The sequence below is a fragment of the Sphingobium sp. BS19 genome, from assembly GCF_027925545.1.
Classification (GTDB): Bacteria; Pseudomonadota; Alphaproteobacteria; order Sphingomonadales; family Sphingomonadaceae; genus Sphingobium.
In genome coordinates this window covers 227,393-309,007 of sequence record NZ_BSEF01000006.1, presented here as the reverse complement: position 1 = coordinate 309,007, position 81,615 = coordinate 227,393, and the positions used below count along the sequence as shown (strand labels likewise).

The 81,615-nt window shown below is 61.8% G+C and carries 92 protein-coding genes and 1 pseudogene (1 of these 93 running past the window's edge); 53 read left to right on the top strand and 40 right to left on the bottom strand.

Translation table 11 applies throughout. The features are described 5' to 3' along the window. Positions 1-117, top strand: a pseudogene (locus tag QMG56_RS09280) (IS5/IS1182 family transposase); the annotation flags it as partial. Positions 118-859: 742 nt separating this feature from the next. On the opposite strand, the gene QMG56_RS09275 reads toward QMG56_RS09280, so the two are convergent. Further along, a complete protein-coding gene (locus tag QMG56_RS09275; protein WP_281822244.1) occupies positions 860-1,033 on the bottom strand; it encodes a hypothetical protein in 174 nt (57 codons plus the stop codon). Positions 1,034-1,163: 130 nt separating this feature from the next. On the opposite strand from QMG56_RS09275, the gene QMG56_RS09270 reads away from it, so the two are divergent. Together QMG56_RS09270 and QMG56_RS09265 are read left to right on the top strand one after the other, a co-directional pair. Further along, positions 1,164-1,502 (top strand): hypothetical protein, encoded by a 339-nt coding sequence (locus QMG56_RS09270; protein ID WP_281822243.1) that lies wholly within the window; start codon positions 1,164-1,166, stop codon positions 1,500-1,502. Positions 1,503-1,658: 156 nt separating this feature from the next. Beyond that, positions 1,659-2,087, top strand: coding sequence for a globin (locus QMG56_RS09265; RefSeq protein WP_281822242.1), 429 nt, complete (start codon positions 1,659-1,661; stop codon positions 2,085-2,087). A 52-nt stretch (positions 2,088-2,139) separates the two neighbouring features. Here the strand turns inward: QMG56_RS09265 and QMG56_RS09260 are convergent, their stop codons facing one another. Continuing rightward, a complete protein-coding gene (locus QMG56_RS09260; protein WP_281822241.1) occupies positions 2,140-2,454 on the bottom strand; it encodes a hypothetical protein in 315 nt (104 codons plus the stop codon). Positions 2,455-2,629: 175 nt separating this feature from the next. Between QMG56_RS09260 and QMG56_RS09255 the strand changes: the two genes are divergently transcribed. Then, positions 2,630-3,166: a glycine zipper 2TM domain-containing protein gene (locus QMG56_RS09255; RefSeq protein WP_281822240.1), complete on the top strand. Its 537-nt coding sequence runs from the start codon at positions 2,630-2,632 to the stop codon at positions 3,164-3,166. Between the two features lie 123 nt (positions 3,167-3,289). After that, positions 3,290-3,658, top strand: a complete 369-nt coding sequence (locus tag QMG56_RS09250; protein ID WP_230186754.1) for a PH domain-containing protein — start codon at positions 3,290-3,292, stop codon at positions 3,656-3,658. A 4-nt stretch (positions 3,659-3,662) separates the two neighbouring features. On the opposite strand, the gene QMG56_RS09245 is transcribed toward QMG56_RS09250, so the two are convergent. Continuing rightward, complete coding sequence (locus tag QMG56_RS09245; protein WP_281822239.1) at positions 3,663-3,998, bottom strand: DMT family protein; 336 nt, start codon at positions 3,996-3,998, stop codon at positions 3,663-3,665. Between the two features lie 150 nt (positions 3,999-4,148). On the opposite strand from QMG56_RS09245, the gene QMG56_RS09240 reads away from it, so the two are divergent. Further along, a complete protein-coding gene (locus tag QMG56_RS09240; RefSeq protein ID WP_230186756.1) occupies positions 4,149-5,438 on the top strand; it encodes an adenylosuccinate synthase in 1,290 nt (429 codons plus the stop codon). A gap of 19 nt (positions 5,439-5,457) precedes the next feature. Continuing rightward, on the top strand, positions 5,458-6,048 hold the full coding sequence (locus QMG56_RS09235; protein ID WP_281822237.1) for an NADPH-dependent FMN reductase: 591 nt from the start codon (positions 5,458-5,460) through the stop codon (positions 6,046-6,048). Between the two features lie 3 nt (positions 6,049-6,051). Here the strand turns inward: QMG56_RS09235 and QMG56_RS09230 are convergent, their stop codons facing one another. After that, positions 6,052-7,185, bottom strand: a complete 1,134-nt coding sequence (locus tag QMG56_RS09230) for a DUF3667 domain-containing protein (RefSeq protein ID WP_230186758.1) — start codon at positions 7,183-7,185, stop codon at positions 6,052-6,054. 97 nt (positions 7,186-7,282) lie between these two features. Here QMG56_RS09230 and QMG56_RS09225 point away from each other — a divergent pair, with 97 nt between their 5' ends. From QMG56_RS09225 to QMG56_RS09175, 11 genes are all read left to right on the top strand, one after another. Next, positions 7,283-8,548 (top strand): glutamate-5-semialdehyde dehydrogenase, encoded by a 1,266-nt coding sequence (locus QMG56_RS09225; protein WP_281822235.1) that lies wholly within the window; start codon positions 7,283-7,285, stop codon positions 8,546-8,548. A gap of 93 nt (positions 8,549-8,641) precedes the next feature. Beyond that, positions 8,642-9,271, top strand: coding sequence for a nicotinate-nucleotide adenylyltransferase (locus QMG56_RS09220; RefSeq protein ID WP_375713667.1), 630 nt, complete (start codon positions 8,642-8,644; stop codon positions 9,269-9,271). A gap of 10 nt (positions 9,272-9,281) precedes the next feature. Beyond that, the gene (gene rsfS / locus QMG56_RS09215) at positions 9,282-9,701 is read left to right on the top strand and encodes an RsfS/YbeB/iojap family protein (protein WP_375713666.1); all 420 of its coding nucleotides are present in this window, start codon (positions 9,282-9,284) and stop codon (positions 9,699-9,701) included. Between the two features lie 124 nt (positions 9,702-9,825). Next, positions 9,826-10,248 carry a 23S rRNA (pseudouridine(1915)-N(3))-methyltransferase RlmH gene (locus tag QMG56_RS09210; protein ID WP_230186761.1) on the top strand — a complete coding sequence of 141 codons (423 nt, stop codon included), beginning with the start codon at positions 9,826-9,828 and terminating at the stop codon, positions 10,246-10,248. Between the two features lie 4 nt (positions 10,249-10,252). After that, positions 10,253-11,482, top strand: coding sequence for a murein hydrolase activator EnvC (locus tag QMG56_RS09205; RefSeq protein ID WP_281822268.1), 1,230 nt, complete (start codon positions 10,253-10,255; stop codon positions 11,480-11,482). A 79-nt stretch (positions 11,483-11,561) separates the two neighbouring features. Then, positions 11,562-13,373, top strand: a complete 1,812-nt coding sequence (locus QMG56_RS09200) for a DUF885 family protein (protein ID WP_281822267.1) — start codon at positions 11,562-11,564, stop codon at positions 13,371-13,373. A gap of 126 nt (positions 13,374-13,499) precedes the next feature. Then, on the top strand, positions 13,500-14,852 hold the full coding sequence (locus QMG56_RS09195; RefSeq protein ID WP_281822234.1) for a S41 family peptidase: 1,353 nt from the start codon (positions 13,500-13,502) through the stop codon (positions 14,850-14,852). A gap of 59 nt (positions 14,853-14,911) precedes the next feature. Further along, positions 14,912-15,397: a disulfide bond formation protein B gene (locus QMG56_RS09190; protein WP_281822233.1), complete on the top strand. Its 486-nt coding sequence runs from the start codon at positions 14,912-14,914 to the stop codon at positions 15,395-15,397. Then, positions 15,394-15,939, top strand: a complete 546-nt coding sequence (locus QMG56_RS09185; protein ID WP_281822232.1) for a demethoxyubiquinone hydroxylase family protein — start codon at positions 15,394-15,396, stop codon at positions 15,937-15,939. The genes QMG56_RS09190 and QMG56_RS09185 overlap by 4 nt, the downstream gene beginning before the upstream one ends. Before the next feature lie 8 nt (positions 15,940-15,947). After that, positions 15,948-16,487 carry a hypothetical protein gene (locus tag QMG56_RS09180; RefSeq protein ID WP_230186766.1) on the top strand — a complete coding sequence of 180 codons (540 nt, stop codon included), beginning with the start codon at positions 15,948-15,950 and terminating at the stop codon, positions 16,485-16,487. A 62-nt stretch (positions 16,488-16,549) separates the two neighbouring features. Then, a complete protein-coding gene (locus QMG56_RS09175; RefSeq protein WP_281822231.1) occupies positions 16,550-16,939 on the top strand; it encodes a hypothetical protein in 390 nt (129 codons plus the stop codon). 140 nt (positions 16,940-17,079) lie between these two features. Here the strand turns inward: QMG56_RS09175 and QMG56_RS09170 are convergent, their stop codons facing one another. From QMG56_RS09170 to QMG56_RS09130, 9 genes are all read right to left on the bottom strand, one after another. Then, positions 17,080-17,346: a DUF4880 domain-containing protein gene (locus tag QMG56_RS09170; RefSeq protein WP_281822230.1), complete on the bottom strand. Its 267-nt coding sequence runs from the start codon at positions 17,344-17,346 to the stop codon at positions 17,080-17,082. Next, entirely contained in the window at positions 17,276-17,869 is a 594-nt protein-coding gene (locus QMG56_RS09165) for an RNA polymerase sigma factor (protein ID WP_281822229.1), read from the bottom strand. The genes QMG56_RS09170 and QMG56_RS09165 overlap by 71 nt, the downstream gene beginning before the upstream one ends. 425 nt (positions 17,870-18,294) lie before the next feature. After that, positions 18,295-19,173, bottom strand: a complete 879-nt coding sequence (gene mmsB, locus QMG56_RS09160) for a 3-hydroxyisobutyrate dehydrogenase (protein WP_281822228.1) — start codon at positions 19,171-19,173, stop codon at positions 18,295-18,297. A gap of 99 nt (positions 19,174-19,272) precedes the next feature. Then, positions 19,273-20,049, bottom strand: coding sequence for an enoyl-CoA hydratase-related protein (locus tag QMG56_RS09155; RefSeq protein ID WP_281822227.1), 777 nt, complete (start codon positions 20,047-20,049; stop codon positions 19,273-19,275). Next, positions 20,046-21,149, bottom strand: coding sequence for an enoyl-CoA hydratase/isomerase family protein (locus QMG56_RS09150; protein ID WP_281822226.1), 1,104 nt, complete (start codon positions 21,147-21,149; stop codon positions 20,046-20,048). The genes QMG56_RS09155 and QMG56_RS09150 overlap by 4 nt, the downstream gene beginning before the upstream one ends. After that, on the bottom strand, positions 21,146-22,288 hold the full coding sequence (locus QMG56_RS09145; RefSeq protein WP_281822225.1) for an acyl-CoA dehydrogenase family protein: 1,143 nt from the start codon (positions 22,286-22,288) through the stop codon (positions 21,146-21,148). The genes QMG56_RS09150 and QMG56_RS09145 overlap by 4 nt, the downstream gene beginning before the upstream one ends. 34 nt (positions 22,289-22,322) lie before the next feature. Continuing rightward, on the bottom strand, positions 22,323-22,823 hold the full coding sequence (locus QMG56_RS09140) for a hypothetical protein (RefSeq protein ID WP_281822224.1): 501 nt from the start codon (positions 22,821-22,823) through the stop codon (positions 22,323-22,325). Between the two features lie 51 nt (positions 22,824-22,874). Then, positions 22,875-24,383 carry a CoA-acylating methylmalonate-semialdehyde dehydrogenase gene (locus tag QMG56_RS09135; RefSeq protein ID WP_281822223.1) on the bottom strand — a complete coding sequence of 503 codons (1,509 nt, stop codon included), beginning with the start codon at positions 24,381-24,383 and terminating at the stop codon, positions 22,875-22,877. A gap of 95 nt (positions 24,384-24,478) precedes the next feature. Next, positions 24,479-24,682 carry a hypothetical protein gene (locus tag QMG56_RS09130; RefSeq protein WP_230186776.1) on the bottom strand — a complete coding sequence of 68 codons (204 nt, stop codon included), beginning with the start codon at positions 24,680-24,682 and terminating at the stop codon, positions 24,479-24,481. A gap of 137 nt (positions 24,683-24,819) precedes the next feature. Here QMG56_RS09130 and QMG56_RS09125 point away from each other — a divergent pair, with 137 nt between their 5' ends. The 4 genes from QMG56_RS09125 (at position 24,820) to QMG56_RS09110 (ending at position 29,166) form a co-directional block, all read left to right on the top strand. Further along, positions 24,820-25,443: a class I SAM-dependent methyltransferase gene (locus QMG56_RS09125; RefSeq protein ID WP_281822265.1), complete on the top strand. Its 624-nt coding sequence runs from the start codon at positions 24,820-24,822 to the stop codon at positions 25,441-25,443. Then, positions 25,440-26,615 (top strand): NAD(P)/FAD-dependent oxidoreductase, encoded by a 1,176-nt coding sequence (locus tag QMG56_RS09120; RefSeq protein ID WP_281822222.1) that lies wholly within the window; start codon positions 25,440-25,442, stop codon positions 26,613-26,615. The genes QMG56_RS09125 and QMG56_RS09120 overlap by 4 nt, the downstream gene beginning before the upstream one ends. Before the next feature lie 172 nt (positions 26,616-26,787). Further along, entirely contained in the window at positions 26,788-28,647 is a 1,860-nt protein-coding gene (locus QMG56_RS09115; protein ID WP_230186778.1) for a DEAD/DEAH box helicase, read from the top strand. Between the two features lie 66 nt (positions 28,648-28,713). Further along, complete coding sequence (locus tag QMG56_RS09110; protein WP_230186779.1) at positions 28,714-29,166, top strand: YaiI/YqxD family protein; 453 nt, start codon at positions 28,714-28,716, stop codon at positions 29,164-29,166. 5 nt (positions 29,167-29,171) lie between these two features. Here QMG56_RS09110 and QMG56_RS09105 read toward each other — a convergent pair whose 3' ends face one another. After that, positions 29,172-30,344, bottom strand: coding sequence for an alpha/beta hydrolase (locus QMG56_RS09105; RefSeq protein WP_281822221.1), 1,173 nt, complete (start codon positions 30,342-30,344; stop codon positions 29,172-29,174). 123 nt (positions 30,345-30,467) lie between these two features. Here QMG56_RS09105 and QMG56_RS09100 point away from each other — a divergent pair, with 123 nt between their 5' ends. Then, positions 30,468-31,409, top strand: coding sequence for an ABC transporter ATP-binding protein (locus tag QMG56_RS09100; RefSeq protein ID WP_230186781.1), 942 nt, complete (start codon positions 30,468-30,470; stop codon positions 31,407-31,409). Beyond that, on the top strand, positions 31,406-32,176 hold the full coding sequence (locus tag QMG56_RS09095; protein ID WP_230186782.1) for an ABC transporter permease: 771 nt from the start codon (positions 31,406-31,408) through the stop codon (positions 32,174-32,176). The genes QMG56_RS09100 and QMG56_RS09095 overlap by 4 nt, the downstream gene beginning before the upstream one ends. Before the next feature lie 52 nt (positions 32,177-32,228). On the opposite strand, the gene glpX is transcribed toward QMG56_RS09095, so the two are convergent. Then, positions 32,229-33,197: a class II fructose-bisphosphatase gene (gene glpX / locus QMG56_RS09090; protein WP_230186783.1), complete on the bottom strand. Its 969-nt coding sequence runs from the start codon at positions 33,195-33,197 to the stop codon at positions 32,229-32,231. Between the two features lie 107 nt (positions 33,198-33,304). Between glpX and QMG56_RS09085 the strand changes: the two genes are divergently transcribed. Beyond that, positions 33,305-33,838 carry a hypothetical protein gene (locus tag QMG56_RS09085; RefSeq protein WP_281822219.1) on the top strand — a complete coding sequence of 178 codons (534 nt, stop codon included), beginning with the start codon at positions 33,305-33,307 and terminating at the stop codon, positions 33,836-33,838. A 2-nt stretch (positions 33,839-33,840) separates the two neighbouring features. Here the strand turns inward: QMG56_RS09085 and QMG56_RS09080 are convergent, their stop codons facing one another. The 3 genes from QMG56_RS09080 to QMG56_RS09070 form a co-directional block, all read right to left on the bottom strand. Beyond that, positions 33,841-35,172: a homoserine dehydrogenase gene (locus tag QMG56_RS09080; protein WP_281822218.1), complete on the bottom strand. Its 1,332-nt coding sequence runs from the start codon at positions 35,170-35,172 to the stop codon at positions 33,841-33,843. A gap of 92 nt (positions 35,173-35,264) precedes the next feature. Then, the gene (locus QMG56_RS09075; protein WP_281822216.1) at positions 35,265-36,161 is read right to left on the bottom strand and encodes a hypothetical protein; all 897 of its coding nucleotides are present in this window, start codon (positions 36,159-36,161) and stop codon (positions 35,265-35,267) included. Positions 36,162-36,196: 35 nt separating this feature from the next. Further along, positions 36,197-36,364: a hypothetical protein gene (locus QMG56_RS09070; RefSeq protein ID WP_281822215.1), complete on the bottom strand. Its 168-nt coding sequence runs from the start codon at positions 36,362-36,364 to the stop codon at positions 36,197-36,199. A gap of 46 nt (positions 36,365-36,410) precedes the next feature. Between QMG56_RS09070 and QMG56_RS09065 the strand changes: the two genes are divergently transcribed. The 5 genes from QMG56_RS09065 to QMG56_RS09045 all read left to right on the top strand — a co-directional run bounded on the left by QMG56_RS09065 (position 36,411) and on the right by QMG56_RS09045 (position 39,449). Next, complete coding sequence (locus tag QMG56_RS09065; protein ID WP_230186787.1) at positions 36,411-37,064, top strand: energy transducer TonB; 654 nt, start codon at positions 36,411-36,413, stop codon at positions 37,062-37,064. A gap of 89 nt (positions 37,065-37,153) precedes the next feature. After that, the gene (locus QMG56_RS09060) at positions 37,154-37,918 is read left to right on the top strand and encodes a MotA/TolQ/ExbB proton channel family protein (protein ID WP_230186788.1); all 765 of its coding nucleotides are present in this window, start codon (positions 37,154-37,156) and stop codon (positions 37,916-37,918) included. A 99-nt stretch (positions 37,919-38,017) separates the two neighbouring features. Further along, on the top strand, positions 38,018-38,506 hold the full coding sequence (locus QMG56_RS09055; protein ID WP_230186789.1) for a biopolymer transporter ExbD: 489 nt from the start codon (positions 38,018-38,020) through the stop codon (positions 38,504-38,506). A 24-nt stretch (positions 38,507-38,530) separates the two neighbouring features. After that, positions 38,531-38,953, top strand: a complete 423-nt coding sequence (locus QMG56_RS09050; RefSeq protein WP_230186790.1) for a biopolymer transporter ExbD — start codon at positions 38,531-38,533, stop codon at positions 38,951-38,953. A 148-nt stretch (positions 38,954-39,101) separates the two neighbouring features. Beyond that, complete coding sequence (locus tag QMG56_RS09045) at positions 39,102-39,449, top strand: PilZ domain-containing protein (RefSeq protein ID WP_281822213.1); 348 nt, start codon at positions 39,102-39,104, stop codon at positions 39,447-39,449. 74 nt (positions 39,450-39,523) lie between these two features. Here the strand turns inward: QMG56_RS09045 and fahA are convergent, their stop codons facing one another. The 4 genes from fahA to QMG56_RS09025 all read right to left on the bottom strand — a co-directional run bounded on the left by fahA (position 39,524) and on the right by QMG56_RS09025 (position 44,410). Continuing rightward, positions 39,524-40,855 carry a fumarylacetoacetase gene (gene fahA, locus QMG56_RS09040; protein WP_281822211.1) on the bottom strand — a complete coding sequence of 444 codons (1,332 nt, stop codon included), beginning with the start codon at positions 40,853-40,855 and terminating at the stop codon, positions 39,524-39,526. After that, complete coding sequence (hppD, locus tag QMG56_RS09035; RefSeq protein WP_281822209.1) at positions 40,848-41,942, bottom strand: 4-hydroxyphenylpyruvate dioxygenase; 1,095 nt, start codon at positions 41,940-41,942, stop codon at positions 40,848-40,850. The genes fahA and hppD overlap by 8 nt, the downstream gene beginning before the upstream one ends. A 42-nt stretch (positions 41,943-41,984) precedes the next feature. Further along, positions 41,985-43,625: an alpha-amylase family glycosyl hydrolase gene (locus QMG56_RS09030; RefSeq protein WP_281822207.1), complete on the bottom strand. Its 1,641-nt coding sequence runs from the start codon at positions 43,623-43,625 to the stop codon at positions 41,985-41,987. Positions 43,626-43,762: 137 nt separating this feature from the next. After that, positions 43,763-44,410, bottom strand: coding sequence for a class I SAM-dependent methyltransferase (locus tag QMG56_RS09025; protein WP_281822264.1), 648 nt, complete (start codon positions 44,408-44,410; stop codon positions 43,763-43,765). Positions 44,411-44,802: 392 nt separating this feature from the next. Between QMG56_RS09025 and QMG56_RS09020 the strand changes: the two genes are divergently transcribed. Together QMG56_RS09020 and QMG56_RS09015 are read left to right on the top strand one after the other, a co-directional pair. Beyond that, positions 44,803-45,681, top strand: a complete 879-nt coding sequence (locus QMG56_RS09020; protein ID WP_230186796.1) for a LysR substrate-binding domain-containing protein — start codon at positions 44,803-44,805, stop codon at positions 45,679-45,681. Positions 45,682-45,732: 51 nt separating this feature from the next. Beyond that, entirely contained in the window at positions 45,733-46,902 is a 1,170-nt protein-coding gene (locus tag QMG56_RS09015; RefSeq protein ID WP_281822206.1) for a diguanylate cyclase, read from the top strand. A 3-nt stretch (positions 46,903-46,905) separates the two neighbouring features. Here the strand turns inward: QMG56_RS09015 and QMG56_RS09010 are convergent, their stop codons facing one another. The 9 genes from QMG56_RS09010 to QMG56_RS08970 all read right to left on the bottom strand — a co-directional run bounded on the left by QMG56_RS09010 (position 46,906) and on the right by QMG56_RS08970 (position 52,684). Then, positions 46,906-47,580 carry a glutathione S-transferase family protein gene (locus QMG56_RS09010; RefSeq protein WP_281822205.1) on the bottom strand — a complete coding sequence of 225 codons (675 nt, stop codon included), beginning with the start codon at positions 47,578-47,580 and terminating at the stop codon, positions 46,906-46,908. A 22-nt stretch (positions 47,581-47,602) separates the two neighbouring features. Next, on the bottom strand, positions 47,603-48,247 hold the full coding sequence (gene yihA / locus QMG56_RS09005; RefSeq protein WP_230187247.1) for a ribosome biogenesis GTP-binding protein YihA/YsxC: 645 nt from the start codon (positions 48,245-48,247) through the stop codon (positions 47,603-47,605). A gap of 116 nt (positions 48,248-48,363) precedes the next feature. Further along, entirely contained in the window at positions 48,364-50,082 is a 1,719-nt protein-coding gene (yidC, locus tag QMG56_RS09000) for a membrane protein insertase YidC (protein ID WP_281822203.1), read from the bottom strand. A gap of 43 nt (positions 50,083-50,125) precedes the next feature. After that, positions 50,126-50,338 (bottom strand): membrane protein insertion efficiency factor YidD, encoded by a 213-nt coding sequence (gene yidD, locus QMG56_RS08995; protein WP_230186800.1) that lies wholly within the window; start codon positions 50,336-50,338, stop codon positions 50,126-50,128. Further along, complete coding sequence (rnpA, locus tag QMG56_RS08990) at positions 50,335-50,709, bottom strand: ribonuclease P protein component (protein WP_375713665.1); 375 nt, start codon at positions 50,707-50,709, stop codon at positions 50,335-50,337. The genes yidD and rnpA overlap by 4 nt, the downstream gene beginning before the upstream one ends. Before the next feature lie 86 nt (positions 50,710-50,795). Then, on the bottom strand, positions 50,796-50,930 hold the full coding sequence (gene rpmH, locus QMG56_RS08985) for a 50S ribosomal protein L34 (protein ID WP_230186802.1): 135 nt from the start codon (positions 50,928-50,930) through the stop codon (positions 50,796-50,798). A 139-nt stretch (positions 50,931-51,069) separates the two neighbouring features. Beyond that, positions 51,070-51,528 (bottom strand): SRPBCC family protein, encoded by a 459-nt coding sequence (locus QMG56_RS08980; protein ID WP_375713664.1) that lies wholly within the window; start codon positions 51,526-51,528, stop codon positions 51,070-51,072. Then, positions 51,525-52,316, bottom strand: a complete 792-nt coding sequence (locus tag QMG56_RS08975) for a VOC family protein (RefSeq protein WP_281822202.1) — start codon at positions 52,314-52,316, stop codon at positions 51,525-51,527. Before QMG56_RS08975 ends, QMG56_RS08980 begins: the two co-directional genes overlap by 4 nt. Positions 52,317-52,327: 11 nt before the next feature. After that, complete coding sequence (locus QMG56_RS08970; RefSeq protein WP_281822201.1) at positions 52,328-52,684, bottom strand: DUF1428 domain-containing protein; 357 nt, start codon at positions 52,682-52,684, stop codon at positions 52,328-52,330. Between the two features lie 158 nt (positions 52,685-52,842). On the opposite strand from QMG56_RS08970, the gene QMG56_RS08965 reads away from it, so the two are divergent. Both QMG56_RS08965 and QMG56_RS08960 read left to right on the top strand, forming a co-directional pair. Next, entirely contained in the window at positions 52,843-53,508 is a 666-nt protein-coding gene (locus QMG56_RS08965) for a helix-turn-helix domain-containing protein (protein WP_281822199.1), read from the top strand. A 73-nt stretch (positions 53,509-53,581) separates the two neighbouring features. After that, on the top strand, positions 53,582-55,090 hold the full coding sequence (locus tag QMG56_RS08960; RefSeq protein ID WP_281822198.1) for a YifB family Mg chelatase-like AAA ATPase: 1,509 nt from the start codon (positions 53,582-53,584) through the stop codon (positions 55,088-55,090). 521 nt (positions 55,091-55,611) lie between these two features. Here QMG56_RS08960 and QMG56_RS08955 read toward each other — a convergent pair. Then, entirely contained in the window at positions 55,612-56,292 is a 681-nt protein-coding gene (locus tag QMG56_RS08955; protein WP_281822197.1) for an arylesterase, read from the bottom strand. On the opposite strand from QMG56_RS08955, the gene QMG56_RS08950 reads away from it, so the two are divergent. Then, on the top strand, positions 56,291-56,965 hold the full coding sequence (locus QMG56_RS08950) for an ABC transporter ATP-binding protein (RefSeq protein ID WP_230186808.1): 675 nt from the start codon (positions 56,291-56,293) through the stop codon (positions 56,963-56,965). The genes QMG56_RS08955 and QMG56_RS08950 overlap by 2 nt on opposite strands. Beyond that, a complete protein-coding gene (locus QMG56_RS08945) occupies positions 56,962-59,463 on the top strand; it encodes an ABC transporter permease (protein WP_281822195.1) in 2,502 nt (833 codons plus the stop codon). Before QMG56_RS08950 ends, QMG56_RS08945 begins: the two co-directional genes overlap by 4 nt. Here the strand turns inward: QMG56_RS08945 and QMG56_RS08940 are convergent. Beyond that, entirely contained in the window at positions 59,460-60,056 is a 597-nt protein-coding gene (locus tag QMG56_RS08940; protein ID WP_281822193.1) for a flavin reductase family protein, read from the bottom strand. The genes QMG56_RS08945 and QMG56_RS08940 overlap by 4 nt on opposite strands. A gap of 64 nt (positions 60,057-60,120) precedes the next feature. Between QMG56_RS08940 and QMG56_RS08935 the strand changes: the two genes are divergently transcribed. Further along, positions 60,121-60,822, top strand: coding sequence for a VIT family protein (locus QMG56_RS08935; protein WP_281822192.1), 702 nt, complete (start codon positions 60,121-60,123; stop codon positions 60,820-60,822). A 2-nt stretch (positions 60,823-60,824) separates the two neighbouring features. On the opposite strand, the gene QMG56_RS08930 is transcribed toward QMG56_RS08935, so the two are convergent. The 5 genes from QMG56_RS08930 to ispH form a co-directional block, all read right to left on the bottom strand. Then, positions 60,825-61,559 carry a DUF3142 domain-containing protein gene (locus QMG56_RS08930; RefSeq protein WP_309298550.1) on the bottom strand — a complete coding sequence of 245 codons (735 nt, stop codon included), beginning with the start codon at positions 61,557-61,559 and terminating at the stop codon, positions 60,825-60,827. A gap of 23 nt (positions 61,560-61,582) precedes the next feature. Then, positions 61,583-63,724 (bottom strand): hypothetical protein, encoded by a 2,142-nt coding sequence (locus tag QMG56_RS08925; RefSeq protein ID WP_281822190.1) that lies wholly within the window; start codon positions 63,722-63,724, stop codon positions 61,583-61,585. A gap of 85 nt (positions 63,725-63,809) precedes the next feature. Continuing rightward, the gene (gene rnhA / locus QMG56_RS08920; RefSeq protein WP_230186814.1) at positions 63,810-64,262 is read right to left on the bottom strand and encodes a ribonuclease HI; all 453 of its coding nucleotides are present in this window, start codon (positions 64,260-64,262) and stop codon (positions 63,810-63,812) included. Beyond that, entirely contained in the window at positions 64,259-65,221 is a 963-nt protein-coding gene (thrB, locus tag QMG56_RS08915) for a homoserine kinase (RefSeq protein WP_281822189.1), read from the bottom strand. The genes rnhA and thrB overlap by 4 nt, the downstream gene beginning before the upstream one ends. Positions 65,222-65,227: 6 nt before the next feature. Next, positions 65,228-66,193, bottom strand: a complete 966-nt coding sequence (gene ispH / locus QMG56_RS08910) for a 4-hydroxy-3-methylbut-2-enyl diphosphate reductase (RefSeq protein WP_230186816.1) — start codon at positions 66,191-66,193, stop codon at positions 65,228-65,230. A 115-nt stretch (positions 66,194-66,308) separates the two neighbouring features. On the opposite strand from ispH, the gene QMG56_RS08905 reads away from it, so the two are divergent. The 9 genes from QMG56_RS08905 to tatC all read left to right on the top strand — a co-directional run bounded on the left by QMG56_RS08905 (position 66,309) and on the right by tatC (position 73,509). After that, a complete protein-coding gene (locus QMG56_RS08905) occupies positions 66,309-66,947 on the top strand; it encodes a hypothetical protein (protein WP_281822188.1) in 639 nt (212 codons plus the stop codon). 88 nt (positions 66,948-67,035) lie between these two features. Next, the gene (gene argS / locus QMG56_RS08900; protein ID WP_281822187.1) at positions 67,036-68,763 is read left to right on the top strand and encodes an arginine--tRNA ligase; all 1,728 of its coding nucleotides are present in this window, start codon (positions 67,036-67,038) and stop codon (positions 68,761-68,763) included. Further along, the gene (locus QMG56_RS08895; protein ID WP_281822260.1) at positions 68,763-69,500 is read left to right on the top strand and encodes an SPOR domain-containing protein; all 738 of its coding nucleotides are present in this window, start codon (positions 68,763-68,765) and stop codon (positions 69,498-69,500) included. Before argS ends, QMG56_RS08895 begins: the two co-directional genes overlap by 1 nt. A gap of 74 nt (positions 69,501-69,574) precedes the next feature. Beyond that, entirely contained in the window at positions 69,575-70,582 is a 1,008-nt protein-coding gene (nagZ, locus tag QMG56_RS08890) for a beta-N-acetylhexosaminidase (protein ID WP_281822185.1), read from the top strand. A gap of 13 nt (positions 70,583-70,595) precedes the next feature. Further along, positions 70,596-71,369, top strand: a complete 774-nt coding sequence (locus QMG56_RS08885; RefSeq protein ID WP_281822184.1) for a ScpA family protein — start codon at positions 70,596-70,598, stop codon at positions 71,367-71,369. Continuing rightward, entirely contained in the window at positions 71,366-71,983 is a 618-nt protein-coding gene (gene scpB / locus QMG56_RS08880; protein WP_281822183.1) for an SMC-Scp complex subunit ScpB, read from the top strand. The genes QMG56_RS08885 and scpB overlap by 4 nt, the downstream gene beginning before the upstream one ends. Before the next feature lie 28 nt (positions 71,984-72,011). Continuing rightward, positions 72,012-72,248, top strand: coding sequence for a twin-arginine translocase TatA/TatE family subunit (locus QMG56_RS08875; protein ID WP_230186822.1), 237 nt, complete (start codon positions 72,012-72,014; stop codon positions 72,246-72,248). 26 nt (positions 72,249-72,274) lie between these two features. Beyond that, positions 72,275-72,718 carry a Sec-independent protein translocase protein TatB gene (gene tatB / locus QMG56_RS08870; protein ID WP_281822182.1) on the top strand — a complete coding sequence of 148 codons (444 nt, stop codon included), beginning with the start codon at positions 72,275-72,277 and terminating at the stop codon, positions 72,716-72,718. Then, positions 72,715-73,509, top strand: a complete 795-nt coding sequence (gene tatC, locus QMG56_RS08865) for a twin-arginine translocase subunit TatC (RefSeq protein WP_230186824.1) — start codon at positions 72,715-72,717, stop codon at positions 73,507-73,509. Before tatB ends, tatC begins: the two co-directional genes overlap by 4 nt. Before the next feature lie 48 nt (positions 73,510-73,557). On the opposite strand, the gene QMG56_RS08860 is transcribed toward tatC, so the two are convergent. Both QMG56_RS08860 and QMG56_RS08855 read right to left on the bottom strand, forming a co-directional pair. Then, a complete protein-coding gene (locus QMG56_RS08860; protein WP_230186825.1) occupies positions 73,558-73,686 on the bottom strand; it encodes an entericidin A/B family lipoprotein in 129 nt (42 codons plus the stop codon). A 340-nt stretch (positions 73,687-74,026) separates the two neighbouring features. Then, on the bottom strand, positions 74,027-75,010 hold the full coding sequence (locus QMG56_RS08855) for a cell wall hydrolase (protein ID WP_375713663.1): 984 nt from the start codon (positions 75,008-75,010) through the stop codon (positions 74,027-74,029). A gap of 156 nt (positions 75,011-75,166) precedes the next feature. Here QMG56_RS08855 and QMG56_RS08850 point away from each other — a divergent pair, with 156 nt between their 5' ends. The 7 genes from QMG56_RS08850 to QMG56_RS08820 form a co-directional block, all read left to right on the top strand. Next, positions 75,167-76,159 (top strand): cysteine synthase A, encoded by a 993-nt coding sequence (locus QMG56_RS08850; RefSeq protein ID WP_281822181.1) that lies wholly within the window; start codon positions 75,167-75,169, stop codon positions 76,157-76,159. Between the two features lie 106 nt (positions 76,160-76,265). Continuing rightward, positions 76,266-76,586, top strand: coding sequence for a hypothetical protein (locus QMG56_RS08845; protein WP_230186827.1), 321 nt, complete (start codon positions 76,266-76,268; stop codon positions 76,584-76,586). A 46-nt stretch (positions 76,587-76,632) separates the two neighbouring features. After that, positions 76,633-77,715 carry a Gldg family protein gene (locus QMG56_RS08840; RefSeq protein WP_281822180.1) on the top strand — a complete coding sequence of 361 codons (1,083 nt, stop codon included), beginning with the start codon at positions 76,633-76,635 and terminating at the stop codon, positions 77,713-77,715. 229 nt (positions 77,716-77,944) lie between these two features. After that, positions 77,945-78,439: a division/cell wall cluster transcriptional repressor MraZ gene (locus QMG56_RS08835; protein ID WP_230186829.1), complete on the top strand. Its 495-nt coding sequence runs from the start codon at positions 77,945-77,947 to the stop codon at positions 78,437-78,439. Next, positions 78,436-79,404 carry a 16S rRNA (cytosine(1402)-N(4))-methyltransferase RsmH gene (gene rsmH, locus QMG56_RS08830; RefSeq protein ID WP_281822178.1) on the top strand — a complete coding sequence of 323 codons (969 nt, stop codon included), beginning with the start codon at positions 78,436-78,438 and terminating at the stop codon, positions 79,402-79,404. The genes QMG56_RS08835 and rsmH overlap by 4 nt, the downstream gene beginning before the upstream one ends. Then, positions 79,401-80,042 (top strand): colicin transporter, encoded by a 642-nt coding sequence (locus QMG56_RS08825; protein WP_230186831.1) that lies wholly within the window; start codon positions 79,401-79,403, stop codon positions 80,040-80,042. The genes rsmH and QMG56_RS08825 overlap by 4 nt, the downstream gene beginning before the upstream one ends. Continuing rightward, a protein-coding gene (locus QMG56_RS08820; protein WP_281822177.1) for a penicillin-binding protein 2 crosses the window boundary here: on the top strand, positions 80,042-81,615 show its 5' portion. It continues 133 nt past the right edge of the window; the window shows 1,574 of its 1,707 coding nt (coding positions 1-1,574); it begins with the start codon at positions 80,042-80,044; its stop codon lies off the right edge, out of view. The genes QMG56_RS08825 and QMG56_RS08820 overlap by 1 nt, the downstream gene beginning before the upstream one ends.

The window sequence follows — 81,615 nt, the reverse complement described above, 5'->3', positions numbered from 1 at the left end:
ATGTTCGGCAGGATCAAGGACTGGCGGCGCATCCACACGCGCTACGATCGTTGCGCCCATACCTTCATGTCCGCCATCTGCATCGCCGCGACCGTTATATTCTGGATCAATCAATGAGTCCTGACCCTAGGGATAGATCAAAACCTACGAAAAGAAGCCGTCGAAATGTTCATCGTGAACATTCGGTTTGTGGGCCTACTGCAAACTTTGTCGGGGGCTGAGCGTATATTAACTGTTGACCATGCTCTTGACCAACTTCCAGCATCGAATTCCGGTACGAACCGAACATTACATGTAACTGCACCCGATCAGCCTATGGTGGTTCATTCCGATGCACATTTCGATAGAGTATGCTTCTTTATTGGACCGATCGGAGAGGAAGACTCGGATCAGCGGAAACATTCTGATCTGGTACTTGAGTCTTTAATAAGGCCAGCTTTGGAGCCGTTAGGATTCGAAGTAAAGCGTGCGGATGAAATTCAGAATCCTGGCTTAATAAACAAACAGATATTCGAATTTTTGTTGAAAAGTAGGCTAGCGATAGCAGACTTGTCTTATCACAATCCTAATGTATTTTATGAATTGGCTATAAGACATGCGAGAAATCTGCCAGTTGTTCAACTAATCAGAAAAGGCGGACCGAATACCGTTCGATATAAATCAAAGCCGAACAATCATTCTAGATACAACTGACTTATATGCCTTTGTACCAAAGATTGAGACTTACAAGGCCGAAATTTCGAGCCATATCCGGCGCGCGCTCGAAGACCCATTATCCGCCGATAATCCGTTTGGCGCTTTTTTCCCTGACGGGATAAAATAGATATCGGTCAGATCGTCCCGCGCCTGCGGTGTGAAATTAACCCTCAAGGCCGAAGTCGCGGAGCACCTGTTCCATCGGGATCATAGCATCCCGGTTCTTGGCTTGCTCCAAACCACGCGCGACTTTCGCCTGCTTCCACGCCGCATAACCACGTTCGGTTGCACCCGGCGTCTCAGTCACTTTGTCGATGGCTGCCAGCTTCGTCTTCATAAAGCTGAATATGGGCCATCGGCGCAAACCTGACAACCCAATTTCCCCCTGTCCTACACGCCCCCCAATCCGCTAACACCGCCGCTCCTTCAACCCGATATATCGGTGGTGCCGCGCGTCTGACTCTCTGATGTACTCCAAAGTCGATCCGTCGCCGCTGCGCCTCCCGCTCCTTGTTACGCGGAAAGAGTGCGCCGCCAGCGGTAGCCGCATCGACCGCGCGCTTGCCGATTGGGCCTTCGGGCCGGCCAGCGCGGCGATGGGTCGTTTTGAGAACGCAGAGTTTGCGCGCCACTGCCCCGATCATCGTCTCGAAGGAAACCTTCTCCTGCCCGCGCAGCGGCGGCGCGGCAGGATCTATGTGCAAGCCATGCCCGATAACTGTGCTGTCGCAGGCTCCCCCCAACGCCGCCAAAATCCAACACCACCAACCCCGCAACCGCCCCCAATGGGTAGTGACGTAGTGTGACCTTTGAGGCTTTCCGCGCCAAAATCCCTGTTGGAACGCATGGGCCATTCCCATCGCGGCCTGCCGCGGATTGACTCATATCAATGCGCGCCCTCCCGGCCCCCATCACACTTAACATTTCCGTGCCTTTTGGCGCTTCGACAAAGGCTTACGCTTATGAACGCCGCATCCCCCGTCACGCCCTACGACATGATCGGCGGCGACGAAGCCGTGGTCGCCATCGTCGGCTACTTCTACGATCTGGTGGAAAAAGAGCCGGACTATGCCGCGCTCCGGGCGCTTCACGCCGCCGATCTGGGCCCCGTGCGCCATTCGCTGGAGCGGTTCCTGACCGGCTGGCTCGGCGGGCCGCGCGACTGGTTTGAGCGGGGGACATGCATCATGTCGATGCACCGCGCTTTCCCGATCACCCCCGCTATCGCCACCCAATGGTCCGACGCGATGGGCCGCGCCATAACGGCCTATCGCACGGCGACGCCCGCTCTGGATGCCGACCTTGCGGAGCGCATGGCGGAGAAGATGGGTCATATGGCGCAGGGCATGATCAACCTCGCCGCCGCAAAGGCCGAGGCCCCCGCCGCCTGACCCCATCTATGCGAGGCAGCAGGCGGCAGGGGCGGCACGAATCGGGAAGGGGCTATTCGTCCTCGTCGCGGTCCGTCTCGCCCATAATGTCTTCCTCATCGTCCATCTTCGGCTCACCGGCATAGGCGCCATTGTCGATATGCCCGCTGGAGACCATGGCGTTCATCGTATCGACCAGGTCGGGGACATCGTCGGGGATGATCTGCGTACGGTCCGGGTTGCCGCCGCGCTCGCTCTCTTCATTGACTTCGGTGCCATGGCGCCGCGCATCGGCGGCGACGTCCTGCGCCTGGCCGCTATCGGCCTGCTCGCTATTGTCGGGGTCGGCATCGGGGAAGGGGGGTGTGTTGGGGGTCTGGGCGGTCATGGCATATCCTTCATGCAAAAGAGCAAGCTGCCGGGATAACGCTGCGCCCCTCCCGCCCGTTCCGCGCTCCGACGGAAAGCTGAACCCCACCCGTCCACGCGGTTATGTTCCGTTCATGCAACTACTTTGCAGCGCCCCTCGTTCTGCCCTCACTAAAGACACAAGGGAACACGCCATGAAGAAGTTCTTGCTCAGCCTGTCCATCGCATCGATGGCCATCACCGCCGCCCCCGCCATGGCGGAGCAGCCCGGACAAGGCTGGCGTCAGGATCAGCGCGAAGATCGCCGCGAAGAGCGTCAGGACCGCCGGGACGATCGTCGCGACGACCGTCAGGATCGCCGTGCCGACCGGCGCGATGACCGCCGCGACCATCGTCGGGAAGCGCGCGATTATCGCCAGTATCGCAATTACGACTGGAACCGCCCCGAACGCGGCCAGCGCTACGACGCACAGCGCTATTATCGCGACGGTCGCTATTATCAGCCGCAGCGCGTGACGCGCAACACTCGCGTTTATCGCGGTGGTGACGGTCGCTATTACTGCCGCCGCAATGACGGCACGACGGGCCTGATCGTCGGCGCGGCCATCGGCGGCTTGCTGGGCAACCGCATCGACAATGGCGGCTCCGGCCTGCTCGGCACGCTGATCGGTGCAGGCGGCGGCGGACTGGTCGGTCGCGAAATCGATCGCGGCGGCACCACCTGCCGCTAAGGCAAAGGCTATGGGGCGGGCGGACACAGTTTCGCTCGCCCCAATCGCTATCTATAACGCAGCGCTTGACCATCGCAGCCCGGCATTGGATGAGACATCATCCAAGGCTGTGAGTGAAACGACATGACCGAAAACTGGCTCTACGACGCGCACCCCGCCATGTTCCGCAGCAACCCGCTGCTCTTCATCCTGCTGCTCATCTCCGTCGTCGGCATCGTCGGCCTCGGCATATGGTGGATCAAGTGCAAGGGGGAACGCCTCGCCGTCAGCGACAGCGAAATCCTGATGGAGCGCGGCCTCCTCTCCAAGCAACGCACGCAACTCGCTTTGTCGAGCGTCCGCACCGTCCGCATCAGCCAGAGCGTCTTTCAGCGGATGCTAGGCGTCGGCAATATCGAGATTTTCAGCGCAGGCGACTATGCCGAAATCGCGATCCGCGGCATGCCCGATCCCAACCGCGTCCGCGCACTCGCTGCCCGCCGCGACGCCTGACTGGCTATTTCCCCACGAACAGAAACGCCACCGCACCCATAATACACATGAACGCCGCAAAGTGCCGCCAGCTTAGCGGCTCGCCCAGCACCAGCACCATGAACACGCCGAACACGATCAGCGTGATCGCCTCCTGCGTGATCTTGAGCTGCGCGCCGCTCCACCCATGCGCATAGCCGATCCGGTTGGCGGGTACGGCCAGACAATATTCAAACAGCGCAATGCCCCAGCTTATCAGGATCACCACGAACAGCGGTTTGCTCATCCCGCCTTTCAGGTGCCAATACCACGCAATCGTCATCATCACGTTCGATCCGATAAGCAAGACGACGGGAATCATGCAGTAATCCTAAGATTGCGGGGCCGCGATATTCCAGCTTGCACGACAATACGCAAAGGCTTGTGCAAGCCTTGCGATGTTGGTCTTTGATCCTTAGAGGGGCCGGGACTTTTCCTGCTGCGGCAGGATTCCCAGCGCAAGGATTACCAAGTGGCCAATGTGACCGTGATCGGTGCCCAGTGGGGCGATGAGGGCAAGGGCAAGATCGTCGACTGGCTGGCCGAACGTGCCGACGTCGTCGTTCGCTTTCAGGGCGGTCATAATGCCGGGCACACGCTGGTCGTCGGTGAAAATGTCTACAAGCTGTCCTTGCTCCCTTCGGGCATAGTGCGCGGCACGCTTTCGGTCATCGGCAATGGCGTCGTGCTCGATCCGTGGCACTTCCGCGATGAAGTCGCGAAGCTGGCGGGACAGGGTGTCATCATCACGCCCGAAAATCTTCAGATCGCCGAAACCTGCCCGCTGATCCTGCCGTTCCATCGCGATCTCGACGGACTGCGCGAAGATGCCAGCGGCGCGGGCAAGATCGGCACTACCCGTCGCGGCATCGGCCCGGCTTATGAAGACAAGGTCGGCCGTCGCGCCATCCGCGTCTGCGATCTCGCGCATCTCGACGATCTCGGCCCGCAGATCGACCGTCTGACCGCGCATCACGACGCTCTGCGCGCCGGTTTCGGCGAACCGCCGATCGACCGCGACGCCCTGATGGCGGAACTGCGCGAAGTCGCCGACTTCATCCTGCCTTATGCCAAGCCCGTCTGGCTCACGCTCAACACGGCCAAGGCGCAGGGCAAGCGCATCCTGTTCGAAGGCGCGCAGGGCGTCCTGCTCGATGTCGATCATGGCACCTATCCCTTCGTTACCTCCTCGAACACGATTGCAGGCACGGCGGCAGGCGGCTCCGGCCTCGGCCCCTCGGCCGCCGGGTTCGTGCTGGGCATTGTAAAGGCCTACACCACCCGCGTCGGCTCCGGCCCGTTCCCCACCGAACTGGAGGACGAAACCGGTCAGCGCCTCGGCGAACGCGGCCATGAATTCGGCACGGTCACCGGCCGCAAGCGTCGCTGTGGCTGGTTCGATGCCGTGCTCGTGCGGCAGTCGGTTGCCGTGTCCGGCGTCACCGGAATCGCGCTCACGAAGCTGGACGTGCTCGATGGGTTCGAGGAACTGAAGATCTGCGTCGGCTACACCATCGGTGACAAGACTTACGATTATCTGCCTGCCCATACGCAGGATCAGGCCCGCGCACAGCCAGTCTACGAAACCATCGAAGGCTGGCCAGACACCACTGCGGGCGCACGCAGTTGGGCGGACCTGCCTGCGCAGGCCATCAAATATATCCGCCGGATCGAGGAACTGATCGGCTGCCCGGTCACTCTGGTATCGACTTCGCCGCAACGCGACGACACGATCCTGGTGCGCGACCCCTTCGCGGACTGACAACTATAGGAGCCACGCCATGTCCCTCTCGATTCCGGTTTTCTATGGCTCCTATCGCTCCGACCGGATGGGCATACGTCTCGCGGACTATATCGTCGCGGGCCTGACTGCGCGTGGTGACAAGCCTGAACTGATCGACGCAAAGGCCATCGACTTGCCGATGCTCGACCGCATGTACAAGGAATATCCCAAGGGCGAAGCGCCTGCCGCGATGAAAAAGCTGGCCGAAACAATCCGTGACGCAGATGCTTTCGTCTTCGTCACCGGCGAATATAATTGGGGGATGCAGCCGGGCCTCAAAAACCTGACCGACCATTTTCTCGAAGAATGGTTCTGGCGTCCCGCCGCCATCGCCAGCTATTCGGCGGGTCGGCTTGCCGGGGCACGCGCCAACAGCATGTGGCATCCTACGCTCAGCGAGATGGGCATGGTCGTCATTTCCAGCACCCTGACCGTCGGACCGATTGCCCAGACTCTCGACGAACAGGGCAAGACCACCGGCGACGCGGGCAAATCGCTCGACCGCGCCTTCCCGCGCTTCGCCGACGATCTGTCATGGTGGGCACAAGCGGCAAAGACACAGCGGGCCGCCAAAACGCCGCCTTACTGATCGTTATTCCAGCACCCCGAGCAGCAGCAGGACTATCGCAAACAGGAGCAGCACGATGACGGTCGACATCATCAGCACCATCAGCCGCAACGCACTGCCCACCCGCGAACTGCCATAGGCACCGCGCAACTGCTTATACATGTGGATCGGCGGAATGATCATCAACGCCACGCCCCAGATGGCGATGCCGACCCCCAATGACGCCGCGATGCTCAAAACGATCAGCAACAACAGCATGAAGCTGATCGAATAGGTCGCGAAAATGGCGTGATCGTACAGGTGAATGTCCCGCCGCCAGAAATACATGATCCACAGGAACGGAATGCTGAGCGGGATCAGCATCCAGCTATATTTATAGCCGTTGGTTTTGAGTTTGTAGATCAGCAACGACGGGTTATCCTGCGCCTTCTCGATCGCGTGATCCAGCGCCGTCCAGCCTGTGTTGGCGTCAAAACGATCGCTCTTGCCGCCAGTGTTCGCCTTGCTCGAAGTGCGCTTGTCCAGTTCTGCAAGCTTCGACCAGTCACCCGTTGCTACCGCCGCCATGCCGTCGCGATCGTCGATCTTGTTGGCAATCTGCGTATCCAGTCTGGCCTTTTCGGCGGCACTAAGCTTGGGATCCAGCCGCACCTTCTGTAACGTGTCGATCTCTTTCTGCGTTCGGGCATATTCCTCCTTGATGCCCGCGCGCCAATCCCCGACCGGCACATCCTTGCCACCGATGTTGACGTTCTGATTGCCACCCAGCAGCGCGCCGCCGGTAAAGCCGAAGACGGCAAAGGTCAGGAACACCGTGAAGAGGAACAACGCCATCGGCGACACGAATCTGGCACGCTGGCCATCGATGAATCGCCGCGTCAGCCTGCCGGGGTGGAACGCAAGCTCCGGCAACGTGCGCCACACTTTCCCTTCGAAATGGAATACGCCGTGCAATATGTCATGACCCAGCGATCCCAGGCTGCGGTGAATATGCCCGGCCTGTCCGCATTGCGCACAATAGGGGCCGGTCAACGCCGCGCCACAATTGGCGCAGGGGCCATGTACGTCATGCGCAGCCGCACCATGGGCCGGTTCGACAGCGCGCGCGATCATGCCGCCTGTCAGGGCATCGCCCGCTGCTTCGATTTCCCCCGTCATGGCGTCGATCCTATCATGCGCGCTTCTCTTGGCAACTGCTCATCGCGGCTGCATGGGTGCGTTTCCTACACCAGCAAATCATGGTAGTGACGCGCCCATGAACGACATGACTCAAACACCGGAAATGCTCATCGCCATGCTCGGCGCGCGCGCGCGCAAGGCAGCGGCGATTCTGGCGCAGGCTACCGACGAACAAAAGGCGCAGGCGCTCAAACTCGCCGCGCAGGCTCTGCGCGATGCGGCCCCGGCCATCGCAGCCGCCAATGCCCGCGATATGGAAAACGCCGCAGCCAACGGCTTGTCGCCAGCCATGCTCGACCGTTTGCGTCTCGATGCCGGCCGCATCGCTGCCACGGCGGACGGTGTGGAAGCGGTCGCCACGCTCCCCAATCCGCTGGGTGCGATCATCGACAGCAGCGAACGGCCTAATGGTCTTGTCCTGCAGCGTGTCCGCGTGCCGCTGGGCGTGATCGGGATCATCTACGAAAGCCGCCCCAATGTCACCGCCGATGCCGCAGCACTGTGTCTGCGTGCTGGCAATGCCGTCATCCTGCGCGGCGGCAGCGAAGCGGTCGAAAGCAACCGCGCCATCCACGCCGCCATGTTGTCCGGCATTGTGGCAGCGGGCCTGCCTGCCGACGTGGTTCAGATCGTGCCGACCACAGACCGGGCTGCCGTCGGGGCCTTGCTCAAGGCATCCGAATTTGTCGACCTCATCATCCCGCGCGGCGGCAAAAGCCTTGTCGCGCGCGTGCAAGAGGAAGCGCGCGTTCCTGTTCTCGCGCATCTCGACGGCATCAACCACAGCTACGTCCATGCTGCGGCCGATCCTGACATGGCCTGCGCGTTGGTGGTCAATGCCAAGCTGCGGCGGACCGGCGTTTGCGGCGCCACGGAAACGGTCCTGATCGATCGTAATTTCGCTAGCGCAGGCCGACTCGTCCAGGCGCTTCTCGACGCGAAATGCGCGGTGCGGGGGGATGGCGACGTGCAGGCGCTGGACACGCGCGCTACGCCTGCGGCCGATGACGATTGGGACACAGAATATCTCGACGCCATCGTGTCGGTGCGAATGGTCGATGGGCCGGAGGACGCCATTGCCCATATCGCTGCGCATGGCAGCCATCATACCGATGCCATTATCACCGAAGATGCCGCAACTGCTGAGCAGTTCCTCAACGCCGTCGACAGCGCTATCGTCATGTGGAACGCTTCCACCCAGTTCGCCGATGGGGGCGAATTTGGCCTGGGCGCGGAAATCGGCATTTCGACCGGACGCCTCCACGCGCGCGGCCCTGTCGCGCTGGAAGGGCTGACGACTTACAAATGGCTGGTGCGGGGCACGGGGCAGACGCGCCCGTAAACAGTGCCGCTCGCGCTATTTCTTTGCAAGCGTACCCATTATCGTCGCAAGCCATAGATTGCCGCCCGCGTCCCAGTCTGCCAAAGCGGGACCATGGCCCGGATCGGCATATTGGGTGGCTCCTTCAATCCCGCGCATGGCGGCCATCGCGCCATTTCGCTCTTCGCGCTCAAGGCGCTGGGGCTGGATGAAGTGTGGTGGCTCGTTTCCCCGGGCAATCCGCTGAAACCGGCCAAGGGCATGGCATCGCTGCCCGCTCGCCTCGCCAGCGCCGGGCATCAGGCGCGCCGCGCGCCTATCCGCCCGACCGCAATCGAACGGCAACTGGGTACGCGCTATACCGTCGATACGCTCCGAAAGCTGACAAGGCGCTACCCCGCGCATGACTTCATCTGGTTGATGGGCGCGGACAATTTGATTCAGTTCGGCCAATGGAAGAACTGGCGCGGTATCGCGCGAATCATGCCCATTGCCGTAATCGCGCGTCCGGGCTATGAGGGACAGGCTCATGGCACGTTCGCCATGGCGTGGCTGCGGCGCTTCGTCCGGCCCGCGCGCCAGAGCAGACACTGGACGGACTGGAGACCGCCAGCGCTTGTGCTGTTGCGCTTTCGCCCTGATCCAAGATCGGCGACCCTGCTGCGGCAGGCGGACCCCCTCTGGCATCGTGAGTTTAAGAATTTGCGCGTGCGCGATCCGCTCACGCGCGCAATGATTGTATGAAGGAGTAGAATTGCCCAGACCGACCCCCGCCAACGATACGGCGCAGCATGAAGAGATCGAAGATCGTCCTTATGCCGACACCGAATCCGTGGCCGCCCTGCACGCCCTTGTCATGCAGTCGCTTGACGACGACCAGGCGCAGGACATCATCTCGATCCCGCTCGAAGGCAAAAGCAGCATCGCCGACTATATGGTGATCGCAAGCGGCCGTTCGTCGCGTCAGGTCGCTACCATGGCACAGAAGCTGGCCGAGCGCGTGAAGCATTCCACCGGACGCAGCGCGCGTATCGAAGGGCTCCCGGTTGCCGACTGGGTACTCATCGACGCAGGCGACATCATCGTCCACCTGTTCCGGCCGGAAGTGCGCAGCTTCTACAATCTGGAACGGATGTGGGGCTTCGTCGACGCGCCGGTCGCTGGCACGGCTTAACGCCGCCTACCAAGACCTCAAACCACCTCCGTTCGGTTTGAGCTTGTCGAGAACTTCGACCCGCGTTCTCGATCAGCTCGAACCGAACGGGGTGCAGTAAAGCGCTACATCGGGAGACCGTCACTTGCTCCTGCACATCATCGCGCGTGGCAAGATCGGCCGCTCGCCCGAAGCGGACCTTGTCGACCGCTATCTCAAGCGTGTCACGCTGCCGACCAAAGTGACCGAGATGCCTGACCGTGGCGGTAAGCTGCCGCCCGTCCTTCCCGGTACCGTGACCGTGATGCTGGATGAAAAGGGGCAGCAGCTTTCGTCGATGGTCTTCGCCCGCCGGATCGAAGGCTGGCGCGACAACGGCACGCGCGAATGCCGCTTCCTGATCGGCGCGGCGGATGGCTTTGACGATGCTGCGCGCGCCGATGCGGACCTGTTGATCGCCTTCGGCGCGATGACATGGCCGCACATGATGGCGCGGGCGATGCTTGCCGAACAATTGTGGCGCGCAACGAGCATCCTTGCCAATCACCCCTATCATCGCGAAGGGTGATGTTATGGGCAGGGGGCGGATCAGTGCAGGCATAGCGGCAGCGGGTGTCGCCGCGCTGCTCGGCTATGCGGCGCTGGCGCAGGATGTCGTTCTTCCCGGCACCGGCCCGACCAGTCTGGCGTCGGAACAGCAAGCCCTGACCTCCGCGCGCAAGCAGGCGCAGGACGCTGCGCGTCGATCCCGGCTCCTCGAGACACAGGCCAATCAGGCTACGCAGGATGCGGACCGCGCCAGTCGCCGCGCCGCCGCCGTCGCTGCGCGCATTCAGGAATCCGAAGCCGATATTCAGGCGGCACAGGCGCGGATCGCCATCATCACGCGCCTGCAACGTGCGCAGGCGCACAGGCTTGCGGAACGCCAGCAACCGATTGTGAAACTGACGGCGGCATTGCAAATGCTCGCGCGTCGTCCTGTTGCGCTTGCCATCGCGCAGCCCGGATCGATCAGCGATGCGGTGCATATGCGCCTTGTCCTCGACGCCGTGTTGCCCGTAATCCGGGCGCGAACGGCGGGACTCCGCGCAGAGCTGGTACGCAGCCGAAAACTGCGGGGTGTTGCCGAACAGGCCGCCAAAGCCCTTGAGCTCAGCCAGGCCCAGCTTGCAACCCGTCAAGGCGAACTGCGCCGCCTGGAAACCGAAAAGCGCATTGCGTCGCGTGACTATCGGTCCAGCGCGAATGTGGAGGCTGATCGCGCCATTGCTCTGGGAGAGCGCGCCCGTGACATCGTCGATCTGATGGATCGGCTGGAGGAGGCGGGTGCCGTCCGGGAACGGCTGGCCAGCTTGCCCGGCCCGACATTGCGGCCTAATCAACCGGGCCAGATCGCCTCGCCACAGGCGGTGGCCATTGCAACCCAAAACCGCCTGCCTGCCTACCGCATGCCGGTCGTCGGACAGCTTGTCACCGGCTTTGGCGAAGTGTCGGAAGGCGGGGTGCGCTCGCGTGGACTGACGCTGGCGACACAGCCCAATGCGCAGGTCGTGGCACCGACCGCAGGCAGGATCGTTTTCGCCGGTTACTATCGCGGCTTCGGCCAGATCCTGATTATCGATCACGGGCAGGGATGGACGACACTCATCACCAACCTCCACCGCCTGTCGGTCAGTGTAGGCGATTCGGTGCGTCAGGGAACGCCGCTCGCCATCGCAGGCCCCGTCGCGACGACCGTCACTGTCGAGTTGCGCCGCAACAGCCGCCCGATCGATATCGTCCCCTTGTTAGCGCGCGAATAAGCCCGCATCCAAAATGCCCGCTGGACGTCCGTGCAACTGCGATTAAGGTAGCGTGATCAATATCTTGGAGAAGATGCTCATGGATCGTCGCGCTTTCCTGCTGACCAGCGGTGCCGTTGCCCTTGCCACCGCCGCCGACCGCGTCATGGCGCAATCAGGAACGACCGACGCGCAGTTGAATGCTGCGTTCGACGCTATCTTCGAACGCTATCTCGACCATTCGCCGACGATGGTGACCTCACTGGGCCTCGACAAAGGCGCGCGGGCAGGGGCCAAGAGCCAGCTTGGCGACAACAGTGCGCAGGGGATAAAAGACGATCTGGCGCTGACTCGCGCTGCGCTGGAACAGCTTGCGCCCTTCAAGTCTGCCAAGCTGTCGGATGCTGCGGCGCTCAATCTGGAAGTGGTACTCTACACGCTCGATCAGGACACGACTGCACCGGAAAAATTCGGCCTCTCATCGGTCATCCGCCCCTACCGTATCTTTCAGCAGGGCGGCAGCTACTTCAACACGCCCGACTTCCTCAACACCGCGCACAGCATCGCGAATAAAGCCGATTGCGATGCCTATCTGGCGCGCCTCGATGCCTTTGCAACGAACCTCGACAATGACAGCGAAGTGCAAAAGGCGGAGGCTGCACGCGGTTATCTTGCCCCCGGCTGGTCGCTTGACCTGACCTTGGGGCAGCTTGCCAAATTGCGTGGGCAGCCGTCCGCCCAAAGCACCTTGGTTCACTCGCTCGTAAAGCGTGCTGCCGCCGCCAATGTCGCAGGCAACTGGCAATCGCAGGCCAGCGCCATACTCGATGGCAAGATCTATCCTGCGCTTGATCGTCAGATTGCCTTGCTCAAGCAATTGCGCGGCACGACCAAAGCGGGCGATGGCTTGTGGCGCGTACCGCGCGGACAGGAAATCTACGCCGCTGCGCTCAATCAGGCGACCACCACCGACTTTACGCCGCAGCAGGTCCACGAGATGGGGCTGGCACAGGTTGCCGATATCAGCGCGCAACTCGACACGATCCTGAAAGGGCAGGGGCTGACCAAGGGATCGGTCGGTGCGCGCCTTGCGCAACTCAATGCCGACCCCGCGCAACTCTATCCCGACACCCCCGCCGGTCGCGAAGCGCTGATTGCGGACCTCAACAGCAGCTACCTCGCGATGAAAGCAAAGCTTACGCAAGCCTTCTCCAGCGTGCCCGACATCGCGTTGGAAATTCGCGCGGTCCCGGTCGAAATTCAGGACGGCGCTTCCAACGGCTATTACCGCCGCGCGCCGCTCGATCAGTCGCGCCCTGCGCTCTACTTCATCAACCTGAAGGATGTGGGAGACTGGCCGAAATACACCTTGCCCTCGCTCACCTATCATGAGGGCGTGCCGGGCCATCACCTTCAAAACAGCATCGCCTCGTTCGCGGGTAATCTCCCCCGCCTGCGCTCGATGGGCGGGTACAGCGCCTATGGTGAAGGCTGGGCGCTCTATGCCGAGCAGGTCGCCGAAACCTTGGGCGGTTATGCCAATCCGCTGGAACGGGCAGGCTATCTTCAATCCTTCCTGTTCCGCGCGGCTCGCCTCGTCGTCGATACCGGCATCCACACCAAGCAGTGGAGCCGTGAAAAAGCGACGGCCTATCTGGTCGAAAAGACGGGCTTCGCGCAGCCACGTTCGCAGCGCGAAGTCGAACGCTATTGCACGCAACCGGGTCAGGCCTGCAGCTACAAGGTCGGCCATGCCGCATGGCTGCGCGCGCGCGACAAGGCGCAAGAGGCTATGGGTGCCAAATTCGATGTGAAGCAGTTTCACGATGTGCTGAAGGACGGTCGGATGCCCTTGTCCATCTTGGAACGGCGTATCGAAGAGCGGACGAAGGCAGCGTTGGCGGCAAGCTGAGGGCTATGCTATCGCATTAACGCCACGCTCATCGACTTTGTGCGACGTTGGTCGAGCGCGGCTTTGCGCCTCGGTCAGATTACGCCTATATTACTGCAGAACCTCCAGTCAGGACTCCACGACCCGATGAAATCCGCCTTCCTGAAAAGCGCCGTCGCTCTCAGCGCGCTTGCCCTTATTCCCGCTACGACTGCCGCTCTCGCCGAGGCGGAAGGGAATAGCTACAAGGCGCTCGACGAGTTCATGGATGTGTTCCAGAAGGTCCGGAGCGACTATGTGGAAAAGGTCGACGATGAAAAGCTGATCAAGGGCGCAATCGAAGGGATGCTGGCCAGCCTCGATCCGCACAGCGGTTTCCTCGATGCGCGCGACTTCGCCAATCTGCGTACGCAGACCGAGGGCAATTATGGCGGTCTTGGCCTGTCGGTCACGATGGAGGATGGTGCCGTCAAGGTGATCGCGCCGACCGAGGATACCCCGGCATTCCGCGCAGGTATCAAGGCCGGCGATTATATCACTCACCTCGACGGCCAACTTATCTACGGTGGTACCCTGGACGAAGCCGTCGACAAGATGCGCGGTGCACCCGGTACGGCGGTCAAGCTGACCATCGTGCGTCCCGGTCGCGACAAGCCCATCGACCTTTCGCTCACCCGTGAGATCATCGAGTTGAAGCCGGTGAAGTGGGAAGTGAAAGACAATATCGGCATCATCAACATCGTCAGCTTCTCGGCCAACACGGGCGCGGACGTACGTTCCGCTGTTCGCAGCATCGACAAGTCGCTGGGCCATAAGCCGACCGGCTATGTCCTTGATCTTCGCTCCAATCCGGGCGGCCTGCTGGATGAAGCCGTCTCGGTCAGCGACGTGTTCCTTGAACGTGGTGAGATCGTGTCGCAGCGTGGCCGTGCGAAGGGCGATGTCGAGCGTTACTATGCCAAGCCGGGCGATGACGCGAAGGGATTGCCGGTCATCGTGCTGGTCGACAGCGGCTCGGCTTCCGCGTCGGAAATCGTCGCCGGTGCCTTGCAGGATCAGCATCGCGCGCTGGTCATGGGCGAACGCAGCTTCGGCAAGGGCAGCGTGCAGACCCTGCTGCCGCTCAGCCAGACGACAGCGCTGCGGCTGACGACGGCGCGCTATTACACGCCATCGGGCCGTTCGGTGCAGGAAGGCGGGATCGAACCTGACATCCGTGTCCCGCAGATATCCGATCCGGATTACAAGGCGCGTCCGAAATTCCGCGAAAGCGATCTGCGCCGCCACCTCATCAACGAAATGAAGGTGGATAACAGTACGCTGGAAGAAGACACGAAGGACGATCCGCGCTTCACCATGTCGTCTGAAGAGCTGAAGAAAAAGGGTATCGAAGACTTCCAGCTCTACTACGCGATGCAGACCATCGGGCGTTCGGGCGGTATGAAGCCGACACTGGTAGCGCGGGCGACGCCTCCCGCTCGCAAGCCCGCTTCACGCTGAATGTTCGCTTTCGTGGTCATCCGCATTTCCCGCCTTTGCGGGAATGACGAGCCTTTGTCATGACGCCGCTATCCAAAGCTCGCCTCATTGCGATTCTTGCCCCCACGGCACTGCTGGGCGGTGCATTGATCTCCCAATATGTCTTCGGCCTGCACCCCTGCGAAATGTGCATGTGGCAACGTTGGCCGCACCTTGCTGCAATCGCACTGGCGCTCGTGGCCATTGTCACGCGGACGCAACGATCGACCAGTACCGCGTTCACGGCATTCGCAGCGATGGCGATCGCGATCAGCGGCGGTATCGGCGCTTTCCATGCGGGGGTTGAATATGGCTGGTGGGTCGGCTTGACCGCATGTTCTACGACGCCGGTTGGCGGCAGCGCTGCCGATATTCTCGACAGCATCATGGCAACCCCGCTGGTGCGTTGCGACGTTGCGCCGTGGTCGCTGTTCGGCATATCGTTGGCAGGGTACAATGCGCTCTTGTCGGTGGCCGCTGCCATCGCCACTTTGGCACTGTTGGCAAAGGCACGGAGGGCCGCATGACTGCACTCAGGGACTATCCAAAGCCAGGTCACAAGCCCGACACTGCATCGATGATGCGCGTCGATCAGGCTGGCGAATATGGGGCCACCCGTATCTATGCCGGGCAACTCGCCGTCATGGGCGACCGGCATCCCATGAGCCGCCTGATTGCGGGTATGGCCGCGCAGGAGGAGCACCATCGCCGTACCTTCGATCGTATGATGATCGAACGGGGCGTCCGCCCCACCATATTGCAGCCATTCTGGAATGTCGCGGGCTATGCCCTCGGTGCGGTGACGGCCGCGATAGGCCCGGAAGCGGCAATGGCCTGCACCGCAGCGATAGAAACCGAAATCGACAGGCACTATGCCGAGCAGCGGGAGCAGCTTGGTGACGCCGATCCGGAACTATCCGACACCATCGCGGATTTTCAGGCTGAGGAAGTCGAACATCGCGACACTGCACTCGCGAACGGTGCGGAAAAGGCGATGGCCTATCCCCTGTTGGCGGGCGTTATCCGCTTGGGCTGCCGTGCGGCGATCAAACTCTCGGCGCGTATTTGAAGGACCGAATGATGAAAACCCTGCCTTTCGCAGCAATGGCAATCCTCATGCTGGCAACGCCTGCGCTGGCGCAAACATCGCAGACGGTGGCTGGGCCGGATAACGAGAAGATCAATCTTGTCATCGTCTATGGCGACGACCCTTGTCCGCAGGCAACTGGCGATGAATTGATCGTCTGCGGCCGTAAGGAAGAGAAAGAACGCTACCGCATTCCGGAACCCTTGCGTGGCGATCCCAATGCACCTGCCAATCAGGCATGGGGTCAGCAGTACAAGGCTCTTGAATATGTCGGCAAGTCCGGCATCGATAGCTGCTCGCCATCCGGCATCGGTGGCTTTACCGGTTGCTTCAACCAGCTTGCGCGCAATGCCAAGGAAGAGCGCAAGCAAATGGGCAGTGCCTCCTGGGGCGATCTGGTCGCTGCAGAACGGGCAAAGCGTTTGTCCACTATCGACGCCGATTCGGACGCAATCGAAGCGCGCGTGAAAGCCGAAGAAGCTGCAAAGGCCAAGCAAACGCCTGCACCGGCACCTGACGCTCCGAAGTGAACGCTAACGGATTGGCGGTTCCATACATGCGCCATTCACTTGCGTAAGCAGATGATCGGCGAATGACACATCGGGTTGCATCAGTTCTTCTGGCTTGTGCCGCTATCGTGAGTCCGCCCGCGCTGGCTGCGGACCCACCGCAGAAGATATTCGCCTTGGTGGTGTATGGCGATGAAGCCTGCCCGAAGGCGGAAGGCGATGACATTGTCGTCTGCGCCAGAAAGCCCGAAGCCGAACGCTACCGCATTCCCAAGACGTTGAGGGATAAGCCTGCGGTGTCCGGCGGGCCAGGTTGGGGCAGTCAGGTTGCTAATATGGAAGCCATCGGGCGGCAAACAATCCCCGGCAGTTGCTCGGTGAATGGCAGCTATGGCGCCACCGGATGTACGGCTGCCATGCTCAGGCAATGGTTTGCGGAACGCCGTATGCAGGAATCCGCTGGCGTACCGTGATAGACGATATGTCTAGTCGTTCATGGGCCCATGCGCACAGCGGATAACTCTCCACTGGCCCATACACGCCGATGGTAAGGCTTCCAAAGCACTTGGGCGGGTCAGCCCAATGCTGTGGCGATGACATCCATCATCCACATTTAGACGATATTGCGTCTCTGCGAGAATGATGCCGGTTCCATTTCAACGACGTTCATAGACGCCTTTTGGGCCGTCCCTTTGAGGCTCTCGGATCGTTCCCATGCCGCTTCGGCACGGGCGAATGCTACGGCATGGGCGGGGTGGGCATCGATCCATCTGCAAATTTCAGACTTTTCGGCCTCGTCGGGATCGCAATTATACCGAACAAGCAACCGGGCGGCTTGCTCTTCGATCTCCTGCCGATTGCCCCAATCCGACCCCTGCACGTTCCAGATCCGTTTCTTCGCGTTGTGACCATGCGCGCATAACAAGCGCAATGGCTTTGGCCAGATGTTTCTCAACAGTAGAAACGGATAAGCACATTTCCTCCGCTATCTCACCCATGGATTTATCGTGCACGCGCCGCAACACGAAAACGCGGCGGCATTGGGCCGGCAAGGCAGCGACGATCGCCTCGACCTGACGCAGCGCATCGCGAGCATGCAACTGACCTTCCAGCGCTGTTTCGGACTGCAGCATTTCGAGGTCGGCAATCGCTTCGAAGCTGACGATCTTGTTGCGCCGCGCATTGTCGATGACCAGATTGCGCGCAATGGTGAAGAGATAGGCACGGCCCGCCGTCACCGCTTGCCAGTTGTCGGTGGCATAGGCCCGGGCGAGCACTTCCGCGACAGTGTCCTCCAGCTCCTGCGTCGGCGGCAATATCCGCCTCAACCGTCCGCGAAGCGCCGCTTCATGCGGCAGCAAGGTGGTTTTGAACCATTCCAGTTTTGCGCGAACCCGATCCACACTAGCCCCCTGTGCGTTGCTCTAGTTATTACGAGCCTCTCCGGGAGTATTATCTTATGAGGGCAATTCAATCATGGATTTTAATAGCTGTCCATCGCCTTCATGCTAATTTTCATACATGTGTGCCGCTTTAGCGGATGCAAAGCTCCAAAAACGAAGAAATATACGCAGCTATTTTGCGTGATATCGCCATTGATGACGAAATCCACCATGCGACCGCAGGAGTCGGGCTTCTCGTTGGGATTAGCAGATGAATCGCAAACGCTTGGGATTTGCCGTTTCATCATGGCTGGCGGGTAACCGCTGAAGGCTATCCTACATGCACACGCCAATGTTTGCGATTCGTTCTTGGCGTGGCGTGGTGCGATCGTCGGATGTTGCTCAAGGGGGGGGGGGGGGCGTCAGGACAACGACGCCCCGCTGCCCTATCCCAACATTTTGATAATGGATGAGAAATCCTTGCCGCCCTGTCCGGCGTTGGCCAATGCCTGATACAAGGCTTCTGCCGCATTGCCCATCGGCACACTTGCATCGACCGATTGCGCAGCCTGCGTTGCCAGCTTCAGATCCTTCAGCATCAGTGCCACGGCAAAGCCGCCCTGATAGTCGTTGTCAGCCGGAGTCGTCGGCCCCACACCGGGAAGAGGGCAATAGCTTGTCATCGACCAGCTCTGACCCGACGAGACGCTGGAGATATCGTAAAATGTCTGCGGATCGAGGCCCAGCTTTTGCGCCATCGCGAAGGCTTCGCAGGTGGCCACCATCGTCGCGCCGAGCAGCATGTTGTTGCAGATTTTCGCGCCCTGGCCCGTACCTGCGCCGCCAGCATGGATCACGGCCTTGCCCATGGCCGACAGGATCGGCTGAGCCCGCGCAAAGGCTTCATCAGTGCCGCCGACCATGAAGGTCAGCGTACCGCCCGCTGCCGCCGCGATCCCGCCCGAGACGGGGGCGTCCACCATGGCAAAACCTTTGGCCGTGGCGGCTTCGATAACCCGACGCGCCGTCGCCACGTCGATGGTCGAACAATCGAGGAAAAGCGCACCGGGCTTGGCCGCGCCGAAGACTTCGCCGGTATAGACAGATTCGACATGCTTGCCGGCAGGCAGCATCGTGACCACGGCGTCCGCGCCACTGGTGGCTTCCGCTGCGCTGCTGGCACGGGCGCATCCCGCGGCTTCCGCCTTAGCAAGCGCCTCTTCCGACAAATCGAACGCCCGCACGACATAGCCGTTCTTGACGAGATTGGCCGCCATGCCGCCGCCCATATTGCCCAGGCCGATGATAGCAATTGTCTGCGTCATGGATATTCCCTCTCAACCATTTGCCCCATGCGTATCGCAGGGCGTTATTTCGAAGGCCGGCGCGAAGCTACGTCACGCCAGCCCAATATGGATCGGCGATTACCGCCCCTTCCACACACCCGGACGCTTTTCGACGAACGCTGCCATGCCTTCGCTCTTGTCCTCTGTGGCGGTCAGAATCTGGAACAGGCGGCGTTCGGTGAGCAGGCCCTGATTGAGGCCGGTTTCAAACGCGATGTTGACCATTTCCTTGTTCACCATGGTGGCCATCATCGGCATCGCGGCAATCGCCGCTGCCGTCTTCAGTGCTTCGGCGACCAGATCGACGGCGGGAACGACGCGGGACACCAGGCTGGCGCGTTCCGCTTCTGCGGCGTCCATCATCCGGCCCGTCAGGCACATGTCCATCGCCTTCGCCTTGCCCACCGCGCGGGTCAGCCGCTGCGATCCGCCCATGCCCGGTGCCACACCCAGCTTGATCTCCGGCTGGCCGAATTTGGCCGTATCCGCTGCGATGATGAAGTCCGCCATCATCGCCAGCTCGCACCCGCCGCCCAGTGCGAAACCGGCGACTGCCGCGATCCACGGCTTGCGGGTCGCGACGACCTTTGACGTCCATTCGGAAAAGAAATCTTCAAGGAAAAAGTCGGCTGCAGGCTTGTCGGCCATTTCCTTGATGTCTGCGCCCGCCGCGAATGCCTTCTCGCTGCCGGTCAGGACGGCGCAACGCTGCGACGGATCGGCATCGTAAGCGGCAAAGGCCGCAATCAAATCCTTCAGCACCTGACCGTTAAGGGCATTCAACGCCTGAGGCCGGTTCAACGTAATCAGCGTCACGGCGTCATGCTGTTCGACGAGGATGGTTTCGTAGCTCATGCGGTTCTGGCTCCAAGTTCAGGCAAAGGTGTCCACTCCTTCTCCGGCGGCAATGGCGCGAAGAGCGAGTCGATCAGGTCGTCGGTCACTTCTTCGGGAGTGGCCGGGGTCCATTTCGGCGCATTGTCCTTGTCGAAGATAACGGCGCGCACGCCCTCGACAAAGTCTGGACGGCGAATGACGTGATGGCCGATCCGATATTCATTGCGCATATTGTCGGCAAAGTCCGTGAACTGCGCACCTTCCGCTAATTGGCGAAGCGCGACTTTCACCGTTTGCGGGGATTTGGTCGCGAGCACGGCGATTTGCTTGTTCGCCCATTCCGATCCGTCCGCTGCAAGCGCGGCGAGAATATCCTCATAGCGGTCCGAAGCGAACAGCCGGTCGATGTACGCGCGCTGCCCGTCAAGTTTCGCGGGGGGCGGCGTCTGGTGCGCGGCATCCAGAAGTGCCAGCAGGTTCTCAGGATGAGCGACGATCTGCGCTTTTACCGCATCCAGCGTATCGCTCGGCATGTAATGCGATGCCAGGCCGATGGCCAAAGCATCCGCCCCGTCGATCCGCGCCCCGGTCGCCGCCAGCCAAAAGCCGACACGTCCGGGCAGCCGCGGCAGGAACCATCCACCGCCTACATCGGGAAATAAGCCGATACCTGTTTCGGGCATCGCGAACATCGTCCGATCGGTCGCGACCCGATAGCGGCACGGTGCAGCAATGCCGACGCCGCCGCCCATGGTGATGCCATCCATGAATACGAGTGTCGGCTTATCGTAAACGAACAGCAGATGATTCATCCGATATTCGTGGAACAAAAAGGCTTCGGCTTCGACGCAGTCGGTCTTCGCACTGTTCGCAATCAACGCAATATCGCCGCCCGCGCAAAAGCCGCGGGACAGTTTAGGATCGCCATCGGGTGCGGCGGCATGGTCGATCATTACGGCTACTACGGCATCGTCATTCCGCCACGCGAGCAGCGCTCGCGTGATGATGTCGACCATCCCCGGCGTCAGCGCATGAATGGCCTTGGGCCGATTGAGGCGGATACGTCCGACGCTGCCTTCAATGAACGTCAGGACATCGGGAAGAACGGCGTCGCTCACTGGCGCACCAACTCGCGGCCGATAATCATCCGCATGACCTGATTGGTGCCCTCAAGGATCGAATGGACGCGCAAGTCGCGCCAGAAGCGTTCGATTGGGTAATCCTGCAAATAGCCATAGCCGCCATGCAATTGCAGTGCGCGATCGACGACGGACGATCCCGTATCGGTGGCCAGCCGCTTGGCCATGGCAGCAAAGCGCGTCTTGTCCGGCGCGTTCTCCGTCACTTTCACTGCTGCTGCGTAGAGCAGCGTCCGTGCGGCCTGCAATTCGGTCTCCATGTCCGCCAGTGTGAATTGCGTATTCTGGAAGTCGGCAATGGCCTGCCCAAATTGCTTGCGATCCTTGGTATACGCAATCGCTTCGTCGAGGCATCGTTGCCCCCCGCCCAGCGAGCAGGCGCCAATGTTCAGACGCCCGCCGTCGAGACCCATCATCGCAATCCGAAAGCCTTCGCCTTCGCCGCCGACGCGGTTCTCGACCGGGACGCGCACAGCATCGAAATTCACCTGCGCAGTGGGTTGCGAGTGCCAGCCCAGCTTGCGCTCGTTCGCGCCGAAGCTGACGCCCTCCATGTCCTTTTCGATGACAAGGCAACTGATGCCCTTGGGCCCGTCCTCACCCGTGCGGACCATGACGACATAGATTTCATTCTGACCGCCACCAGAAATGAACTGCTTGGACCCGGTGACGACATAGTGATCCCCATCCCGCACTGCCTTGGTCTTCAGCGCAGCCGCATCGGAGCCAGACCCCGCTTCGGTGAGGCAATAGCTGCCCAGCGTGTCCATCGACACCATGGCAGGCAGATATTTGTCCTTCACTGCCTGCGCGCCGAAACGGTCGATCATCCACGCGGCCATATTGTGGATAGAGATAAACGCGCTGGTTGAAGGACAGCCATAGGCCATGGCTTCCATGATGAGCGCCGATTCCAGCCGCCCCAGCCCAATGCCGCCCGATTCCTCCGACACGTAAATCGCGCCAAAGCCCAGCTCAGCCGCAGCCTCGATCGTGTCGCGCGGGAAGATGTGCTTTTCGTCCCATTCGGCGGCGAAAGGCGTGATGGCGTCAGCGGTGAACCGCCGGGCCAGTTCCTGTATTTCGCGCTGATCGTCGGTTAGGTCGAATTGGGTCATGGTAAGTCGGTTGTCCTGCGGAAGGGAAGGGCGATCAGTCGCACTTTTGGTGACGATATGTCCCGGATGGGTCTTGCTCGGTCCGTACCAGCGTTGTGCCACCTTCATCCAGTGCCAGCGTCATCGTCTTGGTCCAGCTTTGTCCCTCACCGGTAAAGGCGAAGGTGGCTTTCACTTCAGTCGGCGACACGCCTTCGATGCTCTCAAGACGCCCCATGGATTCGTAGAATTTGAGCGCGTCGGGCGTGACAGTGACCAATCCTTTTGCGTCGTCCCGGCTCGGATCGCAATCGTTCCGCGCCATGCCCCACCGGCCAAGGAACGCCGTTGGAATTTCCTTGATCGCTGGGCCAACACTGTTCGCAGGCGGCGCGATATTGGCGTCGGGTTCGCCGATAGTTTCGACGCTGTCGACACCATTGACCGCACTGGCCCCATTCTCGCTCACCGGCGCGTCGGCTGGCTTCTGACACGCCGCCAATGCCAAAGTCGCAGCGGTTGTCAGCAACAGGCTGGAAAAAGTGCGAAGTCTCATTACGGCGTTCTCCAAAGGGTAAGGCCGGACCATGATGGCCCGGCTCACCTGTCACCCCATTGTGGGGATGACGAACGCATTGCTACCATCGGCGCTGCCATCGGGCCAGCGTTGGGTGATGGTCTTCACCTTGGTCCAGAACTTTACGCCTTCCATGCCGTGCTGGTTGGTGTCGCCAAATGCCGAGCGTTTCCAGCCACCAAAGGTGTGGTAGGCGACCGGCACCGGGATCGGCACGTTGATGCCGACCATGCCCACATCGACGCGGCTGGCGAACTCGCGCGCGGCGTGACCGTTGCGCGTGAAGATCGCGACGCCATTGCCATATTGATGCTGGCTGGGCAGCGCGAGGGCTTCCTCAAAGCTGTCGGCGCGGACGATCTGCAGCACGGGGCCGAAGATTTCTTCCTTATAGGCTTCCATCGTCGGCTTCACATGGTCGAACAATGTCGGGCCAACGAAGAAGCCTTCTTCATGTCCTTGCAGGCTGAAGCCGCGACCGTCGATGACCAGTTCCGCGCCTTCCTCGACGCCCTTGGTGATCCATGCTTCGACCTTCGCCTTGTGGGCGGCCGTCACGACAGGGCCGTAATGGGCTTCGTTGTCGGTCGAAATGCCGACACGCAGTGCATTGATCGCGGGGATCAGCTTTTCGCGCAGCGCAATCGCCGTCTTCTCGCCCACCGGGGTGACGACCGGAAGCGCCATGCAGCGTTCGCCTGCTGAGCCGAAGGCAGCACCGGACAGATCGTTGACCACCTGATCGAGATCCGCGTCAGGCAGGACGATGCCGTGGTTCTTGGCGCCGCCCATCGCCTGCACGCGCTTGCCCGCATCGACGCCGCGCTTGTACACATAATGCGCGATGTCGGAGGAGCCGACGAAGCTAACGGCCTTGATATCCGGGTGGTCGAGAATCGCGTCGACCATTTCCTTGTCGCCCTGCAGCACTTGTAGAATGCCGTCGGGCAAGCCCGCTTCGCTGAACAGTTCGGCCAGCCGCACAGGCACCGAAGGATCGCGTTCGGAAGGCTTGAGGATGAAAGCATTGCCGGTCGCGATGGCGACGCCGGACATCCACAGCGGGATCATCCCGGGGAAGTTGAACGGCGTGATGCCTGCACCGATGCCGAGCGGCTGGCGGAAGGAATAGACGTCGATGCCCGGTCCTGCGCCCTGCGTATATTCGCCCTTCAGCACATGCGGGATGCCACAGCAGAATTCGATGACTTCCAGACCGCGCTGAATATCGCCCTTGGAGTCAGCAATCACCTTGCCATGTTCGGACGAGAGCATATGCGCCAACTCGTCCATGTTCTTCTCGACCAACGCCTTGAAGTTGAACATGACACGCGCGCGACGCTGCGGATTGGTAGCGGCCCAGCCCGGTTGCGCCTTCTTGGCGACCGCCACGGCAGCATCCAGCACGGCGCGATCGCCCAGCTCGACGCGCGCCTGCACGCCGCCATTATTGGGATCGAAAACATCGCTGTAGCGCGCGGGTCCGGTGGCGGTGGGCAATACGACCGACGGGGCCAGCTTGTGCGTAATCTCGCGCATTTCTCGTCATCCTCTCGACTCGGAAACTTATGGAGTGTTTTTGCGCCATTGCGTAATTGCATGCAATGGCGCAGAAATGCAGCGCTGCGCTGCAATTATGCAGGTTTCCGATCCTGAAATAATGGGGCGAGTGTTCGAGGTTCGACTGGGGCGATCTGCGCATATTCCTCGCCGTCGCGTGCGTGCAAGATCGCGCCAGCCGCGCGACTGCTCGGCATCGACGCAACCGCGATCCGCGCCTCGTTCGGCTCATGCGCGACCGGATCGAAATCGTGCGCCGTTTCCGGTTGGGCACACATGAGGACTTGAGGAGCCTTGCGCGGATCGCCGCAGTGGCGCAATGGCTACATCAGCGTGTTACGACGCTTGGCGTTCCGCCTGCGCCACGATAATGGAACACATAACAGGGTCGCCACGGAGCGTTTGCAACTTGCCAATCCATTCCAAGCCCAAACGATTTCGCGCCATCGCGCTTCACGATGGCCGGACGGTAGCAACCGAATATCTGAATTTCATCGCCGCTTGGGTGAAAAAGCCGCGCCAGACGGCGTCGGTGGTGCCGAGCAGCCGCTATCTTGCGCGCATGATGGTGCGCGGACTGGACCCGGCCGGGGGGCGCGTGCTGGAACTTGGCGGTGGCACTGGCGTGTTTACCCGCGCCATCCTGTCCACCGGCCTTCCCGCCGATCAGCTTGAGGTCGTGGAAATCAACCCCGGCTTCGCGCGCAGCCTGAAACGCCATTTCCCGCAGACGTCGATTTTGGAAGTGCCGGCACAGAATGTCGCGGCACATGCGGCGGGGGAGCGTGGCTCTTATCAGATGGTGGTGAGCGGCCTGCCCCTTCTGGCGATGGACAAGAGCGCGCATGTCGCAATCCTGTCCGAAGCGTTCGCCATGCTGCGACCGGGCGGCAGCTTCGTGCAGTTCACCTATTCCCTGCGCCCCCCCGTCTCGCAATCGGTGCTGGACGCACTCGATCTGGACGTCGTGCGCGTTGGCCAGACCGTCCGTAATTTCCCGCCCGCCACGGTATTTCGCTTCGTCCGTCGCGGCGAATGAGCGACTATTATGATGTGATCATACTCGGCGCAGGCGGCGCCGGGCTGATGTGCGCCGCCGTTGCGGGGCAGCGTGGCAAGCGGGTGCTGGTAATCGACCATGCTGACGCGCCGGGCAAGAAAATCCTGATTTCCGGCGGCGGTCGCTGTAACTTCACCAACGTCAACACGGTGGCGGACCGGTATCTGTCAGCCAATCCGCATTTCGTAAAGTCCGCGCTGGGTCGCTATTCTCCGGCAGACTTCATCGCGCTGGTCGAGAAATACGGCATCGCCTTCCACGAAAAGGCGTTGGGGCAGCTTTTCTGCGACGGTTCTGCACGGCAGATCGTCGCCATGCTGCTGGAGGAATGTGCGAAGGGCAGGGTGGAGATCGCTTTGGGCGACGCCATCACCGAAGTAACCCATGCCGACGCGCATTATCGCGTGACCTTCGGCGCACGCACCGTGTCCGCGCCTGCACTCGTCATCGCGACAGGCGGACCGTCCATCCCCAAAATGGGCGCCACAGGCTTCGCCTACGACCTCGCCCGCCAATTCGGCATGAAAGTGGTCGAGCCGCGTCCGGCGCTGGTGCCGTTTACGCTGGGGGGCGATGAAACCCTGTTCCGCGATCTGTCGGGCGTCTCCGCCGATGTCGTGGCGCGTTGCGGCAAGGTAGGGTTCCGCGAAGCGGCGCTTTTCACGCACAGGGGGCTATCTGGCCCCGCGATCCTGCAAATATCGTCCTATTGGCGGCATGGCGAACCTGTCGCCATCGACTTCCTGCCCGCCAACGGCACCGAATGGCTGGTGGAAGCGAAGCGCGCCAAACCGCGCGCAACGGTGCGGTCCGCGCTGGCGTCGGCCTTGCCCGACCGCCTCGCCGAAACCCTGGCGGAACGGCTGGCGCTGTCCGGCGATCTGGCCAGCCAGACTGACAAGGCATTGACGGCGGCGGCGCAGCGCCTGTCCGCATGGCAATTTCACCCCAACGGCACCGAAGGCTTTGCCAAGGCCGAAGTCACCCTGGGCGGAATCAGCACAGCCGATCTGTCGTCGCAGACCATGGAATCCCGCAAAAATCCGGGGCTTTATGCCATCGGAGAAGCCGTTGACGTAACAGGTTGGTTAGGGGGCTATAATTTTCAGTGGGCATGGGCTAGTGGGTGGGCAGCCGGGCAGGCTCTTTAGCGCACGCTGCCCCGGAGTGATTTCAGGCCGGAGAAGCATTTTCCCGTCGGGTATAAAGCCCTGACGATACGGAACATGCTGTAAAACATAAGAAAAATGGGGAACCGGCCGTTCCGACGTCACATGTCATAATTCCAGCCGTTGCGGCGTGCCAAACTGATTCGAGTATGTAATGCCCTTCACGACTCTGCCCAAGCTTCTTTCAGAGGCTCTCTCTTCCCGTGGCTATGCTGAGCCTACCCCGGTTCAGGCCGCTGTTCTCGAACCCGAAGCGCTCGGTCGCGACCTCGTCGTCTCCGCGCAGACCGGATCCGGCAAGACCGTCGCTTTCGGTCTCGCCATGGCAGGCGATCTGCTGAATGCCGAAGGCTTCGCGATGCCGACGCAAAAGCCACTCGCGCTCATCATCGCGCCGACCCGCGAACTGGCCCTGCAGGTCAGCCGTGAACTGATCTGGCTCTATGGCCCCACTGGCGCGCGCATCGCGACCTGCGTTGGCGGCATGGACGCTTCGAAAGAGCGTCGTAACCTCAGCCAAGGCGCTCAGATCGTCGTAGGCACGCCGGGCCGTCTGCGCGATCACCTTGAGCGTGGCGCGCTCGACCTTGCTCAACTGCGCGCCGCCGTGCTCGACGAAGCCGACGAAATGCTCGACATGGGTTTCCGCGAAGATCTCGAACAGATCCTCGACGCTACCCCCGAAGGCCGCCGCACGCTGCTGTTCTCGGCAACCATGCCCAAGCCGATTGTGGCGCTGGCCAAGCGCTATCAGAAGGATGCACTGCGCATCTCGACCGTGGGTGAAGATCGCGGTCATGGCGACATCAGCTATCAGGCGGTGACCGTCGCGCCTGCCGACATCGAGAACGCCTGCGTCAATCTGCTCCGTTTTCACGAAGCCGAAACCGCGATGCTCTTCTGCGCTACCCGCGACAATGTCCGCCATCTCCACGCCGGTCTGACCGAGCGGGGCTTTGCCGTCGTCGCCTTGTCCGGTGAGCATAGCCAGAACGAGCGTAACGCTGCGCTGCAGGCGCTGCGGGATCGCCGCGCTCGCGTTTGCGTCGCGACCGACGTTGCCGCGCGCGGGATCGATTTGCCCACCCTCAGCCTCGTCGTCCATGTCGAACTCCCCCGCGACGCCGAAACGCTGCAGCATCGCTCGGGCCGTACGGGTCGTGCAGGCAAGAAGGGGACCGCCGTTCTGCTGGTGCCTTATCCCCGCCGCAAGCGTGTCGAATCGATGCTGCGCGGCGCCAAGATCAATGCAGAATGGATCGGCGCACCAACGCCTGAGGACATTCGCCGCAACGACCGCGAACGCCTGATAGCCACACTGCTTGAACCGGTGGAAATCGACGAGGAAGATCGCGAACTGGCAAAGCGCGTGCTGGCCGAACGCAGTGCGGAGGATATCGCCGCCGCTCTCGTGCGTGTCCATCGCGCCCGTATGCCTGCACCCGAAGAACTGCTGGACGGTGCGCAGTCGCCCCAGCGCAACGACGGCCCGCGTCCCGGCTTTGAGGATACTGTCTGGTTCCGTATGAACATCGGGCGCAAGGACAATGCCGATCCGCGCTGGATTTTGCCGCTGCTCTGCCGTCGCGGACATATCACGCGCGGTGAAATCGGCGCGATCCGTCTCGCCGCCAGCGAAACTCTGTTCGAAATCCCGCGCCCTGTCGCCGGGCGCTTCATGACCGCAGTCAACCGGACGGCAGGCGACGATCCAGATGGCGAAGGCGCAGTGCTGATCGAGGAAGTGAAGGGCGGTACGCCGCGCGATGAAGCGCGCAGCAATCGTCGCAACGACGGTCCGCCGCCGCGTCGCTATGACGCTGCGCCGACCGAGCGCAAGCAACTCGGCACACGCCCCAGCGGCAATGGTGGCGGCGGCAAGCCGTTCGGCGGTCGTCCCGGCGGTTCGGGTGGACCCGGCGGCCCCGGCGGCGGTCGTCCGACATTCCGCGGTAAGCCTGGCGGCGGTGGTAAGCCCTTCGCAGGGAAGCCACGCGGCGGTCGCCCGGGCTAACCACACCTGTTCCCAATAACACGTCATCCCCGCCTGCGCGGGGATGACGACATCTGAGGTTTCCGTATGCCGCGCATCCTCGTCGATGCAGACGCCTGCCCGGTAAAAGACGAAATCTACCGCGTGGCCTATCGCCACGAGGTCGCCGTGACGATCGTCAGCAACAGCCCGATCCGCGTTCCCGCCCATCCGCTCATCGACCGCATCGTAGTAAGCGATGGCTTTGACGCAGCGGATGACTGGATCGCGGAGAAGGCAGCGGCTGACGCCATCGTCATCACGGCAGACATCCTGCTCGCCGACCGCTGCCTCAAAGTAGGTGCCACCGTCATCGGCAACAACGGCAAGCCTTTCACGCTCAGCTCCATCGGTGCGGCCATCGCTACCCGTGCGATCATGGCCGATCTGCGCGCAGACGGCACCGCTATCGGCGGGCCGCCACCCTTCGGCAAAACGGATCGCTCCCGCTTCCTTCAGTCGCTCGACGAAGCCATCGTGAAAATGAAGCGCGGGCGATAGCGCCCTTAGTTTTTTTGTTTCTTCCTGATCGGCTTGCAGCCTTCGGAGGGGCACAACCGCCAGATCCCTTCGCCGACCGGCGTTTCTTCAATGCCACTAACGGCAGGCAAACGCCCCGGCTGCGCGCCACCCTTGCCTTGCAAGGCCAGCTTGAGATCCTCTGCTGCCTCGGGGCTATCGAGGAAGTCGTTGTGGCCGATGCCCTTCCGGCTCACGGCTGTCGTGTCGATGACATCCACAACGGGGGAGGGTTTGGGGTAACAACGCTGATATTTGTCCTTGGTCAGGCAGAACGGGCTGCCAAGGCGGGGATAATGGTGCAGACCGCGCGACACCCGGATCGCGCCGTCCTTGCCGGACATATACACTGTATAATGACGCTGGCCGCTGGCAATGCCGGGGCGACCGGGAATACCCTGTATGATCTGGCCGAAGCGTTCGCGGTCGACGTCCGGCGACGCCAGGATCACCGTCTTCACTTTCGCCAGGCCTGCGGCATCCAGCATTTCCATTGCATCGATCACGCTGCGCGCGCCCATCGAATGGCCGACCAGAACGATCTCTCTTACCGCCGCGTCCGCCGCCAGCCGCCGAATCATCACGTTCAGATAGGCTTGCGACCAGTCGATATTGGTTTCGTCCCACAGATAGCGGAGGGCAGCGTTCTGCGACGGCCAGGTGAAGAGGATCGCCGGTCCCTTGAACGCCCCTGCCACCCGCATCATCCGAAGCCGCGCAGCAGGGGATGCGAAGTTGTTGTTATATCCATGCACAAACAGGAGCACGCGGCCATTGCCCCGGACGAGCTGTTGGCCCAGCGTATCCCACCAATCGCCTTCTGCCGCCATATTCGGCACGACCGGATCGCCCGGCTTCACCGCTTCGGATGCGTCGTACCAGCCCAGACGGATCGTGTTGGCCCGTTCGGTGGACATATCGAACGTTCCGGTGCGACAGTCGGGCAGGCGCGTCGTGGCGAACAGCAATGGTCCCGTGCCTTGATCCGTCGTCGGGGCAGGGATAGGCGTCGCCACGCAATCCTTCACCCATGCAGCGGGGTCAGGCGGGGGCAGGTGGGTGGCGCAAGCGGACAAGAGAAGCAGCAAGCTGGGTGGCAGCAGGACTGAAAGGCGCTTCATAAGATGATCGTCCGCATATTGGTTTCTGTCGCTGTTCAATGTTTCGGGTGTTTCCGCAAGAGCGGCGCCTTTGGGCTAGCTGGCTTTATCCGGCACGATGGGTTGTAAATCGCTACCTTCGCCTTATTTTTGGACCCTCATACAAGGGGCATTCGCCACAGCATGGCATCCATCATACACATATCCGGCTTAACGAAGCGCTACGCTTCGGGACACGTCGCGCTGCACGGTGTCGATCTGGAGATTGAGGAGGGCGAGATATTCGCACTGCTCGGTCCCAATGGCGCGGGTAAGACGACGCTTATCTCGATCATTTGCGGCAATGTGAACGGCAGTGAAGGCACAGTCACCGTGGCAGGACACGACACTGTCCGGGATTATCGCGGGGCGCGGTCTGCCATCGGGCTGGTGCCGCAGGAATTGCACACCGATCAGTTCGAAAAAGTCATTTCGACGGTGCGGTTCAGCCGGGGCCTGTTCGGCAAGCCCCGCAACGATGCGCTGATCGAGAAAATCCTGCGCGACCTGTCCCTGTGGGACAAGCGCGATTCGAAAATCATGGAATTGTCCGGCGGGATGAAGCGGCGGGTCATGATCGCAAAGGCCTTGTCCCATGAACCGCGCGTGCTGTTCCTCGATGAGCCGACGGCGGGCGTAGACGTGGAGTTGCGGCGCGATATGTGGGCGCTGGTCCGGCAACTGCGGGAAACCGGCGTCACCATCATCCTCACGACGCATTATATCGAGGAAGCCGAGGAAATGGCCGACCGCGTGGGCGTCATCAATCGCGGCCAGCTTATCCTCGTCGAAGAAAAAGCCACGCTGATGCAAAAGCTGGGGAAGAAGACGCTGACCATCATGCTCGCCGAACCGCTTGCATCCATTCCATCGGACCTTGCCGAATGGGATGTGGCATTGAAGGCGGAGGGCCATGAACTGGAATATCTCTTCGATACTCATGCTGAGCGCACCGGCGTTTCGTCTCTCCTGCGGCGGCTGGGCGATCTCGGCATCGCGTACAAGGATCTGAACACGCGGCAGAGCAGCCTGGAGGATATTTTCGTGGGCCTTGTCCATGCACCGGCAGAGGGGGCGGCAGCATGATCCACTTCAGCTTTAATTCCGTTCGCGCGATTTACACGTTCGAACTCGCACGCTTCGGGCGCACCATCCTCACCAGCCTTGCGACGCCGGTCATCACGACGTCGCTATACTTCATCGTGTTCGGTTCTGCGATCGGCAGCCAGATGAAGGAGATCGACGGCATCCCTTACGGCGCGTTCATCGTTCCCGGCCTGATCATGCTGTCGATGTTCACCGAAAGCATCTTCAACTCCAGCTTCGGCATCTACATGCCCAAGTTCACTGGCACGATATACGAGCTGCTGTCCGCGCCCGTATCGGCGCTGGAAACGGTCGTCGCGTATGTCGGGGCGGCCGCGACCAAATCCCTGATTCTTGGCCTGATCATTTTCGCGACGGCGCATCTCTTCGTTGCCCTGCCTATCGCGCACCCTGTGCTGATGGTCTGCTTTCTCGTGCTGATCGCCGTCACCTTCTGCCTGTTCGGCTTCATTCTGGGGATATGGGCGCAGAGTTTCGAGCAGCTTCAGGTGATTCCGCTCCTCGTCGTCACCCCGATGACGTTCCTGGGCGGCGCCTTCTATTCGATCCAGATGCTGCCGGAGCCATGGCGGACGATTACCCTGTTCAATCCGGTTGTGTACCTGATCAGCGGGTTCCGCTGGACCTTCTTCGATAAGGGCGACGTCAGCATCGGCTGGAGCATGGGGATCGTTGCCGCCATGCTCGTCCTCTGCCTCGCGATCATCACATGGATGTTCAACACGGGCTATCGGCTCAAAAAGTAACGGCGCCCTCCCGGGGGGAGAGCGCCGCGAATTTTGATGATCGGAGATCGCGTCAGGCGGAGCGATGCTCGCCCTTCACCCAGCGTACCGTACCGGAGCTGGCGCGCATCACGACGCTTTCGGTCGTCATCTTGCCACCCGGCAGACGCTTCACGCCGGCCAGCAGCGAGCCGTCGGTCACGCCAGTTGCGGCAAAGATGCAATCGCCGATTGCCAGTTCCTTCAGGTCGTAGATCTTGTCGAGGTCGGTGATGCCCCATTTACGGGCGCGGCCACGCTCGTCATCGTTGCGGAACAGCAGGCGACCTTTGAACTGGCCACCGACGCAACGCAGCGCTGCGCAGGCCAGCACGCCTTCGGGTGCGCCGCCCGAACCCATATACATGTCTATGGTCGTTTCCGGATTGGTGGTCGCGATCACACCGGCAACGTCGCCGTCCGGGATCAGCATGATGCCGCAGCCGATGGCGCGCAGTTCACCGATCAGCTTTTCATGGCGCGGACGATCAAGTACGCAGACGATGATGTCGCCCGGCTCAACACCCTTATGCGCGGCGACGGCTTCGACATTCTCACGCACCGACTTGTTCATGTCGATGATGCCTTCGGGATAGCCGGGGCCGACGGCAAGCTTTTCCATATAGACGTCCGGCGCGTTCAAAAGACCGCCTTCTTCGGAGATTGCCAGCACGGCCAGCGCGTTGGGACCGGCCTTCGCGGTGATCGTCGTGCCTTCCAGCGGGTCGAGCGCGATGTCGATCTTCGGGCCGGTGCCGATGGCATTGCCGACCTTTTCGCCGATGTAGAGCATCGGGGCTTCGTCGCGTTCGCCTTCGCCGATGACGACAGTGCCGTCCATGTAAAGGTCGTTGAAGGCGATTCGCATCGCTTCGACGGCGGCGGCATCGGCGGCCTTTTCGTCGCCGCGGCCGATCAGCTTGGATGCGGCGATGGCCGCTGCTTCGGTGACTCGCACCATTTCAAGCACCAATACGCGATCCAGGATCGAACTAGCCTGCATATCCTAAGCCCCTTTAAACTGTCTGTAATCGTTGCTGCACGTGGGTAAGCCGATAGGCGGTGCGTCCATCCTTGTCGAGAACGGGATTCGATAAGATGTGGCATGATGTGCGTCATATTGCTGCCATGAACCAGCGGCAAAACGACGAAATGGTGGAAAAACGCAGTGTCGCACACATAGCGATGGTAGGAGCGCCATTCCTCGCGGCCATCGTTCCGGGCGTCTGCTTTGCGCAGAGTGCGTCGGACGATGCCATCATGGCTGCCTATCGCGACAAAACCCAAATCGTCCGCCCCTGCCGACGCGATCCGGGCAGCATCGTCGTCTGCGGTAGCAGAGCGGAACGCAACGCCCGTGAACGAATCCCGCTACCCGAAGAACGCGACGCGGCGCAGAGCGGGATCGTCCGGAATGAGGCGCCGCGGGCATCGGCAGCCAAAGTCAAAATGGGGTCTTGCGGTATCGTGGCGTCCGAGAGCGCTGGTTGCAACGGCGGGCTGAAGTTATTGAGCGTGGGCCGCTCTGATCCGTCTGAAAGCCAAGCCACAGTGCTAGGGGCGATCAGCCCAATATTGGATGCATCGGAACCGGATTTGTATCCTGCAATACCCGATCGATACAAAGGCGCTGCGCCGCCCTGACCTCAATCCAATATGTGCATCACCATCGGCTGATCGAGCAGACTGTCCGACCCCGCCAGCCGCGCCAGCGTGTCGGCGATGCAGCGTTCCTGCCCTGCATGGGTGACTATGGCGACGAGGACGCCGCCGTCATTGGCCGCGGCGGTCCCGCGCTGGATCATGCTTTCGATGGAAACGCCTGCGTCGCGCGTCGCTGCGGCGATTTCCGCCAGCACGCCCGGACGATCCGCAACCTGGAACCGTAGATAGCTGCGCCCGATTCGTGCACCTGCATCGGCCTTGGTCTGATCCGCCAGCGACGCGACGGGCATCGCGAACGCATCGCCATATTCGTCCCGCGCCACGTCGATAAGGTCTGCGACCACGGCTGAGGCAGTCGGGCCATCGCCTGCGCCCGCGCCTTGAAAGAACAGGCGACCGACGAAATTGCCTTCCGCCACCACCGCATTCAGCGATCCATCGACATGCGCCAGCGGATGGTTGAGCGGCACCAGCATCGGGTGCACCCGCTGGAACAGGCCTTCCGCACCGTTCTGCGCCATGCCGACCAGACGGATTCGGAACCCAAGCGCAGCCGCTTCCGCAATATCCGCAGCGATCACATGGCGAATCCCGGTGATGTCGACACCGCCGAAGTCGAGCCGTGTGCCGAACGCCAGACTGGCCAGAATCGACAGCTTATGGGCCGCATCGACGCCATCTATGTCGAAACTGGGGTCGGCTTCGGCATAGCCCAATGCCTGCGCGTCCTTCAGCACTTCGGTAAAGTCGCGTGGATTGCCTGCTTCCTGGGCCTTTTCCATAGTCGTCAGGATGTAATTGCAGGTGCCGTTCAGGATGCCATAGACGCGGCCGATCTCATTCGCCGCAGCGCCTTCGCGCAGTCCCTTGATGACCGGAATGCCGCCTGCAACCGCCGCTTCATATTTCAGGGCAACGCCTGCAGTTTCGGCAGCGCCCGCCAGCGCCAGTCCGTGATGCGCGATCATCGCCTTGTTCGCGGTGACGAAAGGCTTGCCTGCCGCCAGACATTGCCGCGCCAATGTGAGCGCCGGACCGTCCGCCCCGCCGATCAGCTCCACCACGGCATCGACATCGGCCCGCTGGACCAGACTCGTCATATCGTCCACCCATTCATAGGCGGACAGATCGATGCCCCGATCCTTGGTCTTGTCGCGCGCCGAAATCGCCACGATCTGAATCGGTCGTCCCGACCGTCGGGCGATGAGCGCGCCGTTGGTCTCCAGCAACCGGATCACGCCGCCGCCTACCGTGCCCAGGCCGACTATGGCCACGCGCAGCGGTTTCAGCCCATTTGACCGTTGATCCGTCATACTGTTTCCCGTCCCTCAAACGCCGGTCTGTAACGATTGGCGGCGCTGATAGACGGGGGGGCAGCGTTTTCCAAGGGCTATCGATACGCGAATCAGCGGACGGTGCGTGTTCGTCCACAGGGACCAAGACCGGCGAGCACTATCTTATAGTCGGCGCGCGCCGCTTCGGCATCCGGTACGGAAAGCGTGCGCACGGACTGCGGCGTCAGGGCAGGGGGCAATGCGCAGGCCAGGCGATACCAAAGCAACGTACCCGGCTTGGGCGTGGCGGCCGCCTCGTCGACGATTTCGCCCAATGCGACGGCCCAGCGGGGCTCCACACCGGGACGCCGGACGATAGAGAGCGATACGGGGTCGCCGCTGTCGGTGCGCAGGAAAATCTGCGTTTCGCCTTCGCCCTCAACCGTGCCAGCCACATAGAATGCATCGCCCAGCCCGATGATCTTAGGCGCTGCCTTGGCCGATAGCAGTTCCGCCACGATGCTGCGCACGGTCGATTCGTTCGAAGGGGTCGCAGGAATCTGCGCGTCTGGGGCAACAAGCTGGATTTCCCCCGGCCGGGTTCCCGCACGCGCAAACAGCAGGACGCGCTGCTTTTTCAGCTTCGGCATCTTCCCGCGCGCGTTGACGGCTACATCGTACAGATAGGAGAGGTTGGGCGCGACTCCGCCATCCCCCCGAATCAACCCTTCGGTCTTCGCGGTGATGTAGGCGCGGCGAAATCCGGCGGGGACGCCGGCGGATTGCTCGGGTTTCAGAGAAATCGCCTGTGAAATTTCCGCATTGATGATGAGCGGCGCGGCCGATGCCAGATCGGCCAGATCGGCATAGGCAAGCGCGTTGCCGGAGGCGTCCGCAGAAGGGCGCGCGTTAACCCCATTTTGCGCCCATCCGGTTGAACAAACCAGCGGAAACGCTGTATTTAAGGCAAAAAAAAGGCACGCCGCCGCCGATTTTCCGAGGAGATTTTTGGAGGATACCCGTTGCATGTTCGTTTGACCTCCTGCTAGCCGTGGCGATGTTGTCACGGGCAAGTGTTTTTGTCAGTTTTTAGGAAATGGATCTTGCTGGTCTGATAAAGCGTTTGCGTCATGCGATTGCCCGCGATAGGAGTTACGGCGATAGCAAACAAGCGGACAAGGGCCTTAAAGATGAACGGGGAACCGCTCACCTTGGGGCTCATGTTGGCCATAGGTCGTCATTTTTCAAGAAGCCGAGTTAAGGAGTGTCGTTGCTGAATGGCTTATGCTGACCACTCAGAGGGTTCGAGTCGCACGGTCTCGATCGTCATCGTTGCCCTGATTCATGCTGTTCTCGGTTACGCGTTCGTGTCCGGTCTTGGCATGCAATATGTCAAAAAGGCGGCGGAGCAACTGAACGTCATCGACGTTAAGGAAGAGCCGCCACCACCAGACGAGGAACCGCCGCCACCGCCGCCAGATCAGCCGATCGAACCGCCGCCGGTCGTTGCGCCTCCGCCAATCGTCCAGACGCCGGCGCCTGCGCCGCCGATCCAGACGGTTCGTACGCCTCCGCCGGTATTCAATCCGGTGCCGGTCGCTGCGCCGCCGCCACCTCCCCCTGCGCCGAAGGTCGCTGCCACAAAGGCATCGCCCCGCGGTTCGCCGGGAAGCTGGGTGACGGATGCCGATTATCCCAGCCGTGCGCAGCGTGAAGAACGCTCGGGTACTACAGGATTCCGGCTGGAAATCGGTCCCGACGGTCGGGTTACCAACTGCACGGTTACATCGTCCAGCGGCCATGCCGATCTCGATGCTGAAACCTGTCGGCTTCTCCCTCGCCGTGCGCGCTTTAAGGCAGCGGTGGGATCGGATGGCCAGCCGATGGCAGATAGTTTCAGCAGCCGTATCGTCTGGAAACTGCCGCAGTAATGTTAATGCGTTAACAATTTGGGGCGGTCCAGCCGCACAGCGCAGGATCGCCCCTATTTACCGAACCCATTGAGAGGGAAGTCACGAACATGTTGATGTCTATCGCAGCCGCCGCCGCCCCAAAGGCCGCAGCCAACCCTTATGGTCTTATGGAAGCGCTCGAACAGGGCGGTGTCATTGCCTGGACCGTTTTCATCATTCTCGTCGGCATGTCCGTCGGAACCTTCTTCATCCTGTTCACCAAGCTGATCGAACAGCAGAAGGTGATCAATCAGTACAAGAAGGTGCGCACCACGTTCTGGCGCTCGAACAGCCTTAAGGAAGGCTCGGCCAAGCTCGAAAAGAACTCGGCTTACAAGCAGCTTGTCGATGACGGCATTGCCGCTCAGGAACAGCATGGCAAGCTGACCGATCCCGTCGAAGCCCATGACTGGCTGCACGGTTCGCTGGCACGTTCGGAAAACGCCATCAACTGGAAGCTCGGCGGCGGTCTCGCCTTCCTTGCAACCGTGGGTTCGACTTCGCCGTTCGTCGGTCTGTTCGGTACGGTTATCGGTATCTACCGCGCACTGATCAAGATCGGTGCATCGGGTCAGGCATCGATCGACGCCGTTGCCGGTCCGGTCGGTGAAGCGCTTATCATGACCGCTCTGGGTCTGGTCGTCGCTGTTCCTGCCGTGCTTGCTTACAACTTCCTGCAGCGCCGTAACAAGGCGATTGCTGAAGACCTGAGCTCGTTCTCGACCGACCTGCTGGGTTACATGGTGTCCAACGGCGCCGTGAAGCCGACCGTTTCGTCGGCACCTGCCGCTCCGGTTGCAAAGCCGGTTGCTGCAACGCCCACCAAGGCCTGATTGCGATAGGGAAGCCGGACAGGACGGGCTGCGTTCCGTCCGGCCCCTTGGCTCCGGCCCTGGCCTAGAGCCAAAGACAACATGTTAGGATATTGATACATGGCAATGAGTGTTGGAGGCGGCGGCGAAGACCAGCCGATTAACACGATCAACACGACGCCGCTCGTGGACGTCATGCTCGTGCTGCTCATCATCTTTCTTATCGCGGTTCCGGTTGTTATCCAGACTGTCGATCTGGAACTGCCCAAGGTCGCATTCGAAGTAACGACGACGAAGCCGGAAAATGTTTCCCTGTCGGTTACCACGGAAAAGGACGGTAGCTGCGCAGTCTACTGGAACATGACCAAGGTCGATTCGACAGACCTGTTGAACCGCGCCGTTGCCAAGCTGGAAGCGGATATCAAGAAGGTTGGCGGCATCGAGAATATGACGCCGGAAGATCTCCCCGAAGTGCATATACGCGGCGACATCAACACGCCGTATCGTTGCATCGGCGGTACGATCTACACCATGCAGCGCGCGGGCTTCCCGAAGGTTGGCTTCATTTCCGAGCCCGATCCCTCGTCGCTCACGATCCAGCGTCTCTAAGAGACCAGACAGGAGTTATAGATTATGGCGATGGCTGCAGCCTCTGAAGATGGTGAGCCGATGATGGAAATGAACACGACGCCGTTGATCGACGTCATGCTCGTTCTCCTCATCATGTTCATCATCACCATCCCGATCCAGACCCACGCGGTTAAGATCGACTTGCCGCAAAACGCGCCCCCCACGGACAGCCCGGTCGATCCTGTGAAGAACAAGGTTGCTATCGACGCTGCCGGGACGATCACGTGGAACGGTTCGCCGATCGATCTGCTGACGCTGCGTCTCTATCTGAAGCAGTCGCTGGCAATGCCGGTCGAACCGGAACTGCAGTTTCAGCCTGATTCACAGACGCGCTATGTCGTCGTCGATCAGGTTCTGGCTGAAATCAAGCGGGCCAACGTCACGAAGCTGGGCTTCGTCGGCAACGAACAATATGGTTCGTTCTGACGCATAGTTTTCTGTCGGATCAGAGCTATCTCATTGAAAAGGGCCGCATTTAGCGGCCCTTTTTTTTGCGTTGAACCAATAAGTTAACAGATTTGTTATGATTGCCGTCTAATATAGAGGGGTGGTTCAGGTACAAGCGTAACAGAGCATGGTCGCAAAGCATAACATCGGATCGGATACGGGGCGGATAGCTGGTCGCCGCAACGTGCTGATCGACGTGAAGTTGCGTCGTCCCGGCGAGACCTGGTTCTCGAGCCGGATTGCCGATCTGTCCGCAACGGGGTTCCGCGTACAGACTTTCGTCAAACTGACCGTCGGCATGGAATTGTGGGTCATGCTTCCAGGCTTCGAAGGTCGCAAGGCGACCGTGATGTGGGTACGCGACCATGAAGGCGGCTGCAATTTCGAACGGCCGCTCCATCCGGCCATTTTCGATCACATCGTGCGGAACGAGAACATGCGCGCGAGCGCCCATAAGGGCTCCAAGCCGCTCTAGCCTTAATTGACCCCCTGCGCCCGCGATGAACAATGCAGCGCAAAGTTCATCGCTCTACGCATCACGCGGTGCTTTTATCGCGCGACCGTCCTGGTCGGCACAACCTCAGCCCGGCATTCGCCGAAACCTATCGACACATATCCATCGGCTGAGGCATGCGCTTGCATCACCACCACGTCACCATCGGCCAGGAAAGTCCGGCTTTCGCCATTGGGCAAATGCACGGGCTGACTGCCGCCGCGCGTAAGCTCCAGCAAGCTGCCCAGCCCACTGTCGTCCGGCGTTGAGATCGTCCCTGTCCCCAGCAGATCGCCGGGCAGCAGATTGCATCCGTTGGAAGCATGATGCGTCACGATTTGCGCAGCGGTCCAATACATGTTCGACGCAGGCCCGGACCCCAGAACGGCAGGGGGTATATCCGATGCGCGCATGGCCGTGGACGCCAGCGCGACCGAAAGCGCGATCTGCAGCGCGCCCGCGGCCTGATCTCCCTCATCCCAAAGATACGGCATTGGTGCCGGATCGCCCGCCGGCCGCTCCGGCTGCGCAGCATAGAACGGCGCCAGCGCTTCGGCCGTTACGACCCAAGGCGAGATGGTCGAATGAAAATTCTTGGCCAGAAATGGCCCAAGCGGCTGATATTCCCACGCTTGCAGGTCTCGCGCAGACCAGTCGTTGAGCAGGCAATAGCCTGCAATATGGTCTGCAGCATTCGCGATGGCGATCGGCTCGCCCAATGCATTGCCCGGCCCGATCCAGATGCCTAGCTCCAATTCGTAATCCAGGCGCGCCGATGGGCCGAATACTGGCGCGTCGCTATCGGGTGCCTTGCGCTGCCCATTGGGCCGCGTGACCGGTACGCCGGAGGGGCGTATCGACGACGCCCGACCATGATAGCCAATCGGAATATGCTTATAGTTGGGCAACAACGGCGCATCGGGTCGAAACAGCCGTCCCACATTGTTGGCGTGGTGAATGCCCACATAGAAATCGGTATAGTCGCCAATGGCGGCAGGCAGGTGCATCGCGCAATCCGCCTGCAGATGGAGCATGGACTGCAATGCATCCCGCTGCGCCGCATCCGACAATAGGGTGCTGATCCGCTGCCGCAGCGCAACGCGCTCCGCCTTGGGCAAACCGAACACCCCGTTCAGTACCGACTGGCCCAATGGCGCGACACAGCTTTGCGGTACAAATCCTGCCGCCGCCAGCGCAGTGAGATCGAGTATACTGTCCCCAATCGCGGCGCCGATACGAAGACGATCCGATCCCACCGGACTGAACACCCCCAGCGGCAAATTCTGGATCGGAAACTCCCGATGCCCATTTGCACTGTCGACCCAGCTTGTCCGCGCGGGATCATGCGTCGCATCGACCCCCGCCAATGTCGTCTGCACATCAACCATCGACTGTTATCACGCCCCGCCGGATCTGATCCAACTCAATGGATTCGAACAGCGCCTTGAAATTCCCTTCGCCAAAGCCGTCATTGCCTTTGCGCTGAATGATTTCGAAGAAGATCGGCCCCACCATATTCTCGGTGAATATCTGCAACAGCAGGCCGCCACCGGTTTCCGGCGCACCGTCGATCAGGATACGCCGTTTGCGCATTTCCTCGACGTCATGGCCATGGCCGGGCAAGCGATTGTCGATCATGTCGAAATAGCTGTCCGGACTGTCCTGAAACCGTATGCCGTTCGCGCGGAGTTGATCGACGGTCGCGAAAATATCGTCGGTGGCCAGCGCGATATGCTGGATGCCTTCACCCTTGTAGGCGCGCAGAAACTCCTCGATCTGGCTATTCTCGTCCTGGCTCTCGTTCAGTGGAATGCGGATCTTGTCATCCGGGGCAGTCATGGCCTTGCTCAGCAACGCCGTTGCTTGCCCTTCGATATCGAAATAGCGGATTTCGCGGAAGTTGAAGATGCGTTCGTAGAAGTCCGCCCAGTGGTTCATGCGCCCACGGTTGACGTTGTGCGTCAGGTGATCGAGCGTGTGCAGACCGGCGGCGGTGGCGTCGCGTTCCGCACCCGGGACTGCGACGAAATCGACATCATAGATTTCCTGCGCGCCATAGCGGTCGACCAGATACAGGTTCGAACCCCCTATGCCTTCGATCGCCGGGATGTTGAGTTCCATCGGACCGACCGGCCCCAATATCGGCGTCGCGCCGCGACGCACGGCTTCGTCGAACGCGGCGCGGGCATCGTGAACGCGGAACGCCATCGCATTGGCGGACGGGCCATGGGCATTGCGGAATTCGGCGGCTTGCCCCTGGGTTTCCATGTTCAGGATGAAATTGATGTCGCCCTGCGCATAGCGCCGCACATTCTTCGACCGATGATTGGCCAGATGGGTAAAGCCCATGGCAACGAACAGATTGGCCAGAGCCTCCGGTTCGGGGCTTGTGAATTCGACGAATTCGAACCCGTCGAGACCCAGAGGGTTCTCGTGAATGTCGGTCATGGTGGCATCACTCTCCGATAAAGGCATTTTCCCTCTTATCGGCTATCGCGGATATGGTGTCAAATGATACTATATTTCCGCGCGTGCTTCCGGGCGCGGTTCCTCGATCACGATGCCCCCATATCCCGGCAGCCCATTGAGAGTCGCTCCGTTCACGCTCTCCACCACACGCAAACCTTCGGGGTGCATCGCTGTCCATTGCATCGCCGCGCTCCCCAGATTGAATGCACAGAGTATCGCTTGCTCGCCGTGAACGCGCCGGAGCACCAGCAAATCCCCGGTCGCCTCCACTATCTCCAGACTGCCCCATCTTAACGCCGGGGTCGCCTTGCGCAGCGCCAGCAATCTGCGGGTGACGGCCAGCATGGATGCGCCGTCCGCTTCCTGCCGGTCCACGGCCAGCGCGGCATGATCGTCTCCCACTGGCAACCATGGCTCTGCCGCGCCGAACCCCAGCGAAGGCGCATCGGCCGCCCACGGCATCGGTGTCCGCGCACCATCGCGGCTCAGCGTCAGCGGCCAGTTGGCGATGGCTTCGGGGTCCTGCAGCTTGTCGAACGGAATATCGACCTGCGTCAGCCCCAGTTCCTCGCCATAATAAAGGAAGATGTTGCCGCGCAGACAGGTCAGCAGCAGCATCTTCACCATGCCGAAGGCTTGCCGCTCCTCCGGAGCCGCCCATCGCGAAATGGCGCGCGGGGCATCGTGATTTTCAAACGCCCAGCTTGGCCAACCCATGCCCGGTGTATCGGGCCAGCCGGCCATCACCTCGGCAACGACCTGCGGTTTCAGCGCAGGCGCGTAAAGAAAGTCGAATCCATAAGCACTGTTGAACCGGCTGTCGTCCTGCGTGAACAGCTTCATTTCCCGCTCGGCATCGTCGCCGCCTACTTCGGCGACAGTGAACTTCGCGCCATACCGGTCGGTCAGCGCGCGTAGCCGTTCGATGAAGCGCGGAATATCCGCATGGCTCTGATTATAGATCTTCAACTGATAATCGAACGGCCGCGTGCGGATCGCGCCTGTGTCCGGGGCAGGGGGATTATCGCGCATCTCCAGGTCGTGCATGGCGAAGTTGATCGCATCGACCCGAAACCCGTCGACACCGCGATCCAGCCAGAATTGCGCTGCGCTTAACAAAGCCTGCTGCACCGCCTCGGCATGGACATTCAATTGCGGCTGTGACGACAGGAAATTGTGCAGATAATATTGTCGCCGCCGTCCGTCCCATGTCCACGCGGGGCCGCCGAAGACCGACTGCCAGTTTGTCGGCGGCGAACCATCGGCTTTGGCATCCGCCCATACATACCAGTCGGCCTTGGGGTTCTCACGGCCCGACCGGCTCTCTTCGAACCAGGCATGTTGATCGGACGTGTGCGCGTAGACCTGATCGATGATGACCTTCAGGTTCAGCGCATGCGCGCGCGCGATCAGCGCATCGAAATCGTCCAGCGTCCCGAAGATCGGATCGACCCCGCAGTAATCGGACACGTCGTAACCGAAATCCTTCATCGGCGACGGGAAGACAGGGGACAGCCAGATCCCGTCGACGCCCAGTGACGCAACATAGTCCAGCTTGCCGGTGATCCCCGGCAGATCGCCTATGCCATCGCCGTTGGAATCGGCAAAGCTGCGCGGATAAATCTGATAGATGGCCGCTCCGCGCCACCAGTCGGGGGCCTTTGCCCGCTGCTGAGATAAGGCCGTCATACGCAATCCCCTACGCCCGGTTGGCCTATGCTTACCTGGGCCGTCGATCTTGATCTATGCCCTGTCGGCTACGGATTGATGGCAGCCCGCATCTGGCGACAATCTTATGATCAAACGTAAATTGCCGCCCTTTTCCGCTACGCTGCTTGCGCCAAGGGTGCTTCCTTTGTGGCCCAGAACATCCGGCACGGCGGAATGTTGATCCATTCGAGCGCAGTGTCGATCTTGGAGAAGCTGGGGGACAGCACAGCCTGCACGAACCGGGAATATTGATAGACCAGAAATGTGCCGCCGGGGCGCAGCGCGGCGTGGGTTTCTTCGGCAATTTGCGGGCCGACGCCTTCGGGCAATGTCGAGAAGGGCAGGCCTGAAAGGATATAGTCCGCTTCCGAAAACCCATATTCGGCTATGATGCTGCGAACATCGACGGCCGATCCATGCACCGCGCGAAACCGGTGATCCGCGATATCCCCGTTTAGATATCGTACGAAATCGGCGTTTGTGTCGATTGCCACCAGCATCGCGTCGGGGCGCATCTTGTCCAGTATCGGACGGGTAAAGGTGCCGACACCCGGCCCATATTCCACAAAAAGCCGGGTCGTCGACCAATCGACGGGGGCCAGCATGGACTGCACCAGGGCATTCGATGACGGGATAATCGACCCGATCATCGCCGGGTGTTTTACGAACTGGCGAAAGAATGTTGCCCAGGGACGTAAGGTGCGAAGCGCTCGGGCCACGGGGCCGTGCGCCTTTTGCAGCTTCTTCAGTTGTACGGTCGCCATTCGGTTCCTGCCGTTGTCGTTATCGGCATGGCGTCGCAAAATTGTCATCTGATTGCAAGCGCCATGCCGGAGCGCATCATTAACGCGCGGCGGCACGACTGGTTCATCCGACAGGTCCACCAGCCCTTCGCCCTGCTGCAAGGCAAAAAAAAGGCCGGTCCGAAGACCAGCCTGAAAAGTTTTAGGAGAGGATGCCTGAAAGGCACCTTCTCTATGGCTTTCCAATTGTTCTACCGCAAGTGCGAAGGGCGATGTTGTAATTGCAAAATTTGCATCTTGCACATGCGTGTCGTTTCTGGCTTCTTGCTTGAAGGATGCTTGTCGCCGTTGATCAACGACGGCATATGTCGCTATGGTGCGATGCAACAAGGGTGGGGTCCGATTAAAGGTAAATGCGTCGATTGCCGCCTCTTACGGCCTTGGAGGCTTTCGTACAGGTCGCACGCCTGGGTTCGGTAAAGGCGGCTGCGGAGGAACTCGCGCTGTCCACGCCTGCGCTAAGCCGCCGCGTTCAGGCGCTTGAGCGGTTCATCGGCAAATCCCTGTTCGATCGCAAACACCAGTCGATGGAAATCAACACCGACGGTCAGCGCCTGCTCGATGACATAGCGCCTGCGCTGGACGCGATGTCCACGGCGATTGAGAATATCCAAAGCGGCGGCAATCAATTGCGCTTTCGTCTGGCGGTGCTGCCGCTGTTCGCCAGTCAGCGGCTGTTTCCGCGCCTCGGTGAATTGCGTCGCTTGCATCCCACCTTGCATCTGGATGTCGAAACCACCCCTTATGCTGTCACGCGATTGGGGGAGGGGCTGGACGCGGCCATCGTGCTGGCAAAGGACATCGACCCCGCGCTGTACGCACATGAGCTGGATCGCGATGAAGTCTATCTCATCGCCAGCCGGGCATTGGTGGAAGGTCCAGGTTCGATTACTGCCCCGCAACAGCTTTCGCGCCATACCATTTTGCTCCACCGCGAAATGTCCGCCAGCTTCGACGCTTGGAAAGAGGCCATCGGGCTTCCGGAATTAACCCCCGCAGCCATCGACAATTATGATTCCGGTCCCTTGATGCTCGAAGCAGCAGCGCAGGGGCTGGGCGTCGCCGTCATGCACGCCAGCCATTATAACGACGCGCATGATCCCCGTCTGATGCGCCTGTTCGATCAGCATGTGGAAAGTCCCTATCGGTACTTTTTCGTATGTCGCCCTAAAGCGCTGCAAAATCGGGCGGTTAGGATTTTCCACGACTGGTTGGTCGGCGTGGACATATGATTTTCGCGGCTTTAACCTAAATGTCGTTTCGCTCCTGTCGTTATGGTGGGCATGAGGGACACAGCCACACATTCACCAGCCATCGCCGTGCAAGCCGGCCTCACCGACAGGATAGCCCGCTGGGCCAGTCGTCTGGGCGTAAAGGGCGAGGATGAAGGCGAAGACGCTGCCCCTGTCCGCACGCCCCCCGGGCAGACGTTCAGTCGCGAAGTCGACCGTCGTCGACAGCTTTATCAGGATATCGGGTCTTTCCTGTTTGCCCATGATCTGGATCTGACGCCGCTCAATTTCGGGGTCGCGCATGATTATCTGACCGGCAACGATCATGGCATTGAAAAGGCTGTGGCTGCCGTGCTGGCAGAGCGCGGGAAGATTACCAACGGTTGGGTCGAATCGGTCGCCGCCAGCGCAACCAATAAGGATGTGACGCCGGAATCGCTGCACGAGATGCTGGAAAAGGTGGAAGAGAACCTTTCGCAATTCACTGGACTGGTGGATGAATCGCGCAATTCTGCCAAGGATTACGGCGTTGCTTTGCAGGAGCAGGTGCGTGACCTTTCGGACGAAGCAAAAGCAGAGCCCGTCCTTGCGAAGTTAATCAGCCTGACCCGTTCCATGGTCGAAAAGACCCGGCTGGTGGAAAACCAGATGCGCGACAGCGCCAAGCAGACCAGAGCGCTTCAGCAAAGTCTGGAAAGCGCGCGCCGTGCCGCCGAACAGGATCATCTGACTGGCTTGCCGAATCGCCGTGCTTTCGAAACGACGCTCGCCGCGGAAACGCTCGCCGCGCAGGCCGCCAATGAACCGATCAGCGTAGCATTCTGCGACATCGATCATTTCAAGGTGGTCAACGACACGCATGGCCACGAAACCGGCGATCGCGTTCTGAAATTTGTCAGCGGATTGCTGGCCAAGGTGTCGAACGACAAATGCCACGTCGCGCGCCACGGTGGCGAAGAATTCGTGATGTTGTTCCGGGGTAAAACCGCAGCAGAGGCGTGTGCAATGGTCGATGCGGCGCGCGCCGATCTGGCGACGCGTAGTCTCGTGAACAGGTCGACCGGTACACGGATGGAGCGCGTTACATTCTCAGCCGGCGTTGCCAACGTACTGGCCTATGAAGACCCGCGCGCAGCGCTGAAGGCTGCGGATCGCGCCCTGTATCTGGCCAAGGAACATGGCCGCAACCGGGTATATCTGGCCGCCGAAGCACCCCTGTAAGGATCAGGAATCCAGTACCGGCTGCTGCTCATACTGATCGAGCACCCAGTCTTCTTCCTGCGCGGCCGCGATCCAATCCTGCATCCACGGATGCGCCATCAGCGCATCGACATAGTGTCGGGCAAAGCGCTCCAGCGGTAGCTGATAGCTGACCATGCGGCTGACGACCGGCGCGAACATGATGTCGGCGGCGCCGAACCGCCCGAACAGGAAATCGCCCTGGCTGCCATAGCTGGCCCGGGCCTGCGCCCAAAGCTGCTGGATACGATGCAGATCGGCTGCAATGGCTTCGTTGGGCGTAACGGGATCGAATATCCGCCGCGTATTCATGGGGCAGGCGCGGCGCAGGGAGACAAATCCCGCGTGCATTTCCGCCGCCATCGACCGCGCCATGCCGCGCGCGGCCAGATCCTGCGGCCAGAATCGCGTGCCGCCGGTCAGGTCGTTGAGATAGTCGATGATCGCCAGACTGTCCCACACGGGCGTCTGATCGTTCCACAGCGTCGGCACCTTGCCCGCTGACGGGGCAAGATCGTTCTGCTGCTTCCGCGTAGCCCAGGCGTCGTCGTACAGCGGCACGACCACTTCCTCGAACGGCAGACCCGACTGCTTGACGGCCAGCCAGCCGCGCAACGACCAGCTTGAATAGGCTTTATTGCCGATGATCAGTTTCAACATACTGCCACCTCTTTGGATACACTTACCCGGTAACGGCTTCCAGCACGGCGGCGCGCAGTTCCGCTATGCCCATGCCGCCTTCGCTCGACGTCGCAATGATATCGGGATGCGCAGCGGGCCGCTTCTTGATCTCTTCGGCGGTGCGCGCGACCACGGCGGTCAGTTCGGTCGCCTTCACCTTGTCGGCCTTGGTCATGACGATGCGATAGCTGACGGCGGCATCGTCCAGCATCTGCATGATATCGCGATCGACATCCTTGATCCCGTGGCGGCTATCGATCAGCACCAGCGTCCGCTTCAGCACCGCGCGCCCGCGCAGATAGTCGTTCACCAGGAACCGCCATTTGCGCACGACATCCTTGGGCGCCTTGGCATAGCCATAGCCCGGCATGTCGACGAGGCGGAAGGTCGTGGGTTCGCCCACGTCGAAGAAGTTCAGCTCCTGCGTCCGCCCCGGCGTATTGGACGTGCGCGCCAGCCCGTTGCGGTTGGTCAGCGCATTCAGCAGCGTGGACTTGCCCACATTGGACCGCCCCGCAAACGCCACTTCGTTAAACGCGGCGTCGGGCAGAAACTTCAAATCCGGTGCGGACTTGAGGAAGCTGATCGGCCCCGCGAAAATCTTGCGCGCGGTTTCGATCAGTTCGGTGCGGTCGTCATCTGTCATGTCGTTCATGGGAAAGCCTTCAATTCCGTTCGCCCTGAGCCTGTCGAAGGGCCATACTTTTCTTCGCGAAAGAGCAGGGCTTCGACAAGCTCAGCCCGAACGGATTGTTGAAAGTGTTACTTGCCCACAACCACCGGCGTGCTCAGCACAGGATGCCGCTTATACAGCCACCATTGCTGCGTCATCGACAGCAGGTTGTTGGTGATCCAGTATACCAGCAGACCTGCAGCAAACGGCGCCATCACGAACATCATCATCCACGGCATCAGCGAGAAGATCTGCTGCTGCATCGGGTCCATCTGCGCGGGGTTCAGCTTGAACTGCAACCACATCGAGATACCGAGCAGGATCGCCAGCACGCCGATGGCCAGGAAGGCAGGCGGCTGGAAATCGAGCAAGCCGAACAGGTTGAGCACATGCAGCGGATCGGGCGCGGACAGATCCTTGATCCACAGCACGAACGGCTGATGCCGCATTTCGATGGTAAGCTGCAGCACCTTGTAGAGCGCGAAGAAAATCGGAATCTGAATGAAGATCGGCAGACAACCTGCCAGCGGATTGACCTTCTCACGCTTGTACAGCTCCATCATTTCCTGCTGGAGCTTGGGCTTGTCGTCCTTGTACTTCTCTTGCAGCGCCTTCAGCTTGGGCTGCACCGCGCGCATCGCCGCCATGCTGCCGAACTGCTTCTGCGCCACCGGGAACATCAGCGCACGCACGACCAGCGTGAGGCAGATGATCGCCACGCCGAAATTGCCGATCTGCGTGAACAACCAGTGCAGCAGCGAGAAGATCGGCTTTTCGAACCAGTAGAACCAGCCCCAGTCGATTGCCCGGTCGAACAGGGCAATGCCCTGCGGCGCGGGCGCATCCTGATAGGCTTCGAGCGTCCGCACTTCCTTCGCGCCGACGAACAGGCGTGAGGATTGCGTGATGGACTTGCCGGGGGCCAGAAGAGTGGGGTTCAGGCTATAATCGGCCTGATACTGTATGCCTGCACCTTTGCGGAATTGCCCCGTAAAGGCCGTGCGCTGATCGGGGACCAGCGCGGACAGCCAGTATTTGTCGGTAAAGCCGATCCAGCCGCCGGTGCTGGGAAAGGACTGATTGCCGTCCTTGTCCAGATCCTTGAAATCCACATCATAATTGGTCGCGCCGTTGAACACGCCGATGGGGCCAGTGTGGATCGTCCAGCTCGTCGGATCCTTCGAATGTCCGTCGCGGCTGATATAGCCATAAGGCCGCACGCCCACGGCGGCAGCCGCGGTGTTGGTCACCTTCTGGTTCACGGTGAACATGAAGTCCTTGTCCACCGACAAGCCGATCTCGAAAAGCTGCCCCGCGCCATTGTTCCACGACAGGGTAACCGGCGATGTCGGCGTCAGCTTCGGCCCGGACGCGGTCCAGACGGTATTGGCATCCGGGCCTTTCAGCCCTTCGCCCGACCAGCCGAAGCCTGCGAAATAGGCATCCTTGGTCCCGGCGGGCGAATAGAGCCGGATCGCCGGCGAATCCTTCGCGATGGTCTCGCGATAGGTCGGCAGCACGATATCGTCGATCCGCGCGCCTTTGAGGTTGATCGAACCCAGCAGCTTGGGCGTTTCGATGGCGACACGCGGTCCGGCCTTCAACGCCACTGTGCGATCCATGGTCGCTGCAGGGTTGTCGGCGGCGGGGTCGGCATTGGGCGCGGCCACCGGAATGGTCTTGCCGCCGACGATCTTGGTCGCGGGCGGATTGGCCACCGGGAAGAACCGGGCCTGCAGATAGGGCCATCCGAACAGGATCAGTGCGCTCAGCACTACCGCGAGAATGATGTTCCGCTTGTCGTCCACGTCAGATTGGCTCCCGCCGATGAAAGTCTATGTTGAAGGGGTTCTAAGGAACCGGGTCGTAACCCGACCCGCCCCAGGGATGGCATCGCATTAGCCGCTTCGTCGCCAGCCAGCTACCCTTGACCGCACCATATTTTTGGAGCGCATCGATCGCATATTCCGAACAACTGGGGGCATAGCGGCAAGTGGGTGGCAAAATGCGCGAAGGGCCAAGCTGCCAACCGCGCGCAATCAAAGTGAGGAAGCGCGCGATCACTGCCCGCGCTCTATGTGTTCCTGCGCAGGCAGGAACCCAGTAACATCATCCCCGCGCGGCGGTGCGGCTTTTCTGTGATCCCGTCGCTGCGAAGGTGCGCCATCCTTGGACGACAGCTTCCGCAAAGCCTTCACCATTTCCGCCCGAAGCTGCGCAAAGTCACGCTCGACACCGCCCGCGCGACCGATCAGCACATGGTCCGCACCGGCGATCCCCAGCTCGGGCAACAGCTCCCGCGCGAGAACGCGAAAACGGCGCTTCATCCGATTCCGGACGACAGCGCCGCCAATCTTCTTGGTCACGGTAAAGCCGATTCGCTTGGATGGATCGCCATCCTGTCGGTCTCGCACCAAAAGCACGAAACCGGGCATCGGCTGCCTGCGTCCCCGATTCGCTGCCAGAAAATCGGCGCGCTTCGCGAGGATCGCGATGGCGCCGTCTTTTCCGGACGGAACGATCAGGCGCTCAGGCTCTTCCGGCCGCGGCTGCGGCGTGCGCGCAGGATGTTGCGGCCGCCGACCGTTGCCATCCGTGCCCGGAACCCGTGCCGCCGCTTGCGGACGATGTTGCTCGGTTGAAAGGTGCGCTTCATCGCTCATTCCTCAAAATACTAGTCTAAAATCGGCAAGACAAAAAAGGGCCGCCAATCCGGCAGCCGCGTGTCGAGCGGGTCCGATAGGCAAAAGGGCGCTGCAAGTCAACCGGGCGCGCAACGAAAAGGGCGCTATTGGCTAAGCTTCGCACAACGCCTTCAATTGATCGGCGACCGCGCCCCAGCCCTGTTCAAAGCCCATTTCCGCATGTTGTTTCATGGCCTCCTCGGTCCAGTGCCGTGCACAGGCACGGTACAGCGTGCCGTCGCCATCCGCTTCGATCTCGAATATCCCGATCATGAATGGCCTCGCAGGCTTCAGGTCCGCCGTCACCGCATCGGTAAACGCGAATCGGCGGCCCGGCTCATAGGCGAGGTAGATTCCCTCCTGCGGCATTGCCTCGCCATTGGGACCGCGCATGATCATGGCGGATCGGCCGCCGGGCCGACGATCCATCTCCACCAGCTCGACCGTCCACGGCTTGGGGCACCACCATTCCGCCATCCGCTCGGTCATGATCTCCCACACATGCGCGGGCGACGCGTCGATATGCCGTTCGATCGACAGTTCGTAGGTTTCGGACGGGTCGCTCATCATGCTTCCTCCGCGCCATTGCGATGGCCGACCAGGGCGAATGTCGCGCCCTGCGGGTCGACCGATTCGAGGATGAACAGCGGGCCGGGGACTTCATGCGGACCGGAGCAGACTTCGCCGCCTGCCGCTGTCACGCGCGCATGCGCTGCGTCGATATCCGCGACCCAGATATAATGTTTCCATTTGGGCGGCAGCATGTCTTCGGTCGCGGTCATCAGGCCACCCAAGGTCGCGCCACCGGGCAGACCAAAGAAATGATATTGCCCCATCGGCCCCATATCCATCGCGCCTTTTTCTTCCCACCCGGCGTGACGGCCATAGAATGCCCGTGCTTCCTTCGCGTCCGCTGCCAGCAACTCGTTCCACCCGAACTTGCCGGGGCAGGGCATGGCCGAAAATGGCGCTATCTCTCCTTCGCCTTCCGGCTGGATGATATAGAATGTCGCTCCATGCGGGTCGGCCAGCATGGCGATGTGCCCCACCTGCGGAATATAGGTAACGGGCATCTGCGCCGTGGCGCCATCCTCCACCATCGCGGCCAGCGCCGCTGCAGCATCGGGAACGGAGATATACCCTAACCAACCTATCGGCGCATCGGGCACCGGAGCCGCCATGATGCCGCCGACGGCCTGACCATCGGCCAGAAAAACGGTATAGGGCGCGCCATTGCCCTCCATGTCGGTATAGGTCCACCCGGTCACCTGCGCATAGAACGCCTTGGCGCTCGCAACGTCCTTGGTCATCAGTTCATACCAGACGAACGGATTGCCGCCCTCAGCTACACTGGCCATCGCACCCTCCCTCACGCGGCTTCGTCGACGATTGTCGCGAACCCGCCATAGATCATACGCGGCCCACTGAACGGCAGGTCGCCATCGGGCTTCATACGTTCATCCACCATGACCTTTTGCATCCCGGCGTCGCGGACAGCCTTCGATGGCCATTCGATCCAGGAAAAGACGACTTTCTCGCCTTCTTCGGCAATGATCGCGGTCCGAAAATCATTCGTCTTTCCGGTCTTGATGTCATCGTCCCACGCTTCGACGACGCGCAATGCGCCATGTTCGATGAATATCGGCGCCGCCTTCGCCGCCATCGTTCGATAGGCTTCCTTATTGCCATCCGGCACAGGAACCAGGAATCCGTCGATATAGCTCATGCTGCTACTCCTTCGTGCACCTCGGTGTGAAATCCGCCAACGCGCGTTCGAACGGCGCAGGCCTCTGAGTCGCTATGTTGAACAATCATGCCAAGATGATTATTTAAGGCAACAGCAAAGTTATAAAAAATAACTAATGTTTGTTTTTGGGGTCCGATTTGAAGAAGAGAGCCTATTCCGATGGCTGCGCAGCCGCGCATGCCCTTGATCTTGTGGGGGATCGCTGGGCGCTGCCCGTTATGCGGGAAATGATGCTGGGGCCGCGCCGCTTTTCCGACATGCGCGCCGCTCTGCCGGGCCTTAGCGCCAATGTCCTGACGCAAAGGCTGGAGGAACTGGAGCGCAACAGCATCGTCCAGCGCCGCAAACTGCCGCCGCCTGCATCCGTACAAGTCTATGAACTCACGCCCTGGGGGCTGGAAGCCGAGGAACTGCTCAAGGTCATGGGCCGCTGGGCCGCGCGGTCCCCGCACAAGGAAGCCGGTCCCATGAGCCCCGTCTCCATCGTCCTGTCGATGCGCACCATGTTCTGCGCCGAACAGGCGAAAGACATGTTTTTACGTGTCGGCTTATTTTTCGGGCTGGAAACCTATCTGGCCGAAATCCGCAACGGTACGATCGCCGTGGACCGTGGCGAGATCGATGATGTCGACATCCTTTTCTCCGGAGACCACAACGCCTTCGTCGCGTGCCTCTACGGCAAAGTCCCTTTAGCCGACGTGGCGGACCAGTTAGCCGTCACCGGAGACCGCAAGCTGCTCGAACGCTTCCTGTCCCTGTTCCCCCTGCCGCCCACTGCGCCGGACCTCAGCGCGCGCCGATAAACCGCTCGACTTTTTGCCGCACCCTCGCCAGAAGAGGCGCGAACAAAAGCGGCACAGATTGAGGGGCAACGGCTTGGTCGCAACAGTATCGACGGTGGCGTATCTGGGGCTGGAGGCGCGCCGGGTCGAAGTGCAGTGCCAGCTTGTCCCCGGCCTCCCCAACTTCATCGTAGTGGGTCTGGGTGACAAGGCCGTCACCGAGAGCAAGGAACGCGTGCGCAACGCGATCGCCGCCATCGGCCTGTCGCTGCCGCCCAAGCGGATCACCGTCAACCTCTCGCCCGCCGACTTGCCGAAAGAAGGATCGCATTACGATCTGCCAATCGCGCTCGCCCTGCTGGGCGCAATGGGTGTCATCGATGCGGAGACGCTGAGCGGCTATGTCGTCGTCGGCGAACTGGGGCTGGACGGACGAATCGCGCCGTCGCCCGGCGTGTTGCTCGCGGCACTCCATGCGGGCGAGCAGGGGCTGGGGCTGATCTGCCCCGCTGCGCAAGGCAGCGAAGCGGCGTGGGCAGGGCATGTCGAAGTCGTCGCCGCGCCGGGCCTCTTGCCTTTGCTCAACCATTTCAAGGGCACCGCCCTGCTCTCCGCCCCGCACCCCGGCGAAGTCGACGCACCGGTCCGCACCGCCGACCTGCGACAGGTAAAGGGGCAGGAAACCGCCAAGCGCGCACTCGAAATCGCGGCGGCGGGCGGGCATAATATGCTGATGGCAGGTCCTCCCGGCGCAGGCAAATCGCTGATGGCCAGTTGCCTGCCCGGCATCCTGCCCGAACTCAGCCCTGCCGAAGCCCTCGAAGTCTCGATGGTCGCCAGCGTCGCCGGCACGCTCGATGGCGGACGGATCAGCCGCGCGCGCCCCTTCCGCGCGCCACATCACAGTGCATCGATGGCAGCGCTGGTGGGCGGCGGCCTGCGCGTCAAACCGGGCGAAGTCAGCCTCGCGCATCTGGGCGTGCTGTTCCTCGACGAACTTCCCGAATTTCAGCGTGCCGTTCTGGATTCGTTGCGCCAACCGCTCGAAACCGGCACCGTCAGCGTCGCCCGCGCCAACGCGCATGTCACTTTCCCCGCCCGCGTTCAGCTTATCGCCGCGATGAACCCCTGCCGCTGCGGCCATCTGGGCGACCCCGCGCTGGCCTGCGCCCGCGCGCCGCGCTGCGCATCGGATTATCAGGCGAAGGTGTCGGGGCCATTGCTCGACCGGATCGACCTGCACGTCGACGTCAACGCCGTGACCGCCGCCGATCTCGTCCTGCCACCCCCCGTCGAAGGATCGGAACAAGTCGCCGCTCGCGTCGCCGCCGCCCGCGCGATCCAGACCGCGCGCTATGCCGACCACGCCATCCGCACCAATGCCGAAGTCGACGGCGATCTCCTAGAAGCCGTCGCCACCCCCGACGAACCGGGCCGACAGCTTCTGGCCCAGGCCGCAGGCGCCATGCGCATGTCCGCCCGCGGCTACACCCGCGTCCTGCGCGTAGCTCGCACCATTGCCGACCTCTCCGGCAGTGAAGGCGTAGGCCGCGTGCATGTCGCTGAGGCGCTTAGCTACCGCAGGCGCGCGCCGGTTAATTGATGGGGAGCTTCATGCAGGAATGTAGGCGGGGCAGGTAACGCCCCAATCCGGGGCATTCACAAGGCGGATGACAAGTTGCTGGGCGGCACTAATATTGAGCCACTCTCTCCAATTCAGGAGGGCGGGCAACGAAAGTAACCACGCCGATGAGTAGCCTTTGGTGGATAATTCCTGTTGGTGCTTTCATGCTCTGGTGCATTATCCAGTTTTTCGGGGGCGGCGGGCCGCCGTCTGGTAGAGATGAGAGCAGCACATCGGGGTATGACGTCGCGGGCGGTGATTGATCGAACTGACGCGATCGACCAACGGCAGCTCCCCACCAATAACCGTCACCCCAGCGAAAGCTGGGGTCTCATGCGGTGGCGGGATGGCGGTTGCCCACACAGCGTCGACAGGGCGCAACCGCCCGCTGCTCCAAGCCCAACGGTCCCGAGCCATCGCCTGAGATGCCAGCGTGCGCTGGCACGACGAAGGGGGGATGCGTCGTCGCAAACCACCCCTTCGCCACTCCGACACATCCCCTAAAGCATCCCCTTCACCACCGGCGCGACCCCCCGCACAACCACACCCACACCTTGCGCCGTGGGATGCAGATTATCCTTCAACAACAACGCCCGGTTCCCCGTCACCCCTTTCAGGAAAAACGGATACAGCCGCACGCCATATTGCTTGGCCAGCGCCGGGTACAGCGCATCGAATTTCGCGCGATACGCGCTCCCCATATTCGGCGGCGCCAGCATCCCGGCTAGCAGCACCTTGATCTTCTGCCGCTTCAGCTCCGCTAGTATGCCGTTCAAATTCGCGCGCGTCTGCGCCGGGTCGATCCCGCGCAGCATGTCGTTGCCGCCCAGTTGCACGATCACCAGATCGGGCTGGCGCCCCAGCGATTTCAGCACCCAGTTGAGCCGCGCCTTGCCCTGCGCCGTGGTATTGCCCGACACCCCGGCATTGCGCACCCGCACCGGCTGCCCGCCTTTGCGCAGCGCCGCTTCGAGTTGCACCGGAAAGCTTTCATTGGGTTTCAGGCCATAGCCCGCGGTCAAACTGTCCCCGAACGCCAGCACCAGTTTCTCGGCGGCATAAGCGGGCACCGCAGCAACACTACAAAACAATGCAATGGCTTGGACAAGATGCCGCAACGCACCATATAGTTTCCTGGCCGCATCTCGGTCCGCCTGCATCTGAAAGTCTCCATCGTCCATGACTGACCCCCATATCGTGATCGAAGCCCGCGATGTCACCCTCTCGCTCGGCAAGGATGCCGCGCGCGTCGATATTTTGCGTGGCGTCAGCCTGTCGGTCGCGGCGGGGGAGAGCGTGGCGCTGCTCGGTCCTTCGGGGTCGGGAAAGTCCTCGCTGATGGCGGTGCTGTCCGGTCTGGAGCGGGCCAGCGGCGGGTCGATCCATGTCGCGGGCGCGGATTTCGGCACGCTGGACGAGGACGGCCTCGCGCTCGCCCGTCGCGGCCGCATCGGCATCGTGCTGCAGGCATTTCACTTGCTCCCCACCATGACCGCCATCGAAAATGTCGCCGTCCCGCTGGAGCTGGAGGGTGCACCCGATGCCTTCGCCCGTGCCGAAGCGGAACTCGTCTCGGTCGGCCTCGGCCATCGCCTCACCCATTATCCCGCGCAACTCTCGGGCGGCGAGCAGCAGCGTGTCGCCATCGCCCGCGCCATCGCGCCGCGCCCCGCCTTGCTCTTCGCCGACGAACCGACCGGCAATCTGGACGCCGCGACCGGCGAAACGATCATGGACATGCTGTTCGCGCGGCAAAAGGAAACCGGCGCGACGCTGGTGATGATTACCCATGACATCGCGCTCAGCCACCGCTGCGACCGGATCGTCACCATGCGCGACGGGCGCATCGCGTGAAGCTGGCGCTGCGGTTCGCACTGCGGGACTTGCGCGGCGGCCTCACCGGGCTGCGGCTGCTGGTCGTGTGCCTGTTTCTGGGCGTCGCCGCGCTGGCGGGAATCGGCAGCCTGACCGCGTCGATCAACGCTGCGCTCTCCGAACAGGGGCAGACGATATTGGGCGGCGACATCGCCTTCGATCTCAACCAGCGCAGCGCCACGCCCGACGAACGCGCCACCCTGGAAAAGCAGGGGGAGGTCACGCAAATCACCCGCATGCGCGCGATGGTCGCCCGCGCCGACGGGGCCGACGCCGTGCTGAGCGAACTCAAGGCCGTCGACGCCGTCTGGCCGCTTTACGGCACCTTCACCCTTACCCCCGGCGGCGCGCGGCCCGACATCGGCGAAGTCGCGCTGGCCGATGCCCTCGCCGACCGGCTGGGCGTCAAGCGCGGCGGGCAGGTCCGGATTGGCGACACACTCTTCCGCGTGTCGGGCATCATCGCTGAGGAGCCCGACCGCCTCGGTTCCGGCTTCACCTTCGGCCCCACTGCCATCGTCGCTGCCGATAGCCTCCCCGCGACCGGCCTGCTGCAACCTGGCAGCATTTACGAAACCCACTATCGCGTCCGCCTGCCCGCCGGTGTCGATCCGCAGGCAGCCATAGCCCGCGCGAATGCCGATGCCCCCCAAGCAGGCTGGGAAACCCGCGACCGCTCCAACGGATCGCCCGGAACCCGTCGCTTCATCGACCGCATGGGGCAGTTTCTGGCGCTCGTCGGCCTGACCGCGCTCGTCGTCGCCGGGATCGGCGTAGGCAACGGTGTCGCCAGCTATCTCGACGGAAAGCGCCCCGGCATTGCGACGCTAAAGGCACTAGGCGCTTCAAGTTACACGATATTCCTGACTTACCTGTTTCAGATCATTCTTGTTTCGCTCATCGGCTTATTGGCCGGATTGGTCGTCGGCGCGCTGCTGCCCTGGCTCGTTACGGTGCTGGCCGGGGACTTGCTCCCGGTCCCGCCGCGCCTCGGCCTCTATCCGGTCCCCTTGGCTACCAGCGCCGCTTATGGCTTGCTCACTGCCTTGCTCTTCGCGCTCGTCCCGCTCGTCCGCGCGCGCCATGTCGCCGCCGCCACGCTGTTCCGTGGCGGACTGGGGCAGGGGGGCAAGACCGGGCGCGGCGTATGGATCGCCGTGCTGGTGACAGCCGCTCTCATAGCAGCGCTCGCCATCGCCACTGCGCGCGAGCCCAAACTCGCCGCGATCTTCCTCGTCGCAGCCGTCGTCCTGCTCGGCCTGCTGTCGGTCCTCGGCGCGCTCGTTCAGTGGATCGCCGCGCGCCTCCCGCGCCCCAGCCACCCTCTCGCCCGACTGGCGCTCGCCAACCTGCACCGACCCGGAGCGCAAACCGGCCGCCTGATCGTCGCACTCGGCCTAGGCCTCTCATTATTCACCACGCTGGCGGTCGTCGAAACCAACCTCTCCGGCCAGATGGCGAGCAGCATCCCCGCGACCGCGCCCAGCTTCTTCGCGCTCGACATCCCGTCCGACGGCGTCGATCAGTTCCGCACTATCGTAAAGCGTCAGGCACCCGCCGCCGATATCGTCACCGTGCCCTCGCTACGCGGCCCCGTCGTCGCCGTCCGCAATCAGCGCGTGTCCGATATGAAGGACATTCCCGAAGACGCCTGGATATTACGAGGTGACCGTGGCCTGACCTATGCCGATACGTTGCCCAAGGGGAACAGCATCGTCGACGGCAAATGGTGGCCAAAGGACTACACTGGCGAACCGCTCGTCTCGGTCGATATCCGCGCGGCAAAGGCGCTCAATCTCAAGATCGGCGACATGCTGACCGTCGCCGTATTGGGTGTCGAAATCCCTGCCCGCATCGCCAGCTTTCGCGAAATCGACTGGGATTCGATGGGCCTCAACTTCGGCATGATCTTCTCCCCCAACGCGCTGGAGGGCGCACCGCATAGCTATCTCGCCACCATCGCCTTGCCCGGCGGGGCAGGGGCGGCGCAGGAAAAGGCGATCAACCGGGATGTCATCCGCGCTTTCCCGTCGGCTTCGCTGATCCGCGTCAAGGAAGTGATCGCTTCGCTCGGCGACTTGCTCGGTCAGTTGTCGGCGGCGGTGCGTGTGGCGGCATCGGTGGCGATTGCAGCGGGCATCGCCGTGCTGGTCGGTGCCATCGCGGCCGCGCGCGCCTCGCGCACGTACGATGCCGTCCTGCTCAAGCTGCTCGGCGCGACCCGGCGTCAGGTGCTGGCGGTGCAGGCGATGGAATATACGCTGCTGGCGCTGATTGTCTCGGGCATAGCGCTGGCGGTGGCTGCGGGCGCAGGTTGGTATCTCGCCACGCAAACTCTGGGCCTGCAATGGGCGCCCGACTGGACAGTCGTGCTGCTGACACTGGCGGGCGGCGCGCTGCTGACGCTGGTGCTGGGTCTTATCGGTTCATTGCCCGCGCTGGCCGCACGGCCCGCACGGGCATTGCGAGAGCTTTAGGCGGTCGCCGCTACGTCCTCGCCGACCCGCGTATAGCGCCCATCGACATAGACCAGCGGATCGACGGCTTCGCTGCTGAACACTTCGACGACATCGCCGATGAAGATCGAGTGCGATCCATAAGGCACCTGCTTGGTCTGGCGGCACACGAAACTTGCCTGCGCGTCTTCCAGCCGGGGAATGTCGATGCTGCTGTCGGCCCAGCTTCCGATTTCGAACCGCGCCTCCCCCTTCACCTTGCCGCTGCACGCCGCCGAAATATGCACATGCGCCGCGTCGAGGATGTTGATGCAGAAATCCGCGCCCGACTCTAATATGGGATGCAGGGATGCAGACTGATTGACGCAGATCAGCATGGAGGGTGGGTCCATGCTCAGTTCGCTGACGGCGGTCGCGGCCATGGCGTGGCGCTGACCGTCCTTCTTGGTCGTGATAACGACAACGGCCTTGGCCAGTCGGCGCAATCCACCGCGCATCTGCATCGAAATCGTGTCGCTATCCTGGGCCATGCGTGACTTTCTGTAAGTGAACCCGAGGGGCGATACTATGGCAATGGCATCCTGCCAACCGGGGATCGGGATAATCGCGGGCATAATGCGTATTGTGCAATTCCGTCCGCCTGTCATTCCTCGACAACATCTTTGCGGGGGACTCATCATGGCACGCCAGTATATCCATCGGGAACGGCATCTGGTGTCGCGTATCGGCTGGCTTCGTGCTGCCGTCCTTGGTGCCAATGACGGTATCGTGTCGACGGCCAGCCTGATCATCGGGGTCGCTGCGGCCACGCCGGCGTCCGGCGCGGTGCTGATTGCGGGGGCTGCGGCCTTGGTCGCTGGCGCCATGTCGATGGCGGCGGGCGAATATGTTTCGGTCAGCTCCCAGTCGGATACCGAACAGGCCGATCTCGCGCGGGAACGCACCGAACTGGCGCAGGATATCGAGAGCGAGCGCGCAGAGCTTGCGGGAATCTACATCAACCGCGGTCTCGCGCCCGATACGGCCACCGAAGTCGCGCGACAGCTTATGGCCCATGATGCCTTGGGCGCACACGCCCGCGACGAACTGGGCATATCGGAAACCACGACCGCGCGTCCGATACAGGCGGCGTTGACGTCTGCGGCCACGTTTACGACCGGCGCCGCCTTGCCGCTCGCGCTGGTGCTGTTCGTTCCAACTCGCGCACTGGTTCCGACCGTGGCGGTCGCATCGCTCGCGTTTCTTGCCTTGCTCGGCGGTATCGGGGCACGCGCGGGCGGCGCGCATATCTGGCGCGCCGTAATGCGCGTCACCTTCTGGGGCGCGCTGGCGATGGGCCTGACGGCTGGCATCGGCAAGCTGGTCGGTACAGCGGTATAAGTTTACGGTTTGTCACGGGCGTTGAGCAGAAACACGACATAGCCCCGAAACTGCGGATGCCGCGCGAGCATGGCCGGTGCTTCCCACGCCCCGCCTTCGACCAGCGCCACCCGGAAGGGGATGGGAAAGCCTTCCATCCGCCGGAAATAGGCTTCGTATCCCGGAATAGTGGTACGCCCCTGATAGGTTTGCACGACCACTTCGTCGATCGTCTGCGACAGTTTGACCAGCGCCTTCGGGTCGCCATGCGCGCTCCAGTCCATCAGCCCCGTTACGGACAGCCGCCATCGCTGCGGCAATCGACGCCGCAGGTCGGACAGAAATTCGCCATATCGATCGATCCCGCGTGTCGCCGCATCGAAATCGATTTGCAGCCCCGCAATGGCGTTCCCCGCCTCCTGCCACTTTGCCATGTCCGACAGCACCGTGGCGTAGGTTCTCTCATCCCAATCGAGCCGATCGGTGCGGACTACCAGCCACACCGTCCTGCCCGGCAAGCGCGGCACACCCATTCGCAAGCGCACCAGTTGCGGCGGCCCGTTGCGCCTTACTTCGCCATCCAGCAGATAGAGCGTCTTTTCCCGCAAGCCCTCGGCTGGGCGGACTCCCGGCCAGACGTAAAAGGCATCGTAATTGCGCGCGTTTACTGTCGCCTTGGCATCATTGGTCACCTCGGCACTGTCCGGGGCGGCAGGCTGCTGACACGCCGACAGCATCGCCGACGCCAGCATCGCCATCGCCCATCGGCAAACCCGTCGGGTCACCAATAAAAACGCAACGTCTTGGCCCAGTTGCTCGCCGGATAGCGCGTCTTCAGTTCGGTGAACCACGCCTTGCGCTGGGATACGGGCACCTGCGCCGCGTCCATGGCTGCGCTGGTGGTGAAAGGTCCGCTGCATCCATTATAGCCCGACGGCGCATAGCACATCACCGCGCGATAGAGAGCGTAGGCGCGGTTGTCCGGCGACGCGCTGCGGTCGGCGATGATCGCGTTGTAAATATCGGACCGTAGCAGCGGCTTGCCGGGGAAGCTGTCAGGGCCGCTGCCCAGCACATCCTTGCCTTCGCCCGATGTATAAAGCCCGAACCCATCGAACCCGTTGAGCCGATAGAAATCGCCCAGGCACAACAGCGCCTTGTGATCCTTCGGCGTCCGCGCCAGCGTTTGCGCCGTCTGTGCTATGGCGGGGCAGGGGAAGCCATCGGACCATGTGGCGCTGCGGAACAAGCCGACCGGAATATTCTCCTGCTGCGCAAACGCCCACAACCCCGCATCGATATTGGCATCGGCAGGCACCAGCGCCATATCCGTCCCGAAATCGCCATAAGCACCCCGGCGCAGGTCTTTGAACAACAGCGTAAAGCGCGCGACATCGCGTTCATGCGCCGGGCGCGCGTTGTCTCTGGCGGTGTCCCGCAGGATCGCGGGGGACGCCATCGTCTGCAACAGCACTTCGCGGATCGAGGGATCGACGACAGGCGATCCTTGCGCGAAAACTGTGTCCAGCCGCCCGTCGCGCTGCCACCGCACGGCAAGCCCCATCTCTGCCAGCGACTTTTGATACACGGCGCTCGCCCCGCTCAGCAGATCGCGCCAGAATGCCGCTTCATTCGGATCGTTCTTCCGCCCCAGCGCCATGCCGCGCATGACCTGACGGCTGAACGCCAGCGGTGTATAACTTTTGGCGCGCGCCGCATCCGGCAGCAAAGCCAGGATCGCGCCGGGCTCTTCCCCCGCATAATAAGCGCGCGTCGCCTGCAGCAATCCATACAGGTCGCCATAGCGGCTGAACTGTGCCTTCTGCTTCGCCAGATCGGCAGCGGCGAAGGATGCAGGTTCGCTTTCCTCGGCACGCATCTGCTTGAGGTCGGCAATGGCGAGCAGCAGCGGCGTGTCGCCTGCTTTTGCAATCGCTGCGGTCGCGTCCTCGCGCTCCAGCAGCTTGATGTCGATTTCCTCGGCCAGATAGGCGGCTGCCTCGTCGCCGCCCGATGTCGTCGTAATCAGCTTTTCATAGGCGCGGGCAAGCGCGGCGGTATCGCCCGTCAACCACGCCACGCGCCGCTTCAGCCCCTCGGCGGATGCCGCATAGCGCCCTTTGGGATAGGCCTTGAGATAGGCCGCGATGCCGCTCCGCGCCTCCGCCACGGCTGCCGGATCGACTTTATCCGGCCCCGCAAAATCGCCATATTCGTTGACTGCCTTTGCAATCGCGGACCGCAGGCCGATACGGATCGGCATATAGGTTGCGGTTTCCGCCACCCACCGGCTTTTCGCGCGGCTCAGCGAAGCGAAACTCTGACGCGCGCCTGCCCAATCCTCCTTGTAGAAAGCATCCGCTGCCTTGAGATATGCCAGATAATCGCGCCCCTGCGCGCTCGTCACCGCGGCATCGTCCCAGGCCACCTCGCCACAGCCGACCTGCGCGCGGATCTTGCCCAATGCGGTGCGCTCGGCGGGCGACAGCCGCTGCTCGGCGGACAACGCAGCGTTGAAATCCGACGCGACATCGGGCGACACGGAACAGGCAGGCGCAGCATCGTAACTCGGCTCGGGATCAGGCGTTGCCTGTGGCCAGAATGTCTGTTTCAGCCCCACCCAGCTCATGAACGTCTGCCCGAACTGCCGGTTGTCCTCATCGCCGGCGGAACGCGCCCCGGCATCCGCGACAGGCGACAGGCTGCGCATCAACAGCACCAGATTGATGCGCGTATCGTTCCCCGGATTGAGGACGCCGCGCCCCGCACAGTCATAGGAAGGCGCAGCCAGTTGCCATGTCGGATAGCAGGAGGAATCCGCACACGCCCACACCGTGCCGCTTACGCCCAGAGTGGCCAGCGCCAGCGCGACCAGACTCTTCTTCCTGCGGCTCCACTGGCTCACCATTTTATGCTGCGTCATGACGGTCCCGCCTCGCCTTTTCCCACGCTTCAGACTTACCGAACGCCATGGCCAAGGCAATGGCCATGGCGCCCTTTTCCACGCCTTATGCTTTCGCCCGCATCGCATCGGCGGCATCGCTGGCCAGCCGGTCGGCGCGCTCATTGTCGGGATGCCCGGCATGCCCTTTGACCCAGCGCCAGTCGATCTGGTGACGGCGCGTCGCCTCGACCAGCGCCTGCCACAGTTCGGCATTCTTCACCGGCTTCCTGTCCGCCGTTTTCCAGCCATTTTTCTGCCAGCCGAACACCCATTTGGTGATGCCGTCCTTCACATAATTGCTGTCGGTAGTCAGCACGACATGGCACGGGCGCTTGAGCGCATTCAGCGCTTCGATAGCCGCCATCAATTCCATGCGGTTGTTGGTGGTGAGTTTCTCGCCCCCCGACAGATCCTTCTCATGCGCGCCCGACCGGATGACGGCGCCCCAGCCGCCGGGGCCGGGATTGCCCTTGCACGCGCCATCGGTGAAAATCTGGACTTTCGTTGCCTCGCTCATGCGCCCGGCAACTCGCCCGATTCGGCCGCAGCGTAGAAATCCAGCCGCCGCAGAAACGCCAGCGGATCCTTGCGCGTCACCATCGCATCGGGCGGCGTGTTGATCCAGTCATAGGCCCGCGTCAGCAAAAAGCGCAGGGCAGCCCCCCGGCACAGCGCCGGAAACGCCGCACGCTCCGCATCCGACAGCCCGAACGCTGCGTCATATCCCGCCACCAGCGCTGCCCCCCGCTCGGGATGATAGACGCTGCCATCATTGGCAAAACACCACGCCGTATGCGTCACTGCCAGATCATAGGCGCGAATATCGGTGCAACTGAAATAGAAGTCGATGAGGCCGGTGACATCGTCGCCCAGCATCAGCACATTGTCGGGGAACAGGTCCGCATGGATCACCGCGCGGGGCAGGTCCGTGGGCCAGTGCGCGTCGAGCCACGCCAGTTCATCGGCCACCCGCGCGCCAAGGCCCGGTGCGATGGTGTCGAAATCGTCGCCGCATTTCTCCGCCAGATCGTGCCAGCCTTGCCGATCCAGCGCATTGGGCCGCGACCCGGCGAAATCCGCTGCAGCCCGGTGCAGTTCCCCCAGCGCCACGCCTGCGCCGCGCGTCTGCGCCGCTGTCGGTTCGGTCACGGAAACGCCGGTCAGAAATTCGATAAGGCAGGCCGGTCGTCCGCCCAACTGCTGCAACTTCTGTCCGCTACGGTCGCCGATGAAGCGCGGCACCTTGCACCCCCGCGCGCCCAGATGATCGAGCAGGTCCATGAAGAAAGGCAGGTCGCTTTCATCGACCCGCTTTTCATACAGCGTCAATATGTAGCGGTCCCTGGTCGTCTCGATCAGGTAGTTGCTGTTCTCGACTCCCTCGGCGATCCCCTTGGCGGAAACCAGGCTGCCAACATCGTAGCGCGTCAGGAAGACCGCCATGTCTTCGGCGGGCACATGCGTATAAACGGCCATATGCTGTCAGGCCGCTTCGAGGCCGCGTGGCAATTTGAACGATATGTTTTCCCGCACGGTCTCAACTTGCCGTTCCTCGATCTCGAACCGCTCGGCCAGTTTTTCGACGACTTCGCGCACCAGCACTTCGGGCGCGGACGCCCCGGCTGTGATGCCCAGCGTCGTCACGCCTTCCAGCCAGGCAAAATCGATTTCGTCGGCCCGCTGGATCAATCGCGCCCGCGTCCCCTGCCGCTCGGCCACTTCAACCAGGCGCAGAGAATTGGAACTGTTGGGCGCGCCGATGACATACATGGCATCGCATGATTGCCCGATGGCCTTGACCGCATTCTGGCGGTTCGATGTCGCGTAACAGATATCCTCGCCCTTCGGCCCGACAATATCGGGAAAGCGGCGCTGCAACACGTCCATGATGGCGGCCGTGTCATCCACCGACAGCGTCGTCTGCGTCAGGAAGGACAGGTTCTGGGGTTCGTCGGTCGCGAATGATTCGGCATCCTCTACCGTTTCCACCAAAGTCATCGTCCCTTCGGGCACCTGACCGAATGTGCCGATGACTTCGGGATGGCCCCGATGACCGATGAAAATGATGTGCCGCCCGGCTTCCACCTGCCGCTCCGCCTGCCGATGCACCTTCGACACCAGCGGGCATGTCGCGTCCAGATAGGACAGGCCACGCTCTTCCGCGTTGGCTGGAACGGACTTCGGCACGCCATGCGCGGAAAAGACGACGGGCAGGCCATCGGGCACTTCGTCCAGTTCCTCGACGAACACGGCGCCCTTGGCCTTCAATCCGTCGACGACAAAGCGATTGTGGACGATTTCATGGCGGACATAGACCGGCGCACCATATTTTTCGAGCGCCCGCTCCACGATGATGATGGCGCGGTCGACCCCGGCGCAAAAGCCGCGTGGGGCAGCGATCAGCAGCAGCAAGGGGGCTTTGGCGGTTTGGGATACAGGCTCGATCATGGCTTCCGCCTTTAAGCGATGGAGCGGCGCGTGGGAAGGCGCTTCCTGATCCGTGTTGCTTCGCGGGGGGTGGATGGATAAGAAGCCGGTCAGTCTTATTTTTCAGGGAATTCCCGTGACCATTGCCAGAACCGCCCTTGTCAGCCTCGCTCTCGTCGCTCTTGCGGGCTGTTCGCGTAGCGGGGAAATCGATCCGACCGGCGGTATCACCACGGTTCGCTCGGCTTGCCCGACGGCGGCGATTCCCGCCTACACCGGCGATGTGACGCTGTTCAATCCTGCAAACAGCCGCGACGCAGCCGCCATCGACGTGGTGGCCAGCATCACCAATGTTCGCGCCACCTGCGCCGACGGCACGCAGCTTTATACCGAAGCGACCTTCGACGTTCAGGCCCGCCGCAGCGATGCGACCGCCGCGCGCGAAGTGGCCTTGCCCTATTTCGCGTCGGTCGTGCGCGGCGGCAACAGCGTGATTGCCAAGCGCGTCGGGCAAGTGGTCCTGCGCTTCGCACCGGGCGAATATCGCGCAACCGCTTCGGCGAAGGCAGCGTCCTACGTGGACAAGGATGTCGCTACCCTACCAGCCGACATTCAGCAGCGCATCACGCAAAAGCGCAAGGCAGGCGATGCCGACGCTGCGCTCGATCCGTTCTCCGCGCCGGAAGTGAAGGCCGCGTTGCAGCGAACCAGCTTTGAGCTGCTCGTCGGCTTCAACCTGACGCAGGATCAGTTGCAGTATAATGTAACGCGCTGATCCGCATAAATATGATGCTGCAATCCCGTTCGTCCTGAGCCTGTCGAAAGGTCGAACGGCCTAAGCGACAGATTCAAGGACAATGGCAGTGACTCTCTACGCGCGTTTCGCGACTTATCTCGATACCGTTCTCGACCGGATGGTCGCGGCTGGCGATCTGCCCGAAGGGCTGGATCGCAAGGGCGTGACGGTCGAACCGCCACGCGACCCCAGCCATGGCGATCTTGCCACCAATGCCGCGATGATCCTTGCCAAGCCAGCGGGCACCAACCCGCGCGCACTGGCGGAAAAGATCGCGGCGGGATTGCAGGCGCTGGAGGAAGTGGCCGAAGTGTCGGTCGCCGGTCCCGGCTTCCTCAACATGCGCCTCACCGATTCCACATGGCGGGCCGAACTCGCTGCGATCCATGCCGAGGGCGCCGACTATGGTCGCTCCGACATGGGGCAGGGTGTGCACGTCAACATCGAATATGTCTCTGCCAACCCCACCGGCCCCATGCACATGGGCCATTGCCGCGGCGCTGTCGTCGGCGATGCACTGGCGACGCTGCTCCAATATGCGGGGCATAAGGTTACTCGCGAATATTATATCAACGACGCAGGCGGTCAGGTCGATGTCCTCGCCCGCTCGGCGCATGTCCGCTACCGTGAAGCACTGGGCGAAGATGTCGGCGCCATCCCCGAAGGCCTCTATCCCGGCGACTATCTGATCCCCGTGGGACAGAAACTCGCCACCGAATATGGCGACGCGATGGTCTCCGCGCCTGAGAGCGATTGGCTCGTGCCTTTCCGGCGGCAGGCGGTTGCCGCGATGATGGACATGATCCGCGACGATCTCGCGCTGCTCGGCATCCATCACGACCTCTTCTCGTCGGAAGCCGAATTGCAGGCAGCGGGCAAGCCCGAGGAAGCCGAAGCATGGCTGCGCGCGCACGATCTCGTCTATGACGGTGTGCTCGAAGCGCCCAAGGGCGAAGCCTCTGACGATTGGGAACCGGTCGAACTGCCGCTGTTCCGCTCGACCAAATTTGGCGACGATCAGGATCGCCCGATCAAAAAGTCCAACGGAAGCTGGACCTATTTCGGCGCGGACATGGCCTATCACTATCAAAAGGCGCAGGCTGCCGATCAGTTGATCGACATCTGGGGCGCCGACCATGCCGGGACCGTGAAGCGCATTCAGGCGGCGGTTGCCGCGCTCACCGGCGGCAAGACGCGCTTCGACGTGAAGCTCGTCCAGATGGTCCGCCTGCTCCGCGATGGCGAGCCGGTGAAGATGTCGAAACGCTCGGGCAATTTCGTGACGCTGGCCGACGTGGTGCAGGAAGTGGGCAAGGACGTGGTCCGCTTCACCATGCTCACGCGCAAGGCAGACGCGCAGATGGATTTCGACTTCGCCAAGGTGGTGGAAGCGTCGAAGGACAACCCCGTCTTCTACGTGCAATATGCCCACGCGCGCATTTCCTCGCTGGATCGGCGCGCGGCGGAGGCAGGTATCGCACTTCCTGCGCCTGACCTGTCCCGCCTTGGGACGGGTGAGCTGGAGCTGGTGAAGCGCGCCGCCCAGTTTCCGCGCATTGTGGAGGCCGCTGCGCAGAACCGCGAACCGCACCGTATTGCCTTTTATCTCAATGACTTGGCGGCATCGTTCCACGGCTGGTGGAATCAGGGCAACGACAATCCGGAACTGCGCGTGATCGTCGCGACCGATCCGGCGACGACATCGGCAAGGCTTTTCTTAAGTCAGGGAATCGGGCAGATAATCCGTAACGGTCTCGCCCTCATGGGGGTCGAGGCGCTTACGGAGATGCAATGATGGGCGATTATGGGCGTGGCAGCCTCAATCTGGAGGACGACGACCGCCTTCCATGGCTGGAGCCCGCCGATCGTGAAGAGGATAATGACGGCGTTTCGCCGCTCAAGCTGCTGGCGTTCATCCTGACGGGGCTGATTGCGCTCGGCGCGATCGTGGGCATCGTCTACTGGGTGCAAAGCCGCAATATCGCCGCAGCCGCAGGCGATGCGCAACTCATCGCCGCACCTCCGGGCGATTATAAAGTCCCCGCCAATGAAGCGGACGCCAAGAAATTTGCTGGCGAAGGCGATGCGTCGTTCGCGGCAAGCGAAGGCGTTGAGCGCGCTGGCAAGATCGACCCCAGCCGCGTCCCCGAAGCGCCCGTCACCGGCGGTCCGACTCCCGCGCCCGCACAGACCGCCAAGGTTGCCGGAGCGAAGCCCGCCGCCCGTTTCAGCGCGCCCGTCGCCGACGAAACCCGCCGCCCCGCCAACGCACAGCCCGCCGCCGGAGCAAAAGGCAGCGGCGCGATGATTCAGCTTGGTGCCTATGGCAGCCAGTCCAGCGCCAAAGACGCATGGGGCCGCCTGTCCAAACGCTTCGATTATCTTGCGGCACTTGGCACATCCGTCGAATCGGTAAAGGTCGGCGACACCACGCTCTACCGCCTGCGCGCCAGCGCCGGCAGCGCGAGTCAGGCCAGCGCCCTTTGCGGCAAGCTGCGCGTCGCCGGGGAAAGCTGCCTCGTCGTAAACTAAGGCTTCGTAAACTGACCCTTCGACAGCGGCTGGCCTAAACGCTAGACAGCGGACATGATTATCGAGCCTGCTTCATGAAGCCCGTCATTTTCGGAACGTCGGGCCTGTCCCTGACAGCGGACGAGGCCGCATTCTTTCGCGATGCCGATCCGGCAGGCTACATCCTCTTCGCCCGCAATATCGCGGACATCGCGCAGGTCCGCGCGCTGACCGATTCGCTGCGCATCCTCCACGGGCGCGACGATCTCCTCATCATGATCGATCAGGAGGGTGGTCGCGTCGCCCGGATGCGTCCGCCCGTCTGGCCTGCCTTCCCGCCCGGTTCAGCCTTCGACGCACTGTACGAAATCGCCCCCGCTTCCGCTATCGAGGCGGCACGCACCAATGCGCAAGCCATCGCCACCACCTTGCGCGAATGTGGCATCACCGTCGATGCGCTGCCCTTGCTCGACGTGCGCCAACCCGGCGCCAGCGACATCATGGGCGACCGCACCTTCGGCAGCGACCCGATGCGCGTCGCGGCGCTCGGACGGGCGGTGCTGGACGGTCTCAAACGGGGCGGCGTCACCGGCATCGTCAAGCATATGCCGGGCCACGGCCGCGCGCTTGTCGACAGCCACCTCGAACTCCCCCATGTCGATGCCGACGAAGCTGCACTCGCCATCGATCTGGAACCGTTCCGCACGCTCAACTGGGCACCCATCGGCATGACTGCGCACATCGTCTATGCGGCATGGGACAACACGCTCCCCGCCAGCCTGTCGCCCACGGTCATCCAGACTGTCATTCGCGACCGCATCGGCTTCGACGGTCTGCTCATGTCCGACGATCTCGATATGAAGGCGTTAAGCGGCAGCGTGCCGGAACTGGCGGCGGGCGTCGTCGCGGCGGGATGCGATCTTGCGCTCAACTGCTGGGCGCGGATGGACGAGATGATCGGCATCGTGAACGCACTCCCCGACATCACGCCACGCGCCCGCGAACGGCGGGACGCCGCCATGTCCCATGCCGCCACGCCCACCGACGACGCGCCACTCGACGCGCTGCTTGCCAAGCGCGACGCCTTTCTGGCGCTGGCCTGAGGTTCGGGCACCCATGGACGATCTTTTCCTTCTCCCTGATCGCCCAACCGGCCCTGAAACGCTGACCGTCAGCTTCGACGCATGGGAAGGGCCGCTCGACCTGCTCCTTGCGCTCGCCCGCACGCAAAAAGTCGACCTCCGCGAAATCTCGATCCTTGGGTTGGTCGAACAATATCTGGGCTTCATCGACGGCGCACGCGAACTGAAGCTGGAACTTGCTGCCGATTATCTCGTGATGGCGGCGTGGCTCGCTTATCTCAAATCCGGCCTGCTGCTTCCCCGCGATGAACAGGTCGATCCGTCGCCCGAAGAACTCGCGCTCCGCCTCCAACTCCGCCTGCAACGACTCCACGCGATGCGCGAAGCGGCGGCGCGCTTGATGGCGCGCGACCGGGTGGGGCGCGACGTCTTCGTCCGCCCCGCACCAGAAGGATTGCGCACCGTGCGGAAGGCTGCATGGTCCGCCAGTCTTTTCGAACTCATCCAAGCCTATGGACAGATCCGCGCCCGCACCCAGCCTGCCGTCCATGTCGTCTCCCGTCGTCCGGTGATGACGCTGGACGAAGCGATCATGCGCGTCGGCGCACTGATCGGCACGCGGATCGACTGGGCGACTCTCGAATCCTTTCTGCCGCAAGGGGTGAGCGGTGCATTGGGTCGGTCCGCGCTGGCCAGCAGCTTCGTCGCCGCCTTGGAACTGGCCAAGCAGGGCAAAGTGGAAATCCGGCAGGAAGGCATTTTCGCCCCCCTCTATCTCCGCGCCCCGCAGACTGGGGCACGCACATGACCGGCGAACCCGACGATTTCACTCGCGCCGTTGAAGCGACCCTGTTCGCATCGGAACAGCCGATGTCGACCGCAGACCTGCGCCTCCACGTCGGCACCTCCGGCGATCTGCCCGCCACTCTGCACAAGCTACAGGCCGACTATGCCGGGCGCGGCATCAATCTGGTTGAACGGGGCGGGCTCTGGCATTTTCAGACGGCCGCCGATCTGGCGCATATTTTGCGGCGGGAGAAGGAAGAGACGCGGCGGTTGTCGCGCGCGGCCATGGAAACATTGGCGATCATCGGCTATCATGAGCCGGTCAGCCGGGCCGAGATCGAAGCGATCCGGGGCGTTCAGGTCGGTAAGGGGACGCTGGATGTGCTGATGGAAGCGGGCTGGGTGCGCCCCGCCGGACGGCGCGAAGTGCCGGGTCGCCCGCTGATTTTCGCAACGACGCCCGAATTTCTGACGCATTTCGGGCTTACGAGTCGCCGCGATCTGCCCGGCATCGACGATTTGCGTGCTGCCGGGCTGCTCGATCCTGTCGATCTCGCGATGGAAAGCGCGATGGCGGCAGGCGCTGCGGAGGAAGACGGCCAATCCGTGGTGGAAATGGGTGATGAAGACGCCTAGATAGTGTCGTAGCTTTTGGAGAATTGTGATGGGTTCGTTTTCATTGATGCACTGGGTGATCGTCCTGCTGGTGGTCATGTTGCTGTTCGGCAGCGGACGTATCTCCAGCCTGATGGGCGACGTGGCCAAGGGTATCAAGACTTTCAAAAAGGGCATGGAAGACGATTCCGACGATCTGCCCACCGCGCGTCCTGCGGCCAAGATCGAAGGACAGCGCGCGCCGGAGCCGAGCGTGCCCAAGACCGAAGAGCATAAGCAGGTCTGATAAAAACCTAAGTTTCAGACAGCATTATGTTCGACATCGGATCGACGGAGCTTTTGCTCATCGTCATCGTGGCCATCGTCGTGATCGGCCCGAAGGACTTGCCGCGCGCGCTTTACAAGGTCGGGCAGATCGTGGGGAAAGCCCGCGGCATGGCCCGACATTTCCGCACGGGCATCGACGCGATGGTCCGCGAAGTGGAATTGCAGGAACTGGAAAAAAAGTGGGCCGAACAGAACAAGCGGATCATGGAAGAACATCCGCCTGAAACTGTCGAAACCCCTGCTGTCGCGCCAGCTATCGACGGCACCCAGATGGGCGAGGCCGATCTCCCGCCACCTCCGCCCTTGCATGCGTCGGATGCGCAGCCTCAGCTCGATTTGTCCGATACGCCGATGACCCCGCTGGCCGCTACCGCCTCTGCTGAGGAACCTGTGCAGCCAGCAAGCGCAAAGAACGACAGGGCTGCATGACCCAGGATATTGACGACAGCAAGGCACCGCTGCTCGACCATTTGATCGAGCTGCGCGGGCGGCTGCTCAAATGCGTGTACGCGCTCGTCATCTGCGGCGTCATCTGCTTCTATTTTTCCGACAAGCTCTTTGCCTTCCTTATTCAGCCGCTGCGCGAAGCTTTTGGCGAAGGGAAGGGGCAACTTGTCTATACCAAGCTGTACGAAGCTTTCTTCGTTCAGGTGAAGATTGCGATGTTCGGCGCATTCTGCCTGTCGTTCCCGGTGATCGCCAATCAACTCTGGGCGTTCGTGGCCCCCGGCCTGTATGCGAAGGAAAAGCGTGCGCTGCTGCCGTTCATCATTGCAACGCCAGTGCTGTTCACGATGGGCGCGGCGCTCGCTTATTACATTGTCATGCCGACGGCGTTTCACTTCTTCCTGACGTTTCAGGGCAACGCCGGTGGCCTGAACGTGGAGGCATTGCCAAGCGCGGACGCCTATCTGTCGCTCGTCATGCAATTCATATTGGCGTTCGGCATCAGCTTCCTGATGCCCGTGCTGCTGATGCTGCTCAATCGCGCGGGATTCGTTACGCGCGCCCAGCTTATCGCGTTGCGCCGGTACATGATCGTTGGCGCGTTCATCGCCGCTGCGGTGCTTACCCCGCCGGACGTCGTATCGCAGCTCATGCTCGCGATCCCGCTCATCCTGCTCTACGAAATCACGATCATCGCCATCTGGTTTACCGATCGGCACCAGGCAAAGGTTGCTGCGCAGGACGAAAAAAATGCCGGGGCGGACCCGGCATAGAAGATATTGAGGCTGCGTCGATCGGCAGCCTTCTTTTCAAAGAAAAAATCAGTCAGCAGCCTTTTCGACGGCCTGACCTGCGCTCTGTACGTCCTTGCCGGCACCTTCGACGGTGTTGCATGCGCTCAGAACCAGTGCGCTCGAAAGCAGCATCGCTGCGATAATCTTCTTCGACATAGGAAGTCTCCTTTTAAGAAAGCGAACGCTTGGCGCGTCGTGCGCCCGAAGGCTGCAACAACAGAACCCCCTTGTTCGCAAAGCGTTCCAGATTTGTTTGTCGAAAGCGAAGAAGGGTGCCCCAACGAAATTGGACCCGGAACGCAATCGGGGGGGAGAGTTGCGTCCGGGTCCATGTGTGTGGATAGCAAGAGCGGGGGGGCAAAAGATTTGCTATCCGAAAGTAAGAACCCGCAATGTCAACTGGAGTTCCCGACAAATTCAACTTCGCCAAAAATTTTCGGCGAATTCCAACACGTATTTTATAAATAACTGATAATAAACAATATTATTTCAGAAACTATATTTTACGTGTCGACTTATCTGGCAAAGGTCGCCCACTATTGCGGAACTCGGGCCGGATTGTAGACTGCGGCAGCGCCTCGGCCGGGGCGGCTTCCTGCATCGCCGGAGAGCTGAAAGGCGAAGGCAGGGCAATGATCGGTGCAATCGGCGGCACGACACCCTGCGTCGGCACGAAGACCCGCGGCGAGGGACCTGCCTGCAACTCCCGACCGCTATACCGGACCGAAAAAGCGCGGGCGGTGCCGTTCATCCCCTGCCACCGATAAAAGATATGCGCGCCGACCACGGCCACCGGGGTCAGGCTGCTGGCCCAGGCCGGATGCACCGCCAGCGTATGATAATGCGTCGCCAGCCCGACAGGGGCGTAGACCGCCCCGGCCAGCGCCTCGGTCGCGATTCGCCGCGCCCTTGCCCAGCTCGCGCTATTGGGCATCCGTGCCATCGCTCCGTCACAGCTAAAGGTGAACTGGCACTTGGTATCCGCCCGTTCCGACCCCTGATACACCACGCCGCACACGCTGTTCGGCCAGGCCGGATGACGCACCCGGTTCAGCACGACCTGCGCCACGGCCCGCTGGCCATCGTCCGGCTCGTTCCCCGCTTCGTAATAGATGGCGGAGGTCAGGCAGTTGGTCGCCCGATACTGGTCGACCGCCGTCAGCCCCCGAAACGGCGCAGCTATCGCGGCGGGACCGTTGCTCAGCGCCAGAACCTTGCTGCTCTGCGCAACCGTCGTCCCCGGCGCGGGATCGAACGCTCCCTCCGCATAGAAGAATGCCGATCCCGGGAAATTGTCCTGCGCCATTTCGCTCGGGTCGATAAACGCCGTTGGTCCGCGCAACAGATCCAGCGCCCCCATCGTCGCGGCCGGCAACAGATGCGGGGCGACGATGGCCAGCATGGCGCAACCGATCCATGTGGCGCGGTGCCGCATGACGCTTTTCGCTTTTGTACCGAAAGATGCCGATGTGGGGCGCATCTGGCGCCTATACCGGCCTTTTCCTTACTATTCTGCCCCCCAAACAGCGCTGTACCCGTTCGGGACATTAACCGTGGCTGACGTTAAAAGCCGCTATTGTCGGTCGCAAAGCCTGCCTCACTGGCACAACGCGCACGGCTCGGCTATCAGGACGCCATGCATGTTTACGACACGACACTTGCGCTGATCGGCAATACGCCGCTCGTGCGCCTTACCGGCCCCTCGCAAGAGACAGGCTGCGACATTTACGGCAAATGCGAATTTGCCAATCCAGGCGCTTCGGTGAAGGATCGCGCCGCGCTCTACATCGTACAGGATGCCGAGGAGAAGGGCTTGCTCAAGCCCGGCGGCACGATCGTCGAAGGGACCGCAGGCAACACCGGCATCGGCCTCGCGCTGGTCGCCAATGCCAAGGGGTACAAGACGATCATCGTCATCCCCGAAACGCAAAGCCGCGAAAAAATGGATACGCTCCGCGCCTTGGGGGCGGAACTGGTGACGGTGCCCGCTGCCGCTTATTCCAATCCGGGCCACTTCGTGCACACCTCGCGTCGCATTGCCGAGGAAACCGAAGGCGCGATCTGGGCCAATCAATTCGACAACATCGCCAACCGCAAGGCGCACATCCTTGGCACTGCCGAGGAAATCTGGACGCAGATGGAAGGCCGCATCGACGGTTTTACTTGCGCAGCAGGAACGGGCGGCACGATTGCAGGCGTCGGCCTTGGCCTGAAGGCGAAGGACGAGAAGATCACCATCGCGCTCAGCGATCCGCACGGCGCAGCCTTGTTCAACTATTATGCACATGGCGAGTTGAAGGCGGAAGGCAGTTCGGTCGCCGAAGGCATCGGGCAGGGCCGCATCACCGCCAATCTGGAAGGCGCGCCGATCGACACCCAGTTCCGCATTTCCGATGCGGAAGGGATCGATTGGGTCCGCCGTCTGCTCAGCGAAGAGGGGCTGTGCCTCGGTCTGTCCTCCGGCATCAACGTGGCGGGCGCGGTGGCGCTGGCACGGCAATTGGGGCCGGGGCATCGCATCGCCACGATCCTGTGCGACACCGGATTCCGCTATCTCTCGACGCTCTACAATCGCCAGTGGCTCGAATCGAAGGGGTTGACGGTGTTCCCTTGGCTGGCGCAGGATTGATCCGCAGCGGGATAAGAGGGTCAATGCCAGCTATGGCACGCACATCACATATTGCAGCGGCGGCTTCGGCGTGAGCCCTTCGTCCCCGGAACAGTCCAGGACCAGAATGCCCGAACGCGAAAGCAAGGGCAGCGATCGGCGGCAGGATGGCCTGCACCGGGTACAGATCGGGCTGACGGGATTGGCGGGTGTCATTCTGCTGGTGGGCCTCGCCAACATCGTGATCGACAAGGCGCAACTGGATGAGCGGACCATGCCGCCGCCGGTCGTGCCGACGCTGAACGCAGGCGCCGAAAACGCTGTCGCGCCGCGTGAACCTTTGGCGGAACTTGGGGTAACGCCGTCCGCCGAACAATCCGGCCAGGTCGTCCCCGACTTGCAGCCGGACCCGGCACTCAGCAAGCCTATGGACAGCGAGCCGCAATAACTTGTCGACGATTGCGGTAGTGCGCCGCCCGCTTGGCGCCGCGGCGATGATGCTGCTCCCCATCGTCGGCGCGTTGATCGGCGGACTATATTATGGGCCGATATTGCGTAACGGACAGGTCGCGCTGGCATCCTGGGTGCCGTTCATCCTGATCGCCGCGGCATTGGCGAGCTGTGTCGGGTGGATGTTGGGGAAGCGGCGGGGAATCGTTCTCGTCGCCCTGTGGACCTTGCTAGGCGGTTTGCTGAGCGCGCTAATATTATGCTGTGTCGCCGCAGGCACCATGCCTGCCTTTCGGGCTGCGACGGCGAGCGCTCCGCCCGCAGGCCCCCGCGAACCGCTCGCGATCCACACCGCGCTCGACCTGTATTGGGGGCAAAGCCGCACGCTGGCCACGCTCGACAAGGCATTTGAGATAGACCGGCTCGACCTGCTATCGCCTCAGAACCTGGGGATGCACGACCGCCTGTTGCTGGCACAGCCGCGCTTGTTGAAACCCGAGGAACTGGTTGCTCTGGACCAGTGGGTCCGCGATGGAGGTCGCGCGGTCACCCTTGCCGATCCGCTGCTCGTCTGGCCCACCGATCTGGCGTCCGGCGACCGGCGCCGTCCCCCCGTGACCAGCCTGCTCGATCCCTTGCTGGCGCATTGGGGTCTCACGCTGGAGCCCGCGCCCGATATGGCGACGCAGCGCCAGTTCGTCGATAACGGACGCCTGCTGATAATGTCTGCCGCGTCCCGGTTCACGATCCGACACAGTGACTTTGCGCGCTGCCAGATGGTCGGCAACGGATGGTCGGTCACCTGCCGTATCGGCAAAGGCAAGGTGCGGCTTATCGCGGATGCCGACATGCTGAACGAAAGGACATGGCAGGCGCCCGATGGCGGCGTGCTGATCGGCGACAACATGGCCCTGATCGATCAATGGCTGCGCAAGCCTCTGGCTTCCGTACAGAACTGGTCCGGGGCACCGACCTGGACGCAAAGCAATCGGGCGGTGGTGGCGGGCCTCCGTTGGGCGTTACTCGCTGGCGCACTCTGGGCGATTCTGGGTGCCATGCTGATCCTGCGTTTGGAAGGAACGCAGTCACGCCCGGACAATTGGAGAAACAGGAAAGAACAAGTGTAGAACAACGCGCTTTCAAAGGGTTGTTGGACGGTGAAAAACCATCGCCGAACAGTAGATTCCCATCATGACCCAGATTTTCCCCTTTATTCCCGACCTAACCCTTGATACTTAGGTGTCCATAGGGGCTGTTCAGGCTTTGTGATTCCTGTGACGGCGAAAGGCTTTGCGCATCTGCTTTTCGCGGCGGGAGAGCTGCGGCCCCTGAAGAAAGGGGCAAGGCGGTTTTCTCGTGACGAGCAACATACTCTTCTCGGGTAACGCCTTCAGCCTCGCCGATGGCAAGGGACGCTTCGTCCTGCCTCTCGAAATGCGCAAACAGGTCAAGCTGGGCAGCAGCAACGAAAACCGGCTGGTGACGTCGTTTCACGACAAACACCCCTGCGCCACCGGTTTCGGCACCATCTTTCGCCAGCAACAGGAAGACTCCATTGCCGCTCGCGCCCTCGCGGCGATGAACCGTGGCGACGATTACGATGAGGATGCGGAGCGCGAAAAGCTGTTCCCGCTGATGGACGACATCAACTTCGACGATGGCGGTCGCTTCTTCCTGCCTGACGACCTGAAACGCGCCAGCGGCATTACCGACGCAATCTTCTTCGTCGGCGTCAGCCGCTATATCCAGATGTGGAACCCCGCGTCTTACGAAGCTAGCGAGTCCGGCCATGCCATTCTGAAGGCAAAGTGCCGTGAGTTCCTTGCCGGACGGGAGGCGTCAGGCAAATGACGACCGCTGCTCTCCATACTGCCGCGCCGCACATTCCGGTCCTGCTCGATGAAGTTCTCGACGCACTCGCCATTGCCCCTGGCGAAACGCATGTCGATGGCACATTCGGCGCAGGCGGCTACAGCCGCGCCATGGCAGGGCAGGGCGCGCGCGTCATTGCGTTCGATCGCGATCCCGACGCTATCCGCGAAGGGCAGGCTGTTGCCGACGTGGCTGGCATCACGCTGATCGAAGGCGAATTTTCGCGGATGCAGGCCTTGCTCGCGGATGCAGGCGTGGATCAGGTGGCGGGTATCACGCTCGACATCGGCGTGTCCTCGATGCAGCTCGACCGGGCGGATCGTGGTTTCTCCTTCCAGTCCGACGGTCCGCTCGACATGCGGATGAGCCAGTCGGGGACAAGCGCCGCCGATTTCCTCAACACTGCGCCCGAAGACGCCATCGCCGACGTCATCTATCGCTATGGCGAGGAACCCAAGTCGCGCCGGATCGCGCGCTTCATCGTCGAGGCGCGACCCTTGTCGCGCACCGGCGAACTGGCCGCTGTCGTGCGCCGCGCGCTGGGTCACAAGCCGCACGACAAGAAAGACCCCGCGACCCGCGTCTTTCAGGCGATCCGCATCCATCTCAATCAGGAACTGGAAGAGCTGGAACGCGGTCTCGAAGCGGCGGAAGCTGTGCTGCAGCCGGGCGGTCGCCTTGCCATCGTCACCTTCCACAGTCTTGAAGACCGGATCGTAAAGCAATTCCTGCGCCGCCGCAGCGGAGGCGAAGGTGCTGGTTCCCGTCACATGCCGATGCAGACGAAGGCCGATGCACCGACTTTCGCCAAGCCTGCCAAGGCCGTGCGCGCCGGTCCGTCCGAACTCGCCGCCAATCCGCGCGCCCGCTCGGCCACCTTGCGCAGTGCCGTGCGCACGGCTGCGCCTGCTCTTTCATCCGTCGCAATGGGGGTCCGGTCATGATCGCCGTCAAGCGTTTGCAAAGTCTGTTCTGGGTATTGCTTGTCACTCTTGGCGCGCTGTCCGCTTATCTTGTCTCGCTGCGCGCGGCGACCGAGCGCAACGAACTGAACAAGGTCCGCGCCCAGATTGCGCAAACCCGTGGCGACATCCGCTACCTCGAAACGGAGTTTAGCGCGCGGGCCAGTCTGCGTCAGCTTGAGCGCTGGAATGCAGAGGATTTCCGCTATTCCACGCCCACCGTCGGACAATATCTGAGTGGCGAGCGTGCTTTGGCCAGCCTTGACGGGGTGCAGCCCAACGGTCCTGCCTATGTCGCGCCGCCGGTAATGGCGGCGATGGTGCAGACGCCCGCAGACCTTCCCGCCGCGACGCAAGTGGCGCAGGCCAGCCCTGCCGCTACCCAGATCCGCAGCGACATTGCGATCATTCGAACGGCGCAGGCTGCAGACAATGTCGAAAAGCTGGCGCGTCCCGCCAAGGCTGCGGCTTCGTCTGACAAATCCGAACGGAGCCGCCCCGGCCCCGTAGCGCGCAATGCCGAACGCATGGCGATGCTCGATGCCAAGCTGCTGGATGACAGCACCTTGGGCGACCTCAGCAAGCGCGCCGCCAGCGAAAAACGCAAGGGCAACCACTGATGGCCACGCTGGTCGTCCGCCCGGACCGGCCTCGCACCGGCACGGACCGCATCAACCTGACCGCGCTGGCGCATCAGCGGCTGATGCTTTTGCTCGTTCTTTTCATCGCGATCACGGGCCTCATTGCCTTAAGGCTGATGTGGATGGGCGTGTTCTCCGGCAGTGGCGCGCGCAGCAGCATTGCTTCGGGCATCCTGCCGCGTGCCGATATCGTGGATCGCAATGGCGAGCCGCTGGTCCGCACGATGGACGGCTATTCGATTTCGGTGCGACCGGATCGGCTTATCGGCGATCCGGCCGAACTGGCGCGCAAGCTTAATGAGATTTTTCCGGACCAAAGTGCCGCCGACTTCTACAAGAAGTTGACAGGCAAAGGCTGGGCCTATCTGCGCAAGCGCGCCATGCCCGAACAGGTGGCGGCCGTGAACGCATTGGGCGAAGTCGGCATCGAATTTCCGCGCGAAAAGGAGCGCGTTTATCCGCAACGCACGCTTGCCGCGCATGTGCTGGGCTTCCCGCCGACCGATGGGGCAGGCGGGATGGGTGTGGAACTCGCCTTCAACGATGAACTGACCAGGCACGGCGCCACCGGTAAGCCATTCATGCTGTCGATTGACACGCGCGTTCAGGCGGCCTTGGAAAGTGAGCTGTATGCGCAAATGATCTCGCAGCAGGCCAAGGGCGCCGGCGGGATCATCATGGACGCCAATACCGGCGAAATCATCGCCATGGCGTCGCTCCCCGTGTTCGACCCGAACAAGCTTGTGGCGGATACCGCCACAAGCTGCAACGATTCCGCACGCTGCAACGATATGGTGCAATCGCGCTACGAACTGGGGTCGACCTTCAAACCCATATCGATAGCCGCCGCCATGGATCATGGCACGGTAAAGTCGATGTCGAAGCGCTATGACGCGACCGCACCGCTACCGATTGGCGGCTTTCACATCAAGGACGACCATCCGCTGGGCCGCTGGATCAATGTCCCGGAAACGCTGGTACATAGTTCCAACATCGCCACCGCGCGGATAGCCGACGAAATGGGCGCTGCTCCATTGCAGGCGGTGTTCCGGTCGCTCGAATTCGATAGCCGCCCCAGCATCGAGTTGAAGGAGCGCGCCGGTACGCTGTGGCCCGTTAACTGGGGACGCATCACCACGATGACCACTTCCTATGGCCATGGGATCGCGGTTACGCCGCTGCATCTGGCCAGCGCTTATGCCGCGCTCGTCAACGGCGGCATCTGGCGTCCGGCCACGTTGCGGCGTCTGTCGGCCAATGATGTGCCGCACGGTCGTCGGGTTTTCTCCGCCGCGACCAGCGCACGGATGCGGCAGCTTTTGCGCATGATCGTCGCCGCTGGGACAGGCCGCAGCGCGGATGCCAAGGGCTATCGCGTTGGCGGTAAGACCGGTTCTGCGGAAAAGCCGTTCGAGGGTGGCTATGCGCACCACTCGCTCGTCACTACCTTTGCTGCGGCCTTCCCGATGGATAATCCTAAATATGTCGTCCTCGCAATGATGGACGAGCCGAAGGGCAATGCTGAGACATTCGGTCTGCGCACCGCAGCCTG

Coding starts and splice junctions, on each gene's coding strand:
- QMG56_RS09265 (WP_281822242.1), top strand. CDS start 1,659: ATGAACGCCGCATCCCCCGTCACGCCCTACGACATGATCGGCGGCGAC.
- QMG56_RS08975 (WP_281822202.1), bottom strand. CDS start 52,316: ATGGCCAGTGTAGCTGAGGGCGGCAATCCGTTCGTCTGGTATGAACTG.
- QMG56_RS09220 (WP_375713667.1), top strand. CDS start 8,642: ATGGCCCGGATCGGCATATTGGGTGGCTCCTTCAATCCCGCGCATGGC.
- QMG56_RS09115 (WP_230186778.1), top strand. CDS start 26,788: ATGCCCTTCACGACTCTGCCCAAGCTTCTTTCAGAGGCTCTCTCTTCC.
- QMG56_RS09190 (WP_281822233.1), top strand. CDS start 14,912: ATGACGCCGCTATCCAAAGCTCGCCTCATTGCGATTCTTGCCCCCACG.
- QMG56_RS09135 (WP_281822223.1), bottom strand. CDS start 24,383: ATGCGCGAGATTACGCACAAGCTGGCCCCGTCGGTCGTATTGCCCACC.
- QMG56_RS09100 (WP_230186781.1), top strand. CDS start 30,468: ATGGCATCCATCATACACATATCCGGCTTAACGAAGCGCTACGCTTCG.
- glpX (WP_230186783.1), bottom strand. CDS start 33,197: ATGCAGGCTAGTTCGATCCTGGATCGCGTATTGGTGCTTGAAATGGTG.
- QMG56_RS08855 (WP_375713663.1), bottom strand. CDS start 75,010: ATGCGCCCCACATCGGCATCTTTCGGTACAAAAGCGAAAAGCGTCATG.
- QMG56_RS08875 (WP_230186822.1), top strand. CDS start 72,012: ATGGGTTCGTTTTCATTGATGCACTGGGTGATCGTCCTGCTGGTGGTC.
- QMG56_RS09130 (WP_230186776.1), bottom strand. CDS start 24,682: ATGTGTGCCCAACCGGAAACGGCGCACGATTTCGATCCGGTCGCGCAT.
- QMG56_RS09205 (WP_281822268.1), top strand. CDS start 10,253: ATGGGCAGGGGGCGGATCAGTGCAGGCATAGCGGCAGCGGGTGTCGCC.
- QMG56_RS09245 (WP_281822239.1), bottom strand. CDS start 3,998: ATGATTCCCGTCGTCTTGCTTATCGGATCGAACGTGATGATGACGATT.
- QMG56_RS09075 (WP_281822216.1), bottom strand. CDS start 36,161: ATGCAACGGGTATCCTCCAAAAATCTCCTCGGAAAATCGGCGGCGGCG.
- nagZ (WP_281822185.1), top strand. CDS start 69,575: ATGAAGCCCGTCATTTTCGGAACGTCGGGCCTGTCCCTGACAGCGGAC.
- rsmH (WP_281822178.1), top strand. CDS start 78,436: ATGACGACCGCTGCTCTCCATACTGCCGCGCCGCACATTCCGGTCCTG.
- mmsB (WP_281822228.1), bottom strand. CDS start 19,173: ATGACGCAGACAATTGCTATCATCGGCCTGGGCAATATGGGCGGCGGC.
- QMG56_RS09030 (WP_281822207.1), bottom strand. CDS start 43,625: ATGACGGCCTTATCTCAGCAGCGGGCAAAGGCCCCCGACTGGTGGCGC.
- QMG56_RS09260 (WP_281822241.1), bottom strand. CDS start 2,454: ATGACCGCCCAGACCCCCAACACACCCCCCTTCCCCGATGCCGACCCC.
- QMG56_RS09230 (WP_230186758.1), bottom strand. CDS start 7,185: ATGACGGGGGAAATCGAAGCAGCGGGCGATGCCCTGACAGGCGGCATG.
- QMG56_RS08840 (WP_281822180.1), top strand. CDS start 76,633: ATGATGCTGCTCCCCATCGTCGGCGCGTTGATCGGCGGACTATATTAT.
- QMG56_RS09060 (WP_230186788.1), top strand. CDS start 37,154: ATGTTGATGTCTATCGCAGCCGCCGCCGCCCCAAAGGCCGCAGCCAAC.
- QMG56_RS08955 (WP_281822197.1), bottom strand. CDS start 56,292: ATGGACGATGGAGACTTTCAGATGCAGGCGGACCGAGATGCGGCCAGG.
- QMG56_RS09070 (WP_281822215.1), bottom strand. CDS start 36,364: ATGGCCAACATGAGCCCCAAGGTGAGCGGTTCCCCGTTCATCTTTAAG.
- QMG56_RS09010 (WP_281822205.1), bottom strand. CDS start 47,580: ATGTTGAAACTGATCATCGGCAATAAAGCCTATTCAAGCTGGTCGTTG.
- tatC (WP_230186824.1), top strand. CDS start 72,715: ATGACCCAGGATATTGACGACAGCAAGGCACCGCTGCTCGACCATTTG.
- QMG56_RS09020 (WP_230186796.1), top strand. CDS start 44,803: ATGCGTCGATTGCCGCCTCTTACGGCCTTGGAGGCTTTCGTACAGGTC.
- rpmH (WP_230186802.1), bottom strand. CDS start 50,930: ATGAAGCGCACCTTTCAACCGAGCAACATCGTCCGCAAGCGGCGGCAC.
- QMG56_RS08885 (WP_281822184.1), top strand. CDS start 70,596: ATGGACGATCTTTTCCTTCTCCCTGATCGCCCAACCGGCCCTGAAACG.
- QMG56_RS08850 (WP_281822181.1), top strand. CDS start 75,167: ATGCATGTTTACGACACGACACTTGCGCTGATCGGCAATACGCCGCTC.
- QMG56_RS09175 (WP_281822231.1), top strand. CDS start 16,550: ATGACACATCGGGTTGCATCAGTTCTTCTGGCTTGTGCCGCTATCGTG.
- QMG56_RS09045 (WP_281822213.1), top strand. CDS start 39,102: ATGGTCGCAAAGCATAACATCGGATCGGATACGGGGCGGATAGCTGGT.
- QMG56_RS09270 (WP_281822243.1), top strand. CDS start 1,164: ATGTACTCCAAAGTCGATCCGTCGCCGCTGCGCCTCCCGCTCCTTGTT.
- QMG56_RS09250 (WP_230186754.1), top strand. CDS start 3,290: ATGACCGAAAACTGGCTCTACGACGCGCACCCCGCCATGTTCCGCAGC.
- QMG56_RS09080 (WP_281822218.1), bottom strand. CDS start 35,172: ATGACGGATCAACGGTCAAATGGGCTGAAACCGCTGCGCGTGGCCATA.
- rnpA (WP_375713665.1), bottom strand. CDS start 50,709: ATGCCCGGTTTCGTGCTTTTGGTGCGAGACCGACAGGATGGCGATCCA.
- yihA (WP_230187247.1), bottom strand. CDS start 48,247: ATGACAGATGACGACCGCACCGAACTGATCGAAACCGCGCGCAAGATT.
- QMG56_RS09155 (WP_281822227.1), bottom strand. CDS start 20,049: ATGAGCTACGAAACCATCCTCGTCGAACAGCATGACGCCGTGACGCTG.
- QMG56_RS08935 (WP_281822192.1), top strand. CDS start 60,121: ATGGCACGCCAGTATATCCATCGGGAACGGCATCTGGTGTCGCGTATC.
- QMG56_RS09140 (WP_281822224.1), bottom strand. CDS start 22,823: ATGAGACTTCGCACTTTTTCCAGCCTGTTGCTGACAACCGCTGCGACT.
- QMG56_RS09025 (WP_281822264.1), bottom strand. CDS start 44,410: ATGGCGACCGTACAACTGAAGAAGCTGCAAAAGGCGCACGGCCCCGTG.
- fahA (WP_281822211.1), bottom strand. CDS start 40,855: ATGGTTGATGTGCAGACGACATTGGCGGGGGTCGATGCGACGCATGAT.
- thrB (WP_281822189.1), bottom strand. CDS start 65,221: ATGGCCGTTTATACGCATGTGCCCGCCGAAGACATGGCGGTCTTCCTG.
- QMG56_RS09275 (WP_281822244.1), bottom strand. CDS start 1,033: ATGAAGACGAAGCTGGCAGCCATCGACAAAGTGACTGAGACGCCGGGT.
- QMG56_RS08825 (WP_230186831.1), top strand. CDS start 79,401: ATGATCGCCGTCAAGCGTTTGCAAAGTCTGTTCTGGGTATTGCTTGTC.
- QMG56_RS09095 (WP_230186782.1), top strand. CDS start 31,406: ATGATCCACTTCAGCTTTAATTCCGTTCGCGCGATTTACACGTTCGAA.
- QMG56_RS09065 (WP_230186787.1), top strand. CDS start 36,411: ATGGCTTATGCTGACCACTCAGAGGGTTCGAGTCGCACGGTCTCGATC.
- QMG56_RS08950 (WP_230186808.1), top strand. CDS start 56,291: ATGACTGACCCCCATATCGTGATCGAAGCCCGCGATGTCACCCTCTCG.
- QMG56_RS08895 (WP_281822260.1), top strand. CDS start 68,763: ATGGGCGATTATGGGCGTGGCAGCCTCAATCTGGAGGACGACGACCGC.
- QMG56_RS09180 (WP_230186766.1), top strand. CDS start 15,948: ATGATGAAAACCCTGCCTTTCGCAGCAATGGCAATCCTCATGCTGGCA.
- QMG56_RS09185 (WP_281822232.1), top strand. CDS start 15,394: ATGACTGCACTCAGGGACTATCCAAAGCCAGGTCACAAGCCCGACACT.
- QMG56_RS08930 (WP_309298550.1), bottom strand. CDS start 61,559: ATGGCGATGCTGGCGTCGGCGATGCTGTCGGCGTGTCAGCAGCCTGCC.
- QMG56_RS08970 (WP_281822201.1), bottom strand. CDS start 52,684: ATGAGCTATATCGACGGATTCCTGGTTCCTGTGCCGGATGGCAATAAG.
- QMG56_RS09255 (WP_281822240.1), top strand. CDS start 2,630: ATGAAGAAGTTCTTGCTCAGCCTGTCCATCGCATCGATGGCCATCACC.
- QMG56_RS09235 (WP_281822237.1), top strand. CDS start 5,458: ATGTCCCTCTCGATTCCGGTTTTCTATGGCTCCTATCGCTCCGACCGG.
- hppD (WP_281822209.1), bottom strand. CDS start 41,942: ATGCCTTTATCGGAGAGTGATGCCACCATGACCGACATTCACGAGAAC.
- QMG56_RS09200 (WP_281822267.1), top strand. CDS start 11,562: ATGGATCGTCGCGCTTTCCTGCTGACCAGCGGTGCCGTTGCCCTTGCC.
- QMG56_RS09145 (WP_281822225.1), bottom strand. CDS start 22,288: ATGACCCAATTCGACCTAACCGACGATCAGCGCGAAATACAGGAACTG.
- QMG56_RS08980 (WP_375713664.1), bottom strand. CDS start 51,528: ATGATGAGCGACCCGTCCGAAACCTACGAACTGTCGATCGAACGGCAT.
- tatB (WP_281822182.1), top strand. CDS start 72,275: ATGTTCGACATCGGATCGACGGAGCTTTTGCTCATCGTCATCGTGGCC.
- QMG56_RS08845 (WP_230186827.1), top strand. CDS start 76,266: ATGCCCGAACGCGAAAGCAAGGGCAGCGATCGGCGGCAGGATGGCCTG.
- QMG56_RS09195 (WP_281822234.1), top strand. CDS start 13,500: ATGAAATCCGCCTTCCTGAAAAGCGCCGTCGCTCTCAGCGCGCTTGCC.
- QMG56_RS09055 (WP_230186789.1), top strand. CDS start 38,018: ATGGCAATGAGTGTTGGAGGCGGCGGCGAAGACCAGCCGATTAACACG.
- QMG56_RS08925 (WP_281822190.1), bottom strand. CDS start 63,724: ATGACGCAGCATAAAATGGTGAGCCAGTGGAGCCGCAGGAAGAAGAGT.
- QMG56_RS08860 (WP_230186825.1), bottom strand. CDS start 73,686: ATGTCGAAGAAGATTATCGCAGCGATGCTGCTTTCGAGCGCACTGGTT.
- QMG56_RS09120 (WP_281822222.1), top strand. CDS start 25,440: ATGAGCGACTATTATGATGTGATCATACTCGGCGCAGGCGGCGCCGGG.
- QMG56_RS09110 (WP_230186779.1), top strand. CDS start 28,714: ATGCCGCGCATCCTCGTCGATGCAGACGCCTGCCCGGTAAAAGACGAA.
- rnhA (WP_230186814.1), bottom strand. CDS start 64,262: ATGAGCGAGGCAACGAAAGTCCAGATTTTCACCGATGGCGCGTGCAAG.
- QMG56_RS09015 (WP_281822206.1), top strand. CDS start 45,733: ATGAGGGACACAGCCACACATTCACCAGCCATCGCCGTGCAAGCCGGC.
- scpB (WP_281822183.1), top strand. CDS start 71,366: ATGACCGGCGAACCCGACGATTTCACTCGCGCCGTTGAAGCGACCCTG.
- ispH (WP_230186816.1), bottom strand. CDS start 66,193: ATGATCGAGCCTGTATCCCAAACCGCCAAAGCCCCCTTGCTGCTGCTG.
- QMG56_RS08940 (WP_281822193.1), bottom strand. CDS start 60,056: ATGCCCGCGATTATCCCGATCCCCGGTTGGCAGGATGCCATTGCCATA.
- QMG56_RS09050 (WP_230186790.1), top strand. CDS start 38,531: ATGGCGATGGCTGCAGCCTCTGAAGATGGTGAGCCGATGATGGAAATG.
- QMG56_RS09225 (WP_281822235.1), top strand. CDS start 7,283: ATGAACGACATGACTCAAACACCGGAAATGCTCATCGCCATGCTCGGC.